Annotated in this window: 113 protein-coding genes, 2 tRNA genes and 1 riboswitch (1 of these 116 running past the window's edge); of the genes, 46 read left to right on the forward strand and 69 right to left on the reverse strand. The window is 67.2% G+C overall.

What is annotated here, in order from left to right; all coding sequences use genetic code 11:
- Positions 1–216: 216 nt before the first annotated feature.
- Positions 217–1,458 carry a cysteine--1-D-myo-inosityl 2-amino-2-deoxy-alpha-D-glucopyranoside ligase gene (gene mshC / locus EV641_RS00005; protein WP_132469932.1) on the reverse strand — a complete coding sequence of 414 codons (1,242 nt, stop codon included), beginning with the start codon at positions 1,456–1,458 and terminating at the stop codon, positions 217–219.
- Between the two features lie 145 nt (positions 1,459–1,603).
- On the opposite strand from mshC, the gene EV641_RS00010 reads away from it, so the two are divergent.
- Positions 1,604–2,557, forward strand: coding sequence for a DUF808 domain-containing protein (locus EV641_RS00010; protein WP_199233086.1), 954 nt, complete (start codon positions 1,604–1,606; stop codon positions 2,555–2,557).
- Between the two features lie 22 nt (positions 2,558–2,579).
- On the opposite strand, the gene EV641_RS00015 is transcribed toward EV641_RS00010, so the two are convergent.
- The 4 genes from EV641_RS00015 to EV641_RS00030 are packed head-to-tail and all read right to left on the reverse strand — an operon-like array spanning position 2,580 to position 5,647.
- On the reverse strand, positions 2,580–3,377 hold the full coding sequence (locus EV641_RS00015) for an SCO1664 family protein (protein ID WP_132469936.1): 798 nt from the start codon (positions 3,375–3,377) through the stop codon (positions 2,580–2,582).
- Between the two features lie 4 nt (positions 3,378–3,381).
- Positions 3,382–3,969 (reverse strand): DUF3090 domain-containing protein, encoded by a 588-nt coding sequence (locus tag EV641_RS00020; RefSeq protein WP_054719069.1) that lies wholly within the window; start codon positions 3,967–3,969, stop codon positions 3,382–3,384.
- Positions 3,970–4,014: 45 nt separating this feature from the next.
- Positions 4,015–4,746 carry a histidine phosphatase family protein gene (locus EV641_RS00025; protein ID WP_132469938.1) on the reverse strand — a complete coding sequence of 244 codons (732 nt, stop codon included), beginning with the start codon at positions 4,744–4,746 and terminating at the stop codon, positions 4,015–4,017.
- A gap of 55 nt (positions 4,747–4,801) precedes the next feature.
- Positions 4,802–5,647, reverse strand: coding sequence for an undecaprenyl-diphosphate phosphatase (locus EV641_RS00030; RefSeq protein WP_054720534.1), 846 nt, complete (start codon positions 5,645–5,647; stop codon positions 4,802–4,804).
- Between the two features lie 207 nt (positions 5,648–5,854).
- Here EV641_RS00030 and EV641_RS00035 point away from each other — a divergent pair, with 207 nt between their 5' ends.
- From EV641_RS00035 to EV641_RS00070, 8 genes are all read left to right on the forward strand, one after another.
- Positions 5,855–6,793 carry an aldo/keto reductase gene (locus tag EV641_RS00035; RefSeq protein ID WP_132469940.1) on the forward strand — a complete coding sequence of 313 codons (939 nt, stop codon included), beginning with the start codon at positions 5,855–5,857 and terminating at the stop codon, positions 6,791–6,793.
- A gap of 90 nt (positions 6,794–6,883) precedes the next feature.
- Positions 6,884–7,549 (forward strand): biliverdin-producing heme oxygenase, encoded by a 666-nt coding sequence (locus EV641_RS00040; protein ID WP_054720371.1) that lies wholly within the window; start codon positions 6,884–6,886, stop codon positions 7,547–7,549.
- A 5-nt stretch (positions 7,550–7,554) separates the two neighbouring features.
- Positions 7,555–8,577 (forward strand): ABC transporter substrate-binding protein, encoded by a 1,023-nt coding sequence (locus EV641_RS00045; RefSeq protein ID WP_054720369.1) that lies wholly within the window; start codon positions 7,555–7,557, stop codon positions 8,575–8,577.
- A gap of 55 nt (positions 8,578–8,632) precedes the next feature.
- Entirely contained in the window at positions 8,633–9,694 is a 1,062-nt protein-coding gene (locus EV641_RS00050; protein WP_241996776.1) for an iron ABC transporter permease, read from the forward strand.
- Positions 9,695–9,699: 5 nt separating this feature from the next.
- On the forward strand, positions 9,700–10,569 hold the full coding sequence (locus EV641_RS00055) for a heme ABC transporter ATP-binding protein (RefSeq protein ID WP_132470743.1): 870 nt from the start codon (positions 9,700–9,702) through the stop codon (positions 10,567–10,569).
- 132 nt (positions 10,570–10,701) lie between these two features.
- Positions 10,702–11,709: a hypothetical protein gene (locus tag EV641_RS00060; RefSeq protein WP_132469944.1), complete on the forward strand. Its 1,008-nt coding sequence runs from the start codon at positions 10,702–10,704 to the stop codon at positions 11,707–11,709.
- 2 nt (positions 11,710–11,711) lie between these two features.
- On the forward strand, positions 11,712–11,966 hold the full coding sequence (locus EV641_RS00065; protein WP_054717883.1) for a DUF5703 family protein: 255 nt from the start codon (positions 11,712–11,714) through the stop codon (positions 11,964–11,966).
- A 42-nt stretch (positions 11,967–12,008) separates the two neighbouring features.
- Positions 12,009–13,073 carry a quinone-dependent dihydroorotate dehydrogenase gene (locus EV641_RS00070; RefSeq protein ID WP_054717884.1) on the forward strand — a complete coding sequence of 355 codons (1,065 nt, stop codon included), beginning with the start codon at positions 12,009–12,011 and terminating at the stop codon, positions 13,071–13,073.
- An 87-nt stretch (positions 13,074–13,160) separates the two neighbouring features.
- On the opposite strand, the gene EV641_RS00075 is transcribed toward EV641_RS00070, so the two are convergent.
- Both EV641_RS00075 and EV641_RS00080 read right to left on the reverse strand, forming a co-directional pair.
- Complete coding sequence (locus tag EV641_RS00075; protein WP_132469946.1) at positions 13,161–13,703, reverse strand: YbhB/YbcL family Raf kinase inhibitor-like protein; 543 nt, start codon at positions 13,701–13,703, stop codon at positions 13,161–13,163.
- Between the two features lie 41 nt (positions 13,704–13,744).
- Entirely contained in the window at positions 13,745–15,097 is a 1,353-nt protein-coding gene (locus EV641_RS00080; protein WP_132469948.1) for a M20/M25/M40 family metallo-hydrolase, read from the reverse strand.
- Positions 15,098–15,216: 119 nt separating this feature from the next.
- On the opposite strand from EV641_RS00080, the gene EV641_RS00085 reads away from it, so the two are divergent.
- Both EV641_RS00085 and EV641_RS00090 read left to right on the forward strand, forming a co-directional pair.
- A tRNA-Leu gene (locus EV641_RS00085) sits at positions 15,217–15,302 on the forward strand.
- A 212-nt stretch (positions 15,303–15,514) separates the two neighbouring features.
- Positions 15,515–15,600, forward strand: a tRNA-Leu gene (locus tag EV641_RS00090).
- 67 nt (positions 15,601–15,667) lie between these two features.
- On the opposite strand, the gene EV641_RS00095 is transcribed toward EV641_RS00090, so the two are convergent.
- Positions 15,668–15,913 carry a PLDc N-terminal domain-containing protein gene (locus EV641_RS00095; RefSeq protein ID WP_132469950.1) on the reverse strand — a complete coding sequence of 82 codons (246 nt, stop codon included), beginning with the start codon at positions 15,911–15,913 and terminating at the stop codon, positions 15,668–15,670.
- A gap of 96 nt (positions 15,914–16,009) precedes the next feature.
- On the opposite strand from EV641_RS00095, the gene EV641_RS00100 reads away from it, so the two are divergent.
- The 7 genes from EV641_RS00100 (at position 16,010) to EV641_RS00125 (ending at position 21,551) form a co-directional block, all read left to right on the forward strand.
- On the forward strand, positions 16,010–17,485 hold the full coding sequence (locus tag EV641_RS00100; RefSeq protein ID WP_132469952.1) for an SDR family NAD(P)-dependent oxidoreductase: 1,476 nt from the start codon (positions 16,010–16,012) through the stop codon (positions 17,483–17,485).
- A 138-nt stretch (positions 17,486–17,623) separates the two neighbouring features.
- Complete coding sequence (locus tag EV641_RS00105) at positions 17,624–17,992, forward strand: universal stress protein (RefSeq protein ID WP_054715989.1); 369 nt, start codon at positions 17,624–17,626, stop codon at positions 17,990–17,992.
- Between the two features lie 18 nt (positions 17,993–18,010).
- Positions 18,011–18,403, forward strand: coding sequence for a DUF2784 domain-containing protein (locus EV641_RS00110; protein ID WP_054715987.1), 393 nt, complete (start codon positions 18,011–18,013; stop codon positions 18,401–18,403).
- A gap of 9 nt (positions 18,404–18,412) precedes the next feature.
- Positions 18,413–19,657 (forward strand): saccharopine dehydrogenase NADP-binding domain-containing protein, encoded by a 1,245-nt coding sequence (locus EV641_RS00115; RefSeq protein ID WP_132469954.1) that lies wholly within the window; start codon positions 18,413–18,415, stop codon positions 19,655–19,657.
- An 85-nt stretch (positions 19,658–19,742) separates the two neighbouring features.
- A complete protein-coding gene (locus tag EV641_RS29110) occupies positions 19,743–19,901 on the forward strand; it encodes a hypothetical protein (protein WP_158289109.1) in 159 nt (52 codons plus the stop codon).
- Positions 19,902–19,928: 27 nt separating this feature from the next.
- Positions 19,929–20,876, forward strand: coding sequence for a sulfite exporter TauE/SafE family protein (locus EV641_RS00120; RefSeq protein WP_132469956.1), 948 nt, complete (start codon positions 19,929–19,931; stop codon positions 20,874–20,876).
- 72 nt (positions 20,877–20,948) lie between these two features.
- Positions 20,949–21,551: a hypothetical protein gene (locus tag EV641_RS00125; protein WP_241996691.1), complete on the forward strand. Its 603-nt coding sequence runs from the start codon at positions 20,949–20,951 to the stop codon at positions 21,549–21,551.
- 66 nt (positions 21,552–21,617) lie between these two features.
- Here the strand turns inward: EV641_RS00125 and EV641_RS00130 are convergent, their stop codons facing one another.
- Genes EV641_RS00130 through mutA form a run of 4 tightly spaced genes read right to left on the reverse strand, consistent with a single transcriptional unit; the run spans position 21,618 to position 27,494 of the window.
- Positions 21,618–22,325, reverse strand: coding sequence for a lysoplasmalogenase (locus EV641_RS00130; protein ID WP_054715981.1), 708 nt, complete (start codon positions 22,323–22,325; stop codon positions 21,618–21,620).
- Positions 22,322–23,377, reverse strand: a complete 1,056-nt coding sequence (gene meaB / locus EV641_RS00135) for a methylmalonyl Co-A mutase-associated GTPase MeaB (RefSeq protein ID WP_054715978.1) — start codon at positions 23,375–23,377, stop codon at positions 22,322–22,324. Before meaB ends, EV641_RS00130 begins: the two co-directional genes overlap by 4 nt.
- Position 23,378: 1 nt before the next feature.
- Positions 23,379–25,625, reverse strand: coding sequence for a methylmalonyl-CoA mutase (gene scpA, locus EV641_RS00140; protein ID WP_132469958.1), 2,247 nt, complete (start codon positions 25,623–25,625; stop codon positions 23,379–23,381).
- On the reverse strand, positions 25,626–27,494 hold the full coding sequence (gene mutA, locus EV641_RS00145) for a methylmalonyl-CoA mutase small subunit (RefSeq protein ID WP_132469960.1): 1,869 nt from the start codon (positions 27,492–27,494) through the stop codon (positions 25,626–25,628).
- 252 nt (positions 27,495–27,746) lie between these two features.
- Between mutA and EV641_RS00150 the strand changes: the two genes are divergently transcribed.
- The 4 genes from EV641_RS00150 to EV641_RS00165 all read left to right on the forward strand — a co-directional run bounded on the left by EV641_RS00150 (position 27,747) and on the right by EV641_RS00165 (position 30,875).
- Positions 27,747–28,448, forward strand: a complete 702-nt coding sequence (locus EV641_RS00150) for a TVP38/TMEM64 family protein (protein ID WP_054720594.1) — start codon at positions 27,747–27,749, stop codon at positions 28,446–28,448.
- 31 nt (positions 28,449–28,479) lie between these two features.
- Positions 28,480–29,061 carry a hypothetical protein gene (locus EV641_RS00155; RefSeq protein WP_132469962.1) on the forward strand — a complete coding sequence of 194 codons (582 nt, stop codon included), beginning with the start codon at positions 28,480–28,482 and terminating at the stop codon, positions 29,059–29,061.
- Positions 29,058–29,573, forward strand: a complete 516-nt coding sequence (locus EV641_RS00160) for a hypothetical protein (protein ID WP_132469964.1) — start codon at positions 29,058–29,060, stop codon at positions 29,571–29,573. The genes EV641_RS00155 and EV641_RS00160 overlap by 4 nt, the downstream gene beginning before the upstream one ends.
- A 55-nt stretch (positions 29,574–29,628) precedes the next feature.
- Positions 29,629–29,716, forward strand: a riboswitch (glycine riboswitch).
- A 142-nt stretch (positions 29,717–29,858) separates the two neighbouring features.
- Positions 29,859–30,875: a DMT family transporter gene (locus EV641_RS00165; RefSeq protein ID WP_241996693.1), complete on the forward strand. Its 1,017-nt coding sequence runs from the start codon at positions 29,859–29,861 to the stop codon at positions 30,873–30,875.
- Between the two features lie 437 nt (positions 30,876–31,312).
- Here EV641_RS00165 and EV641_RS29605 read toward each other — a convergent pair whose 3' ends face one another.
- The 4 genes from EV641_RS29605 to EV641_RS00185 all read right to left on the reverse strand — a co-directional run bounded on the left by EV641_RS29605 (position 31,313) and on the right by EV641_RS00185 (position 34,264).
- Positions 31,313–31,531: a hypothetical protein gene (locus EV641_RS29605; protein WP_241996695.1), complete on the reverse strand. Its 219-nt coding sequence runs from the start codon at positions 31,529–31,531 to the stop codon at positions 31,313–31,315.
- A 180-nt stretch (positions 31,532–31,711) separates the two neighbouring features.
- Positions 31,712–32,929, reverse strand: a complete 1,218-nt coding sequence (locus tag EV641_RS00175) for an SPFH domain-containing protein (RefSeq protein ID WP_132469966.1) — start codon at positions 32,927–32,929, stop codon at positions 31,712–31,714.
- Positions 32,930–33,361, reverse strand: coding sequence for an NfeD family protein (locus EV641_RS00180; protein WP_132469968.1), 432 nt, complete (start codon positions 33,359–33,361; stop codon positions 32,930–32,932).
- A 69-nt stretch (positions 33,362–33,430) separates the two neighbouring features.
- Positions 33,431–34,264, reverse strand: coding sequence for a DUF3097 domain-containing protein (locus EV641_RS00185; protein ID WP_132469969.1), 834 nt, complete (start codon positions 34,262–34,264; stop codon positions 33,431–33,433).
- 101 nt (positions 34,265–34,365) lie between these two features.
- On the opposite strand from EV641_RS00185, the gene EV641_RS00190 reads away from it, so the two are divergent.
- From EV641_RS00190 to EV641_RS00205, 4 genes are all read left to right on the forward strand, one after another.
- Positions 34,366–35,178, forward strand: a complete 813-nt coding sequence (locus EV641_RS00190; RefSeq protein ID WP_054719916.1) for a hypothetical protein — start codon at positions 34,366–34,368, stop codon at positions 35,176–35,178.
- Between the two features lie 108 nt (positions 35,179–35,286).
- Entirely contained in the window at positions 35,287–36,348 is a 1,062-nt protein-coding gene (locus tag EV641_RS00195) for an ABC transporter substrate-binding protein (protein WP_132469971.1), read from the forward strand.
- Between the two features lie 22 nt (positions 36,349–36,370).
- Complete coding sequence (locus tag EV641_RS00200; RefSeq protein WP_132470746.1) at positions 36,371–38,014, forward strand: iron ABC transporter permease; 1,644 nt, start codon at positions 36,371–36,373, stop codon at positions 38,012–38,014.
- 58 nt (positions 38,015–38,072) lie between these two features.
- Positions 38,073–39,161 carry an ABC transporter ATP-binding protein gene (locus tag EV641_RS00205; RefSeq protein WP_132469973.1) on the forward strand — a complete coding sequence of 363 codons (1,089 nt, stop codon included), beginning with the start codon at positions 38,073–38,075 and terminating at the stop codon, positions 39,159–39,161.
- On the opposite strand, the gene EV641_RS00210 is transcribed toward EV641_RS00205, so the two are convergent.
- Positions 39,142–39,966 carry a class I SAM-dependent methyltransferase gene (locus EV641_RS00210; protein WP_132469975.1) on the reverse strand — a complete coding sequence of 275 codons (825 nt, stop codon included), beginning with the start codon at positions 39,964–39,966 and terminating at the stop codon, positions 39,142–39,144. The genes EV641_RS00205 and EV641_RS00210 overlap by 20 nt on opposite strands.
- Before the next feature lie 152 nt (positions 39,967–40,118).
- On the opposite strand from EV641_RS00210, the gene EV641_RS00215 reads away from it, so the two are divergent.
- Positions 40,119–40,820: a helix-turn-helix domain-containing protein gene (locus tag EV641_RS00215; RefSeq protein WP_132469976.1), complete on the forward strand. Its 702-nt coding sequence runs from the start codon at positions 40,119–40,121 to the stop codon at positions 40,818–40,820.
- Between the two features lies 1 nt (position 40,821).
- On the opposite strand, the gene EV641_RS00220 is transcribed toward EV641_RS00215, so the two are convergent.
- The 8 genes from EV641_RS00220 to EV641_RS00255 form a co-directional block, all read right to left on the reverse strand.
- On the reverse strand, positions 40,822–41,874 hold the full coding sequence (locus tag EV641_RS00220) for a ferrochelatase (protein ID WP_132469978.1): 1,053 nt from the start codon (positions 41,872–41,874) through the stop codon (positions 40,822–40,824).
- Between the two features lie 28 nt (positions 41,875–41,902).
- The gene (gene inhA / locus EV641_RS00225; RefSeq protein WP_132469980.1) at positions 41,903–42,709 is read right to left on the reverse strand and encodes an NADH-dependent enoyl-ACP reductase InhA; all 807 of its coding nucleotides are present in this window, start codon (positions 42,707–42,709) and stop codon (positions 41,903–41,905) included.
- Between the two features lie 52 nt (positions 42,710–42,761).
- A complete protein-coding gene (gene fabG1 / locus EV641_RS00230) occupies positions 42,762–43,508 on the reverse strand; it encodes a 3-oxoacyl-ACP reductase FabG1 (RefSeq protein ID WP_132469982.1) in 747 nt (248 codons plus the stop codon).
- A 64-nt stretch (positions 43,509–43,572) separates the two neighbouring features.
- Entirely contained in the window at positions 43,573–44,553 is a 981-nt protein-coding gene (locus EV641_RS00235) for a VWA domain-containing protein (protein WP_132469984.1), read from the reverse strand.
- Complete coding sequence (locus EV641_RS00240; RefSeq protein WP_132469986.1) at positions 44,550–45,500, reverse strand: DUF58 domain-containing protein; 951 nt, start codon at positions 45,498–45,500, stop codon at positions 44,550–44,552. Before EV641_RS00240 ends, EV641_RS00235 begins: the two co-directional genes overlap by 4 nt.
- Entirely contained in the window at positions 45,497–46,777 is a 1,281-nt protein-coding gene (locus EV641_RS00245; protein WP_132469988.1) for a MoxR family ATPase, read from the reverse strand. Before EV641_RS00245 ends, EV641_RS00240 begins: the two co-directional genes overlap by 4 nt.
- A gap of 112 nt (positions 46,778–46,889) precedes the next feature.
- The gene (locus EV641_RS00250; protein WP_241996697.1) at positions 46,890–48,563 is read right to left on the reverse strand and encodes an NlpC/P60 family protein; all 1,674 of its coding nucleotides are present in this window, start codon (positions 48,561–48,563) and stop codon (positions 46,890–46,892) included.
- Between the two features lie 447 nt (positions 48,564–49,010).
- Entirely contained in the window at positions 49,011–49,589 is a 579-nt protein-coding gene (locus EV641_RS00255; RefSeq protein ID WP_132469992.1) for a DUF6676 family protein, read from the reverse strand.
- Between the two features lie 335 nt (positions 49,590–49,924).
- On the opposite strand from EV641_RS00255, the gene acnA reads away from it, so the two are divergent.
- Positions 49,925–52,726, forward strand: coding sequence for an aconitate hydratase AcnA (acnA, locus tag EV641_RS00260; protein WP_132469994.1), 2,802 nt, complete (start codon positions 49,925–49,927; stop codon positions 52,724–52,726).
- A 136-nt stretch (positions 52,727–52,862) separates the two neighbouring features.
- A complete protein-coding gene (locus EV641_RS00265; RefSeq protein ID WP_054716759.1) occupies positions 52,863–53,429 on the forward strand; it encodes a TetR/AcrR family transcriptional regulator in 567 nt (188 codons plus the stop codon).
- Between the two features lie 32 nt (positions 53,430–53,461).
- On the opposite strand, the gene EV641_RS00270 is transcribed toward EV641_RS00265, so the two are convergent.
- Positions 53,462–53,716 carry a helix-turn-helix domain-containing protein gene (locus EV641_RS00270; RefSeq protein WP_054716749.1) on the reverse strand — a complete coding sequence of 85 codons (255 nt, stop codon included), beginning with the start codon at positions 53,714–53,716 and terminating at the stop codon, positions 53,462–53,464.
- 141 nt (positions 53,717–53,857) lie between these two features.
- Positions 53,858–55,489, reverse strand: coding sequence for an ABC-F family ATP-binding cassette domain-containing protein (locus tag EV641_RS00275; RefSeq protein ID WP_132469996.1), 1,632 nt, complete (start codon positions 55,487–55,489; stop codon positions 53,858–53,860).
- 165 nt (positions 55,490–55,654) lie between these two features.
- Between EV641_RS00275 and EV641_RS00280 the strand changes: the two genes are divergently transcribed.
- Complete coding sequence (locus EV641_RS00280) at positions 55,655–56,773, forward strand: lycopene cyclase family protein (protein ID WP_132469997.1); 1,119 nt, start codon at positions 55,655–55,657, stop codon at positions 56,771–56,773.
- Between the two features lie 39 nt (positions 56,774–56,812).
- Positions 56,813–57,760: a Ku protein gene (locus tag EV641_RS00285; protein ID WP_132469999.1), complete on the forward strand. Its 948-nt coding sequence runs from the start codon at positions 56,813–56,815 to the stop codon at positions 57,758–57,760.
- A 29-nt stretch (positions 57,761–57,789) separates the two neighbouring features.
- On the opposite strand, the gene EV641_RS00290 is transcribed toward EV641_RS00285, so the two are convergent.
- The 8 genes from EV641_RS00290 to EV641_RS00325 all read right to left on the reverse strand — a co-directional run bounded on the left by EV641_RS00290 (position 57,790) and on the right by EV641_RS00325 (position 64,913).
- A complete protein-coding gene (locus EV641_RS00290; protein ID WP_132470001.1) occupies positions 57,790–58,308 on the reverse strand; it encodes a MarR family winged helix-turn-helix transcriptional regulator in 519 nt (172 codons plus the stop codon).
- Positions 58,305–58,715 carry a metal-sulfur cluster assembly factor gene (locus EV641_RS00295; RefSeq protein WP_132470003.1) on the reverse strand — a complete coding sequence of 137 codons (411 nt, stop codon included), beginning with the start codon at positions 58,713–58,715 and terminating at the stop codon, positions 58,305–58,307. The genes EV641_RS00290 and EV641_RS00295 overlap by 4 nt, the downstream gene beginning before the upstream one ends.
- Positions 58,712–59,188 carry a Fe-S cluster assembly sulfur transfer protein SufU gene (gene sufU, locus EV641_RS00300; protein WP_054716508.1) on the reverse strand — a complete coding sequence of 159 codons (477 nt, stop codon included), beginning with the start codon at positions 59,186–59,188 and terminating at the stop codon, positions 58,712–58,714. The genes EV641_RS00295 and sufU overlap by 4 nt, the downstream gene beginning before the upstream one ends.
- Entirely contained in the window at positions 59,188–60,477 is a 1,290-nt protein-coding gene (locus EV641_RS00305) for a cysteine desulfurase (RefSeq protein ID WP_132470005.1), read from the reverse strand. Before EV641_RS00305 ends, sufU begins: the two co-directional genes overlap by 1 nt.
- Positions 60,478–60,481: 4 nt before the next feature.
- Positions 60,482–61,282 (reverse strand): Fe-S cluster assembly ATPase SufC, encoded by an 801-nt coding sequence (gene sufC, locus EV641_RS00310; protein WP_132470007.1) that lies wholly within the window; start codon positions 61,280–61,282, stop codon positions 60,482–60,484.
- A 51-nt stretch (positions 61,283–61,333) separates the two neighbouring features.
- Positions 61,334–62,584: a Fe-S cluster assembly protein SufD gene (gene sufD, locus EV641_RS00315; RefSeq protein WP_132470009.1), complete on the reverse strand. Its 1,251-nt coding sequence runs from the start codon at positions 62,582–62,584 to the stop codon at positions 61,334–61,336.
- The gene (gene sufB / locus EV641_RS00320; protein WP_054716511.1) at positions 62,585–64,033 is read right to left on the reverse strand and encodes a Fe-S cluster assembly protein SufB; all 1,449 of its coding nucleotides are present in this window, start codon (positions 64,031–64,033) and stop codon (positions 62,585–62,587) included. It abuts the gene before it with no gap.
- 100 nt (positions 64,034–64,133) lie between these two features.
- On the reverse strand, positions 64,134–64,913 hold the full coding sequence (locus EV641_RS00325) for a metalloregulator ArsR/SmtB family transcription factor (protein WP_132470011.1): 780 nt from the start codon (positions 64,911–64,913) through the stop codon (positions 64,134–64,136).
- Between the two features lie 83 nt (positions 64,914–64,996).
- Here EV641_RS00325 and mptB point away from each other — a divergent pair, with 83 nt between their 5' ends.
- The 4 genes from mptB to EV641_RS00345 all read left to right on the forward strand — a co-directional run bounded on the left by mptB (position 64,997) and on the right by EV641_RS00345 (position 69,502).
- On the forward strand, positions 64,997–66,736 hold the full coding sequence (gene mptB, locus EV641_RS00330) for a polyprenol phosphomannose-dependent alpha 1,6 mannosyltransferase MptB (RefSeq protein ID WP_132470013.1): 1,740 nt from the start codon (positions 64,997–64,999) through the stop codon (positions 66,734–66,736).
- A complete protein-coding gene (locus tag EV641_RS00335) occupies positions 66,733–67,677 on the forward strand; it encodes an ABC transporter ATP-binding protein (RefSeq protein WP_132470015.1) in 945 nt (314 codons plus the stop codon). Before mptB ends, EV641_RS00335 begins: the two co-directional genes overlap by 4 nt.
- Entirely contained in the window at positions 67,674–68,474 is an 801-nt protein-coding gene (locus EV641_RS00340) for an ABC transporter permease (protein ID WP_132470017.1), read from the forward strand. Before EV641_RS00335 ends, EV641_RS00340 begins: the two co-directional genes overlap by 4 nt.
- 62 nt (positions 68,475–68,536) lie before the next feature.
- Positions 68,537–69,502 carry a COX15/CtaA family protein gene (locus EV641_RS00345; RefSeq protein ID WP_132470747.1) on the forward strand — a complete coding sequence of 322 codons (966 nt, stop codon included), beginning with the start codon at positions 68,537–68,539 and terminating at the stop codon, positions 69,500–69,502.
- A gap of 71 nt (positions 69,503–69,573) precedes the next feature.
- Here the strand turns inward: EV641_RS00345 and EV641_RS00350 are convergent, their stop codons facing one another.
- Positions 69,574–69,915, reverse strand: coding sequence for a hypothetical protein (locus EV641_RS00350; RefSeq protein WP_132470019.1), 342 nt, complete (start codon positions 69,913–69,915; stop codon positions 69,574–69,576).
- A gap of 22 nt (positions 69,916–69,937) precedes the next feature.
- Here EV641_RS00350 and EV641_RS00355 point away from each other — a divergent pair, with 22 nt between their 5' ends.
- Positions 69,938–70,903: a quinone oxidoreductase gene (locus EV641_RS00355; protein ID WP_132470021.1), complete on the forward strand. Its 966-nt coding sequence runs from the start codon at positions 69,938–69,940 to the stop codon at positions 70,901–70,903.
- A gap of 80 nt (positions 70,904–70,983) precedes the next feature.
- Here EV641_RS00355 and EV641_RS00360 read toward each other — a convergent pair whose 3' ends face one another.
- Positions 70,984–71,961, reverse strand: a complete 978-nt coding sequence (locus tag EV641_RS00360) for a heme o synthase (protein ID WP_132470023.1) — start codon at positions 71,959–71,961, stop codon at positions 70,984–70,986.
- A 211-nt stretch (positions 71,962–72,172) separates the two neighbouring features.
- Here EV641_RS00360 and tkt point away from each other — a divergent pair, with 211 nt between their 5' ends.
- The 5 genes from tkt to pgl are packed head-to-tail and all read left to right on the forward strand — an operon-like array spanning position 72,173 to position 78,623.
- Positions 72,173–74,275: a transketolase gene (gene tkt / locus EV641_RS00365; protein ID WP_132470025.1), complete on the forward strand. Its 2,103-nt coding sequence runs from the start codon at positions 72,173–72,175 to the stop codon at positions 74,273–74,275.
- Between the two features lie 5 nt (positions 74,276–74,280).
- The gene (gene tal / locus EV641_RS00370; protein WP_132470027.1) at positions 74,281–75,426 is read left to right on the forward strand and encodes a transaldolase; all 1,146 of its coding nucleotides are present in this window, start codon (positions 74,281–74,283) and stop codon (positions 75,424–75,426) included.
- A 2-nt stretch (positions 75,427–75,428) separates the two neighbouring features.
- Positions 75,429–76,970: a glucose-6-phosphate dehydrogenase gene (zwf, locus tag EV641_RS00375; protein WP_132470029.1), complete on the forward strand. Its 1,542-nt coding sequence runs from the start codon at positions 75,429–75,431 to the stop codon at positions 76,968–76,970.
- The gene (opcA, locus tag EV641_RS00380; RefSeq protein ID WP_347238204.1) at positions 76,967–77,875 is read left to right on the forward strand and encodes a glucose-6-phosphate dehydrogenase assembly protein OpcA; all 909 of its coding nucleotides are present in this window, start codon (positions 76,967–76,969) and stop codon (positions 77,873–77,875) included. The genes zwf and opcA overlap by 4 nt, the downstream gene beginning before the upstream one ends.
- Positions 77,868–78,623 carry a 6-phosphogluconolactonase gene (gene pgl, locus EV641_RS00385; protein WP_132470033.1) on the forward strand — a complete coding sequence of 252 codons (756 nt, stop codon included), beginning with the start codon at positions 77,868–77,870 and terminating at the stop codon, positions 78,621–78,623. The genes opcA and pgl overlap by 8 nt, the downstream gene beginning before the upstream one ends.
- A 14-nt stretch (positions 78,624–78,637) precedes the next feature.
- Here the strand turns inward: pgl and EV641_RS00390 are convergent, their stop codons facing one another.
- A complete protein-coding gene (locus EV641_RS00390; RefSeq protein WP_132470035.1) occupies positions 78,638–79,588 on the reverse strand; it encodes a helix-turn-helix domain-containing protein in 951 nt (316 codons plus the stop codon).
- Positions 79,589–79,690: 102 nt separating this feature from the next.
- Here EV641_RS00390 and EV641_RS00395 point away from each other — a divergent pair, with 102 nt between their 5' ends.
- Both EV641_RS00395 and EV641_RS00400 read left to right on the forward strand, forming a co-directional pair.
- Positions 79,691–79,882 carry a hypothetical protein gene (locus EV641_RS00395; protein WP_054720354.1) on the forward strand — a complete coding sequence of 64 codons (192 nt, stop codon included), beginning with the start codon at positions 79,691–79,693 and terminating at the stop codon, positions 79,880–79,882.
- 291 nt (positions 79,883–80,173) lie between these two features.
- The gene (locus tag EV641_RS00400; protein WP_054720356.1) at positions 80,174–80,674 is read left to right on the forward strand and encodes an SRPBCC domain-containing protein; all 501 of its coding nucleotides are present in this window, start codon (positions 80,174–80,176) and stop codon (positions 80,672–80,674) included.
- Positions 80,675–80,684: 10 nt separating this feature from the next.
- On the opposite strand, the gene EV641_RS00405 is transcribed toward EV641_RS00400, so the two are convergent.
- From EV641_RS00405 to secG, 4 genes are all read right to left on the reverse strand, one after another.
- On the reverse strand, positions 80,685–81,944 hold the full coding sequence (locus EV641_RS00405; protein WP_132470037.1) for an RNA polymerase sigma factor: 1,260 nt from the start codon (positions 81,942–81,944) through the stop codon (positions 80,685–80,687).
- Positions 81,945–81,948: 4 nt separating this feature from the next.
- Positions 81,949–82,293, reverse strand: coding sequence for a YciI family protein (locus tag EV641_RS00410; RefSeq protein WP_132470039.1), 345 nt, complete (start codon positions 82,291–82,293; stop codon positions 81,949–81,951).
- 107 nt (positions 82,294–82,400) lie between these two features.
- Complete coding sequence (ppc, locus tag EV641_RS00415; protein ID WP_132470041.1) at positions 82,401–85,157, reverse strand: phosphoenolpyruvate carboxylase; 2,757 nt, start codon at positions 85,155–85,157, stop codon at positions 82,401–82,403.
- 47 nt (positions 85,158–85,204) lie between these two features.
- Positions 85,205–85,438 (reverse strand): preprotein translocase subunit SecG, encoded by a 234-nt coding sequence (gene secG / locus EV641_RS00420; RefSeq protein ID WP_054720914.1) that lies wholly within the window; start codon positions 85,436–85,438, stop codon positions 85,205–85,207.
- Between the two features lie 213 nt (positions 85,439–85,651).
- Between secG and EV641_RS00425 the strand changes: the two genes are divergently transcribed.
- Entirely contained in the window at positions 85,652–86,569 is a 918-nt protein-coding gene (locus EV641_RS00425) for a tyrosine-protein phosphatase (protein WP_241996705.1), read from the forward strand.
- 182 nt (positions 86,570–86,751) lie between these two features.
- On the opposite strand, the gene tpiA is transcribed toward EV641_RS00425, so the two are convergent.
- From tpiA to EV641_RS00500, 15 genes are all read right to left on the reverse strand, one after another.
- Positions 86,752–87,537 carry a triose-phosphate isomerase gene (gene tpiA / locus EV641_RS00430; RefSeq protein WP_054720113.1) on the reverse strand — a complete coding sequence of 262 codons (786 nt, stop codon included), beginning with the start codon at positions 87,535–87,537 and terminating at the stop codon, positions 86,752–86,754.
- 3 nt (positions 87,538–87,540) lie between these two features.
- Positions 87,541–88,752 (reverse strand): phosphoglycerate kinase, encoded by a 1,212-nt coding sequence (locus EV641_RS00435; RefSeq protein ID WP_132470043.1) that lies wholly within the window; start codon positions 88,750–88,752, stop codon positions 87,541–87,543.
- A gap of 29 nt (positions 88,753–88,781) precedes the next feature.
- Entirely contained in the window at positions 88,782–89,798 is a 1,017-nt protein-coding gene (gap, locus tag EV641_RS00440; RefSeq protein ID WP_132470045.1) for a type I glyceraldehyde-3-phosphate dehydrogenase, read from the reverse strand.
- A 123-nt stretch (positions 89,799–89,921) separates the two neighbouring features.
- Complete coding sequence (gene whiA / locus EV641_RS00445) at positions 89,922–90,899, reverse strand: DNA-binding protein WhiA (protein ID WP_199233109.1); 978 nt, start codon at positions 90,897–90,899, stop codon at positions 89,922–89,924.
- Positions 90,896–91,924 carry a uridine diphosphate-N-acetylglucosamine-binding protein YvcK gene (gene yvcK, locus EV641_RS00450; protein WP_132470049.1) on the reverse strand — a complete coding sequence of 343 codons (1,029 nt, stop codon included), beginning with the start codon at positions 91,922–91,924 and terminating at the stop codon, positions 90,896–90,898. The genes whiA and yvcK overlap by 4 nt, the downstream gene beginning before the upstream one ends.
- Positions 91,921–92,844 (reverse strand): RNase adapter RapZ, encoded by a 924-nt coding sequence (rapZ, locus tag EV641_RS00455; protein ID WP_199233087.1) that lies wholly within the window; start codon positions 92,842–92,844, stop codon positions 91,921–91,923. Before rapZ ends, yvcK begins: the two co-directional genes overlap by 4 nt.
- Positions 92,841–95,000, reverse strand: a complete 2,160-nt coding sequence (gene uvrC, locus EV641_RS00460) for an excinuclease ABC subunit UvrC (RefSeq protein ID WP_132470051.1) — start codon at positions 94,998–95,000, stop codon at positions 92,841–92,843. Before uvrC ends, rapZ begins: the two co-directional genes overlap by 4 nt.
- 10 nt (positions 95,001–95,010) lie before the next feature.
- A complete protein-coding gene (locus EV641_RS00465) occupies positions 95,011–95,484 on the reverse strand; it encodes a PH domain-containing protein (protein ID WP_132470053.1) in 474 nt (157 codons plus the stop codon).
- Entirely contained in the window at positions 95,481–95,963 is a 483-nt protein-coding gene (gene ribH, locus EV641_RS00470; protein ID WP_054719952.1) for a 6,7-dimethyl-8-ribityllumazine synthase, read from the reverse strand. The genes EV641_RS00465 and ribH overlap by 4 nt, the downstream gene beginning before the upstream one ends.
- Positions 95,963–97,213: a bifunctional 3,4-dihydroxy-2-butanone-4-phosphate synthase/GTP cyclohydrolase II gene (locus tag EV641_RS00475; RefSeq protein WP_054719954.1), complete on the reverse strand. Its 1,251-nt coding sequence runs from the start codon at positions 97,211–97,213 to the stop codon at positions 95,963–95,965. Before EV641_RS00475 ends, ribH begins: the two co-directional genes overlap by 1 nt.
- A 74-nt stretch (positions 97,214–97,287) precedes the next feature.
- Positions 97,288–97,893, reverse strand: a complete 606-nt coding sequence (locus EV641_RS00480; protein ID WP_054719956.1) for a riboflavin synthase — start codon at positions 97,891–97,893, stop codon at positions 97,288–97,290.
- Positions 97,894–97,930: 37 nt separating this feature from the next.
- Positions 97,931–98,947 (reverse strand): bifunctional diaminohydroxyphosphoribosylaminopyrimidine deaminase/5-amino-6-(5-phosphoribosylamino)uracil reductase RibD, encoded by a 1,017-nt coding sequence (ribD, locus tag EV641_RS00485; RefSeq protein ID WP_132470055.1) that lies wholly within the window; start codon positions 98,945–98,947, stop codon positions 97,931–97,933.
- Entirely contained in the window at positions 98,944–99,627 is a 684-nt protein-coding gene (gene rpe, locus EV641_RS00490) for a ribulose-phosphate 3-epimerase (RefSeq protein ID WP_132470057.1), read from the reverse strand. Before rpe ends, ribD begins: the two co-directional genes overlap by 4 nt.
- A gap of 255 nt (positions 99,628–99,882) precedes the next feature.
- Positions 99,883–100,380 carry an SgcJ/EcaC family oxidoreductase gene (locus EV641_RS00495; protein WP_199233088.1) on the reverse strand — a complete coding sequence of 166 codons (498 nt, stop codon included), beginning with the start codon at positions 100,378–100,380 and terminating at the stop codon, positions 99,883–99,885.
- The gene (locus EV641_RS00500; RefSeq protein ID WP_199233089.1) at positions 100,370–100,882 is read right to left on the reverse strand and encodes a MarR family transcriptional regulator; all 513 of its coding nucleotides are present in this window, start codon (positions 100,880–100,882) and stop codon (positions 100,370–100,372) included. Before EV641_RS00500 ends, EV641_RS00495 begins: the two co-directional genes overlap by 11 nt.
- A 125-nt stretch (positions 100,883–101,007) precedes the next feature.
- Between EV641_RS00500 and EV641_RS00505 the strand changes: the two genes are divergently transcribed.
- Positions 101,008–101,856: an NAD(P)-dependent oxidoreductase gene (locus EV641_RS00505; protein WP_132470061.1), complete on the forward strand. Its 849-nt coding sequence runs from the start codon at positions 101,008–101,010 to the stop codon at positions 101,854–101,856.
- 96 nt (positions 101,857–101,952) lie between these two features.
- Here the strand turns inward: EV641_RS00505 and EV641_RS00510 are convergent, their stop codons facing one another.
- The 11 genes from EV641_RS00510 to EV641_RS00560 all read right to left on the reverse strand — a co-directional run bounded on the left by EV641_RS00510 (position 101,953) and on the right by EV641_RS00560 (position 113,559).
- Entirely contained in the window at positions 101,953–102,807 is an 855-nt protein-coding gene (locus tag EV641_RS00510; protein ID WP_054719424.1) for an acyl-CoA thioesterase domain-containing protein, read from the reverse strand.
- Positions 102,804–103,733: a 1-phosphofructokinase family hexose kinase gene (locus tag EV641_RS00515; protein ID WP_132470065.1), complete on the reverse strand. Its 930-nt coding sequence runs from the start codon at positions 103,731–103,733 to the stop codon at positions 102,804–102,806. The genes EV641_RS00510 and EV641_RS00515 overlap by 4 nt, the downstream gene beginning before the upstream one ends.
- Positions 103,734–103,817: 84 nt before the next feature.
- The gene (locus EV641_RS00520; RefSeq protein WP_132470067.1) at positions 103,818–104,363 is read right to left on the reverse strand and encodes a dihydrofolate reductase family protein; all 546 of its coding nucleotides are present in this window, start codon (positions 104,361–104,363) and stop codon (positions 103,818–103,820) included.
- A 94-nt stretch (positions 104,364–104,457) separates the two neighbouring features.
- On the reverse strand, positions 104,458–105,705 hold the full coding sequence (locus EV641_RS00525; protein ID WP_132470069.1) for a glycerate kinase: 1,248 nt from the start codon (positions 105,703–105,705) through the stop codon (positions 104,458–104,460).
- A 53-nt stretch (positions 105,706–105,758) separates the two neighbouring features.
- Positions 105,759–107,264 carry an SLC13 family permease gene (locus EV641_RS00530; protein ID WP_132470071.1) on the reverse strand — a complete coding sequence of 502 codons (1,506 nt, stop codon included), beginning with the start codon at positions 107,262–107,264 and terminating at the stop codon, positions 105,759–105,761.
- Entirely contained in the window at positions 107,261–107,920 is a 660-nt protein-coding gene (locus EV641_RS00535; protein ID WP_132470073.1) for a response regulator transcription factor, read from the reverse strand. Before EV641_RS00535 ends, EV641_RS00530 begins: the two co-directional genes overlap by 4 nt.
- On the reverse strand, positions 107,917–109,491 hold the full coding sequence (locus EV641_RS00540) for a HAMP domain-containing sensor histidine kinase (protein WP_132470075.1): 1,575 nt from the start codon (positions 109,489–109,491) through the stop codon (positions 107,917–107,919). Before EV641_RS00540 ends, EV641_RS00535 begins: the two co-directional genes overlap by 4 nt.
- The gene (locus tag EV641_RS00545; RefSeq protein WP_132470077.1) at positions 109,481–109,942 is read right to left on the reverse strand and encodes a hypothetical protein; all 462 of its coding nucleotides are present in this window, start codon (positions 109,940–109,942) and stop codon (positions 109,481–109,483) included. Before EV641_RS00545 ends, EV641_RS00540 begins: the two co-directional genes overlap by 11 nt.
- Before the next feature lie 133 nt (positions 109,943–110,075).
- Entirely contained in the window at positions 110,076–111,512 is a 1,437-nt protein-coding gene (locus tag EV641_RS00550; protein WP_132470079.1) for a transcription antitermination factor NusB, read from the reverse strand.
- A complete protein-coding gene (gene fmt / locus EV641_RS00555) occupies positions 111,509–112,432 on the reverse strand; it encodes a methionyl-tRNA formyltransferase (RefSeq protein ID WP_132470081.1) in 924 nt (307 codons plus the stop codon). Before fmt ends, EV641_RS00550 begins: the two co-directional genes overlap by 4 nt.
- Positions 112,433–112,620: 188 nt before the next feature.
- Positions 112,621–113,559 (reverse strand): alpha/beta fold hydrolase, encoded by a 939-nt coding sequence (locus EV641_RS00560; RefSeq protein ID WP_241996779.1) that lies wholly within the window; start codon positions 113,557–113,559, stop codon positions 112,621–112,623.
- 169 nt (positions 113,560–113,728) lie between these two features.
- On the opposite strand from EV641_RS00560, the gene EV641_RS00565 reads away from it, so the two are divergent.
- Complete coding sequence (locus EV641_RS00565) at positions 113,729–114,148, forward strand: NUDIX domain-containing protein (protein ID WP_132470085.1); 420 nt, start codon at positions 113,729–113,731, stop codon at positions 114,146–114,148.
- 10 nt (positions 114,149–114,158) lie between these two features.
- Here the strand turns inward: EV641_RS00565 and EV641_RS00570 are convergent, their stop codons facing one another.
- Positions 114,159–115,343: the 3' portion of a primosomal protein N' gene (locus EV641_RS00570; RefSeq protein ID WP_132470086.1), read on the reverse strand. The gene runs 834 nt beyond the window's last position; the window shows 1,185 of its 2,019 coding nt (coding positions 835–2,019); its start codon lies off the right edge, out of view; its stop codon occupies positions 114,159–114,161.

Genomic DNA, 115,343 nt, shown 5'->3' on the forward strand with positions numbered 1-115,343 from the left:
CGCTCGCTGCCCACCGGTCCACCGTCATTCTCGACACACTCAAAGTGTTGCCGAGCTCGACCGCGGAGCATCCACGGACCAACCCTCGGTACGCGGCTGCCCGTGTCTCCCACGGAATCCTTCTCGCCACGACTGCACCCCTTCATCCAGGGGTGTTGCATTGGCCTTCTGAATCCAAGCCGGTAATTGCGACGAAAACTGCACACTCAAAAGCGACTACCGCAGCGGAACGCCCAGCAGTGCGTCGACTGCGTCGGCGAACAGGCCCGGCGCTTCCGCGTCGTCGCCGCCGCGGTCGACCGCGAACTGCGCCCACGCATCGAGGGCAGCGAGGGCCTTGGGGGTGTCGAGGTCGTCGGCAAGGTGCTGACGCAACCGCGCGATCGTGTCGTCGACCGACGACGCCGACGTCAATGCCGCCGCTTGCCGCCACAACTCCAGCCGCGCCTCTGCGGACGCAAGGACATCAGCGGTCCACGGCCGATCGACGCGGTAGTGGCCGGACATCAGGCCGAGCCGGATCGCGGCGGGGTCGACGCCTTCACCGCGCATCTTCGAGACGAACACCAGGTTGCCGCGCGACTTGGACATCTTCTCGCCGTCGAGGCCGATCATGCCGGTGTGCACGTAGTGCCGCGCGAAGCGGCGGTCGCCGGTGACGGCCTCGGCGTGCGCGGCGGAGAACTCGTGGTGCGGGAAGATCAGGTCGCTGCCGCCGCCCTGGACGTCGAAGCCGCTCCCGATGCGGTTGAGTGCGATCGCGGCGCATTCGATGTGCCAGCCGGGCCTGCCGTCGCCGAACGGGGACGGCCAGGACGGTTCGTCGGGACGCTGCGCGCGCCACAGGAGCGCGTCGAGCGGGTTGCGCTTGCCCGGCCGGTCCGGGTCGCCGCCACGTTCGGCGAAGAACTGCGCCATGGTGGCGTGGTCGTACCCGGATTCGTAGCCGAATTGTTCGGTGGCGTCGACCCGGAAGTACACGTCCGGATACTGCTCGTCGTCGACCACATACGCAGCCCCTGATGCGACGAGCTTCTCGACGAGCTCGATCACCTCACCCACCGATTCGACGGCACCGATGTAGTCGCGCGGCGGCAGGACCCGCAGCGCCTCCATGTCCTCACGGAACAGCGCGGTCTCGCGCATACCGAGCACCACCCAGTCCTCGCCGTCGCGGGCGGCGCGTTCGAACAGCGGGTCGTCGACGTCGGTGACGTTCTGCACGTAGTGGACAACGTGCCCGTTGTCGCGCCAGATGCGGTTGACCAGATCGAACGTGAGGTAGGTGGCGGCATGCCCGAGGTGGGTGGCGTCGTACGGGGTGATCCCGCATACGTACATCGTGGCCGTCGCGCCGGGGGTGACGGGTCGCACAGCTCGATCTGCGGTGTCGAACAACCTGAGCGGGGGGCCTTCACCGGGCACGGACGGAATCGCGACATCGGACCAAGACAGCATGGACCCGAGCCTAATGGAATGGGCGAAACGAGCAGCCTCGCCCCTGCTCCGCGGGCGTGCGTCACCATGGATTCGGTACGGTTCGATGTCGGCCACGGCCACGTGCGTTCGGCTCTACCGATTTCAGAATTTGTGGGAGGTTCCCGTGGCTGGTGGTCTCGTCGCTCTGTTGGACGACGTGGCGGTGCTCGCGAAGGCGGCAGCTGCGTCGATCGACGACATCGGAGCCGCGGCCGGTAAGGCAAGCATCAAGGCCGCGGGTGTGGTGGTCGACGACACCGCCGTCACCCCGCGCTATGTGCACGGGTTCTCCCCCGACCGCGAACTGCCGATCATCCGCAAGATCGCGATCGGGTCGATCCGCAACAAGCTGCTGATCATCCTCCCGGTGGCGATGCTGCTGAGCCAGTTTCTTCCGCAGGCACTGCCGTATCTGCTGATCGCCGGTGGCCTGTTCCTGTGCTTCGAGGGCGCCGAGAAGGTCTACGAAGCGCTGTTCGGTGGTCACCATGCCGACGAGGACGTCCCGGCAGCGGCGCGCGGGCCCGAGTTCGAGAAGTCCATGGTCAGCGGCGCGATCCGTACCGATCTGATCCTCTCGGCCGAGATCATGGTGATCTCGCTGTCGTCGGTCGAGAGCGAACCGTTCGTGACCCGGCTGTTGGTGCTGATCGTCGTCGCGATCCTGATCACCGTCCTGGTGTACGGGGTGGTCGCGCTGATCGTCAAGATGGACGACGTCGGCCTGGCGCTCGCACAACGCACCTCGACATTCAGTCAGCGCATCGGGCGCGGTCTGGTGGCCGCGATGCCGAAGGTGATGACGGTGCTCACCGTGGTCGGTATCGCCGCGATGCTGTGGGTGGGCGGCCACATCCTGATCGTCAACGTCGGTGAGGCCGGGTTCCACTGGCCCGCCGATCGTCTCCACGATCTCGAACACTGGTTCGGCGAGTTCGTCCACGGCGGGTTCGGCGGCGTCCTGTCGTGGACCGCAGGCACCGTGGCGTCCGCGATCGTCGGACTCGTCCTCGGCGCAATGGTCGTGCTGGTCGTACATTTGCTTCCGAAGCGGAAGAAGAACGCCGCGGCGCACTGACTCGATCAGGTCGCAGGCAGGTTCAGAACGCCGGCCACGGGATTCGCCGCTCACCGATGGGGCGGGGCATCAGGGGCTGGTCGAGCAGCGCGGTGATGCGGTGGTGCAGCGCCGCGACCTCGGCGTCGGTGATGTGCTCGGCGAGCACATCGGCGAAGTCACCGTCGAACCGGCGGGCAAGCTTGTCGAGGTCGGTGAGCAGCGCCTGATCGACGGTGGAGTTCGCCCAGCCCCACAGCACTGTCCGTAGCTTGTTCTGAGAATGCAGGCAGATGCCGTGGTCGATGCCGTAGACGGTGCCGTCCATGCCTTCGAGAACGTGGCCGCCCTTGCGGTCGGCGTTGTTGAGGACGACATCGAGCACGGCCATCCGCTGCAGTCGCGGGTCGTCGGCGTGGACGAGTGCGACGTCGCTGCCGTTCATGTCGCGCGCGTGCAGCACGGCCAGCCACCCGTCCGGTACTGCGTCGATCGGGCAGATGTCGACGAGGTCGAGCCTGTCGGCGGAATCTTCGCGGGTGTCGATCCAGCGTTGCACCATCCCGGGCCCGAACGGGCCGTCGCGCAACACTGTGAGGGGGATGACGCCCCAGCCGAGCGCCTCGGAGATGAGGTAGGACGCGACCTCGCGTCCGGCGAGGGTGCCGTCCGGGAAATCCCACAGCGGGCGTTCCCCGCGGACGGGTTTGTAGACACACCGCACGGTCTGTGAATCGAGCGTGGCGTCGCACACGAGGGTGGCGTTGCTGGCGTGCACGACCTGCCCGACGACGGTCAGGTCGCCGTCGGGCAGCACGCTGCGCACGTCGGGCACGGCCACGGTGTCAGCTCTCCTCGTCGAACCATGACGTCGGATCGAAGCCCGGTGTGCGCAGGTAGCCGTTGGTGCGCACGCAGATGTGGCCTTCCCCACCGATGGGTTCGCCGCACAGCGGGCAGGGGGTGCGCCCGGCGGAGATGACCATCTCGGAGCGGGTCGCGAAGCCTCGTGCCTGGATCGGGGTGAGGAAAACCCGGACGGCGTCGGGGCCTTCCTCGGTGTCGTCGAGGACGACGGATTCGTCGAGTTCGGTCTCGGTGACGGCGAGCAGTTCGACGACGACGGCGCCGGAGTCGGCGTCCCATCCCAATCCCATGGTGCCGACCCGGAATTCCGCGTCGATCGGGGTTTCCAGGGGGCTGGTGTCGACGTCGGCGTCTTCGGGCAGCGTGGTGCCGAACCGCCGGTGGACTTCTTCGAGCAGCAGACCCATCCGGTCGGCGAGGATCTGGACCTGCTGCTTTTCCAGTATCACGCTCACCACCCGGGAGTCGTGTACGGCCTGCAGGTAGAACACCCGGTCGCCGGGTTCACCGACGGTGCCGGCAACGAACCGGTCCGGAGTCCGGAAGACGTGTATCGCGCGGGCCATTGCACCTCCTCGAGTCCGTTCACTGTGCCATGTCGGTCACTGTCATTATCCGCCCCGGGTGCTGTGTCCCTCTCCGGCCTCGTCGGCCGAGGATTCGTCGGCCCCGCTGCCGGGCACTTCACCTCCGGGAACGGATTTCGGGGCGTCGGCGACCGCGAGACCGGAGAAGTCGCCGCCGGTGTCGTTGACGCGCAGGACGAAGGGCCTGGTGTCGGTGTAGCGCACGACGCTGATCGATGCGGGTTCGGCGACGATGCGCTGGAATCCGTCGAGGTGGGTGGCCAGCGCATCGGCCAGGATCGCCTTGATCACGTCGCCGTGGCTGCACGCGACCCACACGACGTCCTTGCCGTGGGTGTCGGCGAGGCGACGGTCGTGCTCGCGGATCGCCGCGACCGCGCGGGCCTGCACCTGCGCGAGTCCTTCGCCGCCGGGGAAGACCGCCGCGGACGCGTGCTGTTGCACGACCTTCCAGAGCGGTTCGCGGACGAGGTCGCCGAGTTTGCGGCCGGTCCACTGCCCGTAGTCGACTTCGGCGAGCCGGTCGTCGATGGTCGGTGTCAGGCCGCGGTCGGTGGCCAGCGGCTGCACGGTCTGTCGGCAGCGCATCAGCGGCGACCGGACGATCTCGGCGATCTCGAGCCCCGTCAAGCGGGTGAGAAGGTTCTTGGCCTGCACGTGGCCGACCTCGTCGAGTTCTACCCCGGGGGTGCGGCCGGCCAGCATGTGCGAGGTGTTGGCCGTCGACCGTCCGTGGCGCAGCAGGATGACCGTCATGTGATCCAGCCTAGATGTCGTGCGGCGCCACGGCGGCCGAGCGTCCCCACGGCGGCTACGTCGCCGCGATCACACCGGTGCCGAGCAGCCCGAAGAGCAGCAGACCGACGATGATGCGGTATCCGACGAACCAGTACATCGAGTGGTTCACCACGAATTTGAGCAGCCAGGCGATCGCCGCGTAGCCCACACCGAACGCGATGAGCGTCGCGACCGCGAGCTGAGCACCGGAGGCCTCGAGCCCCTCACCGACGGGTTCGAACGCATCGGGAAGGCTGAACAGCCCCGACGCGAGGACGGCCGGGATGGCCAGCAGGAACGAGTAGCGGGCTGCAGCCTCACGGGTCAGGCCGAGGAACAGACCGGCGGAGATCGTGCCACCGGAGCGCGACACACCGGGGATCAGTGCGAGCGCCTGCGCCGAACCCATGATCAGGCCGTCCTTGAGTGTGAGCTGCTCGATGGTGCGGCGCTGGCGTCCGTAGTATTCGGCGGCGGCGATGACGAACGAGAACACGATGAGCATGGTCGCGACGAGCCACAGGTTGCGTGCGACGGTACGGATCTCGTCCTTGAACACCAGTCCGAGGATGCCGATCGGGATGGTGCCGAGGATCACATACCAACCCATCTTGTAGTCGTGGTTGTCGCGGTGCTCCTTGTGGAACACGCCGCGGAACCAGGCGCACATGATGCGCCAGATGTCGCCGGCGAAGAACAACAGAACGGCGGCTTCGGTGCCGAGCTGCGTCACGGCGGTGAACGATGCGCCGGCGTCTGCTCCGAAGAACAGCTCGGACACGATCCGCAGGTGACCCGACGAAGAAATCGGCAGGAATTCGGTCAGACCCTGCACCAGTCCGAGGATGATTGTCTGCAGCCAGGTCATCGATTCGGTCATGCCGTCACCTCGGCACGGTCGCGGGAGGGTGATGTCCGGTGGGTCGAGGTGCCCGCATTCGATGAGCGCAGAGTCCGATTCACCCGCGAAACAGTACGCGGCGCGGCGAACCTCCACTCGTCGTGCATCCGACATTAAGGTGCCAGTCATGGGAACGGTCGTGCATCGATCGGCACGTTCCCTCCGGTCGGGAGGATCACAGGCGGTATGGAACACAGAACAGTGGGCTCGAGTGGACTGCGCGTGTCACGGCTCGGACTCGGAACGTTGACCTGGGGACGCGGCACCGACGGCGATGAGGCGGCTGCGCAGCTGTCGGCGTTCGTCGATGCGGGAGGCACTCTCGTCGACACCTCGCCCGCCTACGGTGATGGGGTTGCGCAGCGCATCCTCGCCGAACTGCTCGACGATGTGGTGCCCCGCGACGAACTGGTGCTCTCGGGCAGTTCCGGGATCGACACCACCAAGCTCGGTGCCGGCCGGGTCGACTGTTCCCGTGGTGGTCTGCTCACCCAACTCGACCACACGCTGCGAGAACTGGGCACCGACCACCTCGACATCTGGCAGGTCGCGACCTGGGACCCGCACACCCCTATCGAGGAGGTCGCGTCGGCGCTCGAGTTCGCCGTGTCCAGTGGCCGCGTCCGGTACGTCGGGGTGCGTGGCTATCTCGGGTGGCAGCTCGCGACGGCAGCAGCACACACCCGACGGCCCGCTCCCCTGGTGTGCACGCAGGTCGAGTACTCGCTCCTGGCGCGCGGCGTCGAAGAGGAACTCATCCCCGCGGCCGCACATCACGGCGTCGGCGTGTTCGCGGCGGTCCCGCTCGCCGGTGGTGTGCTCACCGGTAAGTACCGCTCGGGGACACCCGCCGATTCGCGCGGCGCCGACGACGTGCACACCGACGAAGTGCAGCGGTACCTGACGAAGTCCGCGATCAGGGTGGTCGACGCGGTTGCCACTGCCGCGGACGGGCTCGGCACATCGCCGTTGGCGGTGGCGTTGGCGTGGGTGCGGGATCGTCCGCATGTCGCCTCGGCCCTGGTCGGTGCGCGTGATCTGGCACAGTTGACGGGGGTGCTGGTCGCGGAGGAGCTGGCGTTGCCGCCGGCGATCTCGGCTGCACTCGACGACGTCAGTGCGTGAGATGGAACCGGGCCTCGCCGGTCCATCCCGCAAAGGTTAGGCTGTCCTTTCAACAGGGTTGATCACGGGCAGCACAGGGAGGTGGGGTCGATGACCACGACCGAGGTCACAGGGTTCGCCGAGCGGATCCGGATCGAGACACAGCAGGCACATTCGGACACCGAGAACTCGGTGTTCGTCACCGAACTGCTCGACGGCAAACTCGATGCCTCAGCCCATGCCGCGCTGATCGCCCAGACCTGGTTCGTGTACGACGCGCTCGAACGGATCGGACAGACCTACGCCGACGATCCCATCGTCGGACCGTTCCTGACCCCCGAACTTCTCCGCACCTCGGCACTCGAGGCCGACCTCGTGTTCCTGCTCGGCGAACAGTGGCGTGACGGGATCACGCCGCTGCCCGCCACCGTCGCGTATGTCGAACGGTTGCAGAAGGTCGCGGCATCATCGCCGGAAGCGTTCCTGGCGCACCACTACCTGCGGTACATGGGCGACCTGTCGGGTGGGCAGATCATCCGCCGCATGCTCGAACGCGCCTACGGATACGACCGCGACGGACTGCACTTCTACATCTTCGACGAGATCCCGAAGACGAAGCCGTTCAAGGACTCTTACCGCGCCAAGCTCGATGCCGCTCCCCTCGACGAGACCCAGCAGCAACAAGTGATCGACGAGGCGAACCTCGTCTTCGGTCTCAACGGCGCGTTGTTCGCCGACCTGGCCGCCGATCTCGACCGATACCGGGCGCAGGTCTGAACGATATGTTCCGTTCGACCGTGAAGGTCCTGTCGGCGCTGCTCGTGGCAATCGTCGCGCTCGTGCTCGGCAGCTGCAGCACCGAGTCCGGTGGATCCGGGGCATCCGCGGCTGCCGGTGCCCGCACCGCGACCGTCGCCGACCCCGATCCACGACCGATCACCACAGATACCTCCCCGACGCTTCCCGCGACAGTGCGCAGTTTCGACGGAGTCGATGTCACCGTGACCGATGTGTCGCGGATCGTCGTCGCGGACCGCTCCGGGACCCTCGCTCAGACCGTGTTCTCGCTCGGTCTCGGCGACAACGTCGTCGGCCGCTCCACCGCGATCTTCCCCGCCGGTGAGCACCTACCGAACGTCACGCCCGGCGGGCACAGTCTCAATACCGAAGCGATCCTGGCGTTGAACCCGACGGTGGTGCTCACCGACACCTCGATAGGTCCGCTGGCCGTGCAGCAGCAGTTGCGCGACACCGGCGTGCCGGTGGTGTTCGTCGATCCGGAACGCAACCTCGACACCGTGTCGACGGGCATCGAATCGGTTGCCGCAGCGCTCGGTGTCCCTGAGGCAGGCGAGGCGCTGATCGAGCGCACCAACGAGGAGATCGCCGCGGCACAGGCCTCTGTTCCGGCGGATCAACCCGAGTTCACCGTCGCGTTCCTGTATCTGCGTGGCTCGGCGATCAAAATGCTCGGCGGACCGGGGTCGGGTGCCGATGCGTTGATCGAAGCCCTAGGCGGACTCGACGCGGGAACCGTGGCCGGTCTCGAATCGCAGTTCATGCCGATCACCAGCGAGGCCATGATCGCGTCTGCGCCCGACACGATCCTGATCATGACGCACAGTCTCGAATCCGTCGGCGGACCGGAAGGCCTGGCCGAGCTTCCGGGTGTCGCGCAAACCCCGGCCGGGAAGAGCGGCAGCATCGTCGACATGGACGACGCGGTGCTGCTGAGTTTCGGACCCGAGACCGGTGAGGTCCTCGCGGCTCTCGTCGAGGCGTTCTATCCCCCCGATGCCGCGTGACCGAGTACCCCCTGATCGCGTGCCTGCTGTGAGTGAGGTCGGCGAAACCACCGGCCTGCCTGCCGAAGCGCTCCGCAAGGCCGGCGCCACCCGTACCACTGTGGTGTTCGCCGGTCTCGTCGTCGCGCTCGTGGCGCTCGCGATCGTGTCGGCGTGCCTCGGCCAGGTGCCCACCAGCCCCGCCGAGGTGGTCGGCAGTGTGCTCCACCGCATCGGACTCGACATCGGTCCGATGCCCGCCCACCCGGCCGGGGAGGTCACGCTGTGGGAGGTGAGGTTCCCGCGGGTCGTACTGGCGATGCTCGTCGGCGCCGCACTCGGCTGCTCCGGAGCGCTGCTGCAGGGCATTTTCGCGAATCCCCTCGCCGAGCCCGGCGTGATCGGGGTGTCATCGGGTGCTGCCGTCGGCGCGTCCGCGGTGATCGTGCTCGGCGGTGCCTTCTCGTCGGGATGGTCGCTGGCGTGGGCGGCACTGCTGTCCGGCCTGGTCACCACGTTCCTCGTGTATGCGATGTCGCGATCGGGGGGACGGACCGAGGTGGTCACCGTGATCCTCACCGGTGTCGCCGTCAACGCAATGGCCGGTGGGCTCATCGCGTTCTTCACCTTCGTCGCGAATCCCGCGGCCCGCGACCAGATCGTGTTCTGGCAGCTGGGCAGCCTCGGGGGCGCCACGTGGGACATCGTGTCGGTGGTCGCTCCACTCACCGCAGTCGGGGTCGCGGTGGCGATCGTGCTCGCCCCCAAACTCGATGTGCTCGCCCTCGGTGAGAGCGTTGCCCGTCATCTCGGGGTGAACGTCGAGCGGGTCCGGCAGGTGGCGATCGTCGCGGTCGCGGTGCTGGTCAGCGCCGCGGTGGCATTCACCGGCATCATCATGTTCGTGGGGCTCGTCGTGCCGCACCTGATGCGTCTCGCGCTTGGTCCCGCCCACCGCGTGCTCATGTTCGCCAGTGTCCTGGGCGGCGCGGTAGTGCTCCTGGCAGCCGATCTCGGTGCCCGCACCCTGGTGCCCAACGCCGACCTGCCGCTCGGCATGCTCACCGCACTGATCGGTGGCCCGGTGTTCTTCCTGATGCTGCGCCGCACACGAGCCAAGCAGGGTGGGTGGGCGTGAGCCGGATGTCGTTCTCCTCTCCCGTCGCCCCGCTACTCGATCGGCTACGCGGCCGCCGCGACCTGCCCGAGCGATCCACGCCCGGTTCCGCGACCCTGCGCGGTACCGGGATCCGACTGCAGCGCGGCGAACGCGAAATCCTGCACGGCGTCGACTTCGAGGTTCGCGTCGGCGAGGTGGTCGCACTGGTGGGCCCCAACGGCGCGGGCAAGTCGACATTGCTCGCAGCGTTGACCGGCGACCATCCGCTCAGCGGCGGGTACGTCGAGGTCGACGGACGTGATCTCGACGAATGGACTCCCCTGGCGTTGGCGCGGCGACGCGCTGTGCTGCCGCAACAGCACACCGTCGGATTTCCCTTCACGGCGCGGCAGGTCGTGCAGATGGGCCGCGCCGCGTGGGCACGCACGGACCGCCAGGACTCCGACGTCGAACTCGTCGACGCCGCGTTCGAAACCTGCGACGTGGCACATCTCGCCGACCGTCCCTTCCCGGCGTTGTCGGGTGGTGAACGCGCCCGGGTCGCGCTGGCCCGTGTGCTCGCCCAGGACACCCAGACGCTGCTGCTGGACGAACCGACCGCTGCACTCGACATCGGACATCAGGAAACGATCATGCGGGTGGTGAGGTCCCGCGCCGATCACGGGCACGCCGTGGTGGTGGTGTTGCACGACCTCGGTCTCGCCGCCGCGTACGCCGACCGAATCTGCGTGCTCGAGAAGGGTCGTCTCGTTGCCGACGGCGGCCCGGACGAGGTGCTCACCGAGGAACTGCTCAGCCGCGTCTACGACTATCCGGTGCGGGTCAGCGCTCATCCGGAGACCGGGACGCCGCTCGTGCTGCCGCATCGGGAAGGACCCGCATCCACACTGTGAGCGCCACGTCACACCGCCGTTGACCGGCACGGAGGCGCCTGCACCCACCGGATGACGATCGGGAACACTGGATCGTGGCGTCGCATTCAGGGCGCTGCCACAGCCACAGCACAACAGCGAGGAGCAACGACGATGGGTGGACCGGTGATGCGCAGCGCCGCGGTGGTGATCGGGCTTGCGGTGACGCTGGTCGCCGGATGCTCCTCGTCCGAGGACGCTGCCGAGTCGGTACCGACCCGCGAACCGGCCACCGCTGCGGTGGCACCCGGGGTGACCACGACACCCGCCGGGGTCGTCACTCCCCTCGCGGAGTCGGTCGAAGCGATGGTCATCGCCCCCGGCACCAACGTCGTCGCGGCCCTCGTCGACGATGGGCAGCAGCTGCTGTTGATCGATGAAGCAGGCGCAGAGTCGCGCGAGGTGGCGTTGCCCGCAGCCGCGGCAACCGTCTCCCCCGGCCCCGACGGAACCGTGCTGGCGCCCGCGGCAGGCGTGGTCGCGCAGGTCGACACCACCACCGGAACCGTCACGGAGGTTCCGCTCGACGGCGACGCACTCTCGGCTGCGGTCCTGCCCGACGACCGCTGGGCGGTCGGCACCTCGAACGGCACTGTGCTCATCGTCGCCCCCGAGACCGGTGAGGTGGAGTCCACGATCAGTGGTCTCGTCTCCGTCGACGCACTCACGGTCGCCGACGACACCGTCGCCGCGCTGGACCGGCACCAGACGTCCATCACCGAACTCGACCTCGAGGATTCGGACCTGCGTATCGCACTACGCGCCGGGGACGGCGCCACGCAGATGACCAGCGACCCTTTCGGGCGCGTCATCGTCACCGACACCGACGGCGACGAACTGCTCGTCCATACGCTCGACTCGCTGGTGTTGCGGCAGCGTTATCCGGTGGGCCCGGCACCCTACGCGGTGGCCTACGACGAGAAACGTGACCTGGTGTGGGTCACCCTGACCGGCAGCAATGAGGTCGTGGGCTACGATCTGTCGACCGGTATCCCGAGGGAGCGCCACCGCTTCGCGACTGTGCAGCAACCCAACTCGCTCGCCGTCGATCCCGCCGATGCGGCACTGGTGGTGGCATCGGCGACCGGCGACGGACTGCAGAGGATTCCGGTCGAAGGGTAGTGATGGCAGGCGAGAATGCGAGCCGGTTCACCCGCCTCCCTGTGGGGTGGGATACCAGCAACGACGACTACGAGTACGTGCCGCTGAAGCTTCCGAAGGAAGTCTCGCGGATCAGCGCCTCGCTGCGGCTCGCGATATCCGCCGAGTTCCACGGCTGGGAGCTGACCCGACTGCGGTTGTATCCCGACGGCAGTCGCCGGGTGCTGCTGCGCCGACGTAAGACCGGCCGTCACATCCCCGAACCCACCGTCCGCTGATCGAATATCCGGGCTTCGCGCCCACTTTGCAGGGAGTCGTTCGTGTACCGCTTGCTTCTTCGCGTGATGTTCCTCGTGCCGCCGGAACGGATCCACCACCTGGTGTTCCTGGTGCTGCGTCTGATCACCGGCTTCGGGCCGACCCGCGCGCTCGCGTCGAAGATCCTCACTGTCGACGATCCGGTGCTGGACAACACCGTGTTCGGTGTCCGGTTCCCGAATCCGGTGGGCATGGCCGCTGGTTTCGACAAGGACGCCAAGGGTGTCGACGCGTGGGGCCCACTCGGGTTCGGTTTCGCAGAGATCGGTACGGTCACCGCGCAGGCGCAGCCCGGTAACCCGGCGCCGCGACTGTTCCGGTTGCCGGAGGATCGCGCGCTGGTCAACCGGATGGGGTTCAACAACCACGGTGCCGGTGAGGCCGCAAATCATCTGCGGCAGCGCCGCAGGACGGTGCCGATCGGCGCGAACATCGGCAAGACGAAGATCGTGCCCGCCGAGCAGGCTGCAGAGGACTACACCGCGAGCGCGCAGCTGCTCGGTCCACTCGCCGATTTCGTGGTGGTCAACGTCTCGTCCCCGAACACGCCGGGCCTGCGGGATCTGCAGGCAGTCGAGTCGCTGCGTCCGCTGCTGCAGGCGGTCCTCGACACTGTGACGGTGCCGGTGCTCGTGAAGATCGCCCCGGACCTGTCGGACGAGGACATCGACGCGGTCGCCGATCTCGCTGTCGAGTTGAAGCTCGCTGGGATCGTGGCCACCAACACCACCATCCGCCGCGACGGATTGCGTACCGACGCCGCCCGTATCGAGGAGATCGGGGCAGGCGGCCTGTCCGGTGCTCCCGTGGCAGCACGATCCCTCGAGGTATTGCGACGGCTGTACGCGCGTGTCGGTGATCGTTTGACGCTCGTGTCGGTCGGTGGGATCGAGACGCCCGAGCAGGCGTGGGAGCGCATTCTGGCCGGTGCATCGCTGGTGCAGGGCTACACCGGGTTCATCTACGGCGGCGCGTTCTGGACGCGTCGCCTCAACAAGGGCCTCGCCCGCAAGCTGCGTGCATCGGGTTACGCGTCGATCGCCGATGCAGTGGGGGCCGGTCGCTGAGACTGCCACTCCGCCCCACCGACCGACCGAAGGTGACGTTCGGTCACTTGGAGTGTACGAATGTCACCTTCGGTCAGAGCAATCTTGCTACTTCACCTCGTAGGTACCGGTCAGCAGGCCGCGCGCGATGGCGTGTCCGAATACGTTGAATCCGAGGAACGCCGGGCTCGCATCCGGCCCGACGCCTTCGAGTGTGTCGACGTCCAGGGCGTGCACGGCGACGATGTAGCGATGGTGGCCGTGTCCGGCCGGCGGCGCCGCACCGATGAACCCGAATGCGCCACCGTCGTGGCGCAGCTGCACTGCTCCCGTCGGCAATGCGGACGCATCGGCCGTGCCGGCGCCGGACGGCAGTTCGGTGATCGAGGCCGGGATGTTCGCCACCGCCCAGTGCCAGAAGCCGGAGGCGGTCGGGGCGTCGGGGTCGAAGACGGTCACGACGAAGCTCTTCGTTTCTTCCGGGAACCCGGACCACGACAGCTGCGGGGAGATGTCGCCACCGCCGGAGATTCCGAAGGCGCCGCTGGCCTGCGGGAGTTTCCACTCCTCGCCGTCGGCGAAGTCCTCGCTGGTCACCTGGAAAGTGGGCAGCGCGGGCAGGAACTCGTACGGGTCGTAATCGAAGGCCATACCGGTCCTTTCGGGTTGTGTTCGGTGATCGATTTCGGTGATCAGGAGTGCATGATGAAGTGTTCCATGACACGCGTGCCGAAGCGCAGCGCCTCGACGGGAACACGCTCGTCGACCCCGTGGAACAGGGCCGCGAAGTCGAGTTCCGGGGGCAGCTGCAGTGGCGCGAAGCCGAAGCAGCGGATCCCGAGCTTGGCGAACGCCTTGGCGTCGGTGCCTCCCGACAGCATGTACGGCACCGTGCGCCCGAGAGGGTCGTGCGCCTCGATAGCGGCGTTCATCGCGTCGACGAGGTCGCCGTCGAACGTGGTCTCGTAGGAATCGAGGCTGGTGATCCATTCGCGGGTCACGTCGGGGCCGATCAGTTCGTCGACGGTGCGTTCGAATTCGGCGAGGCGACCGGGCAGGATCCGGCAATCGACGACCGCTTCGGCGGTCTGCGGGATGACGTTCGCCTTGTAACCTGCATCGAGCATCGTCGGGTTGGCGGTATCGCGCAGCGTGGCGCCGACAATTCTGGCGATCGAGCCGAGCTTCGCCAGAGTGCCTTCGAGGTCGGGTGAGGTGGGGTCGAAGTCCAGTCCGGTCTCCTCCCCCGCGGCGGCGAGAAACTCGGCAACAGAGTCCGGGACCACGAGCGGAAACGTGTGAGTGCCCAACCTCGCGACGGCCTGCGCGAGGATCGTGACGGCATTCTCCTCGTGGAGGAACGATCCGTGTCCGGCGCGTCCCTTCGCGGTCAAACGCATCCATCCGAGGCCCTTTTCTGCGGTCTCGACCATGTAGAGCCGGCGTTCGGTGCCGTCGGGTCGCGGGACGGTCAGGGAGAAGCCGCCCACCTCACCCACAGCCTCGGTGATCCCCTCGAACAGGTCGGGGCGGTGCCGGACCAGCCACTGGGAGCCGTAGGTTCCGCCGGCTTCTTCGTCGGCGAGGAATGCGAAGACGAGGTCGCGGGGCGGGACGATACCCTCCGCTTTGAAGCGTCGGGCAACGGCGATCATCATCCCGACCATGTCTTTCATGTCCACGGCGCCACGACCCCAGACATAGCCGTCCTCGACGGCGCCGGAGAACGGGTGCACACTCCAGTCGGCGGGTTCGGCGGGGACCACGTCGAGGTGGCCGTGCAGCATCAGCGCACCGCGGTCGGGGTCGGCACCGGGGAGCCTGGCGAACAGGTTGCCACGACCGGGTGCACCGGATTCGACGTAGGTGGTCTCGTATCCGACCTCCTGCAGTTGGGACGCGACCCATTCGGCACATTCCTTCTCGCCGCGGGTGGTGGCGAGGTCGCCGGTATTCGACGTATCGAAGCGGATGAGCCGGGAGACGAGGTCGACGACCTCGGCTTCGGCTCGGGACGGTTGGTGCGCGCTCGACGTGGTGGCCATGCCTGCATGTCTACCACCGACGGCGTTGTGAATCACTGCAGGTGGGGGTGGCGATTTGGGAGCTGGGGCGTGGTGCGTTAATCTTTCACAGCGCCCGCCGGAGCGGGTGCGAGCATCAAGTCCGAGTGGCGGAATGGCAGACGCGCTAGCTTGAGGTGCTAGTGTCCTATTAACGGACGTGGGGGTTCAAGTCCCCCCTCGGACACTCTGAGTCGAGACAGACGACGAAGGCCCCGAACCGATCAGGTTCGGGGCCTTCGTCGTTGTTCGGATGATCGTCGATCACGATGACGGGCGGGGTGAACGCGCCCCCGTAGCCGACCTGGGGAGGCGAATTGGGGAACGGCGCATCCATGCGCTACTGTTTTCGACAGCGCCCGCGAGAGCGGGAGTTCACCGCGTGCCCGTGTGGCACCGGTCCGAGTGGCGGAATGGCAGACGCGCTAGCTTGAGGTGCTAGTGTCCTATTAACGGACGTGGGGGTTCAAGTCCCCCCTCGGACACTCCGAACATGATGGCCCCGAACCTGTTTCAGGTTCGGGGCCATCTTCGTCGGATCGGGATGATCGCTCAGTCGCGGCGGCCCTTGCGGAAATAGCTGATCGGCCCCACGAAGTTCACGGCGATGATCAGCGCCCACTTCAACTTGTTGCCGTTGACCTTCTCGGCGGGCCGCGTCGCGAGATCGGCCCAGGCGCTCGCGGCGAGTGAGAGCTGGACGCTCGCGAGCACGAGCACGAGGGCTCGCTGCCACGGCGGCAGGTCGGCGAATTTCTTCTCGGCACGGGCGGTCTCCGCTGGTGCGGTCGAACTCATCTTTCCCTCCGAAGTGATCCTCAGGACACGAGCGTCGGGACGTCCGCGCTCGCCCGGTACCATTATCGGGCTTCACCACACACCGGAAAAGGGCACATGGACCCCCACAGCGACACTGCAGCGACACTCACCGACACACTCGGATCCGAGCGGATCGATCCCGCCGAACTCGACACTTGCCTCCGCGTACTCGATCTGGCGGGCGGACTCGCGGCCGACCACCCGGATGCGGTCACGGTGCAGCGCGCCGTCGGGCACATGTTCAAGAAGTTCAAGCGGCGCCGCCGCAACGAGCGACGCGACCGAAAGGCCGCCGCCGATCGCGAGGTGCTCGAGTCCACCGCGACCGGCTCCCCCACGCGCATCGACGACGAGACCGCCGGTGTTCCACTCACCTCGTCCGCACGCAATGCCACCGCGGGAACTCTGCTGCGTCCGCGTGGCTGCTACGTCTGCAAGAACAAGTACACACAGGTGGACGCGTTCTACCACCAGCTGTGCCCGGAGTGTGCTGCCGCGAATCATGCCAAGCGTGACGCCCGCACCGACCTGACCGGTCGACGTGCACTACTCACCGGTGGCCGCGCCAAGATCGGCATGTACATCGCGCTGCGGTTACTGCGTGACGGCGCGCACACCACGATCACCACCCGCTTCCCGAACGACGCGATCCGTCGGTTCAGTGCGATGGAGGACTGCGCCGACTGGATCCACCGCCTGCGGGTGGTCGGTATCGATCTTCGCGACCCGGCGCAGGTCGTCGCCCTCGCCGACGAGGTCGCGGCGCAGGGCCCGTTGGATATCCTCATCAACAACGCGGCACAGACCGTGCGTCGCTCCCCCGGTGCCTATTCGGCGCTCGCCGAGGCCGAGTCCGCAGCCCTTCCGGCAGGACCTCGTCCGGAGGTCCTCACGTTCGGCAAGCCGTCGGACGCGCATCCCGCCGCGCTCGCCGGGAGCCTCTCGGGCAGTGCGTTGTCGGCGGAGTCCGTGTCGTCGCTGGCCATGGTGGCCGGGTCCGCGACTCCCGAGCGGATCGCCGCGGGCATCGCGATCGACGCCGGTGGTCTGCTTCCCGATCTGGTGCACACCAACAGCTGGGTGCAGACCGTGGGTGAGGTCGAGCCACTCGAGCTGCTCGAGGTGCAGTTGTGCAACTCGGTGGCGCCGTTCATCCTCGTCGACCGGCTGCGCCCGTCGATGGCCTCGTCACGGGCGCGTCGCAAGTACATCGTCAATGTCTCGGCGATGGAAGGTCAGTTCGCCGGCCGCCGATACAAGGGCGCGGGGCACCCGCACACCAACATGGCGAAGGCTGCGCTCAACATGCTCACCCGTACGAGCGCCGAGGAAATTCTCAGCGATGGCATCCTCATGACGGCCGTCGACACGGGATGGATCACCGACGAACGACCTCACCACACGAAGATTCGGCTGGCCGAGGAAGGCTTCCACGCACCGCTCGATCTGGTCGACGGCGCGGCGCGGGTGTACGACCCGATCGTCCAGGGTGAATCCGGCGTCGATCTGTACGGGTGCTTCCTCAAGGACTACGCGCCGGCACCCTGGTGACAGCCGGTCCGGTGAGATCCGGCCGACACGACACCTCCGGCGGAGATCACTTCCACACAGATCGGATTCCGGATTCACCGGTGTGGGCCGCGATACTGATACACAGTGGTCCACTGTCCCACCGCGCATAGGAGCATCATGTCTGTCGCCGTCGTCCATGCCGAAACCCCTGAGGGACGCGCTGCCCTGCGTGCCGGTGCCCGTGAGGCCGCCGACCGCGGGCAGAAATTGGTCGTCCTGGCTCCTCTCGACGAACCCGCCGAGAGTGACGCGGTGGACGCCGTTGTCCGAGAAGTTCTCGGCGAGGGCGACTGGGAGCTACTCACCGATGTCCACGACGGCGATTCGGTCGGAACACTCGTCGAATTGCTCGCGCGCAGCGGCGCCGAAAGGGCAGTGGTGGGTAGCCGCGGCCGGACCGCGACCGGCAAGTTCCTGCTCGAACGTGGGCTGCAGCGCATGATCATCGAAGCGGCTGTTCCGGTACTCGTCGTGAAGGACGAATGATCGGCTTACGCTGGTTGCATGGTCTACCGGCTGCTCGCCGACGCCACCGCGTTCGTCCATCTGCTGTTCGTGCTCTACGTCGCGTTCGGCGGGTTTCTCACGTGGCGGTGGCCACGCACGATCATCACCCATGTGCTTGCAGTGGTGTGGGGCGCCGGGTCGGTGATCGTGGGGTTCGACTGCCCGTTGACGTCGGCAGAGAACTGGGCCCGGGACAAGGCCGGTGACTCGGGGCTGCCCCCGGGTGGCTTCATCGAGCATTATCTGACCGGCGTGATCTATCCCGAATCCGCACTCGGGTTGGTTCGCGCGGGTGTCGTGGTCTGTGTCGTGGTGTCGTGGTCGGTGCTGTGGGTGCGTCACGGCCGCACGCGTGTGAGAAAAGGCGCGCTTGGACTTACTCGACAGTAGGGTGGCGGCATGACTGCCTCACGCCATCTCGACGTCGTCGTCTACGGCGCTACCGGCTTCGTTGGCCGGCTCACCGCCGAGTACCTCGCCCACCACCTTCCGTCCGGTCTGACGGTCGGACTCGCCGGTCGTTCCCGCGACAAACTCGAAGCCGTGCGTGGGGCGCTTCCTCCCACCGCCGCCGAGTGGCCGTTGATCATCGCAAATGCGGACGATCCCGACTCCCTGGCCGCGATGGCATCCGAGACTCGCGTGGTGATCACCACGGTCGGCCCCTATGCCCGGTACGGTCTGCCGCTGGTCCAGGCGTGCGCCGAGGCAGGTACCGATTATGTGGACCTGACCGGTGAGGTCTTGTTCCAACGCGAGAGCATCGACCGGTTCGACGACATCGCGCACCGCACCGGCGCCCGCATCGTGCACGGGTGCGGGTTCGATTCGGTTCCGTCCGATCTCGGTGTGCATGCCTTGCGGCGCGCCGCGGACGCCGACGGGGCCGGCGCACTGACCGACACCACGTACATCCTGACGTCGATGCGCGGCGGTGTCAGCGGTGGCACGATCGATTCACTGCGCAACCAGCTCGATGTGGTCCGCGGCGATCGCACGGCACGGAAGATCGCGGCGAGTCCCTACTCGTTGTCACCCGACCGGGATCAGGAGCCCGACCACGGCCGGCAGAGCGATATCGCGCTGGTCGACGGCAAGTCGATCGCTCCGGAGGTCACCGGATGGAAGGCGCCGTTCGCGATGGCGTCGGTCAACACCCGGGTGGTGCGGCGCAGCAGCGCCCTCACCGAGGGGACCTACGGGCCGCGGTTCCGGTATCGGGAGGTGATGAACGTCGGCTCGTCGGTGGCGTCACCTCTGATCGCCGGGGCCGTCGCCGCGGGGCTGGGTGCCCTCGTGGCGGGCCTGTCGTTCCGCCCGACCAGGTTCCTGCTCGATAAGGTGTTGCCCGCCCCCGGTGAGGGCCCGTCGGAGCAGACCCGCGAACGCGGGTATTTCACGGTCGATCTGTACACCACCACCGAGACCGGCGCCCGCTACACGGCGCGGTTCGCCGCGAAGGGCGATCCCGGGTACAAGGCGACCGCGGTGATGCTGAGCGAATCCGCGCTGTCGTTGGCCGTCGGAGGTTCTGCGCTGCACGCCGGTGGTGGGGTGCTCACCCCCGCTGTGGCGTTCGGCGACGTGCTGACCGAGCGGCTTCGAGCGGCGGGCTTCGAGATCTCGACGCGCCGCCTACCCTGACTGCGCGCACCGGCGTGGATCCGACATCGGCGGCGGGTTATGCTCGATCGGTCGCTCATCCGGCGACCGAAGTATCCGACGGAAGATGGGGCACCATGCACGCGACGAGCATCGAGACGGCTCCGGCTGCTCGGCTTGCGCTGATGGCGTTCTGGCCTACCCGTCGTGGCGCGTGCTTCGACTGCGAGTGTTGTTCCTGGATGTCCTTCTGAGCGGTGTCGCACCGCTCGTCGTGTTCGTCTAGGTCCCTTCCAGTCGCACGGAGCGATGCATGCTCAATCTCCTCGTCTTCACGTTGGTCGGTGCCGGTGCCCAGTTGGTCGATGGCGCACTCGGCATGGCGTTCGGTGTCACTGCCACCACCTTGCTGATCTTCAGTGGTGTCGGCGCAGCGCACGCGAGTGCCGCCGTCCACCTGGCCGAGGTCGGCACCACTCTGGTCTCCGGTGCTGCGCATTGGCGGTTCCGTAACATCGACTGGAAGGTCGTGCTGCGACTCGGTGTACCCGGTGCGGTCGGCGCGTTTCTCGGTGCCACTGTTCTCTCCGGTCTGTCCACGGAAGCAGCCGTGCCGGTCACGGCGACGATCCTGCTGGTCATCGGTGTGTACGTGGCGTTGCGTTTCTCTGTTCGCCCGCCGGCGGTGGCCGATGCCCGTAGATCGCCGCACACCGCGAAGTTCCTCTCACCTCTCGGATTCTTCGGTGGTTTCATCGACGCGAGCGGCGGCGGCGGTTGGGGTCCTATCACCACCAGCACACTGCTTTCGCGCGGAAAGACCGCACCGCGCACGGTGATCGGTTCGGTCAGCGCCTCGGAGTTCCTCGTCGCGGTCGCTGCGAGCATCGGCTTCCTCATCGGTCTGGGACGCGAGTCGCTCGACAACCTGCTCATCGTCGCGGGGTTGGCGATCGGAGGTGCGCTTGCCGCTCCGGTGGCCGCATGGCTGGTCTCCCGCGTTCCGGCGACACTGTTGGGGACCGCGGTCGGCGGCGTCATCGTCGTGACCAACCTGTACAAGTTATTCGACACCTTCGAGGTGTCCAGCACCGTCGCGACGCTGCTCTACGTGCTGCTCATCGCCGGCTGGATCACCCTGCTGATCGTGTCGTGGAAGCGTTCGAAACTCACTTCGGCCGAGTCGTCGGGCGGCCTCGAGAATCTCGAGGCTCCGACCCCGACAGCGTTGCAGGAAGACTCGCAGGGCCAAAAAATCTAGCACGTACCCCGGCCGGACAAAACGCCCATACCAAGATCATTACGGCGCACCGCACCCGATAGCATTCGCCGCGTGAATCGACTCCGCCTTGCAGCTCTGCCTGCCATCCTTGCCTGCGCTCTCACCCTCGGTGCCTGCTCGTCCGACGACGACACGTCGGCCTCCGGGAGCGACAGCGCCTCCGAGACCGCCGATGCCACATTCTCCGACGGAGATGTCAGCGTCGAGACGCTCGACGCCGATCTCCTCGCGAAGTTCTCGAGCTGCGACGACGTTGCCCCGGCCGTGGAACAGTACATCGAAGGACTCGACGCCGATCCGAACAACGGCTCGAGCGACTACGGCGTGTACTGCACCTGGTCGACGCCCGCCAGTGCCGCAAGCCTCGACGACATCCGCACGGTCGAGGTCATGATCGAGACCGGGAACGGCGCCGTGTCGGACACCTCGGTACTCGGCACCGCAGGTCTCGAAGTGCTCTCCGACAGCGCCGTCGAGTCGAAGGGGGGCGTCGCGTACACGATGAACATGGGCACCGACGCGGCCGGCATCACTGTCACCACCGTCGAGTTCCCGGACGTGCGCGTCTCCATCACCGGCGGGCAGTGGGCCGACTCCCCCAGTTTGGACGGACCGGCCGCCGTCGCTGCCGCCACCGAGATTCTGGGCCTCTGAGCAACCGGTCTCGAACGACACGGGCGCGATCACCGAGATGGTGAGCGCGCCCGTTCTCGTCTCGGGTCACTCGAGTGTGCTCGCCGCACTCCGATCGGCGTTCTCATCCCGGGCCGCCCGGCCCCGGGTCATCACGCCGTGTGTGATGAGTACCTGCGCCGCGATGTAGGTGAGCATCACCCAGAACCCCGACAGCGGCAGGGGGAAGTCCTCGACGAACGCGCGCAATGCGATCAACGAATCGGAGACCACGAAGATCACCGCGCCGATCGCGACGGTGCGCCCGACGCCGGTGGCGAGAACCGCCATCGTGGCCAGACACAACGCATAGACCACGACGGGGATCAGCAGCACACCCGCGCCCGGAGCGCACACCGCCACCAGGGCGATGACAGCGACCGCGAAGACCGCGAGTACCCACCGCCTGGTGTGCAGCACGCTCTCGGCCCGATACGGCAGAAACGCCGCGATGTAGGTCACCTGCGCACACAGGAAGAATCCGACAAGCACCAGGAACGAGGTGTCACCGTCGAACAGGTCGGGTGCAGTGTCGCCGAGCCAGGAGAAGGTCAACGCCACCAGCGTCAGCTCGACGAGCCGTGATCGGGGCGCGGTCGTGCCGAGCACGAGCGCGGCCGCCAGCACCGGCATGAGCAGCCATTGAGTGGCGTCGACCGACATTGCCTCGGGGTCGATCAGCTGGGCGATCAGATGCACCGCGGCGAGTACACCGAAACCGGCGAACGCGATCCGCGCAGCGATGCCCTGGGTCACCGAGCGGGACCCTCGTTCTCGGCGCCGCCGTCGTCGACATCGTCGAAAGCATCGAGGATCTGCCGCGCACCGATGGCCGCGGTGAGCGACCCGTCGCGCACTCCGGCCTCGACGTCACCGCGGATCGCCTTGACACGCGGATTGCCTTCGAGTCGCCGGAGCAGTTGGTCGTGCACCATCGTCCACGTCCAGTCGACCTGTTGGCGACTGCGGTTCTCGTCGAACTGCCCGGCCTCGGTGAGCACTCTCTTGTGCTCGAGGACGGTGTCCCAGAACGTATCCAGCCCCAGGCCTTCGAGACCGCTCATGGTGATCACCGGCGGCTTCCACAACGCGTCGTGCGGATGCACCATGCGCATCGCGCCGGACAGTTCGCGCGCAGCGACACGCGCGTCGCGCTCGTGGTTGCCGTCCGCCTTGTTCACCGCGACGAGATCAGCGAGCTCGAGCACGCCCTTCTTGATGCCCTGCAACTGGTCGCCGGTGCGGGCGAGCGTGAGAAAACAGAAGCAGTCCACCATGTTCGCGACGGTGACCTCCGACTGCCCGACACCGACGGTCTCGACCAGGATCACGTCGAACCCGGCCGCCTCGAGCAGCACCATCGTCTCGCGGGTCGCCTTGGCGACACCGCCGAGGGTGCCGGCGGTGGGCGATGGCCGGATGAAGGCGTCCTGCTCCCCGGACAACCGGGCCATCCTGGTCTTGTCGCCCAGGATCGAGCCGCCGGTACGGGTCGACGAGGGGTCGACGGCGAGCACCGCGACCCGGTGTCCCTTACCGAGCAGGTACATACCGAGCGAGTCGATGAACGTCGACTTCCCGACCCCGGGGACGCCGGTGATACCGACCCTGATCGCACCGCCCGCGCGCGGGAGCAGGCGCAGCAGCAGCTGCTGCGCCTGCTCCCGATGGTCGTCGCGAGTCGATTCGATCAGGGTGATCGCCTTCGCGAGTCCGGCGCGCTCGTTGGCGAGTACCGATTCCGCGAGGGCGTCGAGGTCGACCGGACGCCGGCGCGTCGCGGTATTCCCGATCGAGGTGTCACTCATGTCAGCTCGCGAGGGAGTGTCCGAGCTGGTCGGCCAGCTTGGTGAGCAAGCCGGCCGCGGCGTCGGCGATGACGGTGCCGGGCGGGAAGATCGCCGCAGCACCGGCTTCGTACAGCTCGTCGAAGTCACCGGGCGGGATGACGCCGCCGACCACGATCATGATGTCCTCGCGCCCCACCTCCGCAAGCGCCTGCTTGAGCGCGGGCACCAACGTGAGGTGTCCCGCGGCCAACGACGACACGCCGATGACGTGCACGTCGTTGTCGGCCGCCTGCCGGGCGACCTCCTCGGGGGTCTGGAACAGCGGTCCGACGTCGACGTCGAATCCGAGGTCGGCGAACGCCGTGGAGATCACCTTCTGTCCGCGATCGTGGCCGTCCTGGCCCATCTTCGCGACGAGGATACGGGGACGACGTCCCTCTTCCTCCGCGAACTTCTCGACGAGTGCGATGGTCGTGGAAATATTGCTCGCCTCCCCAGCTTCGTCGCGGTAGACGCCGCTGATCGTGCGGATCTCGGCCTGGTGCCGACCGTAGACCTTCTCCAGAGCGTCGGAGATCTCTCCGACGGTCGCCTTCGCGCGTGCCGCATCGATCGCGAGCGCCAACAGGTTGTTCTCGATGCCACCTTCGGTGGCTGCGGCAGCTCGGGTCAGCTCCTCGAGAGCAGCCTGGGTGGCGGCCTCGTCACGGTCGCCGCGGAGCTGCTCGAGCTTGGCGAGCTGCTCGGCGCGCACCTTGGAGTTCTCGACCTTGAGAACCTCGATGCTGTCGGGCTCGGCAGGTACGTACTTGTTGACACCGATCAGCGGCTGACGGCCGGAGTCGATGCGCGCCTGGGTACGCGCAGCTGCTTCCTCGATCCGCAACTTCGGGATGCCTTCGGAGATGGCCTGCGCCATACCGCCGGCCTCCTCGACCTCCGCGATGTGCGCGCGGGCCCGGTTGGCGAGTTCGTGGGTGAGCCACTCGACGTAGTGCGAGCCGCCCCACGGGTCGATGGGCCGGGTAGTACCGGACTCCTGCTGCAGCAGCAGCTGGGTGTTGCGCGCGATGCGGGCCGAGAAGTCGGTCGGCAGCGCGATCGCCTCGTCGAGCGCATTGGTGTGCAGCGACTGGGTGTGCCCCTGGGTCGCGGCCATCGCCTCGACGCAGGTTCGTCCGACGTTGTTGAACACGTCCTGTGCGGTGAGCGACCAGCCGGAGGTCTGCGAGTGGGTGCGCAGGGAGAGCGACTTCGCGTTCTTCGGATCGAACTTCTCGACGAGTTCGGCCCACAGGAGCCGGCCGGCGCGGAGCTTGGCGACCTCCATGAAGAAGTTCATGCCGATGGCCCAGAAGAACGACAGGCGCGGTGCGAACTTGTCGATTTCCATGCCCGCGTCGAGACCGGCGCGGATGTACTCGACACCGTCGGCCAGGGTGTAGGCCAGCTCCAGATCGGCCGTGGCTCCGGCCTCCTGGATGTGGTAGCCCGAGATGGAGATCGAGTTGAACTTCGGCATCTTCGTGCTGGTGTACGCAAAGATGTCGGAGATGATCCGCATCGAGGGCTTCGGCGGGTAGATGTAGGTGTTGCGGACCATGAACTCTTTCAGAATATCGTTCTGAATGGTTCCGGCCAGCTGCTCGGGGGTGACGCCCTGTTCTTCCGCAGCCACGACGTACAGCGCGAGGATCGGCAGCACCGCGCCGTTCATCGTCATCGACACCGACACCTTCGACAGGTCGATGCCGTCGAAGAGCTGACGCATGTCGAGGATCGAGTCGATGGCGACACCGGCCATACCGACGTCACCCTGGACGCGCGGGTGATCGGAGTCGTAGCCGCGGTGCGTCGCGAGGTCGAAGGCCACCGACAGCCCCTTCTGACCGGCCGCGAGGTTGCGACGGTAGAAGGCGTTGGATTCGGCTGCCGTCGAGAAACCCGCGTATTGGCGGATGGTCCACGGCTGGTTGACGTACATCGTCGGGTACGGGCCCCGCACGAACGGCGCGATTCCCGGGTAGCTGCCGAGCGGGTAGCCCTCGGCGGCGATGGCGTCGCGGTCGGCCTTGGTGTAGACCGGCTTGACATCGATGCCCTCGGGGGTGTTCCACACGACGTCGTCGACGGTGTAGTTGTTCGCGGACGCAACGGAGTCGACGAGTGCGGCGGTCTGCTCCGCAGTGGGAGCAGCGGGTTCCGGGGAATCCGGATCTGTCAGCGGGACATCGGCGAAGCTGCCGATCTCGGGTTGGATGCTCACTTACGCTCCCAGGGTGTTCAGAAGATCGGTCAGTGCGGCGACCGCGTCGATACGCGCGGTGAGGTAACCGTCCGGGCGGTTGTCGCCCTGCGCGTCACCCACGGCCTTCTCCGGGCCGGCGAGCAGCACGGTGGTGATTCCGGCTGCGCGCAGCGCCGCGGTGGCAGTGCCGACGTGCTCGCCGTAGCGGGCATCGGTGCCGCACAGCACGGCGACGGTGGCGCCGGAGTCGCGGACCGCGGTGGCGAGGGTGTCGTCGCTCGGATCCACCGGTCCGGGGTTGAATGCCTCGATGCCACCGGCTGCGAGCAGGTTGCTGGCGAAGGTGGTGCGCACGTTGTGCTCGGCGACCGGTCCGAGAGGTGCCAGCAGCACCCTGGGCCGGGAGCCGTGCACGGCGAGGTAGACGTCGGAACGGTCGCGCAGCGCCTCGAACGGTGCTGCGTAACGCGCTGCGAAGGTACCCGAGTCGGCGACACCGGCCGGCAGGGGGGCCTCGCCGAGGTTCGGGAACTCGTTGATGCCGGTGACAGAGGTCTTGCGGTGCGCGATGTCGGACTCGCGGCGGGCGCGGGTCGTGGCGATGCGCTCGGAGACCAGCCCGGCGTCGAGCGCCGCGCGGTAGCCGCCGGCTGCCTCGATCTGCTGGAAGAACTCCCACGACTTGACCGCGACCTGCGCTGTCAGGTCCTCGATGTACCAGGATCCGGCGCCCGGGTCGAGGACACGGCCGAGGTTGGATTCCTCGAGCAGGAGCAGGTTGGTGTTGCGGGCGATGCGCGCGGAGAACGCCTCGGACACGCCGACGGCACCGGCAGGGAGCGCGGCATCGAACGGCAGGACGGTGACGGCGTCGGCGCCACCGACTCCGGCACCGAACGCAGCAAGGGTGGTGCGGAGCATGTTCACCCACGGGTCGCGCTGGGCCATCATGGCGGCGGAGGTCACCGCGTGCTGCGGTGCGTTTCCGGCGTCGCTCGCTCCGGCGACCTGGGCGACACGCGCCCACAGCTGACGAGCTGCGCGGAACTTCGCGATGGTCTGGAACTGGTCGTCGGAGGCTGCGAACCGGAACTCGATCTGGCCGAGGGCCCGTTCGGCGGACAGTCCGGCAGCGACGAGCACGCGGACGTACTCGATGCCGACGGCGATGGCCGCGCCGAGTTCCTCGGCGTCGGAGGCGCCGGAGTTGTGGAATGCGGTGCCGTCGACGGTGAAGGCACGGACCGTCTCGACGCGCTCTGCTGCCTCGGTGGCGAGTGCAACGGCCTCGTCGACGGGAATGTCGGCGCGACCAGAGAAGGCGCTGGTCAGCGGTGCGGCGCCGAGCGCGATACGCACGGCTGCGCGGTCGGCGACGTCGGTGCGTGCGTCGAGCACCGTGTACAGGGCCTCGGTGGCGGCAGCAAGGTCGCTGCCTGCGTCGAGACTGATGGGTGCGAGGTCGACGAGCACCTTCTCGAGTGCCGTGGACAGTCCGTCGACGGGCAGTGCGCCGTCGCCTACCTGCAGCCACAGTGCGCTGACGCCGTTCTCGAGGGAGTCGAGGATGCGCTCGTTGAGGTTCTTGGCGTCGGTTCCGTCGAAGCGGGCACTGACCAGCCAACCGGCGTTGACGTCGCGGGTGGACGAGCCGCCCCGGGTGTACGGGAACTGCCCGGGCAGGGGGGCCTCCGGGCGTTCGTCGCGGCCGCTGTAGAGCGGGGCAACCGTCACGTCGTCGTACGTTGTGGTCTCGAGCAGGCGCTGCGGCTCCGGGCCGAGTTCTGCCGGATCGACGCGGCGCGACTTGGCCAGTACGCCCGCGACCGCTTGCTGCCACTGCGCGTATGCGCGCGCGGCGTCCTCGGCCTCTGCTGCTAATGACACGTGCGATTTCCTCCTACTGCGGGTGGGCAGGCTCTCGGGCGGCCGGGGTGGGCCGACGGGGCGTGGCGCCTCGCAAAACATTAAGCCGATGTCGTTGTGATGCTAGCCGCACACTCCGGTGAAGAATCGTGGGGATCACCACAATTTCGCTAGCGATCGATAACCACGCAGAACGTGGTTGCGTGATCCTGCAGTCCGTATCTCTGCGTGCCAAGTGCGTGCCGACCACTGCAGGTAGGCTGACCCCCCGTGATGAGGATTCTCAGGGACCGCAGGGTCATCGGCATCCTCGTACTTCTCGCGGCCTTTGCGGCGGCGGCACTGCTGCTTCCCCATCCATCGATCGGGCAGATCCGGGAGTGGTCGGAATCGGTCGACGGCCCCCTACTGGTTTTGATCTTCTTCGCCGTCCACTCACTTGTGACGATCACCCCGGTTCCACGCACGGTGTTCACCCTCAGTGCCGGTGTGCTGTTCGGTCCCGCGGTCGGGATTGCGGTCACGAGCGCAGCGACCGCCGTCAGCGCGGTTCTCGCGTTCGTGCTGGTACGAGCGCTGGGACGAGGCGTCGTGGCGTCGTATCTGACGCATCCCGCGGCGAAGGCCGTCGATCTGCGCCTCGCACGACGCGGCTGGCTCGCGGTCGGGTCGCTGCGACTGATCGCCGCGGCGCCGTTCTTCGTCGTGAACTGTTGTTGTGCCGTGTCGGCGGTGCGCCTGGTCCCCTACACCCTCGCGACCATCGTCGGGATCCTGCCGGGCACCGTCGCCGTGGTGCTTCTCGGTGATGCGCTCACCGGAGAGTCGAGTCCTGCACTGATGGTGACGACCGCGATCTGTATCGCGCTCGGCGTCGGCGGGCTCCTCCTCGAGGCGCGCCTGCCTCAGCCTGCAGGGTCGGCACTCGATGCCATCATCGACCCGGACGAAAACAAGGCAAGCCTGAAGGCTTGATTTTCAACATTCAAGGCTCCATCCTTGATCCATGTACGTGCTGACAGTCGATCAACGCGGCAGCCGTCGCGACATCGACCGCGTCGCCGATCTGCTCGACGAACTCCGCGACGCGCCCCTGCTCCGCAAGTTCGAACGCACCGCCGGCGACGAAGTCCAGGCCGTCTCCGACGACTCCGGCACCGTCATCGATCTCGTCTTGAATCTCCTCGACCGGGACAACTGGAGCATCGGCATCGGGATCGGCCCCGTCGAGACACCGCTGCCCGCCCAGACCCGCGCCGGTCGCGGTCCCGCATTCGAGCACGCCCGCACCGCCGTCGAGAAGGCCAAGAACGTGCCCGGCCGCATCGCTGCGGACGGTGCCGACACCGATTCCGCATCCGACGTCGATGCCGCCCTGACCATGCTCGCGACGATCGTGCTCCGCCGCACCGATCAGGGTGTCGAAGCCGTCGCGCTTGCCCGCGCCGGACGGTCCCAAGCCGAGATCGCCGACGAACTCGGCATCAGCAAACAGGCCGTGTCCCAGCGGTTGCTCACCGCCGGGTGGCAGGCAGAGTTCGCGGGCCGCGCCCTCCTGCGCCGACTTCTCGAAAGGGCCGACCGTTGACCGTCGCCTCCCTGGTCCTCCTCGCTGTCGCCGCAGTCGCGCCGGCACTGTCGCTGATTCCGCGTCTTCCGGTGTGGATCGGTGCGGCGGTCACCGGGATCGCACTCGGTATCGCGGCCCTGACCGCCGCCGCCACCGACCCCGCTCAGGGCTTCGCGCTCGGGGCGACGCTCACCCTCACCACCCTCGTCGCCATCACCGGCGGCGGCCCGGCCGTACTCGTCGCGTTCCGGATCGCCCGTCGGCAACCCGACGCGGGACCGACACCAACACCCCCGCCGGGACCGCTGCGCGGCGGCCGGGTCATCGGCGTCCTCGAACGCGGCGCGGTCGCCGCATCGATCCTGGCCGGGTGGCCGGAAGGGATCGCCATCATCATGGCGGTCAAAGGCCTGGCCAGATATCCGGAACTGCGCGAACTGCAGGCATCCGAGCAATTCATCATCGGCACGTCCACAAGTGTGCTGTGGGCCGCCGCAGCGTGTGGGGTCGGCCACGCCTTGATCACCTGAGTGCCCATGCTCGCGGCCCGGCTGGCACAATTGCGGGCGCAACTGAATATGCCAAGGAACTGCGGCGGGAGAGTCCCGCGTCTGCGGGCGCCGAAGGAGCAACCACCCGGGAATCTCTCAGGCCCACAGACCGCCGCACGCGAGGCAACTCTGGAAAGCAGCCCTTTCGGGGCTCACCGACGGTGTAGGCGAGTCCTGACGGATTCGTGAAAGCTCTCAGGTCCGATGACAGAGCGGGGAACCACTACCGCTGGTGCGTAATGCACCCTGTCCGGAGGAAGTTCCTTGTCGCTGACCGTCGGCGCGCCCACGCGCGTCCAGCCTGTTCCCGCTCCCGTCGCGCCGTCGACCACTCCCCCGTCTTCGCGGCCACATCCGAATCGACGTCTCGGCATCGCAGCCGTCGTCACCTCCGCGACCGCCATGGGCGCCGCCGGGCTGTTCGGTCGTATGGCCACCCCACCCGGCGCGACGCTCGGCGAGGCACTGACGCTGGGGCGGATGCTCGTCGGAACCGTGGGGATGCTGCTCCTGATCGTCCTCTCCCGACGGCTCGGCGCGATCCGCCGCACGCGGTTGTCCCCGTCGATCGTCCTCGGCGGTGTGTTCCTCGGTCTGTCGCTGGCCACCTACCTGTCGTCCACCCTGCTCACCGACCTGTCGCGGGCGGTGGTTCTGCACTACCTCGGTCCGCTCATCGCAACGGTGCTGGCCAGGGTCCTTCTCAAAGAGTCGATCACGCGTCTGGACGCGTTGTCGCTGGCGACCGCGTTCGCCGGGATGCTGCTGGCCGCCGGACTGATCGGCGGTAACTCGACGGCGCGGTCCGATCAGGAGACCCTGGGAACAGCGCTCGGCGTCGCATCGGGCATCTTCTACGGCCTGGCCCTGCTCTGCTACCGGTACCGCTCCGACATGCCTGCCGACGTCCGCAGCTTCTGGAATTTCGCCTTCGGCGCCGTGGCCACCGCGGCGATGGTCGTGGTCACGCGCCCTGATGTGACGGGCATGACCGCCACCAACTGGGGGTGGGCCGCCGGCTTCTTCGTCGTCTGCGGCCTGCTCGCCCTGGGCCTGCTGGTTGTCGCAGGCAAGCACCTGCGAGCGGCGGAACTTTCGGGTCTGTCGTATCTCGAGGTTGTGGTCGCGCTGATCCTCGGTGCCCTCGCCTTCGGCGAATCCATCTCGCTGGTCGCCACCCTCGGAGCAGGAATGATCATCGCAGCGATGACGCTGCCCCTCGTCGCCGGTCGCCGGCGCCGCACCACGGACCCCGCCTCACAGATCGCACCCGTGGTTTAACGTCTCGCCTGCCTGAGGACAGGAGATTCCCAACTCAGACCGCACCCGAACCACCACCCGAAGGAAGCAGACCCCAGTGACTTACGTCGTCGACACCGGTGTGGCCACGCTCCGCCACAGCTTCGCCAGAAACTTCGGCGTGAAATCCTCCACCGCCAACAACTGATGCCCATCGACAACCCGCTCGGCCCAGACACTCCCATCGTGCCGGTTCTGCCGGGCCGCTTTCTTGTGCACCTTCGCGGCCTGTGCACGGGCCCGCTCAGCATCGACACACCTTTGGGCAGCACCAGCTACTCATCGCGGATCCGGAAACCTCGTCCGGTACATTCGAGCGACGGCAAACTCTTCTTCCGCGCCTTGAAGCAGGGACGACCACGACCTTTGACGGTGAACGAGGCATCCAACGCTTGCGCGTAGGCGCGGAGCATCTGCTGCTACGCGACCTGGGAGCCGCCTTGCAGCCACGACGAACGAGCCCGGGTCTCGGTCAACAGCGTGCTGAGTTTCGCGAAGCTCGGGTTCCGACCGGTTGTGAATTGGTGGACGGATTCGTTCCACAGGAACCGGCAGCGATGCCACTCCTGCATCAGAGCACGTTCGGCGAGCGCACCCGGCCGCAGCCGGTACTTGTAACGCACCACCTCAGTCGCCATGCCCGGCACCATAACGGGACCCACCGACACGTTCCCCGCCACAATCACACTCCTCGAAAGGAGGACAGCGCTTCTACTCCCTCGTGAACAAGGGAGTATCCGCGCTGAACACGAGATGACAGCGTCGCGGCCCGCACATCGGATGTGCGGGCCGCGACGAGTACGAGCAGAAATACCTTACTACTGGGGCGGATTCTGCTGCTGAGGGTCTGCCGCCTGTTCGGGTGCGCCGGTGGGCATCCATCCGCCCTGCGCAGGCTGCGACGGCGGCAGAGCCTGCGCAGCCGAAGCGGGCACTGCGGGATCGACAGGCTTGCGCGCGACGGCCTCGGCTTCGGCGACGGCCTTCGCCACGGCCGGGTCGCTCTTGGTGGTGAACCAGTCCTCGACCTCCGCCGAGTCGTCCTCCGGGCGCTGCAGGTCCTCCTCGACCGGGCTCGGCTCGAATCGGAACACCCCATCGTCGCCCGGCGCGCCGAGGTTCTTCGCGAACCCCTTGAGGGCATCCCCGAAATCGCTGGGCAACAGCCATACCTTGTTCGCGTCGCCCTGCGCCATCTCCGGCAGCGTCTGCAGGTATTGGTAAGCGAGCAGTTCCGGTGTCGGTTTGCCCGCCTTGATCGCCGCGAACACCTTCTCGATCGCCTTCGCCTGACCCTGGGCCTCCAAGTAGCTGGCAGCCCGATCACCCTGCGCACGCAGGATCCGCGACTGCCGATCGGCCTCCGCTTCGAGGATCGCCCCCTGCTTGGCGCCTTCCGCCGACAGAATGCGGGATTGCTTGTCGCCTTCGGCGGTCTTGATCGCGGATTCGCGGTGCCCCTCGGCGGTGAGGATCATCGCGCGCTTCTCGCGATCCGCCTTCATCTGCTTCTCCATCGACTCCTGGATCGAGGGCGGCGGATCGATGCTCTTCAGTTCGACGCGAGCCACCCGCAGACCCCACCGTCCGGTGGCCTCGTCCAGTACTCCGCGGAGCTGCCCGTTGATCGAGTCCCTCGATGTCAGGGTTTCCTCGAGCGTCATACCGCCGACGACATTGCGCAGCGTGGTCACGGTGAGCTGTTCGACGGCGGCGATGTAGTTGCTGATCTCGTAGACCGCTGCCTGCGGGTTGGTGACCTGGAAGTACACCACCGTATCGATACTCAAGGTCAGGTTGTCCTGGGTGATCACCGGCTGCGGTGGGAACGACACGACGCGTTCGCGCAGATCCACCTTCGCGCGGATCCTGTCCACGAACGGCACCAGGAACGTCAACTGTCCCGACGCCGTGCGGAAATACCGGCCGAGTCGTTCGATCACCGCGGCCTCGGCCTGCGGCACCAGAGCCACCGACCTGATCACCACGATCACTACCAGTGCCACCAGTACGGCGAGCACTATCAATGCTTCCATCTACGGACCCCTCCACACGACAGCGGTTGCGCCGTCGATCTCCATCACGGTCACGGTTGTTCCGGCTTCGTACGATTCGGTCTCGTCCAGCGGTCGCGCTGTCCAGACGTCACCGTCGATCTTGACCTGACCCGAATGCGCATCGACCGACTCGAGCACCAGCGCGTGCTTGCCCGGCAGCGCATCGATTCCCGTTGTCAGCGCCGGTGGTTGTGCGTAGCGACGCCGCAACGGCGGACGCACCCCCAACAGCAGAACGAGCGACGCAATCGCGAATACCAAGGCGTCGAACCACACAGGCAGATCGGTGACGGCAGCGACACCGGCAGTGGCCAGCGCTGCCCCGCCCAACATCAGCAGGACGAAATCGCCGGTCAATGCCTCGCCGGCTGCCAAGGCGACACCGGCGATGAGCCAAATCAATGCCGTCACATGCCCATCCTGACACAATCCGGACAACCGGCGCAGATTCGCAGATCAGCGGTCCGACCGATGCGCTCGTCAGGTGTTCTCGGTTTCGGTGACGAAATCCACCAATCGTTCCACTGCGCCGAGCAGCGGTGATTCGAGGTCCCGGAACCCCGACACAGCACCGTAGACGCGGCGCCATCCATCCTGCGGTGAACCCCAACCCAACTCGAGGCACACCCCGGTCTTCCAGTCCTGACCGCGGGGGATCTTCGGCCACGCATCGATCCCCAATACGGCCGGCCGAACGGCTTCCCAGACGTCGATGAAGGGATGTCCGGTCACCATCACGTACGGGCCCAGATTCTGGGTGAGCCTTTCCTCCTTCGACCCGGCGACCAGGTGATCGGCCAGCACCCCGACGCGACGCCCGGGACCCGGCCGGAATTCGGCGAGCCGCGCTCCGAGATTGTCGAGGCCCTCGAGCTGCTCGACGACCACGCCTTCGACGCGCAGGTCGTGGCCCCACACACGCTCGACGAGCGCCGCATCGTGCACGCCCTCCACCCAGATGCGGCTACCGCGCGCCACCCGGGCGCGAAGCCCCTCGACCCGCACCGACCCCGACGCCGACCGGGTCGGTGTCGCTGCGGCGCGTGGCTTCGGACGCGTCAACGTCACCGGAGCACCGTCGACGAGGAACGCCGCCGGGCGCATCGCGAACAGACGTGTTCGCCCCCCTGCGTCCTCGAGCCGGACGAAGTCACCGTCGTAGGTGCGTTCGAACCCGATCACCGCCCCACACCATCCGGACGCAGCGTCTTCGACCACCAGGTCTTTTTCGGCTTCGAGTTCCGGAATGGGCTTCTTCTTCGTGCGGCCGTGCCCGGCATAGATGTCGGCACCGTACATGTCTCGAGGGCTCACGCCCGACCACGTTAGGACAGAGCGTCGAGGGCCCGCGGGCGCCACGCCGAACCCCGCGACATGGACCGGACGCTGTCGGCGGACCGCTCTATGCTCGTCCGGTGAGTTCTCCCAGTCTGACTGTGGCCGTGTGGACGGGTTCGTGGCTGTCCGGCCACGCTGCCGCCGACGATGTGATCGACGCCCTGCTCGAGTGGGCCCCGATGCATCTGGTCGCCGCCCACGACGAGGACGCCGCGGCGCCCGCAGGGTTGCGTGGAACCCGACCAGTGGACGGTGCGGCAGGATTGCTCACGGCGATCCGCCGCGCCGACCCTGCCGGTAGCGCGGGTATCCGGTTGGTGCTCCCAGCGGCCGGTGATGTGCACGGACTGCCCGTGGGCACCGAATTCGCGGCAGCGGCACTCGCTGCCGGTGAGGGCGTGCTGGTGGGCGCACCCGGCACGCAAGGCCTCGGACTCGTCCCGACCGTGGAAGGTCCGGATGTGTTGCACTGGAAGGTTTTCGCGCTTCCGATGCTCCCCGAGCCGCCTACACCGCCCGGTCTCGGCGAGGCCGAGTTCACGATGAAGGAAGCGGTACGCGACGCTGCGGCGACCCTGACAAGAATCCAGACCGTGGACACCAACGGCCGACACGCCGATCCTCGAGCCGCGATCGCCGAGCAGGTCGCCGAGTACGCGCGACACCGGTATCCGGAGGTTCTGCCGCCACGGGCAGTGCGGATTCTTGAATCCGCAGACCAGGTCGCGGCGATCCTGACGGTCGCGTCCGCAGGCAAGGGCCGACAGGCTGGTTCGGCGTCCGCAGCCGCCGCCCGCGAGGATGCACTGCGTCCCTTGTGGTCGGCGGTACGACTTGCCCGTATCGGAGCGGTGGCAGCAACCCTCGGCGCGCTGGACCGCCACCGGTAACCGCCGCGCGGATCGTCGTGGAATAGTCGAAAGTTCACTTTCGGGACGTCTCGGATTCGCGTGCACGGTGCCTTCGGGCAACACCGATCGCAGATCATTCGCGTCGCTATGACACATAAATTGCGAAACCCCGGTTCTGCCCTGCGCCGTCGCGTCTCCGGTCTTGCTGTCGCTACCGCCCTGACTGTTGCTCTGGCGGCCTGTTCCGAGCCTGGCACGTCGGACGAATCCACCTCTTCGGCAACAGAATCCAACGAATCCACCTCATTGAGGGTCTATACCTCGGAGCCGCAGGCGAAGATCGACGAACTGGTCGCCGCGTTCAACGAGCAGAATCCCGACATCGACGTCGAGGTGTTCCGCGCCGGTACCGGCGATCTGACCGCACGGATCGAGGCCGAGCGCGCCACCGGCGCGATCGCGGCGGATGTCCTGCTCGCCGCCGACGCCCCGACCTTCGAGAGCTACAAGTCCGACGGACTGCTACAGCAGTACACGCCGACAGGCGCCGATGCACTCGATCCCGATGTCGTGGATCCGGAGGGGTTCTACGTCGGCACCCGCATCATCCCCACCGTGATCGCCTACAACACCGGCGCGGTGGATGCGCCACCCACGTCTTGGCAGGACCTCACGGATCCGCAGTATCTGGGCCAGATCACCATGCCGAATCCGGATGTGTCCGGAGCCGCCGCCTACAACGCCGCGGTGTGGTTGAACACCCCTGAGCTCGGCGAGGCGTGGCTCGAGGGCCTCGCGGCCAACGAGCCGGTGATCGCCGAGAGCAACGGCCCGGTCGGACAGGCCGTCGCGGCCGGCACACAGCCCGTCGGCATCGTCGTCGACTACCTGGTCCGTGAGCTCGCGGCGAAGGGGTCGCCGATCGCGTTGCGCTATCCCACCGACGGTGTGCCGTACGTGTCGCAACCGGTGGGCATCTTCGCCGATTCCGACAGCACCGAGGCCGCGCAGAAGTTCGTCGACTTCCTCGTGAGCCGCGAAGGTCAGGAACTTGCGGTCGAGCAGTCGTATCTGCCGGTTCGCGACGACGTCGGTACACCGGACGGTGCCCCGGCCATGTCGGAACTGGCACTGCTGACCCCGGACCTGCAGGTGATCACCGATTCGCAGGACGAGGCGGTTGTCACGTTCAACGAACTTGTCGGCTGAGGTCCACGCTGTCGCCGCTGGGATGCAGTCCCGGCGGCGTAGGCGTGTCCCCGGCAGCGTGGACGCAGTCACCCCGGTGCGTGTCGCACTGTGGGTGTTCGTCGCCGCTCTGATCATTGCGCCGCTGGCCACGGTTGTCTCGCTCGGCGCAAGCGGTCGCCACGTGCAACGTCTCATCGACGACGACATCGCGACCGCGGCGGTCAACAGTGTCGTGTCGGCCGGCCTGTCGGCAGTGTTCGCGGTGCTCCTCGGCACGGCAATGGCGTTGCTTCTCGATCGCACCGACCTTCCCGGACGCGCAGCCCTACGGTTGATCCTTCTGTCGCCCTTGCTGATTCCTCCGTTCGTCGGGGCGATCGCGTGGACCGGTCTGCTCGGGCAGAGCGGCATGATCAACCGGTTCTGGACCGAACGATTCGGGGATGTGCTGTGGAACATCTACGGCGGCGACGGTGTGATCTTCCTGCTGACGGTGCATTCGTATCCGATGGCGTATCTGATCATCGCGGCAGCATTGCGGAAGCTGCCCGGCGATCTCGAGCAGGTGGCGCGGATCGGCGGGGCCGGTCCGTGGCGTGCGATGCGGACCGTCACTGTGCCGCTGCTGCGCCCCGCCCTGCTGGCCGCGTTCACTCTCACCGCCGTGTCGAATCTCGCGGACTTCGGTATCCCCGCCCTGGTCGGGTTGCCGCAGCGATACGTGACCTTGTCGACGATGGTCTACCGCTACATCCAGTCCGGCACGGCCGATCGTCCGCTCGAGGTGGTTTCCACGATCGGTGTCGCGTTGCTGCTTCTCGCGGTCGCGGCTGTGTCCGCCGATCGTCGACTCGCCCGCCGCGGCCGGCAGCTCGACGGCCCGGTGACGGAGCCCCAACCGATCTCGTTGGACACCAAGAGGATTCCGGTTGGGGTCCTCGCATGGATACTCGGTCTCGGTTCGACGGTCCTGCCGATCCTCGCGCTGGCCACCCAGGCCCTGCTGCCGGCACCTGGTGTGCCGTTGACGTGGGAGAATCTCACCCTCGACAGCATCGTCGGAGCGTTGACCGCGCCCGGCACTCTGGTCGGTATCCAGAATTCGGTGCTCCTCGCTACCGGGGCAGCTGCAGTCTGTACCGTGGTCGGCCTCATGCTCGGTGTACTGACCACCCGCACAGATTCCAGGGACAACGCCGGACTCGACCTGATGGCGATGTTGCCGCAGGCGATCCCCGGTCTGGTGATCGCGGTGGGCTGGCTCATCGTCGGCCGCTACACCGGCCTGTTCGACACCCGCTGGGTGATCCTATGCGCATATGTCACCGCGTTCCTGGCGATAGTGGTGCAGGCGGTGCGGGCGCCGTTGTCGACGACGTCCCTAGCACTCGAGGAGGCCGCGCGATCGTCAGGTGCATCGCGACTGCGAGCTTTGCGTGACGTGCCGTGGGCGATGACCGTCCCGGCAGCGATGACCGGCGGACTCCTCGTCGCGCTGACCGCGGTGCGTGAGCTGACGATGTCGGTGCTGCTCGTCGCTCCGGGAACACAGACCCTCGGCGTATCCATCTTCAACCTGCAACAAGCCGGTGACTACAACGCTGCGTCGGCACTGTCACTGATCGTCGCGCTCGTGGGTACCGCGGGGCTCGGTCTGCTCGCCGGTGCGCGCGTCGGGCGTTGACCCGGCGCAGCGGCACAGCGAAAACCGCGGCACAGCGAAAAGGGAAGGAAATACAGCTATGTCGGCGATCACCCTCACCGGTGTGCACCTGCACTATCCGGACGGCACAGCCGCATTGACAGAGGTCGATATCGATGTGCACGATGGTGAGTTCATCGCGCTCGTCGGCCCGTCCGGGTCCGGTAAGACCACGCTCCTACGGACCGTTGCCGGGTTCCTCGAGCCCACCGCCGGCACGGTGCGGATCGGCGACGACACGGTCGCCGACGGCGGCCTCGGCGTGCCGCCGGAGAAACGGCATCTGGGCATGGTGTTCCAGCAGCATGCGATCTGGCCGCATCGCTCCGTCGGCCGGAACGTGTCGTACCCGCTCGAGATCGCGAAGATGCCTCGGGTCCGCCGCACCGCGCGAGTGGCGGAGGTGCTGGACCTGGTCGGGCTGACCGGATTCGAGAAGCGCGATCCCGCAACACTGTCGGGTGGCCAGCGCCAACGGGTCGCACTGGCGCGAGCCCTGGTGTCCCATCCTCGTGCGTTGCTGCTCGACGAAGCGCTCTCCGCGCTCGACGAACCGCTGCGTGACAGGTTGCGTCTCGAACTGCGCACGCTCACCCGCGCACGGAATCTGACGGTATTGCACGTGACCCACGACCGCGCCGAGGCGCTCGCGCTCGCCGATCGGGTGGCGATTCTCGAAGACGGCCGGATCCGTCAGATCGGAACTCCCGAGGAAGTAGTGTCGCGACCGAAGTCGGCGTTCGTGGCGCGTTTCCTGTCGGACGCGAACGTGCTGCGCGGGTCGATCGACGGCACGGGGTTCCGCTCCGACGACCGCGCTGTGACGGTGTCGTCGGACGTTCTCCGCACGAGCTCGCGCGGGTCCGGCGCACTCGCGGTGCTGCCGTCCGACGTCGAGTTGGTCCCACCGGCCGCGGCGACCGAGCACGCCGGTGTCGTCGTGTCGTCGCTGTTCGGCCGCGATGCCAGCGACGTCGTGGTCACCTGTGGTGGGGTCGATTTCCGTTGTGCCGTGCGGGGATTACGGCCGGCGGTCGGCGAGCATGTCGGGCTCGAGATCCGGCGGGCATTGTTCTATCCCGACGACCCGGCGGCGGAACGCACCCCGGTCACGAGCGCCGCGCGGTGAGCAGCAGGTATTCCCAATCCATGGCTCCCCGACCGAGATCGTAGCGGCGCGCGAGATCGGCGAGGTCGCGGTCGAGTGCCGCCACCCGATCCGGTGGGTCCGTCAGCGAGGCGTACACGGCAACGGTGGGTCCGTAGTTCTTCTTGAAGAAATCACGGAACTCGGCTGCGGTTCCGAAGGCGTCGACGCGCACCGTTCCCGTCCGGGTGTCGATGTCGCACACCCGATCGCCGAGCAGCGCACGCACGTGGGTCTCGTCTCCCCACAGAGGTGGCGGCTGGGCTCCGGGAGGGGGCGGCGGTGCATACGGCGTCATCGTCGCGAACATCTCCCCGATGAAACCGGTCGGGGTCCAGGCGAGCAGCCCGATCCGACCGCCAGGACGTGTCACGCGCACGAGTTCGTCGGCCGCCGCCTGGTGGTGCGGCGCGAACATGATGCCGACGCACGAGAGCACCGTGTCGAAGGCGCCGATGTCGAAGGGCAGGGCTTCCGCATCGGCCTGGAACCAGTCGAGCTGTGCACCGGCCGCGGCCGCATGGCGGCGGCCGACCTCGAACAGTTCCGGTGTCAGGTCACTGGCAGTGACATTGCCGCCCGCCAGCGCTGCGGGTATCGACGCGTTGCCCGAGCCTGCGGCAATGTCGAGAACCCGGTCGCCGGTCTGCAGGTCGGTGGCGGCGACGAGCCGCGCGCCGAGGGTGGGTATGACGGTGTCCGCGACGGCCGGATAGTCGCCGAGTGCCCACATCGCGCGATGTTTCGCCTTGAGCGCGCGGTCGGTGAGAATGGTGGAGTCGGTCATGTCGATGCTCCTGACTGGATGTGCGCAACCCATCTCCGAGTGCGTGTAATTCGACAGTACGAAGCAGCCTGCCCACGCCTCCAGTACACGATCTGTACTTCGCACACCGGCCGAGTCTGGTTCGATGCAGCAGACAGGCCTAGCATTCGTTCATGGGGTCGTCGTACCGCCAGTTCTGTCCCGTCGCGAAGGCGATGGAGTTGTTCGACGAGCGCTGGACGTTGCTGATCGTGCGTGAACTGGTGCTCGGAAGCGAGCACTTCAACGAGCTACGCCGCGGTCTGCCGCGGATGTCGCCGACCCTGTTGTCGAAACGCCTGCACCAACTCGCTGCCGCGGGCATCGTGGAGCGGACCACGAACGGATCGAATGTGCGGTACGTCCTCACTCCCGCGGGGCGCGGCCTCGAACCGGTCGTCGAGGCCCTCGGCACGTGGGGTGCGCGATGGACCGGCCGGCTCGGCGATCAGGATCTGGATCCGACACTTCTGATGTGGGACATGCACCGCTGCGTCGATCGCACGGTGACACCCGATTCCCGCACGATCGTGCAGTTCACGTTCCTGGGCACGGCCCGCGCTTCACGCCGCTGGTGGATGGTCATCACCTCCGGCGACGTGGACGTCTGCGATGAGGATCCGGGCTTCGAGGTCACGGTCCGCGTCATCGCGGATCTGCGTGCACTGACCGAGATCTGGCGCGGCGAACTGGGGTGGTCGCACGCGCTCCGGTCGGGCGCTGTGGTGATCGACGGACCGGTGGAGCTCCGACGGAGCTTGCCGACGTGGTTCGTACCGCGGTCGTTCGGCGCCGCCGCACCATCGGTGGCCGCCCCACTCGTCTCCGACGGGTGAGTCAGGACGGCAAGGCGCAACATTGCACGGCGTGACCGTCGTCGGAGTCGACGCCGAGCATCGGGAGGCTCCCGAGTCGCTGCGCGGGGATACCGTCCGTCATCTCCTGGACAAGCCCGCGTACCAACTGCGCGAACCGCGGATCGGTGCCGATGGTGGCGGCCCGCGCAAACGCCATACCGAGTTCTGCCGCACGGTCGCGGGCTTCGGTGTCGAGGTCCCACAACACCTCGAGATGATCGGAGACGAACCCGATGGGGACGACGATGACGGCAGGGACACCACGCTCGGACAGTGCGTCGAGGTGGTCGACGATGTCGGGTTCGAGCCACGGCATCTGCGGCGGGCCGGAACGGGACTGCCACACCTGGTCGTAGTCGTCGACACCGGCCGCCTCGGCGACGAGTGCGCACGCTTCGGTGACCTGCCGGCTGTAGAGCCGCCCGCCGAGATCTGTGGGGCCATCGGCCGCATCGGCGCGCAACGGCACCGAATGTGCCGTGAAGACGACGCGGGCCTCGCCGCGGATGTCGTCGGAAATTTCTGTGCGGGCCGCAGCGATCGCGTCGGCGGCCGCGGCGACGGCAAGTGGGTGGTCGTAGAACTGGCGGAGTTTCGTGAGCTTCGGAGCGTCGGCGCCGACTGCCTCGCGGGCACGCTCGATGTCCTCGTGATACTGGCGGCACCCGGAATATCCGCCCCAGGCGGAGGTCGCGAACACCAGTGCGTTGCGGACTCCGTCGCGAGCCATCTCGGCGGCAGTGTCCTCGATCATCGGGTGCCAGTTGCGGTTGCCGAAATAGATCGGCAGGTCGATGCTGTGCGCCGCGAATTCTGCGCGCACGGCATCGATGATCGCGCGGTTGAGCGCGTTGATCGGAGAGACACCCCCGAAATGCAGGTAGTGCTCGGCCACATCGTCGAGACGTTCCGGCGGGATACCGCGTCCGCGGGTGACGTTCTCGAGGAACGGACGTACGTCGTCGGGGCCTTCGGGTCCGCCGAACGACAGCACCATCAGTGCGTCGTATGACTCGGGGGTGTTCTTCTCCATCGTCTCAGCCGTTCTGTTTCTCGGGTTGTCAGGCGCCGAATCCGACCTGCGAATGGAAGCCACCATCGACGTAGACGATGGAGCCGGTGGTGCCGGGTAGCCAGTCGGACAACACCGTGCACACCGTCTTCGCGACCGGGGTCGGGTCGTCGACGTCCCAGCCGATCGGCGACGCGGCAGACCACCCGTCGTTGAGTTTGTTCATCTCGGCGCCCGGCCCGGTGGCATCGCCGGCGATGGCCTTGGCGGCGAGGGTCTTGATGGGACCGGCCGCGACGAGATTGGAGCGAATACCGCGCGGACCGACCTCCTTCGCGACGTACCGGTTGACGGATTCGAGAGTGGCCTTGGAGACGCCCATCCAGTTGTAGAACGGCATCGCACGCGACGGATCGAAGTCCATGCCGACGAGGGAGGCACCGTCATTCGTCGCCGGAAGCACGGCCTTGGCGAGCGCCGCGTACGAATACGCGGACACTTCGAGCGCGACGGCCACATCGTTCCACGGCGCGTCGAGGAAGGGACTGCCCAGGCACGAGCGCGGTGCGAAACCGATCGAATGGACGACGCCATCGAGGCCTTCGGGTGCGATCTCACGGATCTTGTCGGCGAGCCCGGCGAGGTGCTCGGGGTTCTGCACGTCCAGTTCGATCGCGGGCGGTACCGGCTGCGGCAGCCGCTGCGCGATGCGGTCGATCAGCCTGAGCCGGTCGAATCCGGTGATGATCACCTTCGCGCCCTGTTCCTGCGCGACCTTCGCGGTGTGGAATGCGATCGAGGCATCGGTGATGATGCCGGTGACGAGAATGGTCTTGCCCTCGAGCAGTCCGCCCATGAGTGTGTCGATCCTCCAGTGAGTTTCGGATGTGGTCCGGTTTCGCGGGCTGCTAGTGGCCCATGCCCATACCGCCGTCGACGGGGATCACCGCACCGGAGACGTACGCGGAGTCGTCGGAGGCGAGGAAACTGACGACCGCGGCGATGTCCTCGGGCTTGCCGAGTCGCTGCAGCGGGATGAACTTCTTCGCCATGTCGCGAAGGTCCTCGGACAGTTCGGCGGTCATGTCGGTCTCGACGAAGCCGGGGGCGACGACGTTGGCGGTGATCGACCGCGAGCCGAGTTCGCGGGTCACCGAACGTGCCAGGCCGATGACACCGGCCTTCGAGGACGCGTAATTGATCTGGCCGGCCTGACCAGCCATGCCGACGACCGAACCGAGGAAGATCATCCGGCCCCAGCGCGCTCGTAACATCGCGCGGTTGGCGCGCTTGGCACACCGGAACGCGCCGGTGAGGTTCGCGTCGAGCACACTGGTGAACTGATCTTCGGTCATGCGCATCAGCAGGGTGTCGTCGGTGATGCCCGCATTCGCGACGAGCACCTCGACCGGACCGTGGTGGTCCTCGACCTCTGTGAACGCGCGGTCGACGGAATCGCTGTCGGTGACGTCGCACACGACACCGAACAGGTCCTCGGGCACACCGGAACCGCGGTGGGTGACGGCGACCTTGTGTCCGTCCGCCTGGAGGCGGCGGGCCACGGCGAGCCCGATGCCCCGGTTGCCCCCGGTGACGAGGACCGAACGGGGGGTGGCCACGTGCCGCGACGGTGCGGCGCTGGTTGCGTCAGTCATGCGGACCAACCTATCTGGTAGTGGATCGAGTACGGAAAAGGCACCGCTGCTGCCACAACGCGGGTCAGGGCAGTCGCTGACGGAGCACCATCGCGGCGATCAGACCGCCGGCGACAGCACCGACACCGAGCATGAGCCACGGGCGGCTGGCGTCGCCGCGGGTGGTCTCGAACCCGATCTGCTCTTCGAGGGTGTCGTAGGCGCCTTCGAGTTCTTCGAGGCTGGACGCGGCGAAGAAACTACCACCGGACAGCTCCGCTATCTCCTCGAGCGACGGATCGTCGACCGGGACCGGGATCTGTTCGTCTTCGATCGTCACGCTGCCGTATTGGGTGCCGAACGAAATGGTGGACACCGGGATACCCTTCTCGGCTGCCTGACGGGCCGCGGTGAAACCGCCTCGGGGATCGTCCGGGCTTTCGGGCACGGTCTGCTTGCCATCGGAGAGCAGCACGATGCGGGCCGGCGGCGCCTGGTCGCTGCCACCGAGTACCGCGGCGAGAGTCTCGATGGATTGCATCGAGGTGAAGATCGCCTCGCCGGTCGCGGTGCGTTCGCTCAGTTGGAGATGATCGATCGCGGTCTTCGTCGCTTCTCTGTTGGTGGTAGGTGAGACGAGGACCGACGCCGTCCCGGAGAACGCGACGAGCCCGAGGTTGATGCCTGGGGTGAGGTCGTCGGCGAACGACTTGGCCGCTTCCTGTGCCGCCGCCAACCTTGACGGTGCGACGTCGGTGGCTTCCATCGACAACGACACGTCGATCGCGAGAACGACGGTCGCGCGGTTGCGGGGAACCCGCTGTTCGGAGGTGGGCCCGGCCAGCGCGATGGTCAGCAGTGTGAGTCCGACGAGGAGCAGCGCGACGGGGATGTGCCGCGCGCGGCCCGGTCTGTCGGGTGCGACCTTCTCGAGCAGTTCGAAGTTGGTGAACCGCAGGGTATTGGTGAGCCGGCGTCGCTGCACGAACACGTATCCGACAGCGAGCGCGGCGACGACGAACAGGAACAGCAGCCACCACGGGGAGGCGAAACCGGAGAAGCTCATCGTCCCCCCTGCCCTGCGCCCATGCTGTGCCTGCGGGCTGCAACGAAGCGGACGACGTCGCCGATCCAGTCGCGGTCGGTGCGCAGACTCAACCGAGGTGCACCGCACCGGCGCAGCGCCTGTTCGACTGCCGCGCGGTGATCGGAGGCGGCCTGCGTGAAGTCGGCGCGCAGTTGGGGCGTTGTGGTGAATTCGCGGGTACGCCCGGTTTCGGGGTCGTGCAGCACGACGTCGCCGAGATCGGGTAATTCCAGATCACGCGGGTCGAGCACCTCGACGGCGAGCACCTCGTGGCGGGCGGACAGCGCCCGCAGCGGCCGCTCCCACTCGATGGGCCCGAGGAAATCGCTGATGACGACGATGAGTCCGCGGCGTCGTTGTGGGCGACGAAGTGAGTCGATGACGCCGCGCAGATCACCGCGGGTGCCGTCCGGTGGGTGCGGAGTGGTGGCGATCGTGCGCAGCATCGACTGTGCATGCAGACGTCCACCGCGGGCCGGCATGCGCGCGAAGTCGCGGCCGTTGGACACCACCGCGCCGATACGGTTTCCGCCACCGCCGGTGAGGTAGGCAATCGCGGCGACGGAAGCGATCGCGAGGTCGCGCTTTTCGCAGGTTCCGGTACCGAAATCGAGGCTGGCCGACAGATCGAGTGCCAGCCAGGTCTCGAGTTCGCGGTCGGCGACGGTCTGCCGGACATGCGGGTGGGTGGTGCGGGCGGTGACCGACCAGTCCATCTGCCGGACGTCGTCGCCGGGCTGGTATTCGCGGGCGTCACCGGGCTCGGATCCGGGGCCGGGGATCAGTCCGAGGTGATCGCCGTGCAGGACACCGTCGAGGCGGCGCCGGACCGTCAGTTCCAGCGTGCGCAGCGCAGCGGTGAGCTCGGGTTCACGCAGTTGACCGGCACGGAACGTCGGCGGCGACCCGGGGGCGCGTTCACTCACCGGGGCGCCGCACCCGCCTCGGGTCCGGCGGACGGTGTGCCGGCACGAGCCGGCTGCGGAGGCGCAGACGCAAGAGGCGCGACCTGCGGAAGGCCCACGGTCTGCAGGATCCGGCCGATGATGTGATCCGGTGAGACGTCGTCGGCGAGCGCGTCGTATGACAGCACCAGACGGTGGCGTAGCACGTCGGGGATGACATCGATGATGTCCTGCGGGATGACGTAGTCACGTCCACGAACCAGCGCCAGCGCGCGGGCGGCTGAAATGATGCCGAGCGTCGCGCGGGGTGAGGCACCGTAGGCGATCCAGCCCTGCACATCGTCGAGGCCGATTTCCGCCGGGACGCGGGTCGCGAAGATCACCCGCACCACATAGTCGACGAGCGCATGGTGCACGAACACGCGACTTGCGGCCGTCTGCAGGCGGATCAGCTCGTCGCTGCCGAGAATCTGTTTGGGTTCGGGTGCCGCGACACCCATGCGGTAGACGATCTCCCGTTCTTCCTCGACCGTCGGGTAGTCGACGAGGACCTTGAACAGGAAGCGGTCGCGCTGCGCTTCGGGAAGCGGGTAGACGCCCTCGTTCTCGATCGGGTTCTGAGTCGCCATGACGAGGAACGGATCGGGCATCGGGAAGGTCTTCCCACCGATCGTCACGTGCCGCTCGGCCATCACTTCGAGCAGCGCCGACTGCACCTTCGCGGGGGCACGGTTGATCTCGTCGGCGAGGACGAAGTTCGCGACGACCGGGCCGAGTTCGGTGTCGAACTCCTCGCGACCCTGCCGGTAGATCCGGGTGCCGACCAGATCGGTGGGAACGAGGTCGGGGGTGAACTGCACACGGGAGAACGAGCCGCCGACGACCTTGGCGAAGGTTTCCACGGCGAGGGTCTTGGCCACACCGGGCACACCTTCGAGCAGCACGTGTCCCCTGGCGAGAACGCCGACGAGCATCCGCTCGACCAGCAGGTCCTGGCCGACGATGACTCGTTTGACCTCGTAGATGGCACGTTCGAGGAGCCGGATGTCCTGAGCCGGATCCACCGCAGCGGGCGCGCCCTTGCCGTCTCGGCTCCGGCCGTCGGGTGTCGGACCGTCGTTGCGCGGCGGAGCGGGCTTCTGTGCCTTCGTCGTGTTCACTGCCGCGTTGTTCGCCGTCGGGGCGTTGCCCGCCGGGGCACTCACCGCATTGCCTCGCTCGCCGCTCTTCTGGACGGTCGATTCGCTCTTGTCGTTCGACCCTGCAGTCCCCGACGTTCCACCCTCGCGTGAGGTCACCAACAATCCACCGCTTTCGCCTGTCGCTCCGCTGGAAACACCTGCCGGCACCACTATTGCAGGTGCCGGTATTCCGTGTCGTCACCCCCGCGCGACCTGCGCCGCGTCGCCGTCACGACACCATGCGCACCACATACGGTGTCATGCCGTCCCAGCGTACCGGCGAGATCTTCACGTGCGCACCCGACTGCGGCGCCTCGAGCATGGTGCCGTCACCGAGATACAGGCCCACGTGCTGGCTGGCGTTCGGACCGTAGAAGATCATGTCTCCGCGTTTCATCTCCGACGCAGGAACCTGAGTACCGGCGGTGTATTGGTACCCGGTGTAGTGCGGGAGGGAGACGCCGATTCCTGCGAAGGCGTAGATCATCAGTCCGGAACAGTCGAATCCGACCTTGTTGTAGTCGCCGTAGCTGTCGGCGACACCACCATCTCGGATTCCTCGGGTGGGTCCGTTCTCGTCACCGCCACCCCATGCGTAGGGCACGCCGATCTGCGACAGTCCTCGATCGATCACCGTTTCGACGGCTGCGGTCCCGGTCAGCGTCGGACGTTGGGTCGTGCGCGGCGACGAGCGGGGGCTGGACTCGCGCGGCGTCGACGGGCCGGTCTCATCGGCTGGGTCGGGGTTCGTCCATTCGCGGACGTCGTCGTCCTCGTCGTTACCTGTGTCGGTTCCCGTTCCGGTGTCGCCGCCCGTATCGTCGGGCTCGGTGCCGGTGTCCGTGCCATCGGATTCGGTCGGCTCGGTCTCGGGCGTTTCGGTCTCGGCTACTTCCGTCTCGTTCGGCCCGGTCACAGTCGGTGCAGTCACAGTCGGTGCGGGAATGTCGAGCTGTGTGTGGGGACGCTGTCCGTTCGAGAGTTCGGCGGCACGCGCTCGCGCGGCGGCGTCCGCTGCAACCCGCACCGCCGCTTCGGATGCGGCCTGCGCGGCGACCTGCGCAGCTGCGGCTGCGGCGGCGTCCTCGGCGCGACGGCGGTCGTCCCACGCCACGTATTCGGCGCGCTGCCCTTCGAGCCCTGCGACATTCGTCCGTGCGTGGTCGAGTGCGGCCTGAGCCTGTGCGCGTTCCTGTTCGATGCGGTGTTTTTCGCTCGTCTGCGCCTCGAGCGCCGCACGGGCCGTCGAGATCGCGGCTTCCGCCTCGGAGCGGCGTTGTTCGGCAGCGGCCGCCGCGGCGTCGGCGTCGAGCTTCGCAGCGCGGGCCCGGGAGTTGCTGTTGGCTTCCGTGGCGCGGGCACGTTCCAATGCGTCGAGCACCGCGGTCCTGCCCGAGGACAACAATCGCATCACCTGGGCGCGGTCGAGAAGATCGTCGGGTCCGTCCGTCGACAGGAAGGACGCAAGTGACGCGCCGTTGACACCTTGCGTGTAGCTGCTGCGCGCGAAGTCGTCGAAATCGTCCTGTACGTGCCGGATTCGGGCTCCCGCATCCTGCAGTGCCAGTTCCGAGGCTGCGACCTCCTGGGCGGCCGCATCCGCGGCATCGCGAGCCGACTGCAGATCGACGAGCGCACGGTTCACGTCTTCGCGCTTGATCGCCACCTGGGCATCGAGTTCGGCCAGCTGCTGGTCGGCACCGGCGATCTGCACGATCAATGAGCCGATCCGGTCGACGCCGGAATTCACCGCGTCGCCGGCGGCATCGAGTTCCGAGTCGCTCGGATTCGGTGGAGGCGGTGGTACCGCTCCCGCTGTAGACCCGAGCCCGACGAGAACAGTGGTAATCAGCCCGAGCCCCGCGAGTAACCTCGGAACACGCCGCCGTGTTTGCGAAGACACGTCCCTGTCCCGACCCGACGACACATCTCGGTGCGTCGCCCCTCTGTCGTGTGACGAGGACTGTCGCGGAATCCCCCCGTGGATACCGAACCGTCGCACTGTGCTCTCCCTCGGTCGTGCCGACCGATCGCACCGGTCGACCCCGACGCCTGGAGAAGAGCGCACAACACCGATCGCCCGCGGTCGCGCGGCCGATCGCTGATGATCTCGTACCGATCACGGGTCAGCGTCCCGCGACTCGGGTTGTGACACTTCTTCCCCAAGAGCGCCACGTGAACCGTACGACACAGTAGGCACCCCCCGCACGACAGTCACAGATATTCGTCGGGAAAGCCCTGGTCGGTCACGACTGAACAACGGCGACCACCCCGGTCACAGGCGTGACCCGGTTGTCACCGCAGCAGAAGAATCGGTCGCGATCGAATGGTGGCGCGCCACCGAGAGAGATCAGGAGGAGGAGCCGCTGTCTCCGGGCGCGACCTGCGCGTCACCGGAACCCGCGTCCGGTTCGCTGTCCACACGCCGCCGCTTGGCGAGATACGTCAGTCCGCCGCCTGCCGCCACCACAAGAATCAACACGATGGTCATGAATGTCCACGGTGGGGACGGTTCGAGTAGCGAGTCGACGAAGTTGGTCGTCGAGGCCACCGTGTCTCCCGTATAGGTCCGGTCCTGCGCCGCCTCGAGCGTCACACGGTCGACCGTGTCGCTGAACGTGCCGACCCAATCGGGGCTGAGCACCAGCACGGTGCCGCCGTCCTCCGACCCGACGGCAGTGGCGAGGTCGCGCAGTTGCGAGTCCATGTACGGGTTGCTGTCGACCACGACGACGCTGAGGTCGATGCCGTGCTCCTGGGCACGCTGCACCTGCTCGACGAGTTCCGAGGGATCGAGTTCCGAGATCTCGACATCTTCGGGGACCGACACCTGATCGTCGGCCAGGTCGGCGAGGACGGTCTCGAGTGTGACTCCGGGAGGGAGGTCCGTGGCCGCGGGCCCGGGTATACGAAGCAGTGGCGCAGACATCTCTCTCCGGTGGTGCTGGTCAGAAGCGGGCGAACCGCATTCGCCGCGTCAGCCGAGAACGACGGAGACGCCGTCGGTGTCGCAGGCATGCCGCACTCGCACGGCACCACCGCACACTACGCGATGAACCGGGCCGGCTCGGAAACCGACTCTCGCGCGGAGACCGGCCGTCACCCGACGTGTCGAACCCCGCCCCGCCTATGTAGGACAAGCGTACTGTTAGACTTGCGGCGAGATGCCGCGGCACCGGTCAACCCCGGACATGGTCGCGAGCCTCGCTTGAGCCGTCGACACAGCCCCGTCGACGGCGAGTCGTGACGACGAGTGGAGCTGATGTGAGCACCAGTATTGATTCGTTCGGCGCCAAGGGGACGCTGCAGGTCGGAGAGAACTCGTACGAGATCTTCCGCCTGTCGTCGGTCCCCGGCACCGAGAAACTCCCCTATTCCCTCAAGGTCCTCGCCGAGAACCTGCTGCGCACCGAAGACGGCGCGAACATCACCGCCGACCACATCCGCGCGATCGCGGACTGGGATCCGTCGGCCGAGCCGAGCGTCGAGATCCAGTTCACGCCCGCCCGCGTGGTGATGCAGGACTTCACCGGCGTTCCCTGCATCGTCGACCTCGCGACGATGCGCGAGGCCGTCACCGCTCTCGGTGGCGACCCGAACAAGGTCAACCCGCTCTCCCCTGCCGACATGGTCATCGACCACTCGGTCATCCTCGACGTCTTCGGCCAGGCCGATGCGCTCGAGCGCAACGTCGACCTCGAATACCAGCGCAACGGCGAGCGTTACCAGTTCCTGCGTTGGGGCCAGGGCGCGTTCGACGATTTCAAGGTCGTCCCCCCGGGTATGGGCATCGTGCACCAGGTCAACATCGAGTACCTGGCACCGACCGTCATGTCCCGTAACGGACAGGCGTACCCCGACACCTGCGTCGGCACCGATTCGCACACCACCATGGTCAACGGCCTCGGCGTGCTCGGCTGGGGCGTCGGCGGCATCGAGGCCGAGGCCGCGATGCTCGGCCAGCCCGTCTCCATGCTCATCCCCCGGGTCGTCGGCTTCAAGCTCTCCGGCGAGATCAAGCCTGGAGTCACCGCAACCGACGTCGTGCTGACTGCCACCGACATGCTGCGCAAGCACGGCGTCGTCGGTAAGTTCGTGGAGTTCTACGGCGAGGGTGTCGCCGAGGTTCCGCTCGCGAACCGCGCAACCTTGGGCAACATGAGCCCCGAGTTCGGTTCCACCGCGGCAATCTTCCCGATCGACAGCGAAACGATCGACTACCTGCGGCTCACCGGCCGCAGCGACGAGCAGCTCGCACTGGTCGAGGCGTACGCCAAGGAACAGGGCCTGTGGCACAACCCCGACCAGGAGCCCGTCTTCTCCGAGTACATCGAGCTCGATCTGGGAACCGTTGTTCCCTCTATCGCAGGCCCGAAGCGCCCGCAGGACCGAATCCTGTTGTCGGAGTCCAAGACCGCATTCCGCAAGGACATCCACAACTATGTGGAAGAGCACTTCCCGGCGGAGCACACCCAGCTCGACGAAGCCGTCGAAGAATCCTTCCCCGCCTCCGATCCGGCTGCACTGTCCTTCGCTGACGACGGAGCCGTTGACGTTCTGTCTGCTGCCAACGGCGCGGAAGGCCGTCCGAGCAAGCCGGTGGTCGTCAAGTCCGACGCCGGCGAGTTCGTGCTCGATCACGGCGCCGTCGTCGTTGCCGGCATCACGTCCTGCACCAACACGTCCAACCCGTCGGTCATGCTCGGTGCCGCACTTCTTGCACGCAATGCTGTCGAGAAGGGCCTGACCACCAAGCCGTGGGTCAAGACCAATATGGCGCCCGGTTCGCAGGTTGTCACCGACTACTACGAGAAGGCCGGCCTGTGGCCGTACCTCGAGAAGCTCGGCTACTACCTCGGCGGCTACGGCTGCACCACCTGCATCGGTAACACCGGACCACTGCCCGAAGCGGTCTCCAAGGCGATCAACGACAACGACCTGTCGGTCACCGCAGTGCTCTCGGGCAACCGCAACTTCGAGGGACGCATCTCCCCCGACGTCAAGATGAACTACCTGGCGTCCCCGCCGCTGGTGATTGCCTACGGTCTAGCCGGAACCATGGACTTCGACTTCGAAACCGATTCGCTCGGCAACGACACCGAGGGCAACCCGGTCTTCCTCGAGGACATCTGGCCGTCCACGCAGGAAATCGAAGAGACGATCAAGACGGCGATCAGCCAGGACATGTTCCGCAAGTCCTATGCGACGATCTTCGCCGGCGACAGCCGTTGGCAGAACCTCTCGACTCCTGAAGGTGACACCTTCGAGTGGGACCAGAACTCGACCTATGTCCGTAAGGCTCCGTACTTCGACGGCATGACGATGGATCCGGCCCCGGTTGCCGACATCTCGGGTGCACGCGTGCTCGCGCTGCTCGGCGACTCGGTCACCACCGACCACATCAGCCCGGCCGGCCCGATCAAGCCCGGCACCCCGGCCGCGCAGTACCTGGACGCCAACGGTGTCGAGCGCAAGGACTACAACTCCCTGGGCTCGCGTCGCGGTAACCACGAGGTGATGATCCGCGGCACGTTCGCGAACATCCGTCTGAAGAACCAGCTCCTCGACGACGTCTCGGGTGGTTACACCCGCGACTTCACACAGGAAGGCGCTCCACAGGCGTTCATCTACGACGCGTCGCAGAACTACCAGGCTGCCGGCATTCCGCTGGTCGTCTTGGGCGGCAAGGAGTACGGCTCGGGTTCGTCGCGTGACTGGGCGGCCAAGGGCACCAGCCTGCTCGGCGTCAAGGCCGTCATCGTCGAGTCGTTCGAGCGCATCCACCGCTCGAACCTCATCGGTATGGGCGTTGTGCCGCTGCAGTTCCCGAAGGGCGAGTCGGCCGGTTCGCTCGGCCTGACCGGCACCGAGGTCTTCGACATCGAGGGCATCGCCGAGCTCAACAACGGCGTCACCCCGAAGACCGTGAAGGTCACTGCCACCAAGGAGAACGGCGAGAAGGTCGAGTTCGACGCGGTCGTCCGCATCGACACGCCCGGCGAAGCCGACTACTACCGCAACGGCGGCATCCTGCAGTACGTGCTGCGGAACATGATCCGAAGCTGATCGGATTCGTGACCGCCACGGTCACACCGGTGCGACAGCGGCGGGCCCGGGACACCTCTCGTCCTGGGCCCGCCGTGCACCACCGACCGTCCTGTTTCCCGCTGTGGTTCCTATTTCCGGAAGGATGTGGGTGGTAGTGCCCAAGGTCAGTGAGGATCACCTCGCCGCGCGGCGCAGCCAGATCCTCGACGGTGCACGGCGCTGCTTCGCCGACTTCGGCTACGACGGAGCGACCGTACGACGCCTCGAGATCGCCACCGGCCTCTCTCGCGGCGCAATCTTCCACCACTTCAAAGACAAGGACGGGCTGTTCCTCGCGCTCGCGCAAGAAGACGCCGAACGCATGGCAGATGTCGCCAGCAACGAGGGCCTCGTCCAGGTCATGCGCGACATGCTCTCCAGCCCCGAGCAGTTCAACTGGCTCGGAACCCGACTGGAGATCACGCGCAGACTTCGCACCGATCCCGAGTTCGCGAAGGCGTGGACCCAGCACTCGGCCGAATTGACCGAGGCCACGGTCGGACGTCTCGAGCGTCAGCGTGAGGCCGGGAAACTCCGCGACGACGTGCCCACCGAGGTCCTCGTCGCGTATCTCGATCTGGTCCTCGACGGGCTCATCGCGCGACTTGCATCAGGCCATGCAGAAGACGAACTCGGCCGGGTCCTCGATCTCGTCGAGGAGTCGGTACGCCGCCGCGACTGACCACACTCAGCGCCGGACGCGTGGAAGAGTTCTCAACCACTGCTGGTGCTCGCCGGCGCCGCACGCCGACGGTTCGGGCCGCCGCGACCGCGCAGACGCACCTGCGACTCCACCAGCACGTTGTGCACGAAACCGTATGATCGCCCGGTTTCCTGCGCCAGCGTCCTGATGCTCGCGCCCGCCTCGTAGCGACGCTTGAGTTCGGCCTGTAACCGGTCTCTGGACTCCCCGGTCACTCTGGCTCCCTTCGCATACGAAGGCTGCCCAGTGTCAGGATTACGTGCCATCGAATCCTCCCGTCGCCTCGCCGAAGGTCCCATCACCCAGGCTAGTTCACGCAGGCAGCGCCCGGAGCGGATCGCGCAACGCCGACCGGATCGAAGGAAGAATCTGCGGAGCCGGGAGCATATGCACCCGGGCCGCGGTGGTCACGCCAGCTGGATCAGCTCGAGGTAGTCCTGTGACCAGTGGTCCTCGGTGCCATCCGGCAGCATGATGACCCGCTCCGGATTCAGCGCCTCGGCAGCGCCCGGATCGTGCGTGACCAGAACCACGGCGCCTTCGTAGCTGCGCAGTGCATCGAGCACCTGCTCGCGCGAGATCGGATCGAGGTTGTTGGTCGGTTCGTCGAGCAGCAGTACATTCGCCGCGGACGACACCAGACCGGCGAGCGCCAGACGGGTCTTCTCACCACCGGACAGCGTGCCGGCCGGCTGATCGAGCTGCGGGCCGGTGAACATGAACGCACCGAGCAGACCGCGCAGGTCCTGTTCGCCGGCGTCGGGCGCCGCGTGCCGGATATTCTCCCACACCGTTGCCGCGTCGTCGATCGTGTCGTGCTCCTGCGCGAAATAGCCCACTTTGAGACCGTGACCGGGCTCGAGTTCGCCGAGATCAGGGGTCTCGACACCCGCCAGCAGGCGCAGCAGCGTCGTCTTGCCGGCACCGTTGAGTCCGAGGATCACGACGCGGCTCCCACGGTCGATGGCCAGATCGACACCGGTGAAGATCTCGAGCGATCCGTACACCTTGGTCAATTCCTTCGCCATGAGCGGTGTCTTGCCGCAGGCCGCGGGCGTGGGGAACCGGATCTTGGCGACCCGGTCGGCCACTCGGACGTCGTCGAGATCGTTGAGTAGTTTCTCGGCGCGCTTGGCCATGTTCTGCGCCGCGGTGGCCTTCGTCGCCTTGGCACCGAGCTTCGCTGCCTGCTTCTGCAGGGCCGAGGCCTTCTTCTCCGCATTGGCGCGTTCACGTCGGCGGCGCGCCTCGTCGGTCGCGCGGGCATCGAGGTACTTCTTCCACCCCATGTTGTAGATGTCGGCCTCGCCGCGCACGGCGTCGAGGAACCACACCTTGTTGACCACGTCGGCGAGAAGGTCGACGTCGTGGCTGATGACCACGAGGCCACCCTCGTGGTTCTGCAGGAAACCACGCAGCCAGGTGATCGAGTCGGCGTCGAGGTGGTTGGTGGGCTCGTCGAGCAGGAGTGTGGTGTCCGACTTGCCGCCGGATCCGTCGGATGCGGCGAATAGGATCCGGGCCAGTTCGACGCGGCGACGCTGACCACCGGACAGGGTGTGCAATGCCTGGCCGAGCACGCGGTCGGGTAGGCCGAGACTGTGACAGATCCGGGAGGCCTCGGACTCCGCGACGTACCCGCCTAGCGTCGAGAACCGTTCCTCGAGGGAGCCGTACTTACGCACAGCGCGGTCGCGGACCTTGTCGTCGACTGCTTCGGCCATCAACGCCTGCTGCTTCTCCATGCTGCGGAGAATCTCGTCGAGCCCTCGCGCGGAGAGCACCCTGTCCTTGGCGAGGACGTCGAGGTTGCCCTCTTTCGGGTCCTGCGGGAGGTATCCGAGGTCACCCGAGCGGATCACGGTGCCCGCATACGGTTCGCCCTCCCCCGCGAGGATCCGCAGAGTCGTCGTCTTCCCGGCACCGTTGCGCCCGACCAGACCGATCCGGTCACCCGCCTGGATGCGCAGCGCTGATCCCGGTGAGGAGAGCAGCGTCCGCGCGCCGGCGCGGACTTCCAGGTCGGTGGCGGTGATCACGCGTAAAGCTCCTCGATGGGTGAAAGTGGTGTGTGGGTCATCATGCCGGACACGCGGCACACGAACCATTGATTTTACCGCGCCACGTGCCGTTTCACGAGGTGAGATGCGCTACGTCTACGCGCGAGCGGATTAGTGTGACCCCATGATCACCGCGAGTACCGAATGAGGGCCGCACGGACCGCGGATGTCCTGGTCGCGGGCCTGGGACCGTCCGGACGCGCGCTGGCCGCGCGCTGCGCGCAGGCCGGTCTGACGGTGCGGGCCGTCGACCCGTCACCGCACCGGGTGTGGACCGCAACCTACGGCGCATGGGCGGACGAATTGCCGTCGTGGCTACCGGAGAGTGTCCTCGCGGCCCGGGTCGAGTCCCCGGGTGCGTGGACCACCCGTCCCCATGTCCTCGACCGTCCCTATGCCGTGCTGGACACCGCGGCGTTGCAGCGGTCGCTGTCGCTCGAATCGGTGACCGTGACCCAGGCCCGTGTCCGTTCGGTCGGTCCCGGTGAGGTGGTCCTCGACGACGGTCAGCGATTGCGCGCCTCACACGTCTTCGATGCCCGCGGGGTGCCGGTCTCATCCGAATCCGCACAGCAGACGGCGTTCGGTGTGGTGACCGACGCAGACACCGCGGCGCCGGCCCTCGAGGATCGTTCGGCGTGGTTCATGGACTGGCGGCGCGACAACGGAACCACCGAGACCGACCCACCGTCGTTCCTGTATGCGGTGCCCTTGGACGACGAACGAGTTCTTCTCGAAGAGACGTGCCTGGTAGGACGACCCGCGCTCCCTCTCGCCGAGCTGCAGCGCAGGCTCGCGACACGACTGTCCGCACGCGGCGTCGAGGTCGCTGCCACGGCACCCGTGGAGCGGGTTCGGTTCTCGGTGGAGGGCGGTCCGCGACGGCACGACGGTGTGCTCGGGTTCGGTGCCTGCGGCGGTCTGATGCACCCGGCGACGGGTTATGCAGTCGCTGCGGCGCTCGCCGCCGCGGATCCGCTGGCGTCGGCGATCCGGTCGGGATCTGATCCCTACCGGCTGCTGTGGCCGAGGTCGGCGCGCGCTGTGGCGACGTTTCGGACCATCGGGCTGCGGGTGCTGCTCGGCCTGCGCCCGACGGAGGTCCCCGAGTTCTTCGCCGCGTTCTTCGACCTGCCGATCGCGCGGCAACGCGCCTACCTGTCGGGAAGGACCGACGTCGTGGGAACCCTCGACGGGATGCGCCGGGTGTTCGGCGCCGCACCTTCGGGTGTGCGGTGGTCGATCCTGCGGAGGATCCGGTGAAGCCGAGCGCCCCGGGCCCGGGTCGATCATGATGGAACCATGCGATCGATCTGGAAAGGTGCCATCGCGTTCGGGCTCGTGAACGTGCCCGTGAAGGTGTACTCGGCCACAGAAAGCCACGACATCAGATTTCACCAGGTCCATGCCGCCGACGGCGGCCGGATCAAGTACCAGCGTGTGTGTAGTGAATGCGGTGAGATCATCCCGTTCCAGGACATCGACAAGGCCTACGAATCCGACGAGGGCGTGCGTGTCGTACTCACCGACGACGATTTCGAGAAGCTACCCGCCGCCGAGAAACATGAGATACCGGTCCTACAGTTCGTTCCCACCGAGCAAATCGATCCGATCCTGTTCGAGAAGACCTACTATCTCGAGCCGGATTCTGCGTCCCCGAAAGCCTATGCACTGCTCGCGGCGACACTCGAACGTAGTGATCGGACCGCGCTCGTGCATTTCACGCTGCGTCAACGCACGCGGCTCGCGGCCTTGCGGACCACCGACGGGGTCCTCGTCCTGCAAGCCCTGTTGTGGCCGGACGAGGTGCGTGCCGCCGAATTCGGTGCGCTCGACGATGTGGCGGCTCCGACCGACAAGGAACTCGCGATGGCCGAGACCCTTGTCGAATCGATGTCCGACGACTTCGACCCCACCGAGTTCACCGACGAATACCAGCTGGAACTACGCGCGCTGCTCGACGACGCGATCGAGCGCGGAGGCGAGAAGGTTTTCCAGGTCGCCGAGGCCTCGACCGAAGGTGAGGACGCCGAGGTTCTCGACCTGGTGGCCGCACTGCAACGCAGCGTCAAGGCTGCAGGTGGGAAACAGGACACCGACGAGCAGGACACCGACACGAAGAAGTCCGGGACGACGAAGACCGGGCGGAAGGCACCGGCAAGAAAGACTGCTGCAAAGAAGGCGACACCGAAAAAGACGCAGGCGTCCGAGAGCACTGCGAAGAAGAGCACTGGACGCAAACGCGCATAGGCGGAAAAGACCTCCGCGGTCGGTGCCGATCAGCCGTCGTGAACCTCGATCGAGTCGCCGAGACGCCCGAGAAGTTCGTTGAGTCGACGGATGTCCGTGCTGTCCCAGTCCGACAATCGCGTGCGCCACTGCTCGGTGTGCACCGATTCGAGTTCGCTGAGCCGTTGCCGGCACGCCGGGGTCAGCGCCAGGAGGCGCGCACGCGCGTCGTTCGGGTCGGGTGTCCGCTCGACCAGACCGAGCCGCACCGTGCTGTCGATCCGGCGGGTGAGAGTGGATTTCTCGATGCCGAGGTCTGCATGCAGATCGGCCATTGCCACGGCGTCGGCGCGGCGCAGCATCATCAGCATCGGATAACAGACCGGATCGAGTTTAGGATGCACCGCTGCGGCCCGATCGCGGATCAGACCGCGGACGCGGCGCCACAGGACCACCAGGCCCTGTTCGAGTCCGACGACCGGATCGAGCCCAGAGACCGAATCGGCGGCCGCCGCCGGCCCCGAGGCCGCCGTCGAATCCGCCGATTCGGAGGTATCCGTGCTGGTCACACCGTGAAACCGAGCGCGCGCAGCTGCTCACGCCCGTCGTCGGTGATCTTGTCGGGGCCCCACGGCGGCATCCACACCCAGTTGATACGCAGGTCATCGCACAGTCCGCTGCGCACCAGGGCACCGCGAGCCTGATCTTCGATCACATCGGTGAGCGGGCATGCGGCCGAGGTCAGCGTCATGTCGACGGTGACGGCCTCGTCCGATTCGGAAATTCCGTAGACGAGCCCGAGGTCGACGACGTTGATCCCCAGTTCGGGGTCGACCACATCGCGCATTGCTTCCTCGAGTTCGTCGAGACGCACGGGATCCAGCGGCGGTGCCGTATCGGCAACCAAGGCCGCGCCGGCCTCGTCGGTGGTCTGCTCGGTGTCGCCGACAGCGGTGTCGGGGGCGGGTTCGGTCATCGGTTCAGTCCTCCGCTCGAAACGGTTTCGTCGCTCGTGCTGTCGGCGATCTGCACGACCGCATCTTTGAATGCCATCCAGCCCAGCAACGCGCACTTGACCCGCGCTGGGTACTTCGAGACGCCGGCGAAAGCGATGCCGTCGCCGAGTACGTCCTCGTCACCTTCGACTGTGCCGCGGCTACCGACCATCTCCGCGAAACTTGCGACGGTGGCCAGTGCCTCCTCGACGGGCATGCCGATCACCTGGTCGGTCAGGACCGATGTCGCCGCCTGGCTGATGGAGCAGCCCTGCCCGTCGTAGGAGACGTCGGCGACGACACCCTCGTCGAGGTGTACCCGCAGGGTCACCTCGTCGCCGCAGGTCGGGTTGACGTGGTGCACTTCCGCACCGTAAGGATCGCGCAGGCCCCGGTGATGGGGATGCTTGTAGTGGTCCAGGATCACTTCCTGGTACATCTGTTCCATTCGCATCAGCCACGCACCCCGAAGAAGGCCTGAGCACGACGGATCGCGGCGCCGAGCGCGGTGACCTCGTCGAGCGTGTTGTACACCGCGAACGACGCGCGCGCGGTGGCGGCGACCCCGAACCGACGGTGCAGCGGCCACGCGCAATGGTGTCCGACGCGAATTTCCACCCCCTCGTCGTCGAGGATCTGCCCCAGGTCATGAGCATGAATACCGTCGACGACGAACGACACCGCACCACCGCGTTGTTCCGGGGTGGTCGGGCCGATGATGCGCAGCCCCTCGATGCCACCGAGTTCGGTCAGGGCGGCAGCGGTCAGTTCGTGTTCGTGTGCGGCGACGGCGTCCATGCCGATGTCCTGCAGATAACGCACGGCGGCACCGAGACCGACGGCCTGCGACGACATCGGGGAGCCGGCTTCGAATCGTTGCGGCGGCGCCGCGAACGACGTGGAGTCCATGGTCACGGTTTCGATCATCGATCCGCCCGTGATGAACGGCGGCACCTCGCCGAGGAGGGCACGGCGCCCGTACAGGACCCCGACCCCGGACGGGCCGAACATCTTGTGTCCGGAGAACGCGGCGAAGTCGACACCGAGTTCACGGAAATCCACCGCCATGTGCGGAACCGACTGGCATGCGTCGAGCACCACCAGCGCCCCGACCGCCTTCGCGCGGCGGACGATCTCCTCGACCGGGGCGACCGCACCGGTCACATTGGACTGGTGGGTGAACGCCACGACCTTGACCGCGTCGGTGAGCTCGCCATCGGTCGGCGCCTGCGATCCACCGCCGTACAACCGCGTCAGGTCGATGCGGCCGTCGTCGGTGACCCCGTACCAGCGCAGGGTCGCGCCCGTGCGCTCGGCCAGTTCCTGCCACGGCACCAGGTTGGCGTGGTGCTCGAGTTCGGTGATCACGATCTCGTCGCCGGGTCCGAGTCGGTGTGCAAACCGGGCGTCGGCGAATGCGTAGGTGACGAGGTTGAGCGACTCGGTGGCGTTCTTGGTGAAGACCACCTCATCGGGATCGACCCCGACGAACGAGGCGATGACGGCGCGTGCGCCTTCATATGCGTCGGTCGCTTCCTCGGACAACGCGTGCGCACCGCGATGCACCGCGGCATTACGCGTGAGAACGAAGTCGCGTTCGGCGTCGAGCACCTGCACGGGACGCTGCGAGGTGGCCCCCGAATCGAGGTAGACCAGCGGCTTGTCGTCACGCACCGTGCGCGCGAGGATCGGGAAGTCCTCCCGTATCCGGGTGACGTCGAATGTCCGCACCGGCACCGTCATAGGGTCACGCTCCCTGGATGTCTGCCGTCGCTGCAGCGGCGGTGAAGCGTTCGTAGCCGTTCGCTTCGAGTTCGTCGGCGAGCTCGGGGCCACCGGACTCGACGATGCGGCCACCGACGAACACGTGCACGTGTTCCGGCTTGATGTAGCGCAGGATGCGCGTGTAGTGGGTGATCAGCAGAACACCGCCGTGCTCGCGTTCGCGGTAGTTGTTGACGCCTTCGGAAACCACGCGGAGTGCGTCGACGTCGAGTCCCGAGTCGGTTTCGTCGAGGATCGCGATCTGCGGCTTGAGCAAACCGAGCTGCAGGATCTCGTGGCGCTTCTTCTCACCACCGGAGAAACCCTCGTTCACACTGCGCTCCCCGAAGGAGGGGTCGATGTCGAGTTCGCTCATCGCCTCCTTGACCTCCTTGACCCAGTGGCGCAGCTTGGGAGCTTCACCGCGGCTGGCGGTGGCGGCGGTGCGCAGGAAGTTCGACATCGACACACCCGGCACCTCGATGGGGTACTGCATGGCGAGGAACAGTCCGGCGCGGGCCCGCTCGTCCACACTCATCTCGAGGACGTTCTCGCCGTTGAGGGTGATCGAGCCCGAGGTGACCTCGTACTTCGGGTGTCCGGCGATCGCGTACGACAGCGTGGACTTGCCGGAGCCGTTCGGGCCCATGATCGCGTGGGTCTCGCCGGAGCGGACTGTGAGGTTCACGCCGTTGAGAATGTCGATCGGCTCTGCGTTCGCGTCGGTCTGCGCGACGCGCGCGTGCAGGTCTTTGATCTCGAGGACGTTCTGGGGGCTGGACATCGGTCTACTGATTCCTTCGAAAGTCAATGGGAGTAACGGCGGGGCGGGGCGTCAGACGCCGACCGCAGCAAGTTCGGCCTCGACTGCGGCCTCGAGCCGTTCGCGAACCTCGGGCACGGTGATCTTCTCGAGCAGCTCATGGAAGAAGCCACGCACGACGAGCCGTCGGGCCTGGTCCTCCGGAATACCGCGGGCCCGCAGGTAGAACAGCTGCTCGTCGTCGAAGCGGCCGGTCGCGGAGGCGTGGCCGGCGCCGACGATCTCGCCGGTCTCGATCTCGAGGTTCGGCACCGAGTCCGCGCGCGCACCGTCGGTGAGCACGAGGTTGCGGTTGAGCTCGAAGGTGTCGGTGCCCTCGGCCTCGGCCCGGATGAGCACGTCGCCGATCCACACGGTGCGCGCATCGGGTTTGCCCGAATCCGGGTCGCCCTGGAGGGCACCCTTGTACACCACGTTCGACTTGCAGTGCGGCTGCGAGTGGTCGACGAGCAGCCGCTGCTCGAGATGCTGTCCGTCGTCGGCGAAGTACAGGCCGAGAAGTTCGGCGTCGCCTCCGGGGCCGTCGTACTTGGCGGTGGCGGAGATGCGCACCAGGTCGCCGCCGAGCCCGACGGTGAAGTGCCGCAGCACGGCGTCACGCCCGAGGCGGACATGGTGCGCCGCGACATGCACGGCGTCATCGGCCCAGTCCTGGATCGCGACGATCCGCAGCTGCGCGCTGTCGCCGAGAACGAACTCGACGTTCTCCGCGTAGGTGCCGCTGCCCTTCTGATCGAGCACGACAGTGGCCTGCGCGAACGCGCCGAGTCGGATCTGCAGGTGCCCGAAGGCCACGTGGTCTTCACCCGGGCCGGTCACCGTGATAGTGACGGGTTCGGCGACCTCGGCCTCGCGACCCACGGTGACGACGGTTGCCGCCTCGAACGACGAGTACGCCTGCGCGGCGACCCGGTCGAACGGCACGCCTCCCTGGCCCAATCGGGTGTCGCCGCGGCCGACCGTCTCGACCTGCACACCCTCGACATCACTGACCTCGATGGTGGCGGTGCCGTCGGCGATAGCGGTGCCGTCGTGCAGTCCACGCAGTCGACGCAGCGGCGTGAACCGCCACGCCTCGTCACGTCCGCCGGGGATCTCGAAAGCGTTCACGTCGAACGACGTGAACACTTCTCCCTTGTTGACGGCCGGTGCGCGGTTTTCACCGCGGACGGCGTCCTGGACGCCGTTGCGGGCAACCGGTTCGCCGGCGGTACTGACAGCCGGCTCGCCGGCGGTGGGAATGTTCTTTGCTTCCGCAGTCATTTAGCCGACTGCCCCTTCCATCTGCAGTTCGATGAGCCGGTTGAGCTCGAGTGCGTACTCCATCGGCAGTTCCTTGGCAATGGGCTCGACGAAGCCGCGCACGATCATCGCCATCGCCTCGTCCTCGTTCAGTCCGCGGCTCATCAGGTAGAACAGCTGATCGTCGCTGACCTTGGAGACGGTGGCCTCGTGGCCCATCGTCACGTCGTCCTCGCGGATGTCGACGTACGGGTAGGTGTCGGAGCGGCTGATCTGGTCGACAAGCAACGCGTCGCACTTGACGGTCGACTTCGACCCGTACGCGCCCTTGTTGACCTGCACGAGACCGCGGTACGACGCGCGACCGCCTGCACGTGCAACGGACTTCGACACGATCGTCGAGGAGGTGTGCGGCGCCAGGTGCAGCATCTTGGCACCGGTGTCCTGGTGCTGGCCCTCGCCGGCGAACGCGACCGAGAGCACCTCACCGCGGGCGTGTTCGCCCATCATCCACACAGCGGGGTACTTCATCGTCACCTTGGAACCGATGTTGCCGTCGATCCATTCCATCGAGCCACCCGCCTCGACCTTGGTGCGCTTGGTCACCAGGTTGTAGACGTTGTTCGACCAGTTCTGGATCGTCGTGTAGCGGCAGTGGCCGCCCTTCTTGACGATGATCTCGACGACCGCGGAGTGCAGCGAGTCCGACTTGTAGATCGGTGCAGTGCAGCCCTCGACGTAGTGCACGGACGCATCCTCGTCGACGATGATCAGAGTGCGCTCGAACTGACCCATATTCTCGGTGTTGATCCGGAAGTAGGCCTGCAGCGGGATGTCGACGTGGACACCCGGCGGGACATAGATGAATGAGCCACCCGACCACACCGCGGTGTTGAGCGCTGAGAACTTGTTGTCGCCGGCCGGGATCACCGTGCCGAAGTACTCGCGGAACAACTCGGGATGCTCGCGCAGACCCGAATCGGTGTCGAGGAATATCACGCCCTGCGCCTCGAGGTCCTCACGAATCTGGTGGTAGACCACCTCGGACTCGTACTGCGCGGCGACACCCGACACGAGACGCTGCTTCTCCGCCTCCGGGATACCGAGCTTGTCGTAGGTGTTCTTGATGTCGTCGGGCAGGTCGTCCCAGCTCGCGGCCTGCTTCTCCGTGGAACGCACGAAGTACTTGATGTTGTCGAAGTCGATCCCGTCGAGATTCGAACCCCACACCGGCATCGGCTTCTTGTCGAAGGTGCGCAGTGCCTTGAGGCGGATATCGAGCATCCACTCGGGCTCGTCCTTCTTCGAGGAGATGTCGCGCACGACGTCCTCGGACAGGCCGCGCTGCGCCACTGCGCCGGCAGCGTCGGAGTCCGACCAGCCGTATTCGTAGTGGCCGAGAGACTCGATGGCCTCTTCCTGCGTCAGCGGTGTACCGGCGCCGGATTTCTGGTCCGATGTGACGGTCATGCGGGCTCCTTCCGGAGTGGGGTGGTCGTCGGCGCGGGCTGTACCGACGGACGAACTTCGGGCTGTCTGGTGCTTCTGATGTCTGGCGGTTCTCGGAAGGTCACGGGCTCGGCGGCTCCTTGGCCGGGAGAACCGGTACGTGGGTCGTGCAGAACGCGTCTCCATTGGCGATCGTCGCGAGACGCTGCACGTGGCTTCCGAGCAGCTGCACGAATGCGTCCTGTTCCGCCTCGCACAGTTCGGGGAACTCCTCCGCGACGTGGGAGACCGGGCAGTGGTGCTGGCAGATCTGCACGCCGGTACCGACCCGGCGTGTCGACGCCGCGAATCCCGCCGCGCTGAAGGCCTCGGCGATCTCGTCGGCGACCGTGTCGATCTCGTCGTCCGATCGGACAGGTTCGATACCGCCCACGATGGACTGGACCCGACGGCGCGCGAAGTCCTCGATCGCTGCGGAGCCGCCGAGTTCCCGCAGGTGACGCATCGCCGCGCCGGCGAGATCGTCGTACGAGTGTCCGAGCCGGGCGCGACCGACGGAGGTGAGCTGGAAGCGCCGGGCAGGTCGGCCGCGGCCGCGTGTCTTCGCGCGGGGCGGGACGACGGATTGGGCCTCACCCGACCCGATGAGGGCATCGAGGTGACGGCGCACGCCCGCTGCGCTCAGACCGAGCCGCTCGCCGATGTCGGTTGCGGTGATCGGTCCGTTCTCGACCAGAAGCTGTACGACCGCTGCACGGGTCTGACCTTCCTGGTGCTCGCGTCCGGTCGCTGGACGCGCAGCACCCACGGCAGGTGTATGACCTGCGCGTTCTGCATGCTCCACGAGCTCCGACGGGCTTTTCACAACACCAGTGTGACGGAATTCAGGACGACGGTCCACCAAGGGTGCCCTTCCTCACCGTGGGAACACACGCCACACCGGACAGATCCGGGCGGTCTCCGGACGCCCGTTACGCTTCCTGGGTGCCGTCGACTTCACCCGAACCCGATTCACCCTCGGATCACACGTCCGACGGAACCGGCGTCGGTACCCGCGCGCTCACGCTTGCTCGGCGCGCCCTCGGCGTCGACGGCCGCGGCGCACGACTCGATGTGGCCACCGTCCTGCACGGCAACGAGGCAGAAGGGCGCGGGCTCGATACCACCGAGACCGTACAACTGCACCGCATCCGACTGTTCGGTGCGACCGGCGCCGTCCTCATGGCCGTCGGCGCGCTCGGGGCCGGTGCGCAACCGGTGCTGCAGAACCCCGTGCAGGGCGTCCGCGCGCTCGGACTCGCCGCCCGGATGCCCAGCGCCGCACTGACCCTGACCATGACGGGGACCGTCCTCGTCGTCCTCGCGTGGCTCCTGCTCGGGCGTTTCGCGATCGGCCGCCGCGACCCCGACGGACAACCTCGCCGCCTGACCCGGTCACAACTCGACCGCACACTGCTGTTGTGGATCCTTCCGCTGATCGTCGCGCCCCCGATGTTCAGCAAGGACGTGTACTCGTATCTTGCGCAGAGCGAGATCGCCGCACGCGGCATGGACCCGTACGGAATCGGCCCGGCCGGTGCACTCGGCGTCGATCACGTCCTGACCCGAACTGTGCCGAACATCTGGCGCGACACCCCCGCTCCGTACGGACCCGCCTTCATCTGGCTCGGTGAAAAGGTCACGCTCCTCACCGGCGAGAACATCGTCGCCGGCATCTTCGTACACCGGTTGTTCGCCCTGCTCGGCGTCGCGTTGATCGTGTGGGCCCTGCCGCGTCTCGCGCGGCGGTGCGGTGTGGCTCCGGTGAGCGCCCTGTGGCTGGGCGCCGCGAACCCGCTGCTGCTGTTCCACCTCGTGGCGGGTATCCACAACGAGGCGTTGATGCTCGGGCTCATGCTGGCCGGTGTCGAACTGGCGCTGCGCGGGGTCTACCGCGACACGGACGGGACGCCACGGTGGCAGGTCGCCGCGTGGCTTGCGGCAGGCACGTCCGTGATCGCGTTGTCGTCGATGATCAAGGTGCCGTCGCTACTCGCGCTCGGCTTCGTCGGCATGGCCCTGGCCCGCAGATGGGGCGGATCGGTGCGCTCGGTGCTCACGGCGGCGGCAGCGCTCGGTGTCGTCGCGCTGGCGGTGATCGCCATGATCAGCTGGGGCAGCGACCTCGGACTGGGTTGGACACACACCCTGGGTACCGCTACCGAGGTTCGCAGCTGGATGTCGATCCCGACCTTGCTCGGAGTGGGCACCGGCCTGGCCGGAGTCCTACTCGGCCTCGGTGATCACACCACCGCGGTGTTGTCCATCACACGACCGATCGCCGCGCTGGTGGCGGCGTTCGTCACCGTGCGAATGCTGCTGGGCGTCCTGACCGGGCGTCTGCATCCCGTCGGCGCACTGGGTGTCTCGCTCGGCGCGATCGTGCTGCTGTTCCCGGTGGTCCAACCGTGGTATCTGCTGTGGGCGGTGATTCCGTTGGCAGCATGGGCGACCCGGCCGATCTTCCGCGTCCCGACGATCGTGTTCTCGTCGGTGGTCAGCGTGATCTTGATGCCCAACGGGGGCGAATACCAGCCGTTCATCATCGTGCAGGCGGCCATCGCCACGATCGTGGTCGCCGGTCTCCTGATCATCGCGACCCGCAATCTGCTGCCGTGGCGCGGTGAGGATCACGCACCAGCGCGCCCCACAGAAAACGTCGACGCCTACGCTGGAAACCCGTGACCTCGATATCTGCCGCAGGTGCGGCTCCCGCTGTGCGCCTCGACGGCGTCGTCAAGAAATTCGGGGGTGTGACCGCGGTCGACGGACTCGACCTGACAGTCGAACCCGCTCAGGTACTCGCTCTGCTCGGCCCCAACGGTGCCGGTAAGACCACCACGGTGGAAATGTGCGAAGGGTTCGTCACCCCCGACGCGGGCACGGTCCGCGTTCTCGGACTCGACCCGATCACCCAGTCCGACCTCCTGCGGCCACGGATCGGGGTCATGTTGCAGGGCGGCGGCGCCTATCCGGGTTCCAAGGCCGGGGAGATGCTCGATCTGGTGGCGGCCTACTCCGCCGACCCACTCGATCCGAATTGGCTGTTGCAGCGCCTCGGACTCGAGGACTCCCGCCGCACTCCGTACCGGCGACTCTCCGGTGGGCAGCAGCAGCGCCTCGCGTTGGCGTGCGCGCTCGTCGGTCGCCCGGAACTGGTGTTCCTCGACGAACCCACCGCCGGCTTGGACGCCCAGGCCCGGCTGCTGGTGTGGGAACTGATCGACGCCCTGCGCCGCGACGGTGTGGGCGTGTTGCTCACCACTCATCTGATGAACGAAGCCGAAGAACTTGCCGACGAGATCGTCATCATCGATCACGGCAAGGTCGTCGCCTCGGGGACCCCCGAGGAGGTCACCCGGATCGGCGCGGAGGGCCAGCTGTGGCTGTCGGCGCCACCCGACCTCGACCTCGCCGCGTTGCGCGCTTCCCTGGCAGACCCTTACCGGGTGCGCGAGGCGCTGCCCGGTCGTTATCTCGTCGAAGGCGATATCGATCCGTCCGTGGTCGCCGCGGCGGCCACGTGGTGCGCCGAGCAAGGTGCGCTCGCCACCGAGATCCGCGTCGACCAGCGCAGCCTCGAGGACGTGTTCCTCGAACTCACAGGACGGGAACTGAGAGGTTGAGTGTGACGCCCCGCGACCGTCTGGTCGACAACCGATTCACCCCTGGCACCTTCACGCCGGATCCACGCCCCAACGCGCCCACGAAGATGCTCGTGGCACAGACTCGGATGGAACTGACTCTCCTGCTGCGCAACGGTGAGCAGCTTCTGCTGACGATGTTCATCCCGATCACCTTGTTGGTCGGACTCACTCTCCTGCCGATCGGCGACCTCGGCGACCCCCGCGTCGAGCGGGTCCTGCCCGCAGTCATGATGGTCGCGGTGATGTCCACCGCGTTCACCGGACAGGCGATCGCCGTGGGATTCGATCGCAGATACGGTGCACTGAAAAGGCTCGGCGCGACCGCCCTCCCCAAATGGGGAATCATCGCAGGTAAGAGCACTGCGGTCGGGATCGTAGTGGTGATGCAATCAATTCTCCTGGGCGGTATCGGACTCGCGCTCGGCTGGCGCCCGAGCGTGATCGGGTTGGTCATCGGAGCGGTGGTCATCGCGCTGGGAACGGTGATGTTCGCGACCCTCGGCCTGCTGCTCGGTGGCACGATGCGCGCCGAGATCGTGCTGGCGCTCGCGAACATCGTGTGGTTCGTGTTGCTGGGCATCGGCAGTGTCGTGCTCCTCGACGACGTGATCCCCGAGGCACTCGTACACGTGGTCCGGTTGGTGCCGTCGGGATCCTTGACGTTGGCGCTCGACTCCGCGATCGCCGGAGGGGTCGATTGGCTCTCGATCGTGGTGATGGCGGTTTGGGCGCTGATCGGTGGCGCGGCTGCCGCCCGCTGGTTCCGGTTCACCTGACCCAAGAGACGCCGAAACACCCAACTACAGGCCGTAGTGGACGGAGTCGTACTATCGTGACCGTGCTGTATCGCGGCTATCTGAGCCTTGTCGACCGTCTGCCCCTGCCATCTCTTCGGACGCAGAAGATCATTGCGTTCCTGTCGATCGTGGTGCAGGGCGCCATCGCCGTCACCGGTTCGGTGGTACGCGTGACCGCCTCCGGGCTCGGGTGCCCCACGTGGCCGCAGTGCTTTCCCGGCTCGATGGTGCCGGTCGGCGTGTCGAGCAACGTGAACACGCTGCATCAGATCGTCGAGTTCGGCAACCGGTTACTCACGTTCGTCGTCGTCCTGGTCGCCGCCGCGATCGTCCTTGCGGTCACACGGGCGAGGAGGCGTCCCGAGGTGATCGCCTGGGCATGGGTGATGCCCGCGGGCACCGTGGTGCAGGCGATCATCGGCGGCATCACCGTGCTCGCAGGCCTGCTGTGGTGGACCGTCGCCATCCACCTCGTCGCCTCGATGCTCCTGGTGTGGCTCGCTGTGATCCTCTACACCAAGGTCGGGGAACCCGACGACGGCGTGGTGGTGCAGACACTCCCCCAGCCGCTCCGGTGGCTCACCGCACTCTGCGGCGTCGCACTCGCCGGCGTCCTGATCGCCGGAACGATGGTCACCGGCGCCGGCCCGCATGCCGGCGACAAGAGCATCGACCGGCCGGTGCCTCGCCTGGACCTCGATATCACCAACCTCGTGCACCTGCACGCGGAATTGCTCGTCGCGTACCTGGCTCTGCTGGTCGGCCTCACATTCGCGGTGTACGCGGTGCACACCACCGACGCCGTGAAGCTGCGTCTGAAGGTCGTGCTGGCACTCGTCGTCGCACAGTCCTCGATCGGCCTGATCCAGTTCTGGACGGACGTGCCGGCTGTGCTGGTGGTCATGCACGTCGCCGGCGCGGGACTGTGCACCGCCGCGACCGCCGCAGTCTGGGCTGCGGGCCGGGTTCGCACCGATTCACCGGACCGCGAGCCCGTCGCGGTCTGAGTTCCTCCACAGATACGACTTCGGCCGCCCGATGATCTCGGGCGGCCGACGCGTTCGTCGTGCGGGCACGGTCAGCGCTCGTTGCGCGCCTTCGGGAATCGGGTCTGCTTCGCGACCCAGCCGGCCATCTTCTTCCAGTGCCCCTGTGCCGGTGTGGCGATGCTGGCGACCTCACGCTCCCAACCGGAGACGGTGACGTTGGGCAGCGCCTCGACCACCGCGTACGCGGTCGGCAGGTCGGCGACCACACGATCGCCGAGCACACCGTCCTCGGCGACGACGGTGATCCGCACGCCGACGTATCCGACGGGCTGGATGACCGCCTTGGCGGTCTCGCCGTGCTCGGCGACGAAGCTGCGGAGGGACGAGACGATGTCGGCCGGTGCCGGCGCGGTCTGGGTTTCGACGCTCATGCCTGCAGAATACTGTGGCCGTATGCGCGCAATACAAGTGGCACAGCACGGCGGTCCGGAAGTCCTCGTCCCGACGGAACTCCCCGACCCTCGACCCGGCCCCGGCGACCTGCTCATCCGGACCGACGCGATCGGCGTCAACTTCATCGACACCTATTTCCGGACCGGGATGTACGGCTCGGATCTGCCCTATGTCCCGGGTTCGGAGGGCACCGGGACGGTGGTGGACGTCGGCTCCGATGTCGACGATTTCGCTGTCGGGCAGCGAGTGGCGTGGTGCGCCGCAGAGGGCTCCTACGCCGAACTGGTCCGCGTCCCGGCAGCCGTGGCAGTGCCCGTTCCGGACTCGATTCCCGCCGATCAGGCCGCGGCAGTGCTGCTGCAGGGAATGACCGCGCACTACCTGATCGAATCGACCTATCCGGCGCAACCGGGCGACACGGTGCTCGTACATGCGGGGGCGGGGGGCGTCGGGCTGCTCCTGACCCAGCTCGCCGTCGCCAAGGGCGTCCGCGTGATCACCACGGTCTCCACCGACGAGAAAGAGGCCCTGTCGCGGGAGGCGGGTGCGGCAGAGGTTCTGCGGTACGACGACGATCTCGGCGACCAGGTCCGGGCCCTCACCGGCGGTGACGGAGTGGCCGCCGTGTACGACGGGGTCGGTGCGGCGACTTTCGAGGCGTCGCTGGCGTCGCTGCGCATCCGCGGCACCCTCGCGCTGTTCGGGGCGGCGAGCGGCCCGGTGCCCCCGTTCGATCTGCAGCGCCTCAATCCGGCCGGGTCGTTGTTCGTCAGCCGCCCCACGCTGGCACACCACACCCTGACCCGCGAGGAACTGCTGTGGCGCTCCGGTGACGTGTTCGCGGCGATCGCAGCGGGAACGCTGAACATCCGCGTCGGCGCGACGTATCCACTCGCCGACGCGGACCGGGCACACACCGATCTCGAGTCGCGCCGCACCACCGGCTCGATCGTGCTGCTCCCGTGAAATAACTACCCGCGACGATATCTTGCTTCCCGCGTCGGTTACGGCCAGCGCGGGAAGCAAAAATCGTCGCGGGAAGGGTGTCAGAAGTACGACGCGATGGTCGGCAGGTCCAGCACAGAATCCACGGCCAGGCCGAGGCATACGACGGCGAGATAGTTGTTGGACTGCAGGAACAGCTTGAGGGGCTTGACGGAGGCGCCGCCGCGAACGCTGTTGTAGAGCTGGTGCGCGACGTACAGGAACCATGCCCCCGCCAACACTGTGACCACTGCGTAGACGAGACCGGCCGCGGGCGCGATGACCAGCGTCGCGAGGACCGTCGCCCACGTGTAGAACAGGATCTGCTTGGTGACGTGCTGTTCGGTGGCGATCACCGGAAGCATCGGCACCCCGGCCGCCTTGTAGTCCTCCTTGTAGCGCATCGCGAGCGCCCAGGTGTGCGGCGGAGTCCAGAAGAAGATCACCAGGAACAACACGATCGGTTCCCAGCTCAGCGACCCGGTGACCGCGGCCCAGCCGACCATGACCGGCATGCATCCTGCGGCACCGCCCCACACGACGTTCTGCCACGTGCGGCGCTTGAGCACCATCGTGTAGACGAGGACGTAGAACGCGATGGTCGCGACGACCAGCAGGCCGGCGAGAAGATTCGCACGCCACCACAACCACAGGAACGACCCGAGGCCCAGCACGACACCGAACACGAAGGCGTTGCGGGTCGGAACGGCCTGGCGCGCGAGGGGCCGCAGCGCCGTGCGTTTCATCACCTTGTCGATGTCGGCGTCGACGACGCAGTTGAGCGCGTTTGCGCTCGCAGCACCCATCCACCCGCCGAACAGGGTGCTCAGGATCAGGACGATGTCGACGCTGCCACGGTCGGCGAAGAGCATCGCGGGAATTGTCGCGACGAGCAGCAACTCGATCACGCGCGGTTTGGTCAACGCGATATATGCGAGCACCGTGCCGGAAAGACGACCCCATGCGGTGTCCGGTCGTGGCGTGGCGGGAACCTCCGGGGCGCCCAAGCCGTGACCTCCTGGTCGCCGCCCTGCTCGCACACTGTCTCCTTGCACCACGCGAATACGCACCTTCGCTCGCCCGCTCACGGTCGCCCGGTCGTTCGGACGCGCCACTACTACGGACGATGGTAGACCGCAGCCACCTGCGGACCGAATCGACCCGCTCACCACCGGGCATTACTCTGGAGGAGCGCGTGGGGCTTTGACACCCGCCGGCACCCCGTACACCCATGTCAGGAGACTTCTGCTCGTGTCGATCACAGACGAGATCCGCACCCTCACCCAGCCGGTCCACCCCGCCGACTGGACCGACCTGGATACCAAGGCCGTCGACACCGCGCGGATTCTCGCCGCCGACGCCGTCCAGAAGGTCGGAAACGGGCACCCGGGCACCGCAATGAGCCTGGCTCCACTGGCCTACACGCTCTACCAGCGAGTTCTGCGGCACGATCCGACCGACCCGAAGTGGGTCGGCCGCGATCGCTTCGTTCTCTCGTGCGGGCATTCCAGCCTGACGCTGTACGTGCAGCTGTACCTGTCCGGCTACGGCCTCGAACTCGCCGACCTCGAGTCGCTCCGCACCTGGGGTTCGCTCACGCCCGGACACCCCGAATACGGCCACACCGCGGGCGTCGAGATGACCACCGGCCCGCTGGGCCAGGGTCTCGCCTCCGCCGTGGGTATGGCGATGGCAGCCCGCCGTGAGCGTGGCCTGTTCGACCCCGAGGCCGCACCGGGCTCGAGCCCGTTCGACCACTACATCTACGTGGTGGCCTCCGACGGCGACATCGAGGAGGGCGTCACCTCAGAAGCGTCCTCGCTTGCCGGGGTACAGGAACTCGGCAATCTGATCGTCTTCTACGACGACAACAAGATCTCCATCGAGCACGACACTGCGATCGCCCTCGGTGAGGACGTCTCGAAGCGTTACGAGGCGTACGGGTGGCACGTACAGACCGTCGAGGGCGGCGAGAACGTCTCCGCGTTACTCGAGGCCATCGAGAACGCCAAGGCGGTCACCGACCGTCCGTCGTTCATCTCGGTGCGCACGATCATCGGTTACCCCGCCCCCACCAAGATGAACAGTGGCGACGCTCACGGTGCCGCGCTGGGCGCCGACGAGGTCGCCGCAGTCAAGACCGCCCTCGGGTTCGATCCCGAGAAGAACTTCGACGTCGCGGCCGAGGTGATCGAGCACACCCGCCGTGTCGTCGATCGTGGCACCAAGGCCCGCGAGGCCTGGCAGGCCGACTTCGACGCATGGGCCGAGCGCGAGCCGCAACGCAAGGAGCTGTTCGATCGTCTGCACGAGGGCAGCTTCCCCGCGGGCTGGGTCGACGCACTTCCGACGTACGAGCCCGTCGAGAAGGGACCGGCCACGCGTGCCGCGTCGGGTAAGGCACTCGCTGCCCTCGGCCCGATCCTGCCCGAACTGTGGGGCGGCTCCGCCGACCTCGCGGGCAGCAACAACACCACGATCTCCGGATCCGAGTCGTTCGGCCCGGCGTCCATCTCGACGAAGGACTGGACAGCTCAGCCCTACGGCCGGACCCTGCACTTCGGCATCCGCGAGCACGCTATGGGGTCGATCCTCAACGGCATCGCGCTGCACGGTCCCACCCGCCCGTACGGTGGCACGTTCCTCGTGTTCTCCGACTACATGCGTCCCGCGGTGCGTCTCGCTGCGCTGATGCAGACCCCGGCGATCTACGTGTGGACGCACGATTCGATCGGTCTCGGCGAGGACGGTCCGACACACCAGCCGATCGAACACCTCACCGCGCTGCGGGCCATCCCGAACCTCGCGGTGATCCGCCCCGCGGATGCCAACGAAACCTCGTTCGCATGGAAGTCTGCGCTCGAGAACCGCACCGGCCCCACCGCGCTCGCACTGACCCGTCAGAACGTGCCGGTACTCGAAGGCACCCGCGAGAAGGCCGAAGAGGGCGTCGCCCGCGGTGCCTACGTGCTCGCTGAGGCATCGAACGGCACACCCGAGGTCGTGCTGCTTGCCACGGGCTCCGAGGTCGAGCTCGCCGTCGCCGCCCGCGACACGCTCGAGGCCGACGGTGTCCCGACGCGGGTCGTGTCGGTCCCGGTCCTCGAGTGGTTCCTCGAGCAGGATCAGGCGTACCGCGACGAGGTGCTGCCGCCGTCGGTCAAGGCCCGTGTCTCGGTCGAAGCCGGCCTGGCAATGTCCTGGTACCGGCTGCTCGGCGACGCGGGTGAGGCCGTCTCGCTCGAGCACTACGGCGCCTCCGCCGACTACAAGACTCTGTACCGCGAGTTCGGCATCACCGCCGAGGCCGTCGTCGACGCTGCCCGCCGCTCGCTGACACGTGTGAAGGGATGACCCCGATGACCCAGCAGACTTCCACTCAGAACGAGACTCTGGCGCAACTGTCCGCCGAAGGAGTCTCGGTGTGGCTCGACGACCTGTCGCGTGAGCGGATCGAGTCCGGCAACCTCGCCGAACTCGTCGCGACCCGCAGCGTCGTCGGCGTGACGACGAACCCGTCGATTTTCCAGGCGGCTCTGTCGAAGGGGCACGCCTACGACACGCAGATCCGCGAGCTCGCCGCGTCTGGTGCCGACGTCGACGCCACGATCCTCGCTGCCACCACCGACGACGTGCGCGCAGCGTGCGATGTGCTCGCCCCGGTCTTCGACGCGTCCGGTGGTCTCGACGGTCGCGTATCCATCGAGGTCGATCCCCGGCTGGCGCACAAGACCGACGAGACGGTCGAGCAGGCGATCGAGCTGTGGAAGATCGTCGATCGCCCGAACCTGTTCATCAAGATTCCGGCGACGGTAGCCGGCCTGCCTGCGATCGCCCGCGTGATCGGTGAAGGCATCAGCGTGAACGTGACGCTGATCTTCTCGGTCGATCGCTACGAGCGGGTGATCGACGCATATCTCGACGGTCTCACCGCCGCCAAGGCGGCCGGTCACGACCTGTCCCAGATCCGGTCGGTGGCGTCGTTCTTCGTCTCGCGCGTCGACACCGAGATCGATCCGCGACTCGAGGAGATCGGTACCGACGCCGCACTCGCCCTGCGTGGCAAGGCCGGAGTCGCCAACGCTCGCCTCGCCTACGCGGCGTACCGCGCGGCGTTCGAAGGTGGCGCACGATTCCCGTCGCTCGAGGCCGCTGGTGCCCACCCTCAGCGGGCACTGTGGGCCTCGACGGGTGTGAAGAACCCCGCCTACTCCGACACCCTGTACGTCACGGAACTGGTGGCGCCGAACACGGTCAACACCATGCCGGAGAAGACCCTCGAGGCCGTCGCCGACCACGGCGAGGTCACCGGCGACACCGTCACCGGCAACATCACGGCTGCCCAGCAGGTCTTCGATGCACTCACCAAGATCGGAGTCGATCTGCCCGACGTCTTCCGCAAGCTCGAAGACGAAGGCGTCGAGAAGTTCGAAGTGTCCTGGAACGAGTTGCTGGCGGCCACCTCTGAGCAGTTGGCTGCACACGCTCCGGGCGCGGAGGGCTGAGCGTGCGCGAATCCGGCGCGGCGGCGTGGGTCAACCCGCTGCGGGATGGCCGAGACCGTCGTCTGCCCCGCATCGCGGGGCCATGCGCCCTGGTGATCTTCGGGGTCACCGGCGACCTGGCCCGACGGAAGCTGATGCCCGCGGTATACGACCTGGCCAATCGAGGTCTGCTGCCGCCCGGATTCGCGTTGGTCGGTTTCGCTCGTCGGGACTGGGCCGACGAGGACTTCGGTCAGATCGTGCACGACGCTGTGCGTGACCATTCGCGCACCCCGTTCCGCGAAGAGGTCTGGCAGCGGCTCTCTGAGGGAATCCGCTTCGTGCAGGGCTCCTTCGACGACGACGGCGCCTTCGAAGAACTGGCCACCACGCTCGAGAAGCTCGACCGTGAACGCGGTACCGGTGGGAACCACGCGTTCTATCTGTCGGTCCCGCCTGCCGCATTCCCTGTGGTGTGCGGGCAGCTGTCCCGATCCGGGCTCGCCGAACCGAACAACGGCGCGTGGAGCCGTGTGGTGATCGAGAAGCCGTTCGGGCACGATCAGGAAAGTGCGCGCGAGCTCAATTCCGTCGTCGGCGAGGTGTTCTCCCAGGATTCGGTCTTCCGCATCGACCACTATCTCGGTAAGGAAACGGTCCAGAACATCCTGGCGCTGCGTTTCGCGAACCAGCTGTTCGATCCGATCTGGAACGCTCATTACGTCGACCACGTGCAGATCACCATGGCCGAGGACATCGGCCTCGGCGGCCGCGCGGGGTACTACGACGGGATCGGCGCAGCCCGCGACGTCATCCAGAACCACCTGCTGCAGCTGCTCGCCTTCACCGCGATGGAGGAACCGGTCAGCTTCGCACCGTCCGAGCTGCGCGCCGAACGGATCAAGGTGCTCTCCGCGACCCGTCTCGCCGAGCCTCTCGACGAGACCACCGCCCGCGGCCAGTACACCGCGGGCTGGCAGGGGGGCGAACCCGTTGTGGGGTTGCTCGAGGAGAAGGGCTTCGCGTCCGATTCGACGACGGAGACCTACGCCGCGATCACCCTCGAGGTGGACACTCGCCGGTGGGCAGGTGTGCCGTTCTATCTCCGCACCGGCAAACGGCTCGGTCGTCGCGTGACCGAGATCGCGGTGGTATTCAAGCGTGCACCGCATCTGCCCTTCGACACCACGATGACCGAAGAACTCGGTCAGAATGCCCTCGTCATTCGTGTCCAGCCCGACGAAGGTGTCACCATGCGTTTCGGCTCGAAGGTGCCCGGATCCGAGATGGAGGTCCGTGACGTGAACATGGACTTCAGCTACGGCCAGGCCTTCACGGTGTCGTCACCCGAGGCGTACGAGCGGCTGTTGCTCGACGTCCTGCTCGGTGAGCCATCGCTGTTCCCGGTGGACGAGGAAGTCGAATTATCCTGGCGCATCCTCGATCCGGTGCTCGAGCATTGGGCGGCGTCAGGTCGCCCCGACGGATACGAGTCCGGCACCTGGGGTCCGACGACCGCCGACGAGATGCTGCGCCGCTCCGGCCGCGAATGGAGGCGACCGTGAGAGTTCAGTTACGCGACACCTCCGCCGTGGATGTCAGCAAGAAGATCGTGGAACTGCGACGCACGGGCGGCGTCGTCACCCAGGGGCGTGTGCTGACCTTGATCGTGTGTGCCGGCGACGCCCGACGCCTCGAAGCATCGATTTCGGCGGCGACCGACGCGTCCCGCGAACACCCGTGTCGCGTCATCGTGATCGGGCGGGGACGCGCCGACGGCCCACCCCGCCTCGATGCGGAGATCCGGGTCGCCGGAGAGGCCGGTGCCTCCGAGGTACTGATCCTCGCGTTGCACGGCGAACTCGGCGACCATCAGGAATCTGTCGTCGTCCCGTTCCTGCTTCCGGACACACCGGTGGTCGCGTGGTGGCCGAATCAGGCCCCAGCCGTGCCCGCCCAGGATCCGGTCGGGAAACTCGCGGTGCGACGCATCACCGATGCCACCAACGCGATCGATCCGCGAGCCGACATCGTGGGGCGGCTCACCGGGTACCGGCCCGGCGACACCGACCTCGCATGGGCCCGAATCACATACTGGCGTGCATTGCTCGTCTCCGCATTGGACCAGCCGCCCCACGAGAAGGTGCTCTCGGCGAGGGTCTCGGGTCTGCACGGAGAGGTCGCGATTGATCTGCTGGCCGGATGGCTCGCCAGCCGGCTCGACTGCCCGGTGCAGCGCGCAGTGGGTGAGTTGCGCGTCGAGTTGCACACCGAAACTCAGACGATCGTGCTCGATCGGCCGCAGGACGGTCGCGTGGCCACGCTGCAGCGCACCGACAAACCCGACGCCCTGGTCACCCTGGCTCGCCGCGACTCCGCCGAGTGTCTCGCAGAGGAGTTGCGACGCCTCGATCCCGACGAAATCTACGAGGCCGCGCTGGCCGAACTATCGAAGGTGGAATATGTCTGAGTTCGGACCCGTGGACGTGGCGAAGTTCGCCGATGCCGATGCAGTCGCGAAGGCTGCTGCGTCGGAATTCGTCGAAGCGATCGTCGCCGCACAACGCGAGCGTGTACAGGCATCGGTCGTACTGACCGGCGGGGGCACCGGCATCGCGGTGCTCGAGCATGTCGGCCGCGCTCAGGGCGGCATCGACTGGTCGGCAGTGAACGTGTTCTTCGGCGACGAGCGGTTCCTGCCACCCGGCCACCCCGACCGCAATGAGGTGCAGGCCCGCGCCGCGCTTCTCGATCTGGTTCCGATCGATGGGGCGCGTGTCCACACGATGCCGGCGCTCGGGGAGGACGGCTGCGCCACCCCGGAAGAGTCCGCTGCTCGCTACGCCGAGATACTCGCGCAGCACTCCCCCGACGGCACCGTCCCCGCCTTCGACGTGCACTTGCTCGGCATGGGTGGCGAGGGGCACATCAATTCGTTGTTCCCGCACACGGATGCGGTGCGTGAGGAGACCCGGTTCGTGGTCGGCCTCGACGATTCCCCGAAGCCTCCGCCCGCGCGGGTGACGCTGACGTTGCCCGCGATTCAGCGGGCGCGACAGGTGTGGCTGCTCGTCACCGGTGCAGCGAAAGCCGAAGCAGTCGCCGCGGCGGTCGGCGGCGCCGATCCGCACGAGATTCCCGCAGCGGGTGCGAGGGGCCGCGAGCGGACTGTGTGGTTCGTCGATCCTGCTGCGGCAGCGGATCTTCCGAAGTCCTGATCGTCCGACCGGTGCTACGCTCCGCGGAAGCTCATGCGGTAGTCGCGCGGATTGGTTCCCGCAACACGCCTGAAGTGGTATCGGAATGTTTCCGCGGCATCGAACCCGGTTGCGCGTCCGATCGCCTCGACCGGCCGGTCGGTGCGTTCCAGCAGCGACATCGCCGCTCGAATACGCTGGCGGACAAGCCAGTCCAGGGGCGAGAACCCCGTGTACGACCGGAATCTCCGGTGTAGTGTGCGCGGCGACACATTCGCTTCGTCCGCGAGGTCCTGAACTGTCCACGGGCGGCCGACGTCGTCGCCGACCGCGCCGAGCATGCGAGTGAAGGCGGGGTCGTCGCGCACCTGAATCCGGTCGACGTCGACGAATTGGGACTGGTCTGCGTGGCGATGCGGTGTCACCACCAGCCGCCTGGCGACGTCATTGGCCCGCTCGACCCCGTGGTCGTCGCGAATGAGGGCGATGCTGAGGTCGAGGCCCGCGGATGCTCCGGCGCTGGTGACGAAGTTGCCGTCGCGCACGACGATCGCCGCGATGTTCAGGTCGACAGCCGGAAATGCGGACCTCATGAGATGCTCGTGCCGCCAGTGGGTCGTGGCCCGGCGACCGTCGAGGAGTCCTGCCTCGGCGAAGGCGAACGCACCGGTGCAGACCGACACCATGCGGGCGCCGCGTGCCGCGGCCCTGCGGAGCAGATCTGCCCACTCGGGGCAACGATCGCGGTAGGCATCGCGGACGCCCGTCACGATGACCGTGTCTGCGTCGGCGATGGCCTCGATCGGGAACTCAGGGATGAGCGCAGCGCCGCTGAGCGTGTTCACGCCCGTCTCCGGCCCGCAGGTGCGCAGTTCGTAGTCGAGATCGGGTAGCTCGGACCATCGAAATCCCAGGGCTTCGACCACGGCACCGTATTCGAGGAAGGTCATGCCGTCGTACACCGGCAGCGCCACCACATGGGACATGACCAAATCTTACCGGTACCTGACGCCACTGCCACTGTTTTCGGCGAACCGGCAGTGGTGTGCTCAAAGTGCCAGAAGTAGCGACCACCAGGAGGTTTGTCCATGACTGCCCATTCGATGATCTCGAGCCTGCGTCACATCCTCGCGGGCCTGGACGCCGCGACCCGCATTCGTCACGGAGTCCCCATTCCGCCGACCCATCTCGCACGCGCGGCACAGGACACCTCGCCGCAGCTCACTCCTCCGATCCGTTCCGATCCGGGTCGTCCGGACCCGACTGCTGCTGCGGCATAGCCCCTCCCACGTGCACGCAACGTATGCGCGTCAGCGAGCGCGGACCGCTCACCGCGCGCAGGGCTCTCAGTGGTGACCTGGTCGGTATGCATCGCGCCGTGCGTGGATCCATGCGGCGGGCTCCTCACGTGGTTGCCGCGGCCTGTCGCCGCGTGATTTCCCTCTCGTCAAGTTCGACGCGGCGACGGCCCGAACGGTTCCCTCTCACATCGAATACGTCGCCGTGACCCCGGCGCACTGCGCGACAATGGGGAGAGCACGACGTACAGAACGTGGGAGAGGAGCGTCACGATGAGCACCCCGACGACCATCCCCGGGGAGGTCCGGCCCGAGCAGGATTGCCCGGACGGCTCGACCCTGGTCACGTTGCAGTACCAGCGGGTCGTCGTCTGCTCGCTCGGCGAGGTGTGGACCGCCCTGACCGACCCCGAATCACTCTCGCGCTGGTACGGCACCTACACCGGCGATCCCACGACGGGATGGATTCGACTGACGATGACCGACCAGCACGACACCAACACCACCGATGTGCGGGTGGTGAAATGCACTCCCCCGACGGGATTCGTCGTCGATATCGACGGATGGTTGCTCGAGGTGGCATTGCATTCGGTCGGCCAGGTCACCACCGTCGAGTTCTCCCATCGACACGTGCCACGGTCGCAGATCGGGGAGATCGGTCCGGGCTGGCAGTACTACCTGGACCGGTTCGAGGCCGCGTTGGCCGGCTCCCGGCTCCCCCGGTGGGACGAGTATCCGGATCTCGCCGACGAGTACCTCACTGCTGAGACATGACTGCTGGAGATCACTGCAGGTCGATCTCGCTGAGTTTCATCGCCAGGTACCGACGTTCGGGCGCGGTACCGGCGAGGTCCAGTGCGCGCCGGTACGATTCGGCGGCCTCGCCGTGTCGTCCGAGGCGGTGCAGCAGTTCGGCCCGGGCCGCAGCGTACGGGTGGTGCTCGCGCAGGCTCGGTTCCTCGGCCAGATCCTCGAGCTGGGCGAGTCCCGCAGCGGGGCCGTCGCGCATCGCGACGGCCACCGCGCGGTTCAACGTGACGATCGGCGACGGCGCCAGTGCGCCCAGCACGTCGTAGAGCGCCACAATCTGCGGCCAGTCGGTATCGTCGGCTCGCTCCGACTCGTCGTGTACCGCCGCGATCGCCGCCTGCACGGCGTAGGGACCGGGACGGCCGCCCGTCAACGCATCACCGACGAGGCCTCGACCTTCGTCGATCATCGGTCCGTCCCATCGGGCGCGGTCCTGGTCTGCGAGCAACACCAGCGCACCCGTCGGATCGGTGCGTGCCTCGCGACGGGCATGCACGAGCAGGATCAGCGCGAGAAGCCCGGTCACTTCGCGTTCCGACGGCATCAGCCGATGCAGGATCCGGGCCAGGCGGATCGCTTCCACCGCGAGGTCGAGGCGCAGCAGTGCGTCTCCGGAGCTGGCGGCGTATCCCTCGGTGAAGATCGAGTACACAGCGCTGAGTACCACCGGCAACCGCTCGGGCAGCTCGTCACGTCTCGGCACACGGAACGGGATGCGGGCACCGCGAATTTTGTTCTTGGCCCGCACGATCCGCTGGGCCATGGTCTTGTGCGGGACGAGGAAGGCACGCGCGACCTCGCCTGTACTCAGTCCGGCGAGACACCGCAGGATCAGCGCGATGCGGTCGTCCGGCGACAAGGCCGGATGCGCGCACGCGAAGAAGAGTTCGAGCCGGTCGTCGGGCAGGTCGTCGCCGACGGGCATCGGCCCGGGTTCGGATCTCTCGGCTTCCACCGCGAGAATCGCCAATCGATCGGCGTATGTGCGATCGCGGCGGAGGCGATCGAGAGCGCGCCTTCGCGCAGTGGTGAGCAACCACGCGCCGGGTCGGTCCGGGACTCCGTCCACCGGCCAGTGCCTCAATGCCGCTTCGACGGCCTCGGAAGCTACTTCCTCCGCGAGGTCGAGATCGCCGAACCTGTGGACGAGTGCCGCGAGCAGCCGACCGTGTTCCTCCCGGAACACCGCCCCGACCCGTAGCGCGGTGTCGGCAGTGGTGTCCGGGTCGGCCACGGTTCTACGCCCCGAACTCCGCGATCGGTCGCACCACGACCCGGCCGCCGTCGCGCGAACCCGGGCAGCGCGCCGCCCAGTCGAGTGCGACGTCGAGGTTCGGGACGTCGATGACGTCGTATCCTCCGAGTACCTCGCGGCTCTCCGCGAACGGTCCATCGGTGACGCTGCGGCGGCCGTCGGCGTCCACCTGAACGGAAGTGGCGGTGACGAGGTCTTCGAGGGCATGTCCGGAGACGAGGACTCCTGCCTCCTTCAGCTCCTTGTCGTATTGCTGCCAGTCCTCGAAGTCGCAGGTGGGCTCGACGTCGGAGCCGGTGTCTGCGTAGATCATCAACATGTATTTCACGGCGGTTCTCCTGCGTGGGAATGTACGGCCGGGTTGCCGTACATGATGACGACGATCGGACTCGCTTCGAATCGACACACCACCAGATAATTCTTTGTGCGGGAATCTCAGCCGCTGTTGCGCAGCGCGGTGGCCAGTCCGTTCATGGTGAGTTGGATGCCGCGCCTGACCTCATCGGTGTCCTCACCGCCACGATATCGCCGCAACAGTTCGACCTGCAGATGGTTGAGCGGTTCGAGATACGGAAACCGGTTGTGCAGCGACCGTTCCAACGCGGGATTGTCGGCGACCAGCGAGTCGTATCCGGTGATCTCCAGGTACACCCGCACGGTGCGTTCGTGTTCGGTGACGATCCGGCCGAACACCCGCTCGCGTAGCGCTTCGTCCTCCACGAGTTCCGAATAGCGGGCAGCCAACCCCAGATCTGATTTGGCCATGACCTGCGCCATGTTCGACAGCACGGACCGGAAGAACGGCCACCGACGGTAGAGGTCCTGCAGCGTCGACAGCCGGTCGGGGTCGCCGCCGATCCATTCCGTGACGGCACTTCCCGTGCCGTACCAACCGGGCAGCATGACGCGGGATTGGGTCCAGGCGAGCACCCACGGGATGGCGCGCAGGTCGGCGATCGCTTTCGTCGGTTTTCGGGATGCCGGACGGCTCCCGATGTTCAGATCACCGATCTCCGCGACGGGGGTCGAGGTGGTGAAGTACTCGACGAACCCTGGGGTGTCATGCACCAGATCCCGGTAGGCGCGGTGTGCGAGGTCGGCCAACTCGTCGAAGACCCGGTACGCCGCGGGTGCGTCGGGGCCGAGACCTTCGACGTCGAGGAGCGTGGATTCGAGCGTGGCCGCGACAAGCGCCTCGAGGTTACGGCGGGCCAAAACGGGATCGCGGTACTTCGCGGAGATCACCTCGCCCTGTTCGGTCAGGCGCAGCGCGCCGTTCACCGCACCCGGTGGTTGCGCGAGGATCGCGTCGTAGCTCGGCCCGCCCCCGCGGCCGACAGTGCCGCCCCGGCCGTGGAACAGGCGCAGCCGGATACCCGTGGCGCGTGCCGCATCCACAAGGTCGAGTTCGGCCCGGTACAGCGCCCAGTTCGCCGCGAGATATCCACCGTCCTTGTTCGAGTCCGAATAGCCGAGCATCACTTCCTGCACGCCGTCGTGGGCGTCGACGAGGCTGCGGAACTCCGGGACAGCGAGCGCCGCGGTCAGGGTCGCGGCTCCCCCGCGTAAATCCTCGATGGTCTCGAACAGAGGGATGACCTGCACCGTGCAGCGCGGATAGCCGGCGTCGAGGTCGAGCAGCCCGACCTCCTTGAGCAGCACCTCCACTTCGAGCAGGTCCGAGACGGAGGTGCACATGCTGATGATGTAATGCTCGATCGCCGCGGGACCGATGCGACGCACTGCGGCCGCAGCGGCCCGGAGGATCGCGAGTTCCTTCGCGGTCTCCTCGGTCAAGAGTGCCTCTGGAGTGGTCAGTGGTCGACGGATGCGCAATTCCGCGGAAAGCAACGCGATACGCGCGTCCTCGTCGAGGTCCGCGTAGCCGTCGGTCACACCCGCCCATGCGAACAGTTCCGCCACGACACGTTCGTGGACCTCCGAGTTCTGGCGCAGGTCCAGCGCGGCGAGGTGGAATCCGTATACCTCGACAGCGCCGCGGAGCCGAGCCAGGCGGTCGTCGGCGATCACGGCACTGCCTGCGCCGCGCAGTGATGCGTCGAGGACTCCGAGGTCGGCGAGCAGCTGAGCCGGTGTCTCGTAGCCCGCGCGCCCGTCATCGACGGTGTCCTCCAGTTCGATTCCAGGGTGTAGGCGCGCCGCGGTCGCGGAGAGGCGGCCGCGGATCCCGTGGATCGCGCGTCGGTACGGTTCGTCTCGGTGAGCGGGGTCGTTGTCGCCGGAGCCGTCCGCGAGCGCGCTCAGTCGTTCGGTGACCGGAGTGATCCGGCCGGACATCGACAGTTCGCGTTCGAGCGCGGCGAGTTCGCCTAGTTGGTGGCGCAGGGCCGTGGCGCTCGCCCGGTCACAGGCAGTCGCCACGACATCGGCGTCGACGTTGGGGTTACCGTCGCGGTCGCCGCCGATCCACGATCCGGGCCGCACGAGTGGCTGGGTGAGGATCGCCGCGCCGGGCCAACGACGTCGCAGTTCGTGGCGGACCTCGGTGTTGAGTTCCGGGACGACGTCGAACAGCGCAAGCTCGTAGTACCGCAGACCGTTTTCGATCTCGTCGCTGATCCGTAGCCGGGACAAGCGGATCAACGCCGTCTGCCACAACGTCAGGATCTGGCGGTGCAGGTCCTGCTCGAGCGCCTCACGAGCCCGCGGGTCGACGGTGTACTCCCGGCGACGCATGAGATCGGCGACGGCGGTCTGCACGTCGAAGACCGTGCGGCGGCGGGTTTCGGTCGGGTGCGCGGTGACGACGGGAGCGACGAGCGCGGCGGCGAGTGCATCGGCGACGGTCTCGGAATCGAGATGCGCTGCGTCGAGCCGGGTGTAGGTCGCGGCGAGGGAACTGTCCGGAGCAGGGTCGCCGGCGCGCACGTGGACGGCGCGACGGCGTTCGCGGTGGAGGTCTTCAGCGAGGTTCGCCAGCAACGCGAAATGACTGAACGCGCGCACCACCGGTATGGCATCGGCGGTGGGGACCGCGGCAAGGCGCGCGGCCAGTTCGGGACGTTCCAGCTCGGAACGCCGGATCTGGAAGCTGGCGACACGCGCAGCTTCGACGAGATCGAAGATCTCGTCGCCCGCGTGTTCTCGGACGACGGTGCCGAGCATGCCGCCGAGAAGTCGGATGTCGTCGCGGAGCGGTTCGGTGGCCGAAGCCGGAGCGGTGTCGGTCATGCAGCCCAGTATCCGGGGCCGGTTGCCGCACCGCGACCGCTACAGCGTCAGCTGAACTTGATCTGCAGCCCGATGCCGAGAATCGAGATGACCCAGATGATGCCGACGAACAGGGTCACCCGGTCGAGGTTCTTCTCTGCGACGGTCGAACCGGACAGGCTCGACTGGACTCCGCCACCGAACAGGCTCGACAGGCCGCCGCCCTTGGCGCGGTGCAGCAGCACCAGCAGGATCAGCAGGAGGCTGGTGGCGATCAGCAGGATGTCCAGGAACAGTGCCATGTCGGTGTGCGGTGCCCTTCGGCTGGTGGGTGACGTCGGGGGTCAGCTTACCCGGTGGTCGGATGCGTGCGGATTCCTGGCCCCGCCGCCGTTCGAGTTGATCATCCGTGGCCGCCCACCCTACAAGAATTCTCTTCTCGATTCGAGAGTACACATTCTCGAAATTTAGAATTATGTTCGCACAGAACCGATCACCGAGCGGAAGGACCCCGCGTGTCCGATTCTCAGAGCACCACCCCGAGCCGCCGCGCCACACGTGCCACTGCCGCGTTCGCGCTGTCCTGTGCCCTCGCGTGTCCCGGCGCCGTCGCCGTCGCGGCGCCGCTCGACGTGCCCGGTGGAGCGACCGGATACAGCGTGCCCGGTGTATCCGCGTCCACCCCAGCGCCCCGCCTCACGTCCGTGGACAACTTCCGGGATGTGGCCGGCCCCGACGGCGGCTACCCGGCCGCATTCGGGCTCCACGTGCAACCGGGTGTGTTCTATCGGTCGAATGCACTGGCCACCAGTGATGCAGATGCCGAGATCCTCGACACCCTGGGACTCTCCGCCGTATATGACCTGCGCACCGATTCCGAGGTCGCAGACAAGCCCGACAGAGTCCCCACCGGTGCCGCATATGTGCGCCACCCCTTGTTGTCCGGAAATCTGAGTGCGGCCTCCGACCTGCAGACACCCGACGATGCGCGCGAGTTCATGAGAGGAATCAACCGCTCCTTCGTCACAGACCCCGTGGTGCGCGCTGAACTCGGCGCGATGCTCAACGAGTTCGCCTCCACCGACGGCCCTCAACTCTTCCATTGCACGGAAGGAAAGGATCGGGCGGGTTGGACTGCTGCGATGCTCCTGTCCCTGGTCGGAGTCGACCGTGAAACGGTGTACGCCGACTACCTGCTCACCAACGAGTACTCGGCCGAACGTGTCGCCGCAACGCTCGCCGCAGCCGCGGAGGCCCGCGGACCCGAGAAAGCCGCCGTGTACGCCCCGATGCTGGGAGTGGAGCGCGAATTCCTCGAAGCCGGATTCGATCAGCTCGAGGTGGATTACGGTACCGTGCACAACTACCTGCTCACCGGCCTGGGTCTGAGTCCCCAGGCGATCGCCGCCCTGTCCGCAAAGCTCGTCGCCTGATCCGATCAGGGATACGAATGCGAGCGAGGTTCGTGCTCGACGGCGCCCGCGGTGATTCCCGAAACCCACAAGCGTGATCTTGCCGTGCTGTGAACGAGTGCAACCTCGACAATGCCTGTGGGGGCGCAGGATCCGGCCCGGATCCTGCGCCCCCACAGTGGTGAAAGCGGAATTTCGGCTGCCTACAGCAGCGGGCCTCCGGCAGCGATCGCCGACAGCTGCGCGAACTCGTCGGCCTTGAGCGACGCACCGCCGACGAGACCACCGTCGACGTCGGGCTGAGCGATGAGCTCACCGACGTTCTTGGCGTTGACGGAACCGCCGTAGAGGACGCGGACGGATGCCGCGACCTCAGGCGAGGCGAGCTCGGCGAGGGTGGCACGCACCGCAGCACACACTTCCTGAGCGTCGGCGGCCGAGGCCACCTTACCCGTGCCGATAGCCCAGACGGGCTCGTACGCGACGACGATCTTCGCGATGTCGTCGGCGGACAGGCCGGCGAGCGAACCCTTCAGCTGCTCGACGTTGTACGCGACATGGTTGCCCGCCTCGCGGATGTCGAGACCTTCACCGATGCACACGATCGGAGTCAAGCCGTACTCGAGCGCAGCCTTCGCCTTGTCGCGGACGATCTCGTCGGTTTCACCGTGCAGCGTGCGCCGCTCGGAATGCCCGACAACCGCGTAGGTGCAACCCAGCTTGGCGAGCATCGCACCGGAGATCTCGCCGGTGTAGGCACCGGAAGCGTGGGCCGAGACGTCCTGTGCACCGTAGGTGAGCCCGATCTTGTCGCCCTCGATCAGGGTCTGCACCGAGCGGATGTCGGTGAACGGCGGGATGACCGTCACGTCGACCTTGTCGAGGTACTTGTCGGGAAGGGTGAACGCGATCTTCTGCACCAGAGCGATGGCCTCGAGGTGATTGAGGTTCATCTTCCAGTTGCCCGCGATGAGCGGCTTACGTGCCATCCCTCAACCTTCCAGAACCGAAATGCCGGGCAGTTCCTTGCCCTCGAGGTATTCGAGGGACGCTCCACCACCGGTGGAGATGTGCGAGAACCCGTCGTCCGGCAGACCGAGCTGACGCACTGCCGCGGCGGAGTCGCCGCCCCCGACGACGCTGAACGCACCCTTGCCGGTGGCCGCGACGATGGCCTCGGCGACACCCTTGGTGCCCGCAGCGAACTTCTCGAACTCGAACACGCCCATCGGGCCGTTCCAGAACACCGTCCGTGCCGAGGTGAGCAGCGACGCGAACCGCTGCACCGACTCCGGTCCGATGTCCAGACCCATCCAACCGTCGGGAATCTCCGAGACCGGGACCGTCTTCGCTTCGGCGTCGGAAGAGAAGCTGTCGGCCACGACTACGTCCTGCGGGATGTGCAGAACGTCCGCGTAGCGGTCGAGCAAGCCCTTGCAGGTGTCGATCATCGATTCCTCGAGCAACGAATTTCCCACCGAAATACCCTGCGCAGCAAGGAAGGTGAAGCACATTCCGCCGCCGATGACGAGAGTGTCGACCTTCGGTGCGAGCGCTTCGATCACGGCGAGCTTGTCGGAGACCTTCGACCCGCCGAGCACCACCGCGTACGGACGTTCGGTGTCGGTGGTGAGCTTGGCCAGCACCTCCACCTCCGCGGCGACGAGAGCGCCTGCATAGTGCGGGAGCAGCTTCGCCACGTCGTACACCGATGCCTGCGCACGATGCACCACGCCGAAACCGTCGGAGACGAACGCGCCGTCGTCGCCGACGAGCTCGACGAGCTCACGGGCGAGCGCCTGACGCTCCGCCTCGTCCTTGCTGGTCTCGCGCGGATCGAAACGGATATTCTCGAGCAGGAGGATGTCGCCGTCGGTCAGGCCCTCCGAGCGTGCCAGGGCGTCCTGCCCGACGACATCGCCCGCGAGCTGGACGTTGCGACCGAGCACCTCACCGAGCGTCGCGGCGACGGGCGCCAACGAGAACTTAGGGTCGGGCGCTCCCTTGGGGCGGCCCAGGTGCGCGGTCACGACAACCTTGGCCCCTGCCTCGGCGAGGGCCTTGATCGTGGGCGCGGACGCGAGGATGCGGCCGGGATCGGTGATCGTCTCGCCGTCGAGGGGGACATTGAGGTCGGAGCGCACCAGCACGCCTCGACCCTCCACCCCGGCGTCGAGCAGATCCTTCAGCGTCTGAACTGCCACTGTTCGGATGTCCTGTTCGATGTGAGGTGTCAGAGGGACTTGGCGACGAGACCGATGAGATCGGCCAGGCGGTTGGAGTAGCCCCACTCGTTGTCGTACCACGACACGATCTTGACCTGATCGTCGATGACCTTGGTCAGCGGCGCGTCGAAGATCGACGAGTGCGGGTCGGTGACGATGTCCGAGGACACGATCGGGTCGGTGTTGTACTTGAGGATGCCCTCGAGGGGGCCTTCCGCGGCAGCCTTCATCGCCGCGTTGATCTCCTCGACCGTCGCCTTGGTGCGCAGCTGAGCGGTGAGGTCGGTGACCGAGCCCGTCGGGATCGGCACGCGCAGCGCGTAACCGTCGAGCTTGCCGAGCAGCTGCGGGAGGACCAGGCCGATGGCCTTGGCGGCACCCGTGCCGGTCGGGACCACGTTCAGAGCGGCGGCGCGGGCGCGACGCAGATCCGAGTGCGGGGCGTCCTGCAGGTTCTGGTCCTGCGTGTACGCGTGCACCGTCGTCATGAGGCCCTTCTCGATGCCGAAGCTGTCATCGAGGACCTTGGCGATCGGGCCGAGGCAGTTGGTGGTGCACGAGGCGTTCGAGATGATGTTCTGGCTGCCGTCGTACTTGTCGTCATTGACGCCCATCACGACGGTGAGGTCCTCGCCCTTGGCGGGCGCGGAGATGATGACCTTCTTGGCGCCGGCGTCGAGATGGCCCTTGGCCTTGGCCGCGTCGGTGAAGATACCGGTGGACTCGACGACGACGTCGACACCGAGATCGCCCCACGGAAGCGCGGCGGGACCTTCCTTGATGGACAGTGCCTTGATCTTCTGGTCGCCGACGACGATGAAGTCGTCCTCGACACGGACATCCTTGTCGAGGCGACCCAGGATCGAGTCGTACTTCAGGAGCGTCGCCAGAGTGTCGTTGTCGGTGAGGTCGTTGACCGCGACGATCTCGATATCCGTGGTACCGAGCGCCTTCTGCGCCTCCACCGCACGGAAGAAGTTACGTCCGATACGACCGAAGCCGTTCACGCCTACGCGGACAGTCACAGTGAAGCTCCTTTGCCCAGAATTTAAGATGATTGTGCTGGTGTAACCACTACCCTAATGTGCGTGGTTCACCGCATGGGATCCGCCCTTGCGTGGCACGGATCACCTCTTCAGAGTGACGCGCTACGCCTCCTCGAGCAACTCCGCGGTCACTGCCGACTCGGTGTCGGGAACCCCCAGTTCTTTCGCACGGCGATCGGCCATCGACAACAGCCGCCTGATCCGACCGGCGACCGCATCCTTGGTCATCGGCGGATCTGCGAGCTGACCGAGTTCCTCGAGCGAGGCCTGTCGGTGCTGCACCCGCAGCGTGCCGGCCGCAGCGAGATGGTCCGGGACGTCGGCACCGAGGATCGCCAGAGCCCGCTCGACCCGCGCAGCCGCCGCGACTGCGGCGCGCGCCGACCGCCGCAGATTCGCGTCGTCGAAGTTCGCGAGCCGGTTGGCCGTCGCGCGCACCTCGCGGCGCATGCGACGCTCTTCCCAGGTCAAACGGGTGTCTTGGGCGCCCATGTGGGTGAGCAGCGCACCGATGGCCTCACCGTCGCGGAGAACGACTCGGTCGGCGCCGCGCACTTCACGCGCCTTCGCGGTGATGCCGAGACGGCGGGCAGCACCCACCAGGGCGAGCGCCGCCTCCGGCCCGGGGCAGCTGACCTCGAGTGCGGACGACCGTCCCGGTTCGGTGAGCGAACCGTGCGCGAGGAATGCACCGCGCCACGCTGCAGCGGCATCGGACACACTCCCGCCGACCACCTGCGCCGGTAGACCTCGGACCGGCCGGCCGCGACTGTCGAGCAGCCCGGTCTGCCGAGCGAGCGCCTCACCGTCCTTCCCGACCCGCACGACGTAGCGCGAGCTCTTGCGGAGCCCGCCGGCACCGAGAACGAGCACCTCCGCCTGGTAGCCGTACAGCTCGAAGATCTCCTTGCGCAGCCGCCGCGCGATCGAGCCGAGATCGGCCTCGGCCTCGACGACGACGCGACCCGCGACGATGTGCAGACCGCCCGCGAACCGCAGCAACGACGACACCTCTGCCTTGCGGTTGCTGGTGCGGGTGACGACGAGCCTGCTCAGCTCGTCCTTGACCTCCGCTGTCATTGCCACGAGACGATCTCCCTTCCGCCACCGCCCACGGAACTGCTGCGTCCGTGTGGCCTGGTCAGATACTGTCCGAGCGCCCTCGCCAACTTGGCGGGGTCGTGCCGATGAGTGCCCGCCTCGGCGACGTCGACGAAGTCGACCTCGGCACCGAATCCGGTCGCGGCGCGGCGGAGATGCTCACGTTCACGCCCGGCGGGCACCGATGCCGCGTCGACGACGACGTTGTCGACACGGAAGTCCGGCGCATGCTGCGCCAGGACATGCAGATGCCGTTCCGCGGAGAACCCGGCGGTTTCTCCCGGCTCGGCCGCGAGATTGAGCACCAGCACTTTGCGCGCGCTCGTGTGGATCAGTGCATCGAACAGATCCGGCACCAGCACGTGCGGGATGACACTCGAGAACCACGAGCCCGGCCCGAGTACCACGAGGTCGGCGTCGCACACCGCGTCGAGTGCATCAGGGCTGGCCGGCGGATTGGCCGGGATCAGCCGGACACGTCGCACTTTGCCGGGGGTGGTCGCGACCGCGACCTGCCCGCGGATGCATCGGCTGGCCCGCGGATCGGATTCGAGTCCGGAGACATCGGCTTCGATGTCGAGCGCGATCGGTGACATCGGCAGTACGCGACCGCGCACCTGCAGCAATCGCCCCACGGTGTCGAGGGCAGCGGCGGTGTCGCCCAGCACCTCGGTCAGGCCCGCGAGGATCAGATTGCCCACCGAGTGCCCTGCCAGGGCTCCGGTGCCACCGAAGCGGTGCTGCACTGTCTCCGTCCAGATACCCACCTCGGGGTCGTCGTCGCCGGACATCGCGGCAAGCGCCATACGCAGGTCGCCGGGCGGTATCACTCCGAGTTCGGCGCGCAGCCGCCCCGACGACCCGCCGTCGTCGGCGACGGTGACGACTGCCGTGACCCGGTCCGTGAGCCGACGCACGGCGCGCAGCGTCGCGAACAGGCCGTGTCCCCCGCCGAGGGCCGTGATCGCCGGACCGGTAGGCGAGTCCCCGAGATAGGTGCTCACTCGCGCCCCAGATCACGGTGCACGACATGCACATCGAGTCCGGGTTCACCGCTCAAACGACCGGCGAGGGCTTCGGTCATGGCGACACTGCGGTGCTTACCACCGGTGCAACCCACCGCGATCGTCATGTATCGCTTGCCCTCGCGCCGGTACCCGGCCGTCGTCAGTTCGAGCATCCGCTGATAGCTGTCGAGGAATTCCGGTGCGCTCTCATGGGCCAGGACGTAGTCGCGCACCGGCGCGTCTCGGCCGGTCTGCGGACGAAGTTCGGGAACCCAGTGAGGGTTCGGGAGGAAGCGCACATCGCATACGAGGTCGGAGTCCATCGGCAGACCGTACTTGAAACCGAACGATTCGACGGTCACCTGGATGGTGTCGGAGGTCGCGTCTCCGAAGGCCGTTTCGATCTTGCGGCGCAGTTCCGGTCCGGTGAGCGCAGAGGTGTCCACCACGAGATCGGCCGCAGCCTTCACCGGAGCGAGTTGCCCGCGTTCGGCCGCGATCCCGTCGATGAGAGTGCGGTCGGCGGTATCGGCCTGCAACGGGTGACTACGGCGGACCTGCTCGAATCGCCGGACGAGCACGGCGTCTGTGGCCTCGAGGAACAGCACCCGGGTCTGAACGGGCCGCGCAGCCAGTTCGTTGACGACCTGACCGAGATCACCTGTGAACAATCGGCTGCGCACATCCATGACGATGGCAAGACGCTCGAGCGGAGGATCGGCGCGGACCGCGAGATCGATCATCGAGATGACCAGCTGCGGCGGGAGATTGTCGGCGACGAACCACCCGAGGTCCTCGAGCGCGGTGGCCGCGGTACTCATCCCGGCCCCGGACAATCCGGTGATGATGATCACCTCGGCGCGGCGAGAGGCACCGTTCCCACTCGACTCCATGGTGTCTCTACCCACATCCGTCATTGCTGCGACTCCGCTCGTACTTCCGACACGCCGACGGTGCCATCATTGCCCACCGGTGTGTCTCCTGCATCCGGGTCGGGTTCCGGAGTCGAGTCGGAGGGGGACGCCGGGGCGCCGTCGGACGTCTCGCCGCGGAGTGCGTCGTGCACGGTCTGCGCGATCGCGCGGCCGATCCCCGGGACCGCCGTGATCTCCTCGACGGTGGCCTCACGCAGTTTCGCGACCGACCCGAAATGCGTCACGAGTGCCTTGCGGCGTGTATCGCCCAGACCGCGGATCCCGTCCAGCGCCGAGGCCGTCATCCGCTGCGAGCGTTTGCTGCGGTGGAAGGTGATCGCGAAACGGTGTGCCTCGTCGCGGACCCGTTGCAGCAGATACAGCGACTCGCTCGCCCGCGGCAGGATCACCGGATCGTCCTCGCCCGGCACCCACACCTCCTCGAGGCGCTTGGCGAGACCGATCACCGCGACATCGGTGATGCCGAGGTCGTCGAGGACTTCGGCAGCCGCCGCCACCTGCGGCGCACCCCCGTCCACCACATACAGGTTCGGTGGATACGCGAAGCGGCGCGGCCTGCCGGTGACCGGGTCGAGCGCGGCCTCCGGGGCGGCATCGCCGCCGTCGGCACCGTCCTCACCGATCACGGCGTGTGTGGTGTCGCGGTTGTGCCGGAGGAACCGACGGCGGGTGACCTCGGCGATCGAACCGACATCGTCGGATCGTCCCTCACCGGCAGCCTCCTTGATCGCATACCGCCGATAGTCGGATTTACGGGGCAGTCCGTCTTCGAAGACCACCAGCGACGCGACGACGTCCGTGCCCTGCACATGGCTGATGTCCACGCACTCGATGCGCAGGGGCGCCGAGTCGAGGTCGAGAGCTTCCTGGATGCCCTGCAGTGCCGCCGATCGTGCCGTGAAATCGCCCGCCCGCCGCAGTTTGTGCTGGGTCAACGCCTCCTTCGCGTTGCGCAGCACCGTCTCGGCGAGTGCCTTCTTGTCGCCGCGCTGCGGTACGCGCAGCCGCACCGGTCCGCCGCGGAGCCCGGACAGCCAGCGGCTCATCTCGTCGGGGTCGGGCGGCAGCGCCGGAACGAGTACTTCGCGCGGCACGGCGCTTGCGACGCGGTCACCGTCGGCGGCGGTGGTGAGCGCGACCTCCTCCCCGTAGAACTGGGTGAGGAACTGTTCGACGAGAAGTGACAACTCTTCGTCGCGATCGGCGTCGTCGGATCCGGACGGCCGCGCGTCGCGGTCCGCCGGGCGATCGACGACGTCGCCGGACTTCTCGACGACCCAGCCTCGCTGACCGCGAACGCGGCCGCCGCGCACGTGGAACACCTGGACGGCGACCTCGAGTTCGTCGCCCGCGAACGCGACGAGATCGGCGTCCGTGCCGTCACCGAGTACCACAGCCTGCTTCTCGAGCGCCTTCCGCAGCGCGCCGAGGTCGTCGCGCAGGCGTGCCGCGAGCTCGAAGTCGAGTTCCTCGGAGGCAGCGTGCATGCGGTTCTCGACGTCGCGGACGAGCCGGTCGGTGCGGCCGGCGAGGAAGTCGCAGAAGTCGTCGACGATCCGGCGGTGTTCGTCGGCGTCGACCCGGCCGATACAGGGGGCCGAGCACTTGTCGATGTAGCCGAGCAGGCACGGCCGCCCGATCTGCGAGTGCCGTTTGAAGACGCCGGCCGAGCAGGTGCGGGCCGGGAACACCCGGAGCAGCAGGTCGAGGGTTTCCCGGATCGCCCACGCATGGGAGTACGGGCCGAAGTAGCGCACGCCCTTGCGTCGGGGACCGCGATAGACGAACAGACGCGGGAACTTCTCCCCCACGCTGACGGCGAGCATCGGATAGGTCTTGTCGTCGCGGTACCGCACGTTGAAGCGTGGGTCGAATTCCTTGATCCAGTTGTACTCGAGCTGCAGCGCCTCGACTTCGGTGCGCACCACCGTCCACTCGACGCTGCCGGCGGTGGTGACCATCTGCCGGGTGCGCGGGTGCAACGAGGAGACGTCGGCGAAGTACGAGTTCAATCGTGAACGCAGGCTCTTGGCCTTGCCGACATAGATGACGCGGCCGTGTGGGTCGCGGAATTTGTACACCCCCGGCTCCGTGGGAACGGTGCCGGGGGCGGGGCGGTATGTCGAGGGGTCGGGCACGACGTCCAGGCTAGTCTTCTGTTCCGACACTCCGGCCGTAGCGTGCTTCGATCTCGCGATAGCGTTCCAGGGCGTCGACAGCGCGTGCACCGTCGCGGGCCTGCACCGCGACCACCGCCAGATACTCGTCGTCGGGAAGCTCGAGATGAGCCCACGGCGCATCGTGCGGGAACGAGATGCCGTGCACCTGATTCCAGCTGAAACGCTTCTCTTGGAACATGTTCCGAACTGAGACACCGCTCGCGCCGGCGCGCAGTCGCGGTCGGGTGAAGAGCAGCACCCCGGACGCGACCACGAGACCGATCATGACCATCGCGATCTGGTCGGCGACGCGCAGATGCACACCGGTGTCGCCGCCCGCCCGCAGGACGACGGCGGCGCCGATGTGTGCGACCACCAGGAACCCGGCGACGACCTGCGCCGCCACGGTCATCTTGCGGGCGCGGACGTCGAGTTCCCATTGTGTATCGGTTGCTGCAGTCACGGCGTGGCGCTCCGGAGCCGACGCAAGGTGACGGCGGTGTCGAGGGCAGCCGCGCACGCCTGGCCGCCCTTGTCCTCGACCGAATCCGGCAACCCCGCACGATCGAGTGCCTGCTGCTCGGTATCGGTGGTGAGCACACCGTTGCCCACCGGGGTGCCCTCGTCGAGGGCAATGCGCGTCAGCCCGTAGGTCACCGCGTCGCACACGTACTCGAAGTGCGGCGTCCCGCCGCGGATCACGACACCCAACGCGACCACAGCATCGTGGGTGCGGGCGAGTTGCTGCGCGACCACGGGCAGTTCGATTGCGCCGGCGACACGCTCGACCGTGACGTCGATGATCCCGGCATCCACCGCGACTCGCTGTGCCCCTGCGATGAGCGCATCGGAGACCGCGGTGTGCCAGCGTCCCGCGACGATCGCCAGGCGCAGACCGGCGGCGTCCGCGAGTTGCAGGTCGGGCAGTCCTTCACCGCTCATCAGGCGTCACCGGCCTCGTAGTCGTCGAGCCCGATCAGGTCGTGCCCCATCCGGTCGCGCTTGGTACGCAGGTAGGTGAGATTCTCGGCGTTGGCGCGCAGCGGCATCGGGACACGCTCGGTGACCTGCAGGCCGTATCCGTCCAATCCGACCCGCTTGGCCGGATTGTTGGTCAGCAACCGCATCGACCCGATACCGAGATCGACGAGGATCTGCGCGCCGATGCCGTAGTCGCGAGCATCGGCGGGCAACCCGAGTTCCAGGTTCGCGTCGACGGTGTCGGAACCGGCGTCCTGCAGCTGATAAGCCTGCAGCTTGTGCATCAGGCCGATACCGCGCCCCTCGTGGCCACGCATGTAGAGCACGACGCCGCGCCCTTCCGCCGCCACCATCTCGAGCGCCGCGTCGAGCTGCGGGCCGCAATCGCAGCGCAGCGATCCGAACACGTCACCGGTGAGGCATTCGGAGTGCACGCGCACGAGCACGTCTGCACCGTCACCGTCGGGTCCGGCGAGGTCGCCGCGGACGAGTGCGACGTGCTCGACCTCGTCGTAGATGCTCTGGTAGCCGACCGCGGTGAAATCACCGTGGCGGGTGGGGATGCGCGCCTCGGCGACACGCACCACATGCTTCTCGTGCTTGCGGCGCCATGCGATGAGATCCGCGATGGAGATCAGCGCGAGGTCGTGCTCATCGGCGAACACCCGCAGCTCGTCGGTGCGGGCCATGTGGCCCTCGTCCTTCTGCGAGACGATCTCGCAGATCACACCGGCAGGACGCAGATCCGCCATGCGGGCGAGGTCGACAGCGGCCTCGGTGTGGCCGGGACGCCGCAGCACGCCGCCCTCTTTGGCGCGCAACGGTACGACGTGGCCGGGACGCGTGAAGTCCAGCACGGTCGAATCGGGGTCGGCGAGCAGCCGCATGGTGGTGGCGCGATCGGACGCCGAGATTCCGGTGCCGATGCCTTCCTTCGCGTCGACCGTGACGGTGTACGCGGTGCCGTGCTTGTCCTGATTCGTGGAGTACATCGGGGGCAGACCGAGCCGGTCGCAGTCGTCGCCGTCGAGCGGCACACACAGATAACCGGAGGTGTAGCGCACCATGAACGCCACAAGTTCGGGAGTGGCCTTCTCCGCGGCGAAGATGAGGTCGCCCTCGTTTTCACGGTCTTCGTCGTCGACCACGACGACCGCCTTACCGGCGGCGATGTCGGCGACCGCGCGCTCGATGGTGTCGAACCTCGTCACTTGCCCTGACTCCAAATCTTCTAGTCGGACGACTCGTGCTTCGCGTCCACTGTCCTGTTCCACAGTACGACCTCTCACCGAGCGTTCTGCAGTCGCTCCACGTACTTTGCGATCACGTCGACCTCGAGGTTGACGGTGGTACCTGCCTCTGCGCCACCGAGTGTGGTCAGCGACAACGTCGTCGGGATCAACGAGATCTCGAACCATTCGTCGCCGGGCTCGCCGCCGAGCGCCGACACCGTCAGCGACACACCGTCGACAGTGATCGAGCCCTTCTCGACGACATACCGGGCGATGCTCGCGGGCAACGAAATCCGGACCACCGTCCAGTTCTCGGACGGCGTACGGGAGAGCACGGAGCCGGTGCCGTCGACGTGCCCCTGAACGATGTGACCGCCGAGCCGACTGTTCACCGCAGCGGCGCGTTCGAGGTTGACGCGGCTGCCCGCAGTCAGATCCTCGAGACTCGAGCGGTTCAGTGTCTCCTGCATCACGTCCGCGGTGAACGAGTCGGTGTCGACCACGTCGACGACGGTGAGGCACACCCCGTTGACTGCGATCGAGTCGCCATGTTTGGCGTCGGTGGTCACCACCGGTCCCCGTACCGTGAAGCGAGCGGCATCCGCGAGGTCTTCGCGCGCCACGATCTCACCCAGTTCTTCCACGATGCCGGTGAACACGTTCGGCTCCTTCACTCCCGGCCAGGGACCGGGCTCATCAGTCCCGTTCCGGGACCAGGGTCATCAGGACATCAGCGCCGACGGTCTCGATACGCTCCCGACGAAACCGTAGCGCCTCGGCGATCGTCGCGACGCCCGCGTCCTGCACGGCGGCACTTCCCGCCCCGAGCACGACGGGCGCGATGTACGCCTGGACACGGTCGACGCGACCGGCAGCGAGGAACGCCCCGGCCAGACGTGGACCACCCTCGACGAGCACATCAGGGTGGTCGGTGAGCGCCTCCAGGACCTCGTCGATGTCGTGAGTGCGCAGAACGAGGGTGGGTGCGCTGTCGTCGAGCACCCGCGCATCGGTGGGGATGTCGCTCAGCCCCACCACCACCCGCAAGGGCTGATGCGGTGCAAGCTCTCCGTCCGGCAGGCGCGCGGTCAGCCACGGGTCGTCGGCGAGGACGGTGCCTGTGCCCACAACGATCGCGTCGAGCCGGCTGCGCTCGTCGTGCACCCGTGTGCGGGCGTCCGGGCCTGAGATCCACTGGCTGGTGCCGTCGGCGGCCGCGCTGCGCCCGTCGAGCCCCGCCGCGTATTTCCAGGTCACGTGCGGCCGGCCGGTGCGTTGCCGGTGCAGCCACGCACGCAGCGTGCCGTGCGCCACGGCGTCGGCGCCGAGACCTTCGTGGACCGCGATGCCGGCAGCGCGCAGGGTCGCCGCACCGCCTTCGGCAACCGGGTTGGGATCGGCGATCGCGTAATGAACGGTCGCAATTCCGGCCTCGATCAAGGCGTGCGCGCACGGCCCCGTGCGACCGGTGTGGTTACAGGGTTCGAGGGTGACGACAGCGGTGCCACCGCGCGCCCGTTCCCCGGCGGCCGCGAGTGCACGCACTTCGGCGTGCGGACCGCCGGGGGGCGCGGTGGCACCGACCCCGGCGATACGACCGTCCACGTCGAGAATTGCCGCACCCACCGGCGGGTTGGGGCTCGTCGTCCCACGAACGGCTTCCGCGGCGTCGAGCGCGAACTGCAGCGCTTCGGCGAGTTCCGGTGCGGTCACGGCGCGAGGGTCAGGTGCGCCGAGGCCTTCGCGGCCTGCGCACGCAACTTGCGTACCGCTTCGCCCGGGTCCTCCGCGCCGTAGACCGCGGAGCCGGCTACGAAGCAATCGACACCGGCTTCGGCGGCGGCCTCGATGGTGTCCGCATTGATCCCACCGTCGATCTCGACGACCAGGCGAAGCTCGCCGGAATCCACCAGCCGCCGCACCGCGCGGGCCTTGCCGAGCACGTCGGGGATGAACGACTGGCCACCGAATCCCGGTTCGACACTCATCACGAGGAGCGTGTCGAATTCCTTCAGGAGTTCGAGGTACGGCTCGATGGGGGTGCCGGGCTTGACGGACAGTCCCGCCTTTCCACCTGCTGCACGGATATCCCGCGCGACGGCGACAGGGTCGTCGGTGGCCTCGGCATGGAACGTGACGTTGTACGCGCCTGCCTCCGCGTACGGCGGCGCCCACCTGCCCGGATCTTCGATCATCAGGTGGCAGTCGAGGGGAATCTCGGTCGCTTTCAGCAGTGACTGCACGATCGGCAGGCCGAGAGTCAGGTTCGGCACGAAATGCGCGTCCATGACGTCGACATGCAGCCAGTCGGCGCCGGCGACGGCCTGGGCCTCGTCGGCAAGGCGTGCGAAATCCGCGGACAGAATGGAGGGGGCAATCATCGGGTGGGCCACGTCAGCCGAGTCTAGTGCGCGCGGTGATGTCCGTGTCAGTGCGGGCAACACACCGAACCGGGGACTTTCTGCCCTGGTCAGCGTGCCGACGGAATGGTTCGCTGGAGGAACGTCACGGCACTGTGCCCGCTACTACGGGTAATCCGCCGAACTCGGCGAGGTGCCATGGGTCCTTGTCACCGCGCCTCTCGGTCGCGGTCGCCTCAGCGCCGCAGGGGGGTGCTCCGGTGATCGCGACCGCGGCGCTGTCGCGGTTCAGGCCGGCACGTCGGTGGGCTGTGCGCGCCCCAATCCCATCGCACGGGTGGCCTGCACCAAGGAGCGGGCCGCTCGTGCGGCGAACGAATCCGACACCGGAATCCGCACCGGACGTATCCGGCCGTTGTGGATCGCCGTGAACCGCCAGCCATCCACGGTTCGAACTGCAACGATGGTGTTCCGGGTCAGTCGCCGTTTCGGTGGTTGCGAACGCCAGGCAACAACGACCGAACCGGTGCCGTACAACAGCGCAACATCGTCACCGAGGTGACGTATCGAGTCGATCTCCCCGACCAGGGCGCTACCGAACAGCACACCTCGGAACAGCGCGTCGTGGGATTCGACCACCGACCCGCGCCCGAGGATTCGGGTGCCGTCGAACGAGACATAGTCGCAATCCTCGGTGAAGCACGCACCGTAGGCCTCGGCGTCGCCGTCGGTCCACGCTCGGCACATCCGATCGAACAGACCCCTGAGCTGAGCATCATCGGTCATGATCTTTCTCCTTTGCTCTCGATATCGCCTCTGCGCGCATGATCACGACCCGCCGGTACGAGAAATCGATGCTGCGGGAGATGAACTCGGCAATAGCGGCGAGTTCGTGATCGTCGAATCCCGCGACCAGGCCGGCAGCGTCGTCTCGGATGCTGCCGAACACCTCGGCGATCTCGGGTGAGGCATCGAACACCGGACGCAAGATCTGCTTGCGCCCGTCACGAGGGTCGGGCTCACGGGTCAGGTGCCCTCCCTTCTCCAGGCGCGCGACGACCCCGGTGACCGCGCCAGTGGTCAACCCTGTGATTGCCGCCAACTCGCTGCCGGTCATCGCCCCCCTCTCGTACAGCAGATCGAGGCACTTGTGGTCGGCGGGACCGAGTCCGAGCCGTTCGGCGACGGCGTGATGAAACAGGACAGTGGCAGTGCTCAACCGACGGGAGAGATCACTCGTGACCACGTCCGCCAGATCGCCGCGGCCCTCCCACATCGACCCGTTCACATCTCCCCTTCCGATTTCACTTAGCATCTAAGCTACTTGGTAAATGTGTTTGCGACAAGGGCGAATGTCTTCCGGGAGCGCCAGGGTGCGCCCATACTCGAACGCAACCGACGAAGGAGGCACCGATGGGCGCTCCAGATTCGACATCCCTGTCCGGCCGAACCATGATCATGTCCGGAGGCAGCCGAGGGATCGGCCTCGCCATCGCGCTGCGCGCCGCGCGCGACGGCGCCAACATCACATTGATCGCCAAGACCGACACCCCGAATCCGAAGCTTCCGGGCACCATCCATACCGCCGCCGCAGAACTCGAGCGGGCGGGCGGGCAGGTGCTGCCGTTCGTCGGCGACATCCGAGACGACGACGCCGTGGCCGTTGCTGTCCAGCAGACGGTCGCACGGTTCGGCGGAATCGACATGGTCGTGAACAATGCCTCCGCGATCGACCTGTCCCCCACTCCCGATATCGCCATGAAGAAGTACGACCTCATGCAGGACATCAACTGCCGCGGCACGTTCCTGCTGTCCAAGTTGTCGATTCCGGCGCTGCGCGACTCCGCGAAGGCCGGGCGCAACCCGCACATCCTCACGTTGTCTCCACCGCTGAACCTCTCACCCAAGTGGGCCGGCGGCCATCTTGCCTACACAATGGCCAAATACGGGATGAGTTTGACGACACTCGGACTCGCCGAGGAACTGAGGAGCGACGGCATCGGGGTCAACTCGTTGTGGCCGCGCACAACCATCGCCACCGCTGCGGTGCGCAATCTTCTCGGCGGTGAAGACATGGTGAATTCGTCACGGACACCGGACATCTACGCCGACGCCGCGCACGTGGTTCTCACGTCGCCGGGTCGCGAGGCGACCGGCAACTTCTACATCGACGACGAGGTACTCGCGGGTGCCGGGGTCACCGACCTCGACCAGTACCGGGCGGGCGACGGAGAGTTGCAGCTCGACCTGTTCCTCGACTGACCACGCGTCGACTTCCGGGACTTTCCTCCGTTCACACGGGTTTCCTCAGGTCGTCGAAGTGCGGAAACCCACAGACATGGGCGAAAGTTCGAGCACTCAGGGACGCGGAGTCGCACCCGCCCGAAAGACCCGGATGAAACATTCGTACGACGTCGACGCCACCACACGACCCGACATGTCGAAGAACCGGCCAGTTACGCCGGCCCGGTCCCCCGCCTGCACACCGCATTCGGTGACGTAGAGCAGCCAGTCATCGAATCGGACCGGACCGTGGAAGGAGATGTTCGCCTCTATCGCGGCGATGACCATTCGCCCGTGGCCCCAGCACAATCCACGGCTGGTGAGCACCGAGTCGAACACTGTCATGTCGGAGGCGTACGCGAGTGCCGAGTACTGCATCGCCGGATCGTCCGGCAACGCTGCCACAGGTCTGAACCACGCTTGTGCGAACATCGCGCGTTGTCCGCGAGCGAAGTGTTCCCACGGCGATGGAGCCGCGTAGCGGACGTCGAACAGCTCTGCGGCGGCACCGAACTCTGCGGGACGAGTCCCGTCGCCGAACACGTCGAACGCGTTGGGCAACAACTCTGCAGGGGCCACCTCAGGCATCGCTGATCCGTCGACGTACTCACCGGACGGACGCTGAGTGGACACGGAGCAGGTAAAGATCGGAGTATCCCGCTGCGCCGCTGTGACCGCCCACCGATTCAACCGTGTGCCCACGTGAACCGGGTTGACGATGTAGTCGATCGGCTTGCCCGCCTCCCCCTGCGCGACGAAAGCAGCCTGCACTGAACGCACCTCGTCCCCCGGCTCCGCGCACTGAGCTGTCGCGGCGACGGACTGTGCGAGTAGTTGCCCTCCGAAGATACGCAGACCACCCGACGTCGATGCGCCTCGAAATCGGTGAGTGCCGTCGCGTTCGACCCGAAGCGGCGCCGTCGAAATCACAGACCGCGGGCGAGCGCGTCGAAACGATCGATGTCTTCGCGGCGGCAGACGTGGCTGCCTGCCGTCAGCAAGGCGGCGGAGCCGCAGGCGATTCCCAGCGCCAATGCGTCACGGAGCGGCCGGTCCTGCAACAATCCCACGACGAGCCCGGCGACCATGCTGTCACCGGCACCGACCGCGCTGCGCACCTCGACGTCGAGGGCAGACACCTGCACGGCCTCGGCGGCGGTGACCATGATGGCTCCGTCGGCGCCGAGCGACACCACGACGATCTCCGCGACACCACGGTCGACGAGCTCGCGGGCCGCGGCGATCCGGTCGTCCGACGTAGGGAGGTCATGACCGACCCATTCGCACAGTTCGTCCAACGACGGTTTGACGAGGAAAACCCCCGACTCGATGCTCGTGAGTGCGTCGCCCGAAGAATCGAGGACGAACCGCGCACCGGCGTCGCGGGCGGCGTCGGCGATACGCCGGACGAACGTGCCGGGGACCCCCGGTGGGAAGCTGCCGCTGGCGACGACATATTTCGCATCCTGGGCCACCTCTGTCAGCGTAGCGAGACACTGTTCCTGTTCCTCGGCGGTCAGGTCGGGGCCGGGAGTGACGAACCGGAACTCGAGCCCACTCGTGCGGTCGATCGCCGTGAAGCATTCCCGGGTGTCGTCGACGATGGGCACGATGTGTTCTTCGACATCGTCGTCGTCGAGCAACCCGCTCATCTGTTCGCCGCGCGCACCCCCGGCCGGGTACACCGCTGCGGCCGACGCACCGAGCACGCGCGCGACCTTCGCGACATTCACCCCGCCCCCGCCGGCGTCGTAGAACGGCTCGTCGCACCGGAGTTTGCGGGTGTGCACCACGTGGTCTGTGAATGTGGTGACATCGAGGGCAGGGTTCATTGTCAGCGTGACGATGTCGGGCATATGCGAACCCTATGGCCAGAGGTGCCACACGTCGACTCACATCCTGGGAGACGGCGCCTACAGCAGCGACGCTCGTACTATTGATCAGGCGGTGTAGCGCAGCAGGGAGACGCCGTTCCGGAAGCCTCGGGCCTCGATCAACTGGAGGCCGGTTGTCTCGTACCCGTCGGGGAACAGCCGTCTTCCCCGTCCCTGGACGGTGGGACAGACGAACAGTCGATACTCGTCGACCAGACCGGACTCGATCAGGCCGTAGGTCAACATGATGCTGCCGGTGACGACGATGTCGCGGCCTTCCTGTTCTTTCAGGGCCTGAACCCGGGCGATCCAGTCGCCGGTGAGCACAGTGGAGTTCTGCCATTGGGGCTCGGCCGACGTCGACGAGACGACGTACTTCTCGATGCGGTTGAGTTCGTCGGTTATCCCGGTCTCGTCGTCGGTCTGCTCGGGCCAGAAGCTGCGAAAGTCTTCGAAGGTTCGCCGACCCAGCAGGATCGCGTCGGAGTCCTCGGACTGTGAACGGGTTGCTTTCAGCACTTCCGGGTCCTGGCCCATCGGGTCGAACCAGTCGCCGAGCATTTCGATGGCGCCGTCGATGGTGATGTTCTGGGTGATCGCAAGTGTCCTCATGTCGAGTATCGACCCTTCGGGACTGCAGAATCATCGCTGCCGCAGGGCTGCGGATCGGGAATCCGTCGGATCCGGCATCGCTGCTCTGTGCGCGTCAGGCCGCAGTCACCTCGGCGACCTGCCGCTTGTTTTTCTTGCCTCGCCCCTTGTTCCGGCATGCGACGGCGGAGCCGAGCATGAGCAACCGCATCGACCGCGCGGCGGCGTCGACGAGCAGGTCGTGTCCGTTGGCGACGGCGTCTTCGAGTTTCATCGGGACGGGGATGATCGAGGCGATCGCGCCGATCCCGACGTCGTGCACGTCCGGGGCTCCGCGGCCGAGCGACCCGGCGATCGCGAGCACCGGCACCCCGACCTTCTGAGCTCGCCGCGCGATCTCGGCGGGCACCTTGCCGCGCGGTGTCTGGAAGTCGATGCTTCCCTCCGCGGTGATGATCAGGTCGGCGCGGGCAACGAGGGCGTCGAGATCGATGCCGCACAGTCCGCTGTCGAGCAGCACGTCGAAACGGGATGCGATACGGGCCCCGGCGAGCGCCGCGAGTCCCGCACCCAGCCCACCGGACGCCCCGGTCCCGGGGCCGGTCCTGATATCGAATCCGGTAGTAGTGCAGTATTGTTCGAGCACCTCCGCCCACCGGTCCAGCGCGGCGGAGAGTTCGTCGACCTGTGTGGGAGTCGCGCCCTTCTGCGGACCGAACACGCGGGCGACCCCCTGCGGCCCGCACAGCACGTTGTGGGTATTGCCGGCCAGGACGATCTCGGCGTCGGCGAGGGCCGGATGCAGGGCGTCGAGGTCGAGTCGATCAGCTCGCACGAGGTGGCGGCCGCCGTCGGGGAGATCATGTCCGTCGCGGTCGAGGATCCGAACGCCGAGCGCGCGCAGGGCGCCGGCGCCGCCGTCGCTGGTTCCGGAGTCACCGCATCCGACGACGATGCGGCGGATCCCGTCGTCGAGCACAGCAGCGATGAGTTCGCCGACACCGCGGGTGGTGGTCGCACCGGGGTCGCGGCGGTCGCCGGGCACGAGTCGCAGGCCGGCGGCCGAAGCCATCTCGACCACTGCAGTGCCCGTGGAGGCACCTCCGAGTCGTGCCCACTGCGCGACAAGGGGCTCGCCGACGGGGCCGGTGACCGTGGCCGGAACGAGAGTGCCGCCGGTGGCCTCCGCCAGGATCTTCGCGGTGCCCTCCCCGCCGTCCGGGATCGGGACGGTGTCGACGGCGACACCGGGCAGCGCTCTACGGACCCCGATGGCGATCGCCGATGCAACAGAGGGCGCGTCGAGACTCTCCTTGAATCCGCTGGGTGCAACAAGAATTCGGTGCGGAACCTTCAGTGCCATTACGCCACTCCTATCGATAAGGGAGAACAATTCCGTGGATGACCACGGGTGGATCATGGGAACAGGGGCATGCCGAGCAGCGGCCACACGAACCAGGCGAACAGGAGCACCAGCACGGCGCTGAGCGGGCCGAGCACCGCGGACAACCACAGCAGGTCCCTGCTTGTGTAGGTGGGGACGTCCGGCACCGACGAGAACAGCGTCACCGGTTTCGCGGAACTGGGCAATGTATGACAGAAACCGGCTGCGGCGGTCGAAAGAAATGCTGCCGCAAGCGGATCGACGCCGACGGTGGGTGCGAGCGCCACGACAACGGGGATGAGCACCGCCGACCGTGCCGAACGCGACTGGATCACCAGGTGCGCGGCGGTCGACATCACGACGACGACCACGACGAACAACGGTCCCGCGGCCTCACCGCGTGAGGTGAGCGGGCCGAACGCGGTGGTTGCCAGCCAGTCCGCGGCGCCGCTGGTGGTGAGCGCGGTGCCGATCGACAGGGTCGCGGCCATGAACAGCAACAGTGTCCACGGCACGGTCTTCAGCGCGGCTCCGAGCTTCACGGATCCGTAGCGCGGCGAGGTCGCAACGAGCGCACCGAGTAGCGCCACCACAGCGGGATGGATGCCGTGCAGCGGTTCAGTGCACCACAGCACGGTCACGACGGCGAGCAGCAACGTCGACCGGGACTCGACGACGGTGAATGGACCTGTCACCGGGGTCGAGGATTGCGCGCCTACGTCCTCGGCCGTGATCGACAGGTGCCGACGACGGTCGTCGGCGTCGGTGAACATCCAGAGCACCAGTTCCGCTGCTGCGTGCGACGAGACGATCGCGAGTGGCAGTCCCAGCAACATCCACGTCGCGAAATCGAATCCGCTGCCGGTGGCGGTGGTGACGATCTGGCTGGTGATCAGGTGTGCGCCGGCACCGAGCAGAGATGCCACGGCCGACAGCAGGATCACTGTCGGGAACAGCAGCGCCAGTCCGCGCACCAGCCGGGGACGGTCCGTCAGGACGGTGGCGATCGCGACGAAGACCGGCAGCACGAGCGCCGCGCGCCCCGATGTCGACGGCACCGCGAATGCGGTCACCACGAGCGCCGCCGTCACCAAGTGGATGAGGGCACGTGGGGTGCGGGCGCCGGTGACGAGGAACGCGGCGCCGCGGGTGGCAAGGCCCGAGGAGGCGACGCCGGCGGCGATGACGAACGCCGACAGGAGCAGCCAGACGATGTCGTCGCCGAGCGTGGCGAACAGCGCGTCGGCGTCGGTGACTCCCACGACGGTGAGGGTCGCGGCGGCGCCGAGCGCCACATAGGTGTCGTCGATTCGGGTGAAGATCCACAACCACACCGCGTTCACGAACACGATCAGGGTGACCGCCGCGTCCGCGCTGAGAGCGACATCGGTGCGAGCGAGATGCACGATGCCGGCGCACGTCACGATGAGGACGAGGACGGCTGCGACACGGCCGGGTCCCGGTCGGTGTCGGACGCGCGGAAGTGTCGACGCCGGGGACGTCGGGACGCGCGGCGGTGTGGTGGCGTAGGACGTCATCGCAGCCGGTATCCCGCTCCGCGAATCGTCTCGACGCGGTCGCCCCCGATCTTGTTGCGCAGCGCCCGCACGTACACGTCGACGACGTTGGAGGCCGGGTCGAAGTCGTAGCCCCACACGTGCCCGAGGATCTGTTCGCGGGAGAGCACCTGCCCGCGATGCCGCAGGAACACCTCGAGGAGGGAGAATTCGCGGCTGGTGAGGTCGACGCTGGCGCCGCCGACCTCGACGCGGCGGGTACGCAGGTCCAGTGCAAGATCGCCGTCGCCGAGCACCGATGTCGGGTCGGTCGCACCGGCGTCGCCGATGCGCAGCCTGATCCGGGCGAGGAGTTCAGCGAACTGGAACGGCTTGCTCACGTAGTCGTTGGCGCCGCCTTCGAGTCCGGCGACGGTATCGGTGACGCTGTCGCGGGCAGTGAGCACGATGACGGGAGTCCGGACCCCTTCGCCCCGGAGCCGGTCGAGCACGGTGAACCCGTCCATCTTGGGCAACCCTATGTCGAGGATGACGAGGTCGAACGCGTCACTGCGGGCCAGCAGCAGCGCCGTGTCACCGTCGCCCGCATGGGTGATGGTGTAGCCGGCGGCGCGCAGTCCCTTCTCCAGGAAGGCAACGATGCGCGTGTCGTCTTCGGCGATCAGGATGCGGCTCACGATGTGGCGGCCTTTCGGGGGTCGGGTACGGATTCGGCGTTGTGGGGTTCCGGATCGGCCTGTTCGCGGTGGTCGGTGGCGCGGAGCCGGACATCGGGGTCGTGCACGGGTAGATCGATACCGAAGGTGGCGCCCTCTCCCGGGGTGCTGTCGACCCACACCGAACCGTGGTGGGCGTCCGTGATGGCACGCACGATCGCCAATCCGAGTCCCGCACCGCCGCGTTCGGGTGCGGGTCCACCCACGTCGGCGGGCGTGGGGTTGCCACGCCGGAAGCGCTCGAATATGCGACTCGCGTCCTCCGGTGCCACACCGGGGCCGGTGTCTCGTACCCACACACGGAACAGACGTCGGTCGTCGTCGACGACGAAGGCGGATCCGAGTTGGATCACGTCGCCGTCGCGAGTATGGGAGACCGCGTTGGTGGCGAGTTGCAACGCAGCCTGGGTGACACGCTGGCTGTCGATGCCGGCGACCCCCTCCGCCACTTCCATGAGCTGCCAGTCGCGGGAGCCGAGCATCTGGGCCTTGGCTTCGATGTCGAGTGTCAGATCGGTGACGTCCACCTCGCGGCATGTCACGAAGTCGGGGCGTTCGGCCTTGGCAAGCACCAGCAGGTCACTGACGATGCGGGCCATGCGATCGAGTTCGTCCTCGACGAGGCGAAGAGTCGCGGCGCGGCTGGTGGCATCAGCGCTCCGGTCGAGTTCCATCACCTCGAGGTGCCCGCGGATCACGGTGATCGGGGTGCGCAGCTCGTGTCCGGCATCGTCGACGAACCGTTGCTGGGTGTCGTGGGCTTGTTCGAGTCGATCGAGCATCGAGTTGAAGGTCTCGGCGAGCGCGGCGATGTCGTCGCGCCCGTGGACAGGTACCCGGCTGGTGAGGTCCTTCTCCCCGATCGCCGCGGCGACCTCGCGCACCTGCCGGATCGGCGCGAGAATCTGGCCGGCGACGAGCCAGCCGATGACTGCGGTGAGTCCGAGCCCACCGACCGCGACGAGCGCGATGGTGCGGATGGTCTCGCCGACCTGCGCTCGTTGTTCGGCGGTGAACACCGCGACGATCAGCGCGCCGTCGTTGTTGCCCGAGGTGACGTCGGAGCGAGCCCACCGGACCCGGCCATCCTCGACGTCGATGACGCCCGAGTTGGTGGGTGTGCCGAGCATCCGGTCGAAGAGGTGTCCGTCCTCGGTCAGTCCCGGAGGCAGGTCGGGTCGATCGAGTGCGATACGCCGGTCGAACAACAGGTCACCACCGACGACCCCGACGATCACCTCACCTTCCGAGGTGTGCTGCCGGTTCAGGTACACCTCGAGCATCCGGTCCACGGAAGTGAACGGTGCAGCGGTGGTCGGGTCGACACCCACGGCGGCGAACGCGCGGAACTCGTCGATCTCTTGCGTGATGTCGGCGTTCGCGTCGTGGTCGACATCGTTGAGCAGCAGCGCACGGGTGGTCACGACGACTGACACCAGTGCGACGGCGGTGGTGAGAAGAATCCACGTGAGGATGCGCCAGCGAGCCGGGAGGGCGGATCCTCGCGGTTGTCTCTCCCCGTCACTCGTCATCGTCATCCCAGTCGTCGCCATCGTCCCAGTCGTCATCCCAGTCGTCGTCATCGTCCCAGTCGTCATCCCACTGCGTCGCAGGAGCGGGAAGCGGCTGACGTTGCACATCGGAGATCTGCGGAGATGCGGGGGGCGCCGTGTTCGCTGCCGGTGGCGTGGCGGGCGCCACGGTGGGCTCCTCGACGCTGCCGGGACCGGGTGACGGCGAGTGCGCACCGGGAACGTCGTCGGCATCGCCTGCGCCATCACTTCTGCCTGCGCGATCACCGCTGCCGGTGTCGTCCCTGGCGGCGGCATCGCCGGGGGCTCGGGGGTCGACAGACACCGTGATCGATGCGTTACCCACGTCCGGGGACCCGGCGTGGCCGCCGAGCAACTGGCCCGCCCATGCGAGGCCGGCAGGGATCACCAACAGGGCTACCAGCGCAGATATCCGCTTCACGACTGCCATGGCAACAATGCTCTATCGCTGTGGTGAACAGTTCGTGAAACGAAAATGAGAGAGTCTTCATCTTCGACGCTCGTGATTGCGCCCGACCGTGCCACGAGGCCCAGCGGTCACCTCGCGGCACGGTCGGGGCCGGTTACTCCCCCGGCTTACGCAGTGCCGCCATGAACATCGCATCGGTGCCGTGCCGATGCGGCCACAGCTGCACGCCCGGTCCGGCGCCGAGTTGCGGCACTCCCGGGACGAGTTCGCGGGTGTCGAGTTCTTCGACACCGTGGCGACGCACCGCGTCGGCAACGATCGCCACTGTTTCGGAGACGTGCGGCGAGCACGTCGAATACAGCACGACACCGCCGGGCCGCAGCAGTTCGATCGCGGACGCGAGAAGCTGCTTCTGCAGGCGCACCAGGTCTGCGACATCGCTGGGTTGGCGGCGCCACCGCGCCTCGGGCCGGCGGCGCAGCGCACCGAGTCCGGTGCAGGGCGCGTCGACGAGGATGCGGTCGTAGCCGGGTTCGAGACCGGGTTCGCGTCCGTCGGCGACGTGCACCGTGACCGGCAGACCACGAGTGGTCTTGCGGACCAGGTCGGCGCGGTGTTCGACCGGTTCGACGGCGTCGACGGTGAATCCGTCGAGGTCGGCGAGCGCACCGAGCAACGCGGCCTTGCCACCCGGTCCGGCGCACAGGTCGAGCCAGCGTCCACCGTCGTCGCCGGTGAGCGGCGCAAGGGTCAACGCCCGGCCGACGAGCTGACTTCCTTCGTCCTGCACGGCGGCCATGCCTTCGCGGACGGGTTCGAGCCGGCCGGGGTCGCCGTGGTCGAGATGCACCGCATATGGAGACCACTTGCCCTGTTCCCCGCCGGTGACGAGAGCGAGTTCCTCGGCGGTGATGATGCCGGGGCGGGCCACGAGATGCACGATCGGGCGGGCATCATCGGCGGCGAGCACCTCGGCGAGTTCCCCGGCGTCCGGGCCGAGGGCGTGGGCGAAGGCCTGCGCGATCCAGACCGGATGCGCGTAGCGGAACGCGAGATGCCCGACGGGGTCACGATCCGCGTCCGGGGCGAGCCGTTCGATCCACTGGTCCTCGGTCTGTTCCCCCACGCGCCGTAAGACCGCGTTGACGAATCCTGCTCGGCCCTGGCCGAATTCGGTGCGGACCAGATCCACGCTGGTTGCGACGGCGGCGTGATGCGCGACGCGGGTGCGTAGCAACTGATAGGTGCCCAGGCGCAGCACGTCGAGCAGCGCACCGTCGATCTCGTCCACGGGGCGTTGTGCGGCGGACTCGATGACCGCGTCGAGCATGCCCTGGGCGCGGGAGGCACCGTAGGTGAGTTCGGTAGCGAGCGCTGCGTCGCGGGAATCGAGTTTCCGTTCACGCAACAGCGCGGGAAGTACGAGATTGGCGTAGGCGTCGCGGTCCCGGACCGCGCGCAGCACGTCGCGAGCTGCGGTGCGCGCCGGATCCACCGCAGACTGCGACGGGCGCCTGGCCTGGCGCGGTTTCGGGTTGCGATCGCCGGTTCCCTTTCCGGAACGGCGTGCGGGCCTGCGGGATTCGGTCACTGTGCACGCACCTTGTCGTCGAGGCGGGCGCCGCGCGCCCAGTCGGCAGCGGCCATCGCCTTCTTGCCGGGCGGCTGAACGGTGCCGAGCCGGACCGCAGTGGTCGCCGTCCCGATGAACAGACCGTCCTTGCGCGCCAGAATCTCACCCGGTTCCAGCGTTTCGTCCGTCGCCGTGACGGGCCCGAGCTTCACGCGCAGGTCACCGATCATCGTCCACGCGCCGGGCGCCGGGGTGACCGCACGGATGTGCCGGTCGACGACGTGCGCGGGATGCGTCCACGTGACCCGGGCCGCATCGACTGTGATCTTCGGAGCCGGCGACACTCCATCGGCGGACTGGGGTGCGGGGTCGAGGATGCCGTCGGCGATGCCGTCGAGGGTCGATTCGAGAAGGACTGCTCCGGCGTCGGCGAGGCGGTCGAGGAGGTCACCGGCGGTATCGGTGGGGCGGATGGTCTCGGTGACCACGCCGTAGACGGGACCGGTGTCGAGGCCGGCCTCGAGCCGGAAGGTACTCGCGCCCGTGATCTGGTCTCCCGCCGCGAGTGCGGCCTGTACGGGCGCAGCGCCGCGCCATGCCGGCAGCAGCGAGAAATGCAGGTTCACCCAGCCGTGGACGGGAATGTCGAGCACGGGCTGCGGGATCAGCGCCCCATATGCGACGACCGGGCAGCAGTCCGGTGCCAGCTCGGTCAGCCGCGCGATGAAGTCCGGGTCGCGCGGGGAACGCGGGGTGAGCACCTCGATGCCGTGTTCGTCGGCGAGTTGCCCGACTGCCGAACGCACGGTCTTGCGGCCGCGGCCTGCGGTGGTGTCGGGGCGGGTCACCACCGCGACGACGTCGTGACGGTCGGACTCGATCAGGCGGCGCAGTGACGGAACAGCGGGTTCGGGTGTGCCCGCGAACACAACACGCATGTCAGCGCACCACCGGCACGACGCGATGTGGTGTGGTGTGGATGGTTCCGGCCGGACGTGTCACGAAAGCTGCTCCCGAATCTCGACGACGATGATTCCCACAGTCTAGGGAGTCGACCAGCGCGGGGAGTCCACCAGCATGGGGAGTCGACGGGTGACAGATCGGATGCAGTGGAATATCGGCGGGCTCAGAAGTTGCTCTGGATGATCATTTCGGGGATGCCGGTGCCCAGAGCCACGGGAACACACTCCCCGAGCGGGTAGCGGTCCGGATCGAGGACGTGCCGCATCAACGACAGCGCGAACGGATCGTAAACCATGTTGAAATGCCCGGTCAGGTTCTGCGGGCACAGATCCTGGATCACGTAGTTCACCGCACCACCGCTGCGCAGTGCGACGTTGCCTGCGGGTTGGATCACCTCGTCGACATTCGTGCCGATCGTCGTGTACCGCACCCCGGGCACCGTATCGGTGGGAGTGTTGACCTCGGCGAGCAACTCCGAACCCTCGAGTTGCTGGACGAGTGCTACGGAGAACGACTCCTCTGCGATCTCCGACGCACCGGGCACCAGAGCTGCAGCGGCCCCGAGACCGTAGAAGGTGCCTCCGTAGCTCGGGGACGCGACACCTACCCAGCGGTCGACGACGTCGGCAGCGCCGAGTTCGTTGATGTAGTAACGGGCGACGGTGGCGCCCTGCGAGTAGCCGAGGAGGTCGACCTCGTCGGCACCGGTGGCCGCGCGTACGGTGTCGACGAAGCCGCCGAGCTGAGCGGCGCTGACACGGATGTCTCCCGTGCCGTACTCCTCGTCGCCCGCGGCGAGGCCGTAGTCCAGGACGAACACGCACCAGCCGGACTCCACGAGCAGTGGGGCAAGAGCAGCGAAGTCCGAGTAGCTGTTGGAATCGGTGCCGTGAACCAAGATCACCGGCTTGGGGTGTTCGCTCGAAGGCCGGCAGGTGAAGTCGTTGGTGCCGGCCGGTGCTGCACCCCGGTGATTGTCGGCGTACTCGGCGGCCTCTGCGTGCGTGTGCACTACCGGACCGGGGGTCGCAGGGACGAACTCGGTGGAGCTTCCGGCGGGTTGTGCACCTGCCGGCCCCGCGACGAGAGCAAGGGTGCACAGTGCACCCACCACCGCCGCACCCACTGTCCGATGTGTCCGCACAGCGTCTTCCTTCCTCTGAACCCGACCCCGACACTATTGTGACCTGGAACAGTGGGCCTGTCTCGCCGACATGAGCCTCCACAGGGAGAGGGGTGGGTCACCCACGAGACGCGGCTAGCATGTCGGGGTGGCAACGACCGGAGTGATCACCGTCAGTGCAGTGGTGTTGAGGAACGCAGCGGGATCGTCGGTGCTGACGGTCCGCAAGCGCGGAACCACCAGCTTCATGTTTCCCGGCGGCAAACCCGAACCGGGCGAGACCGCCGCCGAGACACTCATCCGTGAATTGGAGGAGGAACTGGGGGTGAACTTGGATCCCGCCGCGCTGCGTCCGCTCGGGGTGTTCCGGGCCGCAGCGGCCAACGAAACCGGTTTCGAAGTCGAAGCCACCGTCTTCGAACATCCGACGGTGCCGATCGGCGGCCCGGCCGCGGAGATCGACGAGGTCCGCTGGCTCGACCTCGGTCTCGAGATCATCCCCGACGACATCGCGCCGCTGACCGCACTGATGCTCCCCGCGCTGCGTGCCGATCCGCGGGAGCGCTGACCTTCTCCGGCTAGCCGATCTTCGGCGGGTCCATCTGCACGCGCAGCGGCCCGCTCGCGCGGCGCGCGGTACGCGTCGCCTGGGCCTGACGCAGTGCCAGGCCGAGCTCCCGCCCGCGAGTGCGCGCAACCCTGATGAGCATGCGGTGCACGTCGTCGGGCTCGGGATCGTCGGCGCTGAACGGCAGTCGCTGACCGGGCGGCAGCGGCACCGGCCCGAGCACTTCTGCGCCCTCCGGGAGATGTGTGGCCTCGATCAGCTCGGCAACTGCCGCCGATCCCCCATCGATGGCCGCCATGTGCACAGCCGGCGGGAAGCCCACCTCGGCGCGCTCCTCGACCTCGGTCCGAGCGTGTCCCACCGGGTCCCAGCGCACGAGCGCCTGCACGGTGGGGATCCCGGAGTCGGCGACCACGACCACCTGACCGCCGTCCGAGAACGAGCGCACCAGGGCCGACGCGGTGAGCCATCTGCGCATCGTCTCTTCCGCGGCCCTCAGGTCTGCGCGCCCGAGCAATGCCCACCCATCCAGCAGAAGCGCGGCACCGTATCCCCCGGGCGCGACCGGTTCCGCGCCGACGGTGGACACGACGAGTGCCGCTCCTTCCGGAGCAACGGCTTTCACGTCCGCTCCACCCGAGATCACCACCGGCACACCGGGGAACGCGCGACCCAATTCCTCGGCGGTACGTCCCGCGCCGACCACGACGGCACGCAACGACCGGGCACCGCAGGCATGGCACCGATGGGTGGCGTCGGCGACTCCGCACCAGCGGCAGGCCGGCACGGCCGCGCCGTCGGGTCCACCCGAGGACGGCAGGGCCAGGGGTCCGTTGCAGCGTCTGCACCGGGCAGGTGCTCGGCACTTTCCGCATGCCAGCGCGGGGACGTAGCCGCGGCGCGGTACCTGCACCAGCACGCCGTGGCCGGCGCCGAGCGCGGTTCGGGCCGCGGTGAAGGCGATCGCGGGGAGCCGGGCCGCGCGGGCCGCGGGATCACGGGCCAACGCCTGGTCACTGTCGGCGAGCGCGGTGACCTTCGGCGCCCACGCGCGCAACACGTCGCGGGATGGGACGAGATCGTGTGCCCATCCGGCCTCGACGAGGGCCTGGGTCTCGGCGGTGCGGGCGTGCCCGGCGATGACAACCGACGCGCTCGTCGCGTGGGCGCGAAGCGCCGCGACCTCCCGGGTGTG

It is taken from the genome of Rhodococcus sp. SMB37 (assembly GCF_004345605.1).
Lineage (GTDB): Bacteria > Actinomycetota > Actinomycetes > Mycobacteriales > Mycobacteriaceae > Rhodococcus.

Coding starts and splice junctions, on each gene's coding strand:
- EV641_RS00305 (WP_132470005.1), bottom strand. CDS start 60,477: ATGACGGTGCCGGTGCGGACATTCGACGTCACCCGGATACGGGAGGAC.
- EV641_RS00215 (WP_132469976.1), top strand. CDS start 40,119: ATGGGGTCGTCGTACCGCCAGTTCTGTCCCGTCGCGAAGGCGATGGAG.
- EV641_RS00285 (WP_132469999.1), top strand. CDS start 56,813: ATGCGATCGATCTGGAAAGGTGCCATCGCGTTCGGGCTCGTGAACGTG.
- mshC (WP_132469932.1), bottom strand. CDS start 1,458: ATGCTGTCTTGGTCCGATGTCGCGATTCCGTCCGTGCCCGGTGAAGGC.
- EV641_RS00220 (WP_132469978.1), bottom strand. CDS start 41,874: ATGGAGAAGAACACCCCCGAGTCATACGACGCACTGATGGTGCTGTCG.
- EV641_RS00530 (WP_132470071.1), bottom strand. CDS start 107,264: ATGACGTCCTACGCCACCACACCGCCGCGCGTCCCGACGTCCCCGGCG.
- EV641_RS00200 (WP_132470746.1), top strand. CDS start 36,371: ATGCAGTCCCGGCGGCGTAGGCGTGTCCCCGGCAGCGTGGACGCAGTC.
- EV641_RS00495 (WP_199233088.1), bottom strand. CDS start 100,380: ATGACCGATGATGCTCAGCTCAGGGGTCTGTTCGATCGGATGTGCCGA.
- EV641_RS00060 (WP_132469944.1), top strand. CDS start 10,702: ATGGGTGGACCGGTGATGCGCAGCGCCGCGGTGGTGATCGGGCTTGCG.
- EV641_RS00065 (WP_054717883.1), top strand. CDS start 11,712: ATGGCAGGCGAGAATGCGAGCCGGTTCACCCGCCTCCCTGTGGGGTGG.
- meaB (WP_054715978.1), bottom strand. CDS start 23,377: ATGAGTGACACCTCGATCGGGAATACCGCGACGCGCCGGCGTCCGGTC.
- EV641_RS00045 (WP_054720369.1), top strand. CDS start 7,555: ATGTTCCGTTCGACCGTGAAGGTCCTGTCGGCGCTGCTCGTGGCAATC.
- EV641_RS00255 (WP_132469992.1), bottom strand. CDS start 49,589: ATGTCTGCGCCACTGCTTCGTATACCCGGGCCCGCGGCCACGGACCTC.
- EV641_RS00295 (WP_132470003.1), bottom strand. CDS start 58,715: ATGACCGAACCCGCCCCCGACACCGCTGTCGGCGACACCGAGCAGACC.
- EV641_RS00540 (WP_132470075.1), bottom strand. CDS start 109,491: ATGACGAGTGACGGGGAGAGACAACCGCGAGGATCCGCCCTCCCGGCT.
- sufC (WP_132470007.1), bottom strand. CDS start 61,282: ATGTCCAGCCCCCAGAACGTCCTCGAGATCAAAGACCTGCACGCGCGC.
- EV641_RS00545 (WP_132470077.1), bottom strand. CDS start 109,942: ATGGCAGTCGTGAAGCGGATATCTGCGCTGGTAGCCCTGTTGGTGATC.
- EV641_RS00030 (WP_054720534.1), bottom strand. CDS start 5,647: ATGACCGAATCGATGACCTGGCTGCAGACAATCATCCTCGGACTGGTG.
- rapZ (WP_199233087.1), bottom strand. CDS start 92,844: ATGACGGATGTGGGTAGAGACACCATGGAGTCGAGTGGGAACGGTGCC.
- ppc (WP_132470041.1), bottom strand. CDS start 85,157: ATGACCGACACCGCTCCGGCTTCGGCCACCGAACCGCTCCGCGACGAC.
- fmt (WP_132470081.1), bottom strand. CDS start 112,432: ATGCGTGTTGTGTTCGCGGGCACACCCGAACCCGCTGTTCCGTCACTG.
- EV641_RS00055 (WP_132470743.1), top strand. CDS start 9,700: ATGTCGTTCTCCTCTCCCGTCGCCCCGCTACTCGATCGGCTACGCGGC.
- EV641_RS00175 (WP_132469966.1), bottom strand. CDS start 32,929: ATGGAAGCATTGATAGTGCTCGCCGTACTGGTGGCACTGGTAGTGATC.
- EV641_RS00400 (WP_054720356.1), top strand. CDS start 80,174: ATGAGCACCCCGACGACCATCCCCGGGGAGGTCCGGCCCGAGCAGGAT.
- EV641_RS00040 (WP_054720371.1), top strand. CDS start 6,884: ATGACCACGACCGAGGTCACAGGGTTCGCCGAGCGGATCCGGATCGAG.
- EV641_RS29110 (WP_158289109.1), top strand. CDS start 19,743: ATGGGGCACCATGCACGCGACGAGCATCGAGACGGCTCCGGCTGCTCG.
- EV641_RS00205 (WP_132469973.1), top strand. CDS start 38,073: ATGTCGGCGATCACCCTCACCGGTGTGCACCTGCACTATCCGGACGGC.
- EV641_RS00110 (WP_054715987.1), top strand. CDS start 18,011: ATGGTCTACCGGCTGCTCGCCGACGCCACCGCGTTCGTCCATCTGCTG.
- EV641_RS00505 (WP_132470061.1), top strand. CDS start 101,008: ATGGGCGCTCCAGATTCGACATCCCTGTCCGGCCGAACCATGATCATG.
- secG (WP_054720914.1), bottom strand. CDS start 85,438: ATGGCACTGTTCCTGGACATCCTGCTGATCGCCACCAGCCTCCTGCTG.
- EV641_RS00020 (WP_054719069.1), bottom strand. CDS start 3,969: ATGGCCCGCGCGATACACGTCTTCCGGACTCCGGACCGGTTCGTTGCC.
- EV641_RS29605 (WP_241996695.1), bottom strand. CDS start 31,531: ATGGCGACTGAGGTGGTGCGTTACAAGTACCGGCTGCGGCCGGGTGCG.
- whiA (WP_199233109.1), bottom strand. CDS start 90,899: ATGACAGCGGAGGTCAAGGACGAGCTGAGCAGGCTCGTCGTCACCCGC.
- EV641_RS00390 (WP_132470035.1), bottom strand. CDS start 79,588: ATGTCCCATGTGGTGGCGCTGCCGGTGTACGACGGCATGACCTTCCTC.
- EV641_RS00095 (WP_132469950.1), bottom strand. CDS start 15,913: ATGAGTTCGACCGCACCAGCGGAGACCGCCCGTGCCGAGAAGAAATTC.
- EV641_RS00120 (WP_132469956.1), top strand. CDS start 19,929: ATGCTCAATCTCCTCGTCTTCACGTTGGTCGGTGCCGGTGCCCAGTTG.
- EV641_RS00395 (WP_054720354.1), top strand. CDS start 79,691: ATGACTGCCCATTCGATGATCTCGAGCCTGCGTCACATCCTCGCGGGC.
- EV641_RS00350 (WP_132470019.1), bottom strand. CDS start 69,915: ATGAGCGTCGAAACCCAGACCGCGCCGGCACCGGCCGACATCGTCTCG.
- EV641_RS00520 (WP_132470067.1), bottom strand. CDS start 104,363: ATGAGGACACTTGCGATCACCCAGAACATCACCATCGACGGCGCCATC.
- ribH (WP_054719952.1), bottom strand. CDS start 95,963: ATGAGCGGTGAAGGACTGCCCGACCTGCAACTCGCGGACGCCGCCGGT.
- EV641_RS00280 (WP_132469997.1), top strand. CDS start 55,655: ATGAGGGCCGCACGGACCGCGGATGTCCTGGTCGCGGGCCTGGGACCG.
- fabG1 (WP_132469982.1), bottom strand. CDS start 43,508: ATGACTGACGCAACCAGCGCCGCACCGTCGCGGCACGTGGCCACCCCC.
- EV641_RS00075 (WP_132469946.1), bottom strand. CDS start 13,703: ATGGCCTTCGATTACGACCCGTACGAGTTCCTGCCCGCGCTGCCCACT.
- EV641_RS00155 (WP_132469962.1), top strand. CDS start 28,480: ATGTACGTGCTGACAGTCGATCAACGCGGCAGCCGTCGCGACATCGAC.
- EV641_RS00080 (WP_132469948.1), bottom strand. CDS start 15,097: ATGGCCACCACGTCGAGCGCGCACCAACCGTCCCGAGCCGAAGCCGAG.
- EV641_RS00115 (WP_132469954.1), top strand. CDS start 18,413: ATGACTGCCTCACGCCATCTCGACGTCGTCGTCTACGGCGCTACCGGC.
- inhA (WP_132469980.1), bottom strand. CDS start 42,709: ATGGGCGGACTGCTCGAGGGCAAGACCATTCTCGTCACCGGCATCATC.
- EV641_RS00210 (WP_132469975.1), bottom strand. CDS start 39,966: ATGACCGACTCCACCATTCTCACCGACCGCGCGCTCAAGGCGAAACAT.
- sufU (WP_054716508.1), bottom strand. CDS start 59,188: ATGCGAATGGAACAGATGTACCAGGAAGTGATCCTGGACCACTACAAG.
- EV641_RS00355 (WP_132470021.1), top strand. CDS start 69,938: ATGCGCGCAATACAAGTGGCACAGCACGGCGGTCCGGAAGTCCTCGTC.
- pgl (WP_132470033.1), top strand. CDS start 77,868: ATGTCTGAGTTCGGACCCGTGGACGTGGCGAAGTTCGCCGATGCCGAT.
- EV641_RS00035 (WP_132469940.1), top strand. CDS start 5,855: ATGGAACACAGAACAGTGGGCTCGAGTGGACTGCGCGTGTCACGGCTC.
- EV641_RS00235 (WP_132469984.1), bottom strand. CDS start 44,553: ATGAGCTTCTCCGGTTTCGCCTCCCCGTGGTGGCTGCTGTTCCTGTTC.
- EV641_RS00105 (WP_054715989.1), top strand. CDS start 17,624: ATGTCTGTCGCCGTCGTCCATGCCGAAACCCCTGAGGGACGCGCTGCC.
- sufD (WP_132470009.1), bottom strand. CDS start 62,584: ATGACTGCGGAAGCAAAGAACATTCCCACCGCCGGCGAGCCGGCTGTC.
- EV641_RS00195 (WP_132469971.1), top strand. CDS start 35,287: ATGACACATAAATTGCGAAACCCCGGTTCTGCCCTGCGCCGTCGCGTC.
- EV641_RS00025 (WP_132469938.1), bottom strand. CDS start 4,746: ATGACGGTCATCCTGCTGCGCCACGGACGGTCGACGGCCAACACCTCG.
- EV641_RS00515 (WP_132470065.1), bottom strand. CDS start 103,733: ATGCCCGACATCGTCACGCTGACAATGAACCCTGCCCTCGATGTCACC.
- EV641_RS00100 (WP_132469952.1), top strand. CDS start 16,010: ATGGACCCCCACAGCGACACTGCAGCGACACTCACCGACACACTCGGA.
- sufB (WP_054716511.1), bottom strand. CDS start 64,033: ATGACCGTCACATCGGACCAGAAATCCGGCGCCGGTACACCGCTGACG.
- tal (WP_132470027.1), top strand. CDS start 74,281: ATGACCCAGCAGACTTCCACTCAGAACGAGACTCTGGCGCAACTGTCC.
- EV641_RS00270 (WP_054716749.1), bottom strand. CDS start 53,716: ATGGCACGTAATCCTGACACTGGGCAGCCTTCGTATGCGAAGGGAGCC.
- EV641_RS00525 (WP_132470069.1), bottom strand. CDS start 105,705: ATGGCACTGAAGGTTCCGCACCGAATTCTTGTTGCACCCAGCGGATTC.
- tpiA (WP_054720113.1), bottom strand. CDS start 87,537: ATGGCACGTAAGCCGCTCATCGCGGGCAACTGGAAGATGAACCTCAAT.
- EV641_RS00150 (WP_054720594.1), top strand. CDS start 27,747: ATGAGGATTCTCAGGGACCGCAGGGTCATCGGCATCCTCGTACTTCTC.